The sequence below is a fragment of the Burkholderia sp. B21-005 genome, assembly GCF_020843965.1.
GTDB classification, from domain to species: domain Bacteria; phylum Pseudomonadota; class Gammaproteobacteria; order Burkholderiales; family Burkholderiaceae; genus Burkholderia; species Burkholderia ambifaria.
The window spans coordinates 633,802-746,828 of record NZ_CP086302.1 but is presented as its reverse complement, the minus strand read 5'-3'; the positions used below and the strand labels follow the sequence as shown (position 1 = coordinate 746,828).

Annotated in this window: 102 protein-coding genes, 1 tRNA gene and 1 pseudogene (2 of these 104 only partly in view); 43 read left to right on the top strand and 61 right to left on the bottom strand. The window is 67.0% G+C overall.

Annotation, left to right across the window (positions count from 1 at the left end; all coding sequences use genetic code 11):
• From LMA02_RS19740 to LMA02_RS19730, 3 genes are all read right to left on the bottom strand, one after another.
• Positions 1-1,000, bottom strand: the 5' portion of a protein-coding gene (locus LMA02_RS19740; RefSeq protein ID WP_228909476.1) for a DUF1479 domain-containing protein. 254 nt of this gene lie to the left of the window's left edge; only the first 1,000 of its 1,254 coding nucleotides appear in the window; it begins with the start codon at positions 998-1,000; its stop codon lies beyond the left edge, outside the window.
• 111 nt (positions 1,001-1,111) lie between these two features.
• Entirely contained in the window at positions 1,112-1,501 is a 390-nt protein-coding gene (locus LMA02_RS19735) for a VOC family protein (RefSeq protein WP_228909475.1), read from the bottom strand.
• An 88-nt stretch (positions 1,502-1,589) separates the two neighbouring features.
• Positions 1,590-2,642 (bottom strand): RNA-guided endonuclease InsQ/TnpB family protein, encoded by a 1,053-nt coding sequence (locus LMA02_RS19730; protein WP_228909474.1) that lies wholly within the window; start codon positions 2,640-2,642, stop codon positions 1,590-1,592.
• Between the two features lie 119 nt (positions 2,643-2,761).
• On the opposite strand from LMA02_RS19730, the gene LMA02_RS19725 reads away from it, so the two are divergent.
• On the top strand, positions 2,762-3,739 hold the full coding sequence (locus LMA02_RS19725; protein WP_228909473.1) for a helix-turn-helix domain-containing protein: 978 nt from the start codon (positions 2,762-2,764) through the stop codon (positions 3,737-3,739).
• 90 nt (positions 3,740-3,829) lie between these two features.
• Here LMA02_RS19725 and gltA read toward each other — a convergent pair whose 3' ends face one another.
• The 7 genes from gltA to LMA02_RS19690 all read right to left on the bottom strand — a co-directional run bounded on the left by gltA (position 3,830) and on the right by LMA02_RS19690 (position 9,749).
• Complete coding sequence (gene gltA, locus LMA02_RS19720) at positions 3,830-5,131, bottom strand: citrate synthase (RefSeq protein WP_011658354.1); 1,302 nt, start codon at positions 5,129-5,131, stop codon at positions 3,830-3,832.
• A gap of 53 nt (positions 5,132-5,184) precedes the next feature.
• A complete protein-coding gene (locus tag LMA02_RS19715; protein WP_011658353.1) occupies positions 5,185-5,457 on the bottom strand; it encodes a succinate dehydrogenase assembly factor 2 in 273 nt (90 codons plus the stop codon).
• A gap of 6 nt (positions 5,458-5,463) precedes the next feature.
• Positions 5,464-6,165, bottom strand: coding sequence for a succinate dehydrogenase iron-sulfur subunit (locus tag LMA02_RS19710; RefSeq protein WP_059237255.1), 702 nt, complete (start codon positions 6,163-6,165; stop codon positions 5,464-5,466).
• Between the two features lie 21 nt (positions 6,166-6,186).
• Entirely contained in the window at positions 6,187-7,962 is a 1,776-nt protein-coding gene (sdhA, locus tag LMA02_RS19705; RefSeq protein WP_175667923.1) for a succinate dehydrogenase flavoprotein subunit, read from the bottom strand.
• A gap of 3 nt (positions 7,963-7,965) precedes the next feature.
• Positions 7,966-8,334, bottom strand: coding sequence for a succinate dehydrogenase, hydrophobic membrane anchor protein (gene sdhD, locus LMA02_RS19700; protein WP_166724943.1), 369 nt, complete (start codon positions 8,332-8,334; stop codon positions 7,966-7,968).
• A gap of 4 nt (positions 8,335-8,338) precedes the next feature.
• A complete protein-coding gene (gene sdhC, locus LMA02_RS19695; protein WP_006754982.1) occupies positions 8,339-8,755 on the bottom strand; it encodes a succinate dehydrogenase, cytochrome b556 subunit in 417 nt (138 codons plus the stop codon).
• A gap of 169 nt (positions 8,756-8,924) precedes the next feature.
• Positions 8,925-9,749, bottom strand: coding sequence for a GntR family transcriptional regulator (locus LMA02_RS19690; RefSeq protein WP_011658350.1), 825 nt, complete (start codon positions 9,747-9,749; stop codon positions 8,925-8,927).
• 287 nt (positions 9,750-10,036) lie between these two features.
• Here LMA02_RS19690 and LMA02_RS19685 point away from each other — a divergent pair, with 287 nt between their 5' ends.
• The 5 genes from LMA02_RS19685 (at position 10,037) to acnA (ending at position 17,474) form a co-directional block, all read left to right on the top strand.
• The gene (locus LMA02_RS19685) at positions 10,037-11,023 is read left to right on the top strand and encodes a malate dehydrogenase (RefSeq protein WP_124659954.1); all 987 of its coding nucleotides are present in this window, start codon (positions 10,037-10,039) and stop codon (positions 11,021-11,023) included.
• Between the two features lie 187 nt (positions 11,024-11,210).
• Positions 11,211-12,215 carry an HpcH/HpaI aldolase/citrate lyase family protein gene (locus LMA02_RS19680; RefSeq protein WP_059689669.1) on the top strand — a complete coding sequence of 335 codons (1,005 nt, stop codon included), beginning with the start codon at positions 11,211-11,213 and terminating at the stop codon, positions 12,213-12,215.
• A gap of 223 nt (positions 12,216-12,438) precedes the next feature.
• Positions 12,439-12,948, top strand: a complete 510-nt coding sequence (locus LMA02_RS19675; protein WP_175670851.1) for a hypothetical protein — start codon at positions 12,439-12,441, stop codon at positions 12,946-12,948.
• A gap of 20 nt (positions 12,949-12,968) precedes the next feature.
• Complete coding sequence (locus LMA02_RS19670) at positions 12,969-14,420, top strand: bifunctional 2-methylcitrate dehydratase/aconitate hydratase (RefSeq protein ID WP_228909472.1); 1,452 nt, start codon at positions 12,969-12,971, stop codon at positions 14,418-14,420.
• 336 nt (positions 14,421-14,756) lie between these two features.
• Positions 14,757-17,474 (top strand): aconitate hydratase AcnA, encoded by a 2,718-nt coding sequence (gene acnA, locus LMA02_RS19665; protein ID WP_228909471.1) that lies wholly within the window; start codon positions 14,757-14,759, stop codon positions 17,472-17,474.
• 144 nt (positions 17,475-17,618) lie between these two features.
• Here the strand turns inward: acnA and LMA02_RS19660 are convergent, their stop codons facing one another.
• Genes LMA02_RS19660 through LMA02_RS19650 form a run of 3 tightly spaced genes read right to left on the bottom strand, consistent with a single transcriptional unit; the run spans position 17,619 to position 18,807 of the window.
• A complete protein-coding gene (locus LMA02_RS19660; protein ID WP_228909470.1) occupies positions 17,619-18,059 on the bottom strand; it encodes a DUF1801 domain-containing protein in 441 nt (146 codons plus the stop codon).
• Positions 18,056-18,487, bottom strand: coding sequence for an SRPBCC family protein (locus LMA02_RS19655; protein ID WP_228909469.1), 432 nt, complete (start codon positions 18,485-18,487; stop codon positions 18,056-18,058). Before LMA02_RS19655 ends, LMA02_RS19660 begins: the two co-directional genes overlap by 4 nt.
• Entirely contained in the window at positions 18,484-18,807 is a 324-nt protein-coding gene (locus tag LMA02_RS19650; RefSeq protein WP_228909468.1) for an ArsR/SmtB family transcription factor, read from the bottom strand. Before LMA02_RS19650 ends, LMA02_RS19655 begins: the two co-directional genes overlap by 4 nt.
• Positions 18,808-19,495: 688 nt before the next feature.
• Here LMA02_RS19650 and LMA02_RS19645 point away from each other — a divergent pair.
• Positions 19,496-21,235, top strand: a complete 1,740-nt coding sequence (locus LMA02_RS19645; RefSeq protein ID WP_228909467.1) for a S53 family peptidase — start codon at positions 19,496-19,498, stop codon at positions 21,233-21,235.
• Positions 21,236-21,307: 72 nt separating this feature from the next.
• Here the strand turns inward: LMA02_RS19645 and LMA02_RS19640 are convergent, their stop codons facing one another.
• The 5 genes from LMA02_RS19640 to LMA02_RS19620 form a co-directional block, all read right to left on the bottom strand.
• The gene (locus LMA02_RS19640) at positions 21,308-22,717 is read right to left on the bottom strand and encodes an MFS transporter (protein ID WP_228909466.1); all 1,410 of its coding nucleotides are present in this window, start codon (positions 22,715-22,717) and stop codon (positions 21,308-21,310) included.
• 212 nt (positions 22,718-22,929) lie between these two features.
• Complete coding sequence (locus tag LMA02_RS19635) at positions 22,930-23,766, bottom strand: ABC transporter permease (protein WP_040141016.1); 837 nt, start codon at positions 23,764-23,766, stop codon at positions 22,930-22,932.
• Positions 23,767-23,803: 37 nt separating this feature from the next.
• Positions 23,804-25,066, bottom strand: coding sequence for an ABC transporter permease (locus LMA02_RS19630; protein WP_228910059.1), 1,263 nt, complete (start codon positions 25,064-25,066; stop codon positions 23,804-23,806).
• A gap of 102 nt (positions 25,067-25,168) precedes the next feature.
• Positions 25,169-26,215, bottom strand: coding sequence for an ABC transporter substrate-binding protein (locus LMA02_RS19625; protein ID WP_228909465.1), 1,047 nt, complete (start codon positions 26,213-26,215; stop codon positions 25,169-25,171).
• Between the two features lie 77 nt (positions 26,216-26,292).
• Entirely contained in the window at positions 26,293-27,390 is a 1,098-nt protein-coding gene (locus LMA02_RS19620) for an ABC transporter ATP-binding protein (protein ID WP_228909464.1), read from the bottom strand.
• Between the two features lie 108 nt (positions 27,391-27,498).
• On the opposite strand from LMA02_RS19620, the gene LMA02_RS19615 reads away from it, so the two are divergent.
• Positions 27,499-29,022 carry a PLP-dependent aminotransferase family protein gene (locus LMA02_RS19615; RefSeq protein WP_228909463.1) on the top strand — a complete coding sequence of 508 codons (1,524 nt, stop codon included), beginning with the start codon at positions 27,499-27,501 and terminating at the stop codon, positions 29,020-29,022.
• 39 nt (positions 29,023-29,061) lie between these two features.
• Here the strand turns inward: LMA02_RS19615 and LMA02_RS19610 are convergent, their stop codons facing one another.
• From LMA02_RS19610 to LMA02_RS19590, 5 genes are all read right to left on the bottom strand, one after another.
• Complete coding sequence (locus tag LMA02_RS19610; protein ID WP_228909462.1) at positions 29,062-30,096, bottom strand: lipase secretion chaperone; 1,035 nt, start codon at positions 30,094-30,096, stop codon at positions 29,062-29,064.
• A 3-nt stretch (positions 30,097-30,099) separates the two neighbouring features.
• Positions 30,100-31,194, bottom strand: a complete 1,095-nt coding sequence (locus LMA02_RS19605; protein ID WP_228909461.1) for an esterase/lipase family protein — start codon at positions 31,192-31,194, stop codon at positions 30,100-30,102.
• A 229-nt stretch (positions 31,195-31,423) separates the two neighbouring features.
• On the bottom strand, positions 31,424-33,556 hold the full coding sequence (locus LMA02_RS19600; protein ID WP_228909460.1) for a TonB-dependent copper receptor: 2,133 nt from the start codon (positions 33,554-33,556) through the stop codon (positions 31,424-31,426).
• An 83-nt stretch (positions 33,557-33,639) separates the two neighbouring features.
• Positions 33,640-34,008: a DUF2946 domain-containing protein gene (locus tag LMA02_RS19595; RefSeq protein ID WP_228909459.1), complete on the bottom strand. Its 369-nt coding sequence runs from the start codon at positions 34,006-34,008 to the stop codon at positions 33,640-33,642.
• Positions 34,009-34,164: 156 nt separating this feature from the next.
• Positions 34,165-34,701, bottom strand: coding sequence for a cytochrome b (locus LMA02_RS19590; RefSeq protein WP_228909458.1), 537 nt, complete (start codon positions 34,699-34,701; stop codon positions 34,165-34,167).
• Between the two features lie 233 nt (positions 34,702-34,934).
• Between LMA02_RS19590 and LMA02_RS19585 the strand changes: the two genes are divergently transcribed.
• Positions 34,935-35,573, top strand: a complete 639-nt coding sequence (locus LMA02_RS19585) for a Pr6Pr family membrane protein (protein ID WP_228909457.1) — start codon at positions 34,935-34,937, stop codon at positions 35,571-35,573.
• Positions 35,574-35,621: 48 nt separating this feature from the next.
• On the opposite strand, the gene LMA02_RS19580 is transcribed toward LMA02_RS19585, so the two are convergent.
• On the bottom strand, positions 35,622-36,353 hold the full coding sequence (locus LMA02_RS19580; protein WP_228909456.1) for a peptidoglycan DD-metalloendopeptidase family protein: 732 nt from the start codon (positions 36,351-36,353) through the stop codon (positions 35,622-35,624).
• A 413-nt stretch (positions 36,354-36,766) separates the two neighbouring features.
• On the opposite strand from LMA02_RS19580, the gene LMA02_RS19575 reads away from it, so the two are divergent.
• Entirely contained in the window at positions 36,767-37,087 is a 321-nt protein-coding gene (locus LMA02_RS19575; RefSeq protein WP_166725899.1) for a hypothetical protein, read from the top strand.
• A gap of 110 nt (positions 37,088-37,197) precedes the next feature.
• Here LMA02_RS19575 and LMA02_RS19570 read toward each other — a convergent pair whose 3' ends face one another.
• The 4 genes from LMA02_RS19570 to LMA02_RS19555 form a co-directional block, all read right to left on the bottom strand.
• Positions 37,198-37,542: a DUF4148 domain-containing protein gene (locus tag LMA02_RS19570; RefSeq protein WP_166725900.1), complete on the bottom strand. Its 345-nt coding sequence runs from the start codon at positions 37,540-37,542 to the stop codon at positions 37,198-37,200.
• A 199-nt stretch (positions 37,543-37,741) separates the two neighbouring features.
• Complete coding sequence (gene gndA / locus LMA02_RS19565) at positions 37,742-39,154, bottom strand: NADP-dependent phosphogluconate dehydrogenase (RefSeq protein WP_228909455.1); 1,413 nt, start codon at positions 39,152-39,154, stop codon at positions 37,742-37,744.
• Positions 39,155-39,251: 97 nt separating this feature from the next.
• Positions 39,252-39,893, bottom strand: a complete 642-nt coding sequence (locus tag LMA02_RS19560; RefSeq protein WP_228909454.1) for a DUF938 domain-containing protein — start codon at positions 39,891-39,893, stop codon at positions 39,252-39,254.
• On the bottom strand, positions 39,890-40,786 hold the full coding sequence (locus tag LMA02_RS19555; protein ID WP_228909453.1) for an NAD-dependent protein deacetylase: 897 nt from the start codon (positions 40,784-40,786) through the stop codon (positions 39,890-39,892). The genes LMA02_RS19560 and LMA02_RS19555 overlap by 4 nt, the downstream gene beginning before the upstream one ends.
• A 1,108-nt stretch (positions 40,787-41,894) precedes the next feature.
• Here LMA02_RS19555 and LMA02_RS19550 point away from each other — a divergent pair.
• From LMA02_RS19550 to LMA02_RS19540, 3 genes are all read left to right on the top strand, one after another.
• Positions 41,895-42,854, top strand: coding sequence for an LLM class oxidoreductase (locus LMA02_RS19550; protein WP_228909452.1), 960 nt, complete (start codon positions 41,895-41,897; stop codon positions 42,852-42,854).
• Between the two features lie 145 nt (positions 42,855-42,999).
• Entirely contained in the window at positions 43,000-45,465 is a 2,466-nt protein-coding gene (locus LMA02_RS19545) for a mechanosensitive ion channel domain-containing protein (RefSeq protein ID WP_228910058.1), read from the top strand.
• Positions 45,466-46,383: 918 nt separating this feature from the next.
• Complete coding sequence (locus LMA02_RS19540; protein WP_228909451.1) at positions 46,384-48,219, top strand: S53 family peptidase; 1,836 nt, start codon at positions 46,384-46,386, stop codon at positions 48,217-48,219.
• Between the two features lie 148 nt (positions 48,220-48,367).
• Here the strand turns inward: LMA02_RS19540 and LMA02_RS19535 are convergent, their stop codons facing one another.
• The 7 genes from LMA02_RS19535 to LMA02_RS19505 form a co-directional block, all read right to left on the bottom strand.
• A complete protein-coding gene (locus LMA02_RS19535; protein ID WP_228910057.1) occupies positions 48,368-49,918 on the bottom strand; it encodes a phospholipase D family protein in 1,551 nt (516 codons plus the stop codon).
• Positions 49,919-50,230: 312 nt separating this feature from the next.
• Positions 50,231-50,309, bottom strand: a tRNA-Ile gene (locus LMA02_RS19530).
• Positions 50,310-50,447: 138 nt separating this feature from the next.
• Positions 50,448-52,865, bottom strand: a complete 2,418-nt coding sequence (gene rpoD / locus LMA02_RS19525) for an RNA polymerase sigma factor RpoD (protein ID WP_228909450.1) — start codon at positions 52,863-52,865, stop codon at positions 50,448-50,450.
• 88 nt (positions 52,866-52,953) lie between these two features.
• The gene (dnaG, locus tag LMA02_RS19520) at positions 52,954-54,819 is read right to left on the bottom strand and encodes a DNA primase (protein ID WP_228909449.1); all 1,866 of its coding nucleotides are present in this window, start codon (positions 54,817-54,819) and stop codon (positions 52,954-52,956) included.
• Positions 54,820-54,891: 72 nt separating this feature from the next.
• Complete coding sequence (locus LMA02_RS19515) at positions 54,892-55,338, bottom strand: GatB/YqeY domain-containing protein (protein WP_006751744.1); 447 nt, start codon at positions 55,336-55,338, stop codon at positions 54,892-54,894.
• A gap of 185 nt (positions 55,339-55,523) precedes the next feature.
• Complete coding sequence (gene rpsU / locus LMA02_RS19510; RefSeq protein ID WP_006751743.1) at positions 55,524-55,736, bottom strand: 30S ribosomal protein S21; 213 nt, start codon at positions 55,734-55,736, stop codon at positions 55,524-55,526.
• Between the two features lie 105 nt (positions 55,737-55,841).
• A complete protein-coding gene (locus LMA02_RS19505; RefSeq protein ID WP_267478997.1) occupies positions 55,842-57,068 on the bottom strand; it encodes an NAD(P)/FAD-dependent oxidoreductase in 1,227 nt (408 codons plus the stop codon).
• A 122-nt stretch (positions 57,069-57,190) separates the two neighbouring features.
• On the opposite strand from LMA02_RS19505, the gene tsaD reads away from it, so the two are divergent.
• Entirely contained in the window at positions 57,191-58,231 is a 1,041-nt protein-coding gene (gene tsaD, locus LMA02_RS19500) for a tRNA (adenosine(37)-N6)-threonylcarbamoyltransferase complex transferase subunit TsaD (protein ID WP_105786713.1), read from the top strand.
• A gap of 100 nt (positions 58,232-58,331) precedes the next feature.
• Here the strand turns inward: tsaD and folE2 are convergent, their stop codons facing one another.
• The 4 genes from folE2 to LMA02_RS19480 form a co-directional block, all read right to left on the bottom strand.
• Positions 58,332-59,141, bottom strand: coding sequence for a GTP cyclohydrolase FolE2 (gene folE2, locus LMA02_RS19495; protein WP_006751740.1), 810 nt, complete (start codon positions 59,139-59,141; stop codon positions 58,332-58,334).
• A 154-nt stretch (positions 59,142-59,295) separates the two neighbouring features.
• A complete protein-coding gene (gene dxs, locus LMA02_RS19490) occupies positions 59,296-61,200 on the bottom strand; it encodes a 1-deoxy-D-xylulose-5-phosphate synthase (protein ID WP_228909447.1) in 1,905 nt (634 codons plus the stop codon).
• 81 nt (positions 61,201-61,281) lie between these two features.
• Positions 61,282-62,166, bottom strand: coding sequence for a polyprenyl synthetase family protein (locus LMA02_RS19485; protein WP_166722989.1), 885 nt, complete (start codon positions 62,164-62,166; stop codon positions 61,282-61,284).
• A complete protein-coding gene (locus LMA02_RS19480; RefSeq protein WP_006760428.1) occupies positions 62,163-62,456 on the bottom strand; it encodes an exodeoxyribonuclease VII small subunit in 294 nt (97 codons plus the stop codon). The genes LMA02_RS19485 and LMA02_RS19480 overlap by 4 nt, the downstream gene beginning before the upstream one ends.
• A gap of 270 nt (positions 62,457-62,726) precedes the next feature.
• On the opposite strand from LMA02_RS19480, the gene LMA02_RS19475 reads away from it, so the two are divergent.
• Positions 62,727-63,833 (top strand): aromatic ring-hydroxylating oxygenase subunit alpha, encoded by a 1,107-nt coding sequence (locus LMA02_RS19475; RefSeq protein ID WP_228909446.1) that lies wholly within the window; start codon positions 62,727-62,729, stop codon positions 63,831-63,833.
• Between the two features lie 116 nt (positions 63,834-63,949).
• On the top strand, positions 63,950-64,819 hold the full coding sequence (locus LMA02_RS19470) for a sulfurtransferase (protein ID WP_166722992.1): 870 nt from the start codon (positions 63,950-63,952) through the stop codon (positions 64,817-64,819).
• A 51-nt stretch (positions 64,820-64,870) separates the two neighbouring features.
• On the opposite strand, the gene LMA02_RS19465 is transcribed toward LMA02_RS19470, so the two are convergent.
• The 3 genes from LMA02_RS19465 to polA all read right to left on the bottom strand — a co-directional run bounded on the left by LMA02_RS19465 (position 64,871) and on the right by polA (position 70,533).
• The gene (locus LMA02_RS19465; protein ID WP_228909445.1) at positions 64,871-65,746 is read right to left on the bottom strand and encodes a dienelactone hydrolase family protein; all 876 of its coding nucleotides are present in this window, start codon (positions 65,744-65,746) and stop codon (positions 64,871-64,873) included.
• A 419-nt stretch (positions 65,747-66,165) separates the two neighbouring features.
• On the bottom strand, positions 66,166-67,500 hold the full coding sequence (locus LMA02_RS19460; RefSeq protein WP_228909444.1) for an NAD(P)/FAD-dependent oxidoreductase: 1,335 nt from the start codon (positions 67,498-67,500) through the stop codon (positions 66,166-66,168).
• A gap of 279 nt (positions 67,501-67,779) precedes the next feature.
• Positions 67,780-70,533, bottom strand: coding sequence for a DNA polymerase I (gene polA / locus LMA02_RS19455; RefSeq protein WP_228909443.1), 2,754 nt, complete (start codon positions 70,531-70,533; stop codon positions 67,780-67,782).
• 1 nt (position 70,534) lies between these two features.
• On the opposite strand from polA, the gene LMA02_RS19450 reads away from it, so the two are divergent.
• Positions 70,535-71,293 (top strand): TIGR00730 family Rossman fold protein, encoded by a 759-nt coding sequence (locus tag LMA02_RS19450; RefSeq protein ID WP_228909442.1) that lies wholly within the window; start codon positions 70,535-70,537, stop codon positions 71,291-71,293.
• 392 nt (positions 71,294-71,685) lie between these two features.
• The gene (locus LMA02_RS19445) at positions 71,686-71,964 is read left to right on the top strand and encodes a hypothetical protein (protein WP_166722997.1); all 279 of its coding nucleotides are present in this window, start codon (positions 71,686-71,688) and stop codon (positions 71,962-71,964) included.
• A gap of 168 nt (positions 71,965-72,132) precedes the next feature.
• On the opposite strand, the gene LMA02_RS19440 is transcribed toward LMA02_RS19445, so the two are convergent.
• Positions 72,133-73,065: a LysR family transcriptional regulator gene (locus tag LMA02_RS19440; RefSeq protein WP_228909441.1), complete on the bottom strand. Its 933-nt coding sequence runs from the start codon at positions 73,063-73,065 to the stop codon at positions 72,133-72,135.
• Between the two features lie 42 nt (positions 73,066-73,107).
• Between LMA02_RS19440 and LMA02_RS19435 the strand changes: the two genes are divergently transcribed.
• Genes LMA02_RS19435 through LMA02_RS19425 form a run of 3 tightly spaced genes read left to right on the top strand, consistent with a single transcriptional unit; the run spans position 73,108 to position 75,542 of the window.
• Complete coding sequence (locus tag LMA02_RS19435) at positions 73,108-73,689, top strand: cupin domain-containing protein (protein WP_228909440.1); 582 nt, start codon at positions 73,108-73,110, stop codon at positions 73,687-73,689.
• A 51-nt stretch (positions 73,690-73,740) separates the two neighbouring features.
• Complete coding sequence (locus tag LMA02_RS19430) at positions 73,741-74,544, top strand: SDR family NAD(P)-dependent oxidoreductase (protein WP_228909439.1); 804 nt, start codon at positions 73,741-73,743, stop codon at positions 74,542-74,544.
• A 26-nt stretch (positions 74,545-74,570) separates the two neighbouring features.
• The gene (locus LMA02_RS19425) at positions 74,571-75,542 is read left to right on the top strand and encodes an aldo/keto reductase (RefSeq protein ID WP_228909438.1); all 972 of its coding nucleotides are present in this window, start codon (positions 74,571-74,573) and stop codon (positions 75,540-75,542) included.
• Between the two features lie 166 nt (positions 75,543-75,708).
• On the opposite strand, the gene LMA02_RS19420 is transcribed toward LMA02_RS19425, so the two are convergent.
• Positions 75,709-77,235, bottom strand: a complete 1,527-nt coding sequence (locus tag LMA02_RS19420; protein WP_228909437.1) for an AMP nucleosidase — start codon at positions 77,233-77,235, stop codon at positions 75,709-75,711.
• 140 nt (positions 77,236-77,375) lie between these two features.
• Between LMA02_RS19420 and LMA02_RS19415 the strand changes: the two genes are divergently transcribed.
• From LMA02_RS19415 to LMA02_RS19395, 5 genes are all read left to right on the top strand, one after another.
• On the top strand, positions 77,376-77,783 hold the full coding sequence (locus LMA02_RS19415; protein ID WP_006753400.1) for a hypothetical protein: 408 nt from the start codon (positions 77,376-77,378) through the stop codon (positions 77,781-77,783).
• A 107-nt stretch (positions 77,784-77,890) separates the two neighbouring features.
• Positions 77,891-78,889, top strand: coding sequence for a homoserine kinase (locus tag LMA02_RS19410; protein WP_228909436.1), 999 nt, complete (start codon positions 77,891-77,893; stop codon positions 78,887-78,889).
• On the top strand, positions 78,880-79,689 hold the full coding sequence (locus LMA02_RS19405) for a BPSS1780 family membrane protein (RefSeq protein ID WP_228909435.1): 810 nt from the start codon (positions 78,880-78,882) through the stop codon (positions 79,687-79,689). The genes LMA02_RS19410 and LMA02_RS19405 overlap by 10 nt, the downstream gene beginning before the upstream one ends.
• Before the next feature lie 183 nt (positions 79,690-79,872).
• On the top strand, positions 79,873-80,325 hold the full coding sequence (locus tag LMA02_RS19400; protein WP_228909434.1) for a MarR family winged helix-turn-helix transcriptional regulator: 453 nt from the start codon (positions 79,873-79,875) through the stop codon (positions 80,323-80,325).
• A gap of 152 nt (positions 80,326-80,477) precedes the next feature.
• Positions 80,478-80,897 carry an organic hydroperoxide resistance protein gene (locus LMA02_RS19395; protein ID WP_006753396.1) on the top strand — a complete coding sequence of 140 codons (420 nt, stop codon included), beginning with the start codon at positions 80,478-80,480 and terminating at the stop codon, positions 80,895-80,897.
• Positions 80,898-81,005: 108 nt separating this feature from the next.
• Here the strand turns inward: LMA02_RS19395 and LMA02_RS19390 are convergent, their stop codons facing one another.
• Together LMA02_RS19390 and LMA02_RS19385 are read right to left on the bottom strand one after the other, a co-directional pair.
• Positions 81,006-81,182: a DUF3563 family protein gene (locus tag LMA02_RS19390; RefSeq protein WP_006753395.1), complete on the bottom strand. Its 177-nt coding sequence runs from the start codon at positions 81,180-81,182 to the stop codon at positions 81,006-81,008.
• A gap of 81 nt (positions 81,183-81,263) precedes the next feature.
• Positions 81,264-82,373, bottom strand: coding sequence for a PHB depolymerase family esterase (locus LMA02_RS19385; protein ID WP_228909433.1), 1,110 nt, complete (start codon positions 82,371-82,373; stop codon positions 81,264-81,266).
• A 248-nt stretch (positions 82,374-82,621) separates the two neighbouring features.
• Here LMA02_RS19385 and LMA02_RS19380 point away from each other — a divergent pair, with 248 nt between their 5' ends.
• The 4 genes from LMA02_RS19380 to LMA02_RS19365 all read left to right on the top strand — a co-directional run bounded on the left by LMA02_RS19380 (position 82,622) and on the right by LMA02_RS19365 (position 85,750).
• Complete coding sequence (locus tag LMA02_RS19380; RefSeq protein WP_228909432.1) at positions 82,622-83,320, top strand: phosphatase PAP2 family protein; 699 nt, start codon at positions 82,622-82,624, stop codon at positions 83,318-83,320.
• 136 nt (positions 83,321-83,456) lie between these two features.
• Complete coding sequence (gene modA, locus LMA02_RS19375; RefSeq protein WP_175659593.1) at positions 83,457-84,254, top strand: molybdate ABC transporter substrate-binding protein; 798 nt, start codon at positions 83,457-83,459, stop codon at positions 84,252-84,254.
• 10 nt (positions 84,255-84,264) lie between these two features.
• Positions 84,265-84,942 carry a molybdate ABC transporter permease subunit gene (gene modB / locus LMA02_RS19370; RefSeq protein WP_043174436.1) on the top strand — a complete coding sequence of 226 codons (678 nt, stop codon included), beginning with the start codon at positions 84,265-84,267 and terminating at the stop codon, positions 84,940-84,942.
• A 106-nt stretch (positions 84,943-85,048) separates the two neighbouring features.
• Positions 85,049-85,750: a sulfate/molybdate ABC transporter ATP-binding protein gene (locus tag LMA02_RS19365; protein ID WP_228909431.1), complete on the top strand. Its 702-nt coding sequence runs from the start codon at positions 85,049-85,051 to the stop codon at positions 85,748-85,750.
• Between the two features lie 184 nt (positions 85,751-85,934).
• On the opposite strand, the gene LMA02_RS19360 is transcribed toward LMA02_RS19365, so the two are convergent.
• The 3 genes from LMA02_RS19360 to LMA02_RS19350 all read right to left on the bottom strand — a co-directional run bounded on the left by LMA02_RS19360 (position 85,935) and on the right by LMA02_RS19350 (position 88,964).
• On the bottom strand, positions 85,935-86,774 hold the full coding sequence (locus LMA02_RS19360) for a TOBE domain-containing protein (RefSeq protein ID WP_228909430.1): 840 nt from the start codon (positions 86,772-86,774) through the stop codon (positions 85,935-85,937).
• A 48-nt stretch (positions 86,775-86,822) separates the two neighbouring features.
• Entirely contained in the window at positions 86,823-88,454 is a 1,632-nt protein-coding gene (locus LMA02_RS19355; RefSeq protein WP_228909429.1) for a CHAD domain-containing protein, read from the bottom strand.
• A 126-nt stretch (positions 88,455-88,580) separates the two neighbouring features.
• Positions 88,581-88,964 carry a tautomerase family protein gene (locus tag LMA02_RS19350; protein WP_057924044.1) on the bottom strand — a complete coding sequence of 128 codons (384 nt, stop codon included), beginning with the start codon at positions 88,962-88,964 and terminating at the stop codon, positions 88,581-88,583.
• Positions 88,965-89,073: 109 nt separating this feature from the next.
• Between LMA02_RS19350 and LMA02_RS19345 the strand changes: the two genes are divergently transcribed.
• The 5 genes from LMA02_RS19345 to LMA02_RS19325 all read left to right on the top strand — a co-directional run bounded on the left by LMA02_RS19345 (position 89,074) and on the right by LMA02_RS19325 (position 93,785).
• On the top strand, positions 89,074-89,931 hold the full coding sequence (locus tag LMA02_RS19345; protein WP_228909428.1) for a LysR family transcriptional regulator: 858 nt from the start codon (positions 89,074-89,076) through the stop codon (positions 89,929-89,931).
• Positions 89,932-89,972: 41 nt separating this feature from the next.
• Positions 89,973-90,896, top strand: a complete 924-nt coding sequence (locus LMA02_RS19340; RefSeq protein WP_228909427.1) for a DMT family transporter — start codon at positions 89,973-89,975, stop codon at positions 90,894-90,896.
• A 67-nt stretch (positions 90,897-90,963) separates the two neighbouring features.
• On the top strand, positions 90,964-91,743 hold the full coding sequence (locus LMA02_RS19335) for a sensor histidine kinase (RefSeq protein ID WP_228909426.1): 780 nt from the start codon (positions 90,964-90,966) through the stop codon (positions 91,741-91,743).
• A gap of 76 nt (positions 91,744-91,819) precedes the next feature.
• On the top strand, positions 91,820-93,163 hold the full coding sequence (locus tag LMA02_RS19330) for a hemolysin family protein (protein WP_228909425.1): 1,344 nt from the start codon (positions 91,820-91,822) through the stop codon (positions 93,161-93,163).
• Between the two features lie 37 nt (positions 93,164-93,200).
• On the top strand, positions 93,201-93,785 hold the full coding sequence (locus tag LMA02_RS19325; RefSeq protein WP_228909424.1) for a thiamine phosphate synthase: 585 nt from the start codon (positions 93,201-93,203) through the stop codon (positions 93,783-93,785).
• Positions 93,786-93,822: 37 nt separating this feature from the next.
• On the opposite strand, the gene LMA02_RS19320 is transcribed toward LMA02_RS19325, so the two are convergent.
• Positions 93,823-95,469 (bottom strand): DUF3459 domain-containing protein, encoded by a 1,647-nt coding sequence (locus tag LMA02_RS19320; RefSeq protein ID WP_228910056.1) that lies wholly within the window; start codon positions 95,467-95,469, stop codon positions 93,823-93,825.
• A 304-nt stretch (positions 95,470-95,773) separates the two neighbouring features.
• Between LMA02_RS19320 and LMA02_RS19315 the strand changes: the two genes are divergently transcribed.
• Both LMA02_RS19315 and LMA02_RS19310 read left to right on the top strand, forming a co-directional pair.
• A complete protein-coding gene (locus LMA02_RS19315) occupies positions 95,774-96,484 on the top strand; it encodes a class I SAM-dependent methyltransferase (protein ID WP_228909423.1) in 711 nt (236 codons plus the stop codon).
• 133 nt (positions 96,485-96,617) lie between these two features.
• On the top strand, positions 96,618-97,286 hold the full coding sequence (locus LMA02_RS19310) for a glutathione S-transferase (RefSeq protein ID WP_228909422.1): 669 nt from the start codon (positions 96,618-96,620) through the stop codon (positions 97,284-97,286).
• A gap of 6 nt (positions 97,287-97,292) precedes the next feature.
• Here the strand turns inward: LMA02_RS19310 and LMA02_RS19305 are convergent, their stop codons facing one another.
• Positions 97,293-97,946: a DUF1345 domain-containing protein gene (locus LMA02_RS19305; RefSeq protein ID WP_228910055.1), complete on the bottom strand. Its 654-nt coding sequence runs from the start codon at positions 97,944-97,946 to the stop codon at positions 97,293-97,295.
• Positions 97,947-98,081: 135 nt separating this feature from the next.
• On the opposite strand from LMA02_RS19305, the gene LMA02_RS19300 reads away from it, so the two are divergent.
• Complete coding sequence (locus LMA02_RS19300; protein WP_228909421.1) at positions 98,082-98,807, top strand: metallophosphoesterase; 726 nt, start codon at positions 98,082-98,084, stop codon at positions 98,805-98,807.
• Positions 98,808-98,863: 56 nt separating this feature from the next.
• Here LMA02_RS19300 and LMA02_RS19295 read toward each other — a convergent pair whose 3' ends face one another.
• Together LMA02_RS19295 and LMA02_RS19290 are read right to left on the bottom strand one after the other, a co-directional pair.
• Complete coding sequence (locus tag LMA02_RS19295; protein WP_228909420.1) at positions 98,864-99,565, bottom strand: RES family NAD+ phosphorylase; 702 nt, start codon at positions 99,563-99,565, stop codon at positions 98,864-98,866.
• A complete protein-coding gene (locus tag LMA02_RS19290; protein ID WP_228909419.1) occupies positions 99,562-99,981 on the bottom strand; it encodes an MbcA/ParS/Xre antitoxin family protein in 420 nt (139 codons plus the stop codon). The genes LMA02_RS19295 and LMA02_RS19290 overlap by 4 nt, the downstream gene beginning before the upstream one ends.
• A gap of 232 nt (positions 99,982-100,213) precedes the next feature.
• On the opposite strand from LMA02_RS19290, the gene LMA02_RS19285 reads away from it, so the two are divergent.
• Positions 100,214-100,984 (top strand): ABC transporter substrate-binding protein, encoded by a 771-nt coding sequence (locus LMA02_RS19285; protein ID WP_228909418.1) that lies wholly within the window; start codon positions 100,214-100,216, stop codon positions 100,982-100,984.
• Between the two features lie 455 nt (positions 100,985-101,439).
• On the opposite strand, the gene LMA02_RS19280 is transcribed toward LMA02_RS19285, so the two are convergent.
• The 3 genes from LMA02_RS19280 to LMA02_RS19270 form a co-directional block, all read right to left on the bottom strand.
• A complete protein-coding gene (locus LMA02_RS19280; RefSeq protein WP_228909417.1) occupies positions 101,440-101,913 on the bottom strand; it encodes a hypothetical protein in 474 nt (157 codons plus the stop codon).
• A 60-nt stretch (positions 101,914-101,973) separates the two neighbouring features.
• A complete protein-coding gene (locus LMA02_RS19275; protein ID WP_228909416.1) occupies positions 101,974-103,443 on the bottom strand; it encodes a sigma-54 dependent transcriptional regulator in 1,470 nt (489 codons plus the stop codon).
• A gap of 436 nt (positions 103,444-103,879) precedes the next feature.
• A complete protein-coding gene (locus LMA02_RS19270) occupies positions 103,880-104,791 on the bottom strand; it encodes a metal-dependent hydrolase (RefSeq protein ID WP_228909415.1) in 912 nt (303 codons plus the stop codon).
• A gap of 580 nt (positions 104,792-105,371) precedes the next feature.
• On the opposite strand from LMA02_RS19270, the gene LMA02_RS19265 reads away from it, so the two are divergent.
• The 3 genes and pseudogenes from LMA02_RS19265 to LMA02_RS35420 all read left to right on the top strand — a co-directional run.
• Positions 105,372-105,713, top strand: coding sequence for an FKBP-type peptidyl-prolyl cis-trans isomerase (locus tag LMA02_RS19265; protein ID WP_006754049.1), 342 nt, complete (start codon positions 105,372-105,374; stop codon positions 105,711-105,713).
• Positions 105,714-105,738: 25 nt separating this feature from the next.
• Positions 105,739-106,506 (top strand): AraC family transcriptional regulator, encoded by a 768-nt coding sequence (locus LMA02_RS19260; protein ID WP_175759806.1) that lies wholly within the window; start codon positions 105,739-105,741, stop codon positions 106,504-106,506.
• 142 nt (positions 106,507-106,648) lie between these two features.
• Positions 106,649-106,756: pseudogene (locus LMA02_RS35420) on the top strand (glutathione S-transferase); the annotation flags it as partial.
• Positions 106,757-106,969: 213 nt separating this feature from the next.
• Here LMA02_RS35420 and LMA02_RS19250 read toward each other — a convergent pair.
• Complete coding sequence (locus LMA02_RS19250) at positions 106,970-107,440, bottom strand: winged helix-turn-helix transcriptional regulator (RefSeq protein WP_228909413.1); 471 nt, start codon at positions 107,438-107,440, stop codon at positions 106,970-106,972.
• A gap of 152 nt (positions 107,441-107,592) precedes the next feature.
• Between LMA02_RS19250 and LMA02_RS19245 the strand changes: the two genes are divergently transcribed.
• Positions 107,593-108,828 carry an MFS transporter gene (locus LMA02_RS19245; RefSeq protein WP_228909412.1) on the top strand — a complete coding sequence of 412 codons (1,236 nt, stop codon included), beginning with the start codon at positions 107,593-107,595 and terminating at the stop codon, positions 108,826-108,828.
• Positions 108,829-109,038: 210 nt separating this feature from the next.
• Here the strand turns inward: LMA02_RS19245 and LMA02_RS19240 are convergent, their stop codons facing one another.
• The 4 genes in view from LMA02_RS19240 to LMA02_RS19225 are tightly spaced (at most 10 nt apart) and all read right to left on the bottom strand, a layout consistent with a single transcriptional unit that may run on beyond the window.
• Positions 109,039-110,205: a glycosyltransferase family 4 protein gene (locus LMA02_RS19240; RefSeq protein ID WP_166724175.1), complete on the bottom strand. Its 1,167-nt coding sequence runs from the start codon at positions 110,203-110,205 to the stop codon at positions 109,039-109,041.
• Positions 110,205-111,389: a glycosyltransferase family 4 protein gene (locus LMA02_RS19235; RefSeq protein ID WP_166724174.1), complete on the bottom strand. Its 1,185-nt coding sequence runs from the start codon at positions 111,387-111,389 to the stop codon at positions 110,205-110,207. The genes LMA02_RS19240 and LMA02_RS19235 overlap by 1 nt, the downstream gene beginning before the upstream one ends.
• Positions 111,386-112,852: an O-antigen ligase family protein gene (locus tag LMA02_RS19230; protein WP_006752501.1), complete on the bottom strand. Its 1,467-nt coding sequence runs from the start codon at positions 112,850-112,852 to the stop codon at positions 111,386-111,388. Before LMA02_RS19230 ends, LMA02_RS19235 begins: the two co-directional genes overlap by 4 nt.
• Positions 112,853-112,862: 10 nt before the next feature.
• Positions 112,863-113,027: the 3' portion of a glycosyltransferase family 4 protein gene (locus tag LMA02_RS19225; protein WP_228909411.1), read on the bottom strand. It continues 972 nt past the right edge of the window; the window shows 165 of its 1,137 coding nt (coding positions 973-1,137); its start codon lies off the right edge, out of view; it ends in the stop codon at positions 112,863-112,865.

The window sequence follows — 113,027 nt, the reverse complement described above, 5'->3', positions numbered from 1 at the left end:
CGTGCCAGAACACGGCATCGCCCGGCTCCATGTGCGGAATCGGCATCAGCGCGTCGAGCAGCAGCGCATGCCATTCGGGCAGGATCGACAGCGCGCGGCCCGGACGCGCGCCGCACAGGTCGTCGTCGGCGACGTCGTCCTGCAGCGCGCGCAGCACGACGTACGCCATCGCGTTCGCAACCGGAATCAACTGCAGCGTGCCATCGCCGGGCCCCTGCGGCGTCAGCGCGGTCCAGCCCTGGAACGTGCGGAACATCGAGCATACGGCCGGCGACGGAATCTCCTCGACATCGGGACGAAACGCGGCGTCGAACGGGTCGTAATCGCGCCAGCGACCGCCCAGCACGTGGCGATAGACCTGCCGGAAATTCGCGCCGAGCCAGCGTTCGACCGAGCCGCCGTCGACATGCGGCGACAGCCCGAGCGACGTGGAGCCCGGGGGCCGGCGGCGGATCCGGTCCGCGTAGGCCGGCACCTGGTCGGGATCGAAATGCGTGCGCTGGCCGTCCGCATGCCGCCACAGGCGGTTCATGAACACGCGGGCCTGCGTGAGCGCCGGCGACTGGCGCGCGGCCACCTGCGGCTTCGACCAGTAGACGCCGTAGATCTGCGGCTTGCCCGACGCGAGATTGCCGAAGTAGCGGTCCTCGGCACGCGCATCCAGCCGCTCGGCGAAGCGGTTGGCATCCAGGTAGGCGCCGATCTCGTCGTTCCAGTCACGGGCCTGCGCCGCGTCGAACACGCCGCGGATCACCGCCGCACCGTGCGTGCGGATCGCGGCGATCGCCTGCGGATCGACGGTGCCGCTCGCGATATCCGCGAACCGCAGCACCGGAATCACGTCATGGCCGTGCGCGTGCGCACGGCGGATCGCGTCGACCTGCCGCGCGATATCGCCCTCCAGTTCGCGGAACGTGGCCGCGTAACCGGGCAGGTCGGCGCGCAGCGCCCTTTTCGCCGTGCGGATCGCGGCCGGCAAATCGTCGATCGTCAGGTGCATCGCTGTCTCCTCGTGGAATCGTGTCGTGACGAGTACTCAGCGTACAGCCGACGCACGGTTGCGATCGACACTATTCGGCCAACAATCGATACAATTCTGACAACCGACTCGCTACTCGGCGCGATGGCAGACCACGCACAGCTTGTTGCCGTCCGGGTCGCGGAAATACGCGCCGTAGTAGTCGCGGTGATAGTGCGGCCGCAGGCCCGGCGGCCCTTCGCAGGTGCCGCCGTGCTGCAGTGCAAGCGCATGGCAGCGATCGACCTGCGCGCGCGTTTGCGCGTCGAACGCGATCGTATGGCCATTGCCCGGTTCCGGCACGCGGCCGTCGAGCGGCCGGCCGAAGAAGAACAACGGCCGGTCGGCGTCGGCCGGCATCCAGCCCGACCAGCCGTCCGGCTCGCTGAATTTCAGACGCAGCCCGAGTTCCGCGAACAGCGGCGCGTAGAAATCGTACGCGCGCGCGGTATCGCGGACGCCCACGCAAACATGTGAAAACATGGCATCGCTCCGTCGTGACGATCGATCACGATCATGCCACGGCGCGGTGCCGCGCTCGACCGGAGGTCGCGTTGACGTCCTCCTCCCCCTAAAGGCGGAGGATTCCCACACCTGGCGATGCACGTCCGCATCGGAGAATGTTCAGCGCAGCGTTGATATCACGATCATGCTCGACACCACAGTCACTGCAGGCCCATTCTCTTATTCGCAGTCCCGCGATACCTTTCGGCCGCGTCGTGCTGTCTTTCGACCCGCACGACGAACAGGACTGGGTAGAACCGCTTTCGTCGACTTCCTCGAACGTGGCCCCGTGCGCCATCGCCTTGTAACGGAGCTTGTTTCGGAAGGACGACCAGGATGCGTCGTAGACGCTCTTCGCCATCCTGGTTCTGGCGAGCTTCGCGGCCGACACGTTGCCGACCGCGAGGTAATCGAAACGCCGCACCAGATCGAGCGCGAGCTTGTGCTGGAAATCGGCACGGGCATTCGCCACTTTGGCGTGCAGCTTCGCGATATGTCGCTTGTGCTTTCGCGCCCGTTGCGCTTTCGCAAGCTTCTCGGCCGCGCATCGACCGAACCGATCGTTAGGCAGCTTCTCGCCCGTCGAAAGTGTGGCGAAGTCTTTCAAGCCGAGATCGATGCCGACACCGGAACGGATTGGGCGGACTTGAACATCGGGCATCTCGATCACGATGTTGAGAAACCAGTTGCCACGTGCATCCTGCGCAAAGTTGGTCCCGTCCTTGATCTTGCCTTCGGGAAGCGGCCTGCTGTTGAACACTCGAAACGTGTTGCCGGCGAAACGGAACGCGTCGCCTTCGCGCTTCAGGTCACGCCCCTTCAGCGGCACCCAGCCCAGCGATTTCCTGCCGCGATAGCGCAGGTAGGGCCGACGGTGCTGACTGCGCGACTTCGCGTATTGCTCGCACGTCGCGTTGATCGTGCCGGAGTGGATGCCGAGCGCCTTGCTGCTCCCCGTCGTCAGCACGTTCAGATCGAATCCCGTCGGCCACTTCTTGCTCCACTTGAGCGCGTGCTTCTGCGTGTCGTTGCAGAAGTTCCAGACGTAGTTCACCGCACGGCTCTGCTTGTTGAGCAGTCCGTTGAGCGACTTCACCCGGTAGCGGTAGACAAGAATCATGCCGGGGATCCTAACCCGTGGAAGAAGCTGCCTGTCAACAGCACTCCTTTCCTTCCCGCCATCCGCCCCGAAGGAAGTCCTCTTGGGGGAAATGGCGGGGTTTCTCGGAGCAAATCCTGATGAAACCGCAGTACGAGCATGTGGCGTTCGCCCCCGGCTGTTCGATCCGCGTGTACCACCGCCAGCTCGCGCGTATTCCGTTCGAATGGCATCGCCACCCCGAGTACGAACTGACGCTGACACTGAACAGCCGCGGCCGACGCTTCGTCGGCGATCACGTCGCCCGCTACACGGACGACGACCTGGTGCTCGTGCCGCCCAACCTGCCGCATACGTGGTCGTCGAACGCGCGCATCGATCGCGACGCGCCGGAAGTCGCGCTCGTTGTCTGGTTCGACGGCGACTGGGCGCGGCGCATTGCCGATTGCTGCCCCGAGTACGCGCCGCTGCGCTCGCTGCTGCGGCGCGCGGCGCCCGGCCTCGCTTTCGACGCCGCGACGGCCCGCGCGATGCGCGAGCGACTGCCGCGGTTGCTCGACCCTTCGCCGCGCGTGCGCCTCGCGGCCGCGCTCGACACGCTCGCCGAACTTGCGGAAGCCGGCGGCGAGCCGCTCGCCACCGCGCAGGCCTACGAGCGGGCCGACACGGCAACGTCATCGGCCGACTCGGCCGCGCCCGAAGCCGAGCGCCTCGATCGCGTGCTCGATGCGATCGACCGGCACTTCCACGAGCCGCTGCGTATCGACGCGCTCGCCGCCGTCGCACACATGTCCGAGCGCACGCTGCAGCGGCTGTTCGTGCGGCACCTCGGCGAAAGCGTCGGCCGCTACGTGCAGCGGCTGCGGCTCGCGCATGCGTGCCGCCACCTGGTTGGCACCGACTGGCCGATTGCGACGGTGGCCGCACGCTGCGGCATTCCGAATGCCGCGAACTTCAACCGCCAGTTCCTCGCCGCGCGCGGGATGACGCCCGGCGCTTACCGGCAGTTCTTCGCGCAGCACGGCCACGCGCCCGACGCCGACGCGCCGCCGCTCGACACGCGGCCGCCGTCGCTGGATCACCGCAGCGGATCGGGCGAACCTGCGCCGCGCAAATGAAAACACCCCGGCGGGATGACCCACCGGGGTGTCGGGGCGTTGCGATTGCCGGACGCGAGCGGCCTGACGGCCGGTCGCGCCGCGCACGACTTAACGTGCGTTGATCGGCTTCGCTTCGCGCGGCGCGTCGCCGATGAACAGCTGACGCGGACGGCCGATCTTCTGCTCCGGATCCGCAATCATTTCGTTCCACTGTGCGATCCAGCCGACCGTACGTGCCATCGCGAAGATACACGTGAACATCGACGTCGGGATGCCCAGCGCGCGCTGAACGATGCCCGAGTAGAAGTCGACGTTCGGGTACAGCTTGCGCGACACGAAGTATTCGTCTTCCAGCGCGATCTTCTCGAGCTGCATCGCGAGCTTGAACAGCGGGTCGTCGTGCAGGCCCAGTTCGTTCAGCACTTCGTAGCACGTTTCGCGCATCAGCTTCGCACGCGGATCGTAGTTCTTGTACACGCGGTGGCCGAAGCCCATCAGCTTCACGCCCGAATTCTTGTCCTTCACCTGCTTGATGAACTCGGGGATGTTGTCCGGCGAACCGATCTGCTCGAGCATGTTCAGCGCGGCTTCGTTCGCACCACCGTGCGCCGGGCCCCACAGACACGCGATACCGGCAGCGATACACGCGAACGGGTTCGCGCCCGACGAACCGGCCAGGCGGACCGTCGACGTCGATGCGTTCTGCTCGTGATCAGCGTGCAGGATCAGGATACGGTCGAGTGCGCGGACGAGCACGTCGTTGACCTTGTACTCTTCGCACGGGTTCGAGAACATCATGTGCATGAAGTTCGCGCTGTACGACAGTTCATTCTTCGGATAAACGAACGGCTGGCCGATGCTGAACTTGTACGCCATCGCGACGAGCGTCGGCAGCTTCGCGATCATGCGGATCGCCGATACTTCACGGTGACGCGGATCGTTGATGTCGAGCGAGTCGTGATAGAACGCCGACAGCGCGCCGACGGCCGCCACCAGCACCGCCATCGGGTGCGCGTCGCGACGGAAGCCACGGAAGAAGAAGTGCATCTGCTCGTGCACCATCGTGTGCTTCGTGACGGTGTCGACGAATTCCTTCTTCTGCGCCGCGTTCGGCAGCTCGCCCTTCAGCAGCAGGTAGCAGGTCTCAAGGAAGTCGGCGTTCTGCGCGAGGTTGTCGATCGGGTAGCCGCGGTACAGCAGTTCGCCCTTGTCGCCGTCGATGTACGTGATCGCCGAATTACAAGCTGCCGTCGACATGAAACCCGGGTCGTAAGTGAACTTGCCGGTCTGGCCGTACAGCTTGCGGATGTCGATTACGTCCGGGCCCATCGTGCCCTTGTAGATCGGCATTTCGACGCTCGGCGAGTTGTCGCTGAACGATAGCGTGGCTTTAACATCAGACGGAGTCATGGCACATCCTCAATCGAAATAAAGAAACGGGATTCGATAACGGGCGTAACGCGTTACACGTTGCGCAGCATCTCCAACAGCCTGTGAATTTCCGGGCTGTCTAGGTCGCCCTCTGGTTCCTTGCGCGCGAGGAGCAAGTCCATCAGGTCGTTGTCGCTCAGATCGAGCAGGCGCGACAACGCGCCTACGTCTGCATCGGTGAGGTCATGCTCGTATCTGCTGAAGAAACGCTCGAAGATGATGTCGTTTTCCAGCAGACCCCGCCGCGCGCGCCAGCGGAGGCGCGCGCGACGGTGCGGGTCGGATTGATGCGAATCGTCGCTCATCAAACTTTAAACCGCGCGGCGAACCATCAGTTCCTTGATCTTGCCGATCGCCTTCGTCGGGTTCAGGCCCTTCGGGCAAACGTCGACGCAGTTCATGATCGTGTGGCAACGGAACAGACGGTACGGGTCTTCCAGGTTGTCGAGACGCTCGCCGGTGGCGGTGTCGCGACTATCCGCGATGAAGCGGTAAGCCTGCAGCAGGCCGGCCGGGCCGACGAACTTGTCCGGGTTCCACCAGAAGCTCGGGCACGACGTCGAGCAGCTCGCGCACAGAATGCACTCGTACACGCCGTCGAGCTCGTCGCGTTCTTCCGGCGACTGGAGGCGTTCCTTCTCCGGCGGCGGCGCGTCGTTGATCAGGTACGGCTTGATCGAGTGATACTGGTTGAAGAAGTGCGTCATGTCGACGATCAGGTCGCGCACGACGGGCAGGCCCGGCAGCGGGCGCAGCACGATCTTCTGCGGCAGGTCGTTCAGGTTCGTCAGGCACGCGAGACCGTTCTTGCCGTTGATGTTCATCGCGTCCGAACCGCACACGCCTTCACGGCACGAGCGGCGGAACGACAGCGTCTCGTCCAGTGCCTTCAGCTTGACCAGTGCGTCGAGCAGCATGCGCTCATGCTGGATATCGAGCTCGTACGTCTGCATGCGCGGCGCCGCGTCCTTGTCCGGATCGTAGCGGTAGACTTCAAAAATGCGTTTTGCCATTTCGGATTCCTTTGACTCGGCTTAGAACGTGCGCGGCTTCGGCGGCACGGATTCGACCGTCAGCGGCTTCATTTGAACCGGCTTGTAGTCGAGGCGATCGCCTTCGCTGTACCACAGCGTGTGGCGCAGCCAGTTGTCGTCGTCGCGGTGTTCGTAGTCGCTGTGGGCGTGTGCGCCACGGCTTTCCTTACGCGCTTCCGCCGACACCATCGTCGCGCGGGCCACTTCGATCAGGTTCTCCAGCTCGAGCGCTTCGACGCGCGCGGTGTTGAACACCTTCGACTTGTCCTTCAGGTGGATGCTTTCCACGCGTGCCGCGAGGCCGGCCATCTGCTCGACGCCTTCCTTCAGCAGCGCCGACGTGCGGAACACGCCTGCGTGCTTCTGCATCGTCGCGCGGATGTCGTTCGCGACGTCCTGCGTGTATTCGCCCGACGACGACTTCTCGAGCTTCGCCAGGCGCGCCAGCGAGAATTCGCCTGCATCGGCCGGCAGCGGCTTGTGTTCCTTCTGGTTCTTCACATGCTCGACGATGTGGTTGCCGGCCGCACGGCCGAACACCACGAGGTCCAGCAGCGAGTTCGTGCCGAGGCGGTTCGCGCCGTGCACGGACACGCACGAGCATTCGCCCACTGCGTAGAAGCCGTTGACCGGTTCCTTGTGATCGCGCGACGTGCCGACGACCTGACCGTGGATGTTGGTCGGGATGCCGCCCATCTGGTAGTGGATCGTCGGGACGACCGGGATCGGTTCCTTGATCGCGTCGACGTTCGCGAACTTCAGCGCGATTTCGCGGATCGACGGCAGACGCTTCATGATCGTCTCGGCGCCGATGTGCGACAGGTCGAGCAGCACGTGGTCCTTGTTCGGACCGACGCCGCGGCCTTCCTTGATTTCCTGGTCCATCGAACGCGACACGAAGTCACGCGGCGCCAGATCCTTCAGCGTCGGCGCGTAGCGTTCCATGAAACGCTCGCCGTTCGCGTTGCGCAGGATACCGCCTTCGCCGCGCACGCCTTCGGTGATCAGCACGCCCGCGCCGGCCACGCCGGTCGGGTGGAACTGCCAGAACTCCATGTCCTGCAGCGCGATGCCCGAACGCGCAGCCATGCCGAGGCCGTCGCCGGTGTTGATGAACGCATTGGTCGACGCCGCGAAGATCCGGCCTGCGCCGCCCGTCGCGAACAGCGTCGTCTTGCCTTCCATGATGTAGACGTCGCCCGTCTCCATCTCGAGGGCCGTCACGCCGAGCACGTCGCCGTCCGCATCGCGGATCAGGTCGAGCGCCATCCATTCGACGAAGAACTGCGTCTTCGCTTCGACGTTCTGCTGGTACAGCGTGTGCAGCAGCGCGTGACCGGTACGGTCGGCGGCCGCGCAAGCGCGCTGGACCGGCTTCTCGCCGTAGTTCGCGGTGTGGCCGCCGAACGGACGCTGGTAGATCGTGCCGTCCGCGTTACGGTCGAACGGCATGCCGAAGTGTTCCAGTTCGTACACGACGTTCGGTGCTTCGCGGCACATGAACTCGATCGCGTCCTGGTCGCCGAGCCAGTCGGAACCCTTGATCGTGTCGTAGAAGTGGAAGTGCCAGTTGTCTTCGCTCATGTTGCCGAGCGACGCGCCGATGCCGCCCTGTGCGGCCACCGTGTGCGAACGGGTCGGGAACACCTTCGACAGCACGCCGACCGACAGGCCCGCGCGCGACAGTTGCAGCGCTGCGCGCAAGCCCGAGCCGCCCGCGCCGACGATCACCACGTCGAACTTGCGGCGCGGCAGGGAAGTTTTGATTGCAGCCATTCTTTACACTCTCCAGAGAATCTGCGCGGCGTAGCCCGCACATGCGAGCAGCCAGACGATGGTCAGCGATTGCAGCAGCAGGCGCACACCGACGGGCTTCACGTAGTCCATCCAGATGTCGCGCACGCCGACCCATGCGTGGTAGAAGAGGGAAAGCAGCGTCACGAAGGTCGCGAGCTTCATCCATTGCGCGGAGAAGATCGACGCCCAGCCTTCGTACGAGAAGTCATGCGCACCGAAGAACAGGACGAGCAGAATGACCGTGTAGACCGCCATGATCGCGGCGGTGACGCGCTGCGCGAGCCAGTCGCGCAGGCCGTAGTGAGCGCCGACGACGAGGCGCTTCGAGCCGATTCGGTTATTGGCTGCCATTTTCTTAGAATGCTCCGAACAGTTTGAGTGCCATGGCGATCGTCAGCGCGATCGAGACGACAAAGACGACGACTGCCGTCCGCTTGCCGCCTTCCTTCGTGACGGCGTCGTGGTTGACGTCCATCAGCAGGTGGCGAATGCCGGCGCAGAAATGGTGGAAGAACGCCCAGGACAGCGCGAGGACGATCAGCTTGACGACGATGTTGGAGAGGAAAGCCTTGAAGACTTCGAAGCTGAGCTCGGAGGTGAGGCTCTGATCGAAGAGGAACAGCACGAACGGCAGGAACAGGAACAGCAGCGCGCCGCTGACTCGGTGGAGAATCGACAATATCGCAGCCAGAGGCATGCGGTATTTCAACGTGATGTCGCCGATTCCGATGTTCCGGTATTCCGGCCTCGGCTTTCTTACTGCGTCAGTCATGCTAGACCCCTACTATGTTGTCACACTAATCCGCGATTTTAGCGCCTTTTTATATCGCGCTGCAGCGAAAGTCTGCTCTGGATAGTTGCGCGAACACGAACAAAGGCGGCCCAAAACGTGCTTCGCGAGCGTGGGGAACGCGAATGCACCCGGCCTGAGCCGAACATCGTCAACTCAAGTCATTCTGATAGTAGTACCCGGTTGTGACATACCAGCCGCGCCGCACTTCCACCGGCCGGTCACCGTATGTGTAGGACACGCGCTCGACCGACAGCAACGGAAAACCCGCCGGCACATGCAGCAGATCGGCCACCGCCGGCTCCGCCGCGACCGCGCGGATCTTCTCCGTCGCGCGGATCATCCGCGTGCCGAACTCCGTCTCGAACATCGCGTAGAGCGGCCCCTTGTACTCGCTCAACCGCTCGAACGTGAGCCCGCGGAACATCGTGCCCGGCAACCAGATCTCGTCGAGCACCGTCACTTCGCTATCGAACTCCAGCAGGCGGCGCACCTGCACGACCGGGTCGGCCGGCTTCAGGTCGAGCTGCCGCGCGATCTCGGCCGGTGCGCGCAGGCGCCGGCACTCGAGCAGCCGGCTCACGTGCGGATGCTCGGCACCGTCGTCGGCCAGCAGCCGCAGGAAGCGGAACTGCGCGCGATCCTCGTTGTGCGTCGCAACAAACGTACCCTTGCCCTGCCGCCGGACCACGAGGTTTTCGGCGGCCAGTTCGTCGATCGCCTTGCGAACGGTGCCCTGGCTGACCTTGTAGCGGGCCGCGAGCTCCACTTCGCTCGGGATGATCTCGCCCGGCTTCCATTCACCGGATTCGAGACTCTGCGTGATCAATGACTTGATCTGCTGGTATAACGGACTGAAGGTCGGGGACGGCGAAGCGGCAGGCGCCGGCGCGGAATCACCCGCGCCCGGCTGCCCTGGGCCGCCTGCGCCGGTTGGATTCGCGTTGTTCGCCTGGTTCGATGTCATGGCGCGCATTTCATCACAAACCGCGCTTTTTCGTCCACTCAAATTCCGCAAAACATCTGTCTTATATAAGACATATGATACCGTTTGACTTTGGGCCAGCCGGCTCCTACACTCCGGGGCGAGCAAGGGTTCGCGGGTGCAAATGCGTCCCCGGCTACGTGCCACGGCCGTCTCCAGGTTCACCGCGTCTGCCATTCGCGAGTCCTCCGCCCTGCTTCAATGCAACGCTACGCGTAACGCGCATAGAATGGCGTTTTGCCTAGCGTCCAACGCTTCACCCGTCCTGGAGATTTTCAATGGCTAAGCCCGCAAAGCGCGTTGCCGTCACCGGCGCCGCAGGTCAAATCGCATACTCCCTGCTGTTCCGCATCGCGAACGGCGACCTGCTCGGCAAGGACCAGCCGGTCATCCTGCAACTGCTCGACCTCCCGCAAGCCCAAGCCGCCGTCAAAGGCGTCGTGATGGAGCTCGACGATTGCGCGTTCCCGCTGCTCGCGGGCGTCGTGATCACCGACGATCCGAAGGTTGCATTCAAGGATGCAGACGTTGCTCTGCTGGTCGGCGCACGTCCGCGCTCGAAGGGCATGGAGCGCAAGGACCTGCTGTCGGCGAACGCCGAGATCTTCACGGTCCAGGGCGCCGCGCTGAACGAAGTCGCGAGCCGCGACGTGAAGGTGCTGGTCGTCGGCAACCCGGCGAACACCAACGCGTACATCGCCATGAAGTCGGCACCGGACCTGCCGAAGAAGAACTTCACGGCAATGCTGCGCCTCGACCACAACCGCGCGCTGTCGCAGCTCGCCGCGAAGTCGGGCAAGCCGGTCGCATCGATCGAGAAGCTCGCCGTGTGGGGCAACCACTCGCCGACGATGTACCCCGACTTCCGCTTCGCGACCGTCGAAGGCGAGTCGCTGCTGAAGCTGATCAACGACGACGTGTGGAACCGCGACACGTTCATCCCGACCGTCGGCAAGCGCGGCGCGGCGATCATCGAAGCGCGCGGCCTGTCGTCGGCAGCGTCGGCAGCCAACGCGGCGATCGACCACGTGCGTGACTGGGTCCTCGGCACGAACGGCAAGTGGGTCACGATGGGCATCCCGTCGGACGGCTCGTACGGCATCCCCGAAGACATCATCTACGGCGTGCCGGTCGTGTGCGAAAACGGCGAGTACAAGCGCGTCGAAGGCCTGGAAATCGACGCGTTCTCGCGCGAGAAGATGGACGGCACGCTGGCCGAGCTGCTCGAAGAGCGCGACGGCGTCGCCCACCTGCTGAAGAACTAAGCAGGCTGCATGATGGCCGGGCCGCCTCCGGGCGGGCCGGTCACGGCACGGACGGCGGGCCTGCAGCCAGCCCCGCCGCCCGATCCGATCCGGGCACGTTTTGCCGCTCCAGGCGCCCCGCGCGCCGGCCCAGAACGCGCCCGAATCCGATGTTCTCCACGTTGCCCGCTTCCTGGACGTAGAAGAGATGTCCGCGCTCACTCCTGCACAAGTGCTGTACGACGGGGCATCCCCGCCCGCGATCCTGCCCTGCTGCGATCACTACGCGGGCAGCGAGAAGCTGATGCGCAAGTCGCTCGCGCTCCAGGCCGAACTCGGCCCCGTGTTCGACATCACGCTCGATTGCGAGGACGGCGCGGCCGTCGGCCAGGAAGCCGCGCACGCGCAGCTCGTCGCCGAGTTCCTCGGCAGCGCCGAAAACCGCTTCGGGCGGGTCGGCGTCCGCATCCACGACTTTTCCCATCCCCACTGGCGCGACGACGTGCGCATCGTGCTGCGGGCCGCGCGCGCACCGGCCTACGTCACGCTGCCGAAGATCGCGAGCGCCGCCGACGCGGCCGAGATGGTCGCGTTCATCGAAGGCACGCGCCGCGAGCTCGGCCTCGCGCAGCCGATTCCCGTCGACGTGCTGGTCGAGACGCACGGCGCGCTCGCGCAGGCGGCCGCCCTCGCCGCGCTGCCGCTGGTCGGCACGCTGAGCTTCGGGCTGATGGACTTCGTGTCCGCCCATCACGGCGCGATTCCCGATGCGGCGATGCGCTCGCCCGGCCAGTTCGACCACCCGCTCGTGCGCCGCGCGAAGCTGGAAATCGCCGCGGCCTGCCACGCGCACGGCAAGACACCGTCACACAATGTGACAACCGAGGTGCGCGACATGGCCGTCGTCGCCGGCGACGCGCGCCGCGCACGCGACGAGTTCGCGTTCACGCGGATGTGGAGCATCCACCCCGCGCAGATCCGCCCGATCGTCGACGCATTCGCGCCGCGCACCGATGAAGTCGCACTGGCCGCGGAGATCCTGCTGGCCGCGCAGGCCGCCGACTGGGGCCCGACACGCCACGGCGATACGCTGCATGACCGCGCGAGCTACCGCTATTACTGGTCGGTGCTGCGCCGCGCGCGGGCGACCGGCCAGCCGGTGCCGGCCGAGGCCGCGCCGCTGTTCGGCCCGGCCGCCGGAGACGCGCGGTGAGCGCGCGCCGACACACGAATTTCATCGAATCGCCGGGGTGTGAACCCGACACAGGTTTGCGAAACGACAAAAAACGTAACGGAGCCCGAAAACCTGAAATTTGCGCGGCCAAATAGGTGAAAATAGCGGCCGCTGCGCGCTTCCGGGGCGCGTGCAGTTTCAAACCGGCCGGCGGTTTCGATTGCCGGCCCTTGTCAACTGATAATCGAAAGGTTCTGACTCCATGAAGAAACTCCTGATCGCTACCGCCATCGGCGCGTTGTCCGCCACGATGCTGGTGTCGGCTCCGAGCGCGTTCGCCCAGGGTACGGCGACGACCGCGAAGAAGACGGCCAAGCGCCCGGCGCCGGCCAAGCGCATCATCCCGCGCAGCAAGAAGGCGCAGGCACGCGCGGCTGCCAAGGTCGACACGGTACCGGAAGGCGCGGTCAAGTGGTCCTGTAAGGAAGGTCTGTCGTTCGACCTCGCCGGCGACATGAAGCGCGACCAGCTCGTCACGGTTCACTGGGCGAAGAGGAACTACAAGCTGCCGCGCGAAGCCACGACGACGGGCGCCGACACCTTCTACGATCCGGCAGCCGGCCTCAAGCTGGTCGTGATCCCGAGCAAGGCGATGCTGTTCTCCGACGCAAACGGCGGCGAGCGCCTCGCGGACGAATGCGTGACGCCGGAAATGGCGCAAGGCACCGCGGCACCGACGCAGTCGAACGAGCTGAAGCCGGCAACGAACTAAGCGCGTTCCCCGGCCCCTCGATGTCCGCCCCGGTCTCCAACGTCCGCCCTGCTCCGGATACGGTACTCGTCGATATCGTCGACTACGTGCTGAACACCGGCATCGACAGCGCGCTCGCGCTGGAGACGGCGCGTCATTGCCTGATCGACACGCTCGGATGCGGACTCGAGGCGCTGTCCTATCCCGCCTGCACCAAGCTGCTCGGCCCCGTCGTGCCCGGCACGATCGTGCCGAACGGCGCGAAGGTGCCCGGCACGTCCTTCCAGCTCGATCCCGTCCAGGCCGCGTTCGACATCGGCGCGATGATCCGCTGGCTGGACTTCAACGACACCTGGCTCGCCGCCGAATGGGGTCATCCGTCCGACAATCTCGGCGGGATCCTGGCGACGGCCGACTGGCTGTCCCGCACGGCCGTCGCGGCGGGCAGGCAGCCGCTTGCCATGCGCGACGTGCTCGTCGCGATGATCCAGGCCCACGAGATCCAGGGCTGCCTCGCACTCGAAAATTCGTTCAATGCGGTCGGGCTCGACCACGTGCTGCTCGTGAAGGTCGCGTCGACGGCCGTCGTCGGCCGCCTGCTCGGGCTCACGCGCGACGAGCTGATCAACGCGGTATCCAACGCATTCGTCGACGGTCAAGCGCTGCGCACCTACCGCCACGCGCCGAACACCGGTTCGCGCAAGTCATGGGCGGCCGGCGACGCGACGTCGCGCGCGGTGCGCCTCGCGCTGATCGCGAAAACGGGTGAAATGGGCTACCCGTCGGCGCTCACCGCAAAGACCTGGGGCTTCTACGACGTGCTGTTCGACGGGCAGCCGTTCCGCTTCCAGCGCCCGTACGGCACGTACGTGATGGAGAACGTGCTGTTCAAGATCGCGTTCCCGGCCGAATTCCACGCGCAGACGGCCGCCGAGGCCGCGCTGCAGTTGCACGCGCAGCTCGCCGCGACGGGCCGCACGACCGACGACATCAGCCGGATCACGATCCGCACGCACGCGGCCGCGCTGCGCATCATCGACAAGCAGGGCCCGCTCGCCAATCCGGCCGATCGCGATCACTGCATCCAGTACATGGTCGCCGTGCCGCTGCTGTTCGGCCGGCTGACCGCGGCCGATTACGAAGACGCGGTCGCCGCCGATCCGCGCATCGACGCGCTGCGCGCGAAAACCGTGTGCGTCGAGGATCCGCAATTCACGAAGGATTACCATGACCCGGCCAAGCGATCGATCGCGAATGCGCTGACGATCGAATTCGCGGACGGGTCGAAGCTTGCCGAAGTGGCGATCGAATACCCGCTCGGCCATCGGCGGCGCCGCGCGGACGGCATCCCGCTGCTGGTCGAGAAGTTCAGGACCAACCTCGCCCGCCGCTTCCCGGCCAAGCAGCAACAAGCGATTCTCGACGTGTCGCTGGACCAGGCAAAGCTCGAAGCAATGCCGGTCGATGAATACGTCGATCTGTATGTGATATAGGGGGCTGTTTGCGGATGAAACGGACATGCGAATGCCCCAAATCGGTCGCAGGACAAGGAGTGAGGAGCGCCGTTTGGCCGTGCCAAACAAGAGACGAACGACGCCGTCATGTGGCCGATTTGGGGCATTCCCGTGGTATGAAATTCAAGTTTGGGGTTGCCCCGAGAAAGGCCGCTCGCTGCGTCACGCTCCTTGCGAATACGTCCAGTATTCGCTGCGTCGCAGTCCTTGCGAGCGGCCTTTCTCGGGGCAACGCATGTCCGTTTCATCCGCAAACAGCCCCCTTGTCATCTACAGGACACGTTGTTTCCTAGCCTTAAACCCAGGAAAATCACCATGGCCCACAATCTCCACAAGACCCTCAAGGAATTCGACAGCGGTTCCGGCAAAGGCAAGTTCTACTCGCTACCGCAGCTCGGCAAGGAACTGAAGACGAAGATCGAGCGCCTGCCGGTGTCGATCCGTATCGTGCTCGAGTCCGTGCTGCGCAACTACGACGGCAAGAAGATCACCGAAGAACACATCGAGCAGCTGGCGAACTGGAAGCCGACCGCGAAGCGCGTCGACGAGATTCCGTTCGTGGTGTCGCGCGTCGTGCTGCAGGACTTCACGGGCGTGCCGCTGCTCGCCGACATCGCGGCCATGCGCGGCGTCGCCGAGCGTTCGGGCAAGAACCCGAAGAAGATCGAGCCGCTGGTCCCGGTCGATCTCGTCGTCGATCACTCGGTCCAGATCGACTACTTCCGCCAGAAAGATGCGCTCGACCTGAACATGAAGCTGGAATTCCAGCGCAACAACGAACGCTACCAGTTCATGAAGTGGGGCATGCAGGCGTTCGACACGTTCAAGGTCGTGCCGCCGGGCGTCGGCATCGTCCACCAGGTGAACCTCGAGTATCTCGCGCGCGGCGTCCACAAGAAGGCGGACGGCGGCGACACCGTGTACTACCCGGACACCCTCGTCGGCACGGACAGCCACACGACGATGATCAACGGCATCGGCGTGGTCGGCTGGGGCGTGGGCGGCATCGAGGCCGAAGCCGGCATGCTCGGCCAGCCGGTGTACTTCCTGACGCCGGACGTCGTCGGCGTCGAGCTGAAGGGCAAGCTGCGCGAAGGCGTGACGGCCACCGACCTGGTGCTGACGATCACCGAAATGCTGCGCAAGGAAAAGGTTGTCGGCAAGTTCGCCGAGTTCTTCGGCGAAGGCACGAAGTCGCTGTCGCTGCCGGACCGCGCCACGATCGGCAACATGGCGCCGGAATACGGCGCGACCATGGGCTTCTTCCCGGTCGACGAAAAGACGATCGACTACTTCGAAGGCACGGGCCGCACGAAGGCGGAAATCGCCGCGTTCGAAAACTACTTCAAGGCGCAGAAGCTGTTCGGCATCCCGAAGGCAGGCGACATCGACTACACGAAGGTCGTGACGCTGGATCTCGCAACGGTCGCACCGTCGCTGGCCGGCCCGAAGCGCCCGCAGGACCGCATCGAGATCGGCAACGTCAAGTCGACGTTCACCGACCTGTTCTCGAAGCCGGTCGCCGAGAATGGCTTCGCGAAGAAGGCGGAAGACCTGGGCACGCAATACACGACGAGCAACGGCGTCGACGTGAAGAACGGCGACGTGCTGATCGCCGCCATTACGTCGTGCACGAACACGTCGAACCCGAGCGTGCTGCTGGCCGCCGGCCTGCTCGCGAAGAAGGCGGTCGAGGCCGGCCTCACGGTCGATCCGAAGATCAAGACCTCGCTCGCGCCGGGATCGCGCATCGTCACCGAGTACCTGACGAAGACGGGCCTGCTGCCCTACCTGTCGAAGCTCGGCTTCGAAGTCGCGGCCTATGGCTGCACGACCTGTATCGGCAACGCGGGCGACCTGACGCCGGAGCTGAACGAAGCGATCACGAAGAACGACATCGTCGCGGCAGCCGTGCTGTCGGGCAACCGTAACTTCGAAGCGCGTATTCACCCGAACATCCGCGCGAACTTCCTCGCGTCGCCGCCGCTCGTCGTCGCCTACGCGATCGCCGGCAACATCACGCGCGACCTGATGACCGAGCCGGTCGGCAAGGGCAAGGACGGTTACGACATCTACCTCGGCGACATCTGGCCGACGAGCGAGGAAGTCCACGCGCTGCTCAAGTTCGCGCTCGACCCGAAGAAGTTCGAGGACAACTACTCGAAGCTGACCAAGAAGGGCGACCTCTGGAGCAAGATCGAGGGCGAAACGGGCCAGGTCTACGACTGGCCGAAGTCGACCTACATCGCGGAGCCGCCGTTCTTCGGCAACGACTTCTCGATGGAGCCGGCCGCGTCGATCCCGACGGTCAAGGGCGCGCGCGCACTGGGCATCTTCGGTGACTCGGTCACGACCGACCACATCAGCCCGGCAGGCTCGATCAAGGAAGACTCGCCGGCAGGCAAGTGGCTGAAGGAGAACGGCGTGCAGAAGGCCGACTTCAACAGCTACGGCTCGCGCCGCGGCAACCACGACGTGATGATGCGCGGCACGTTCGCGAACGTCCGGATCAAGAACCTGATGATCCCGGTGAAGGCAGACGGCTCGCGCGTCGAAGGCGGCCTGACGATCCACCAGCCGAGCGGCGAACAGCTGTCGATCTACGACGCCGCGATGCGCTACGTCGGCGCCGACACGCCGACCGTCGTGTTCGCGGGCGAGGAGTACGGCACGGGCTCGTCGCGCGACTGGGCCGCGAAGGGCACGCAACTGCTCGGCGTGAAGGCCGTGATCGCACGCAGCTTCGAGCGGATCCACCGCTCGAACCTGGTCGGCATGGGCGTGCTGCCGCTGCAGTTCAAGGGCGCGGACAGCATCCAGTCGCTCGGCATCACCGGCGAAGAGACCTACGACATCGAAGGCCTCGGCGACGACTTCAAGCCGCAGCAGGACGTCACCCTCGTGATCCACCGCAAGAACGGCGAAACGCAGCGCGTGCCGGTGCTGCTGCGCATCGATACGCCGATCGAAGTCGACTACTACAAGCACGGCGGTATCCTGCCGTTCGTGCTGCGCTCGCTGCTGGCAGCGTAAGCGTCCTGCTTTTGCAGGTGCCGCAGCCGCCTCGCGGCGGTTGCGGCCGATTTGAATGCCCGACCTCGTGTCGGGCTTTTTTTTCGCCTGCCGGTCGGCGGCGGGAAGGCGGCGGCCGGGCTGTGCGCCCGGCGTGCCGGTGCGTCATGCGGCCTCGTCGGCTCGCGCCTTCGCGCCGGAGCCGGCGCGCGCGTTCTTCTTCAGGTGCGCGCGGTTGTAGTCGATCGCCGCGCGAACGAGGCGCTTCAGCCCCCGCTTGTCGAGCTTGTCGCCTTCGAGCCAATCGATCGAGCGACGCGCATTGCCGTCGAGGCCCGCATTGAACAGCCCGTCGGGATCGGGAAGATGCGCGCCGTGCATGAAGGTCAGCTTCACCTTGCCCTTGTGCGCGTTCGCGACCGCAATCATCCCGTCGCACGCCCACACGGGGCTGCCCATCCATTTCCATTCCTCGACGATGCCGTCGTCGACGGCGAGGATCGTCTCGCGCAACTCGGCGAACGTCTTGCCGCGCCAGTCGGCGATCCCCGCGATCAGCGCGTCGATACGGGCCGACGGCGGCAGGCCCGGGTCGGATGCGCTCATGCCCGGCCCTCCTGGTCTTCATCGGGACGCGCCAGCACCTGTTCGAGCGACTCGAAGAACCGCACCCACCCGTGCTGCGCACCGCGGTATGCCTGTTCCTGATCCGGGCGGAAGCCGGCCTGCTCCATGCGCAACAGCGTGCCGCTCGGCGTCGGCGTGAGCGTCCATGTGACGACGCTTTCCAGGCCATACGCGGCCCACGTGTAGGACAGCACGCGCTGCGGTTCGATCGTCAGCAACGTGCAGTCGACCGAACCCCAGTCCGCGTGAAAGCTGAACGCGCGACCCGCGACCGGCTCGAAATCGCTCTTCATCAGCCACGCCTCGATCAGGTGCGGTTGCGTGAGCGCGCGCCAGATCTTCTCCGGCGAATGCGACAGTTCCCGTTCGACGACGACGGTGCGTGTTTCGGTAGTGGCCTGGTTCATTGGTCCATCCTTTTGAGCAGATCTTCGAGAGCGTCGAACCGGTTCTGCCAGAAGCCTGCCATCTGGCTGGTCCAGTCGATCAACGGAGTCAGCGCCTGCGGCTGCGCGCTGTAGTGCGTCTGCCGGCCCGCGTGACGGTCGCGTACGAGCCCGGCCTGCTTCAGTACACCCAGATGCTTCGATACCGCCGGCTGCGACACGCCTGCATGGGCCGTCAGCGCGCCCACCGTCAGTTCGCCCTGCTCGCACAGCCGCTCGAAGAGCGCGCGGCGCGTCGGATCGGCAAGCGTCCTGAACAGCATGTCGTGAGTGTTTTGCATGTTTCAATCAATAACTCGATGGTTATGGATTGAAGGATAGCCGCGCAATGGTGCGCGTCAAGGAGGGATTTCGCGGGGGCGTCATGCGATCCTTCCGCATTTGCGTTCGCCGCGGCGAGCCGGACGGCGGCGTACCGGCGCGCGATGGACCTCGAGCGCGCGTCGCCGGATGAATTCGAGCCCTTCCTCTAATCGACTCACCCGGCCCGCGAACCGAAAGCACGCTGCAAGACTCGGCAACGCGCTGTTCCACAGTTCGGGAAAGGCGCGCGATCGACCGGCCCCGTTTTCGTGCATCCGCGCATCGGGACGTCGTCGCGCGGATGCCGCGGCCGCACTTGACCACATAGTGCGACGCACGACGCGCGCAGGCCCGCTCGCGGCCAATGTGCTCGCGCGGCGCTGCGCTCCGCAATCGCGCGCATTCCGGCACGGCAACGAACGACACGTGCGTTCAAACGTCGTCGACCGTCGCGCGAGCGTGCCGCGAACCGGTTCCCTTCGCCGGGGCCGCGGCCGCCGGCACGAGCGGCGTGGCGCAGGCGTGCGAGCCCGCCGATGTCAGATCTGACAGCTATGGAAACTGGCAGCTACCTGAACGGCACCGACGCCCTACGCTCGTCACCGCTCGCGGCCCCACAAGGGCCGGGGGTTCCAGCAACGTCGTCCCTCCTTAAAAGGACTCCCGATGAAAAGGAACACCTGGTTTGCGCTGCCCCTTCCGTCGCCCCGACACCTTGCGTGCGCGGTACCGCTCGTGTTCGCCGCCACTGCGGCCCATGCGGCGACGGATTGGGTCGATACCCACACGAAGGCCTTTCTGACCGGCCCGCAGTTGATGGCGCGCAGCGCGGCGCCGTCGCTCGAACTCGCGGCCGGCGAGACGACGGACATCGTCGTCAGCCTGAAGCTGCGCAACGCCGCGCAACTCAAGCAACTCGCGCACGACGTGAACCGGCCCGGCAACGCGCATTACCGCCAGTACCTCACGCACGACCAGTTCCTCGCCGGCTACGCGCCGACCGAAGCACAGGTCAAGTCGGTCGTCGACTATCTGCGCAAGAGCGGCTTCGTGAACATCGAAGTCGCGCCGAACCGGCTGCTGGTGTCGGCGCGCGGCACGGCCGGCACGGTGAAGACCGCGTTCAACACGTCGCTCGTGCATTTCGAGTACGCGGGCCGCTCCGGCTTCGCGAATGCGTCGACCGCGCAGGTGCCGCATGCGCTCGGCGACGTCGTCGGCTCGGTGCTCGGGCTGCAGAACGTCGCACGCGCACGGCCGATGCTGCGCATCGGCAACGTCGCGAAGCCGCAGGCGCTCGCGGCCGGCACGGCCACCGGCCACTATCCGAAGGAATTCCCGGGCCTCTACAACGCGACCGGCGTGCCGACCGCGGCCGGCGTGACCGTCGGCATCATCACGATCGGCGGCGTGTCGCAGACGCTGCAGGACCTGAGGCAGTTCACGTCGAGCAACGGTTACGGCACGGTCACGACCCAGACCGTCAAGACCAACGGCACCGGCACGACCGGCAGCTACAGCGACGACCAGGACGGCCAGGGCGAATGGGATCTCGACAGCCAGTCGATCGTCGGCTCGGCCGGCGGCCAGGTCGGCAAGCTCGTGTTCTACATGGCGGACCTGAACGCCGCCGGCAACACGGGGCTCACGCAGGCATTCAACCGCGCGGTGTCGGACAACACCGCGAAGGTGATCAACGTGTCGCTCGGCTGGTGCGAGACCGATGCGAACGCGGACGGCACGCTCGACGCCGAAGAGCAAATCTTCACGACGGCCGCCGCGCAAGGACAGACGTTCTCGGTGTCGTCGGGCGACGAAGGCGTGTACGAGTGCAACAACCGCGGCTATCCGGACGGCGCGAACTACACGGTGTCGTGGCCGGCCGCGTCGCCGCACGTGCTCGCGATCGGCGGCACGACGCTGTACACGACGTCCTCGGGTGCATTCTCGAATGAAACGGTGTGGAACGAGGGTCTCGACGGCAACGGCAAGCTATGGTCCACGGGCGGCGGCGTCAGCACGATCCTGCCGGCGCCGTCGTGGCAGTCGGGCAGCAACCGGCAGTTGCCCGATGTGTCGTTCGACGCCGCGCAAGGCACGGGCGCGTACATCTACAACTACGGCCAGTTGCAGCAGATCGGCGGCACGAGCCTCTCCGCGCCGATCTTCACCGGCTTCTGGGCGCGTCTGCTCGCGGCAAACGGCACGGGCCTGGGCTTCCCGGCCGGCAACTTCTATGCGGACATTCCGTCGAACCCGTCGCTCGTGCGCTACGACGTCGTATCGGGCAACAACGGCTATCAGGGGTATGGCTACCAGGCAGGCACCGGCCGGGATCTGACGACCGGCTTCGGCAGCCTGAACATCGCGAACCTCAACAAGCTGATCCAGACGGGCGGCTTCTGAGCGTGACGCGAAGGCCGGCGCGCGGCGGAGGTTCGGCGCGCGCCGGCCAAAGCATTTCCGGGCTTCGGTGTGCTACTCCGTCGCCTGCTCCTTCACCGGCACCGGCGCGCCGGCCCGATGCGACGGCGCGAAGAGCCGCAACCCGCTCGCGACGCTCGCGGCGCCGGCAAAGCCCGCACCGAGCATCAACGCGAGCGTCGGCCCTTGACGTCCGGCGATGCCGAACGACAGCGCGACGAGCGCCGCGCCGGTCGCCTGCCCGATCAGCCGCGCGGTCGCGATGATCCCGCTCGCGCCGCCGCTGCGCTCGGGCGGCGCGCTCGACATCAGCGCCTTCAGGTTCGGCGACTGGAAGAAGCCGAAGCCCGCGCCGCACAGCATCATCCGCCAGCCGATGTCGACGACGTTCGGCGCGGCCGGCAGCGCGGCGAGCGCCACCATCCCCGCGCTCAGCAGCGCGAGCCCGATCGCGCCGAGCAACCCGGGCGGATAACGGTCGGACAGCCGGCCTGCGATCGGCGCGGCCAGCGCGACGACCGCCGACCACGGCGTCATCAGGAAGCCGGTCTCCACCGCGCTGCGATGCAGGACGGTTTCGAAGTAGAACGGCAGCGATACGAACGCAAGCCCCTGCGCGGCAAACGCGCATACGGCCGTCAGCGCGGACAGCGTGAACACCGGCCGGCGGAACAGGTCGACCGGCAGCATCGGCGCCGGGTGCCCGGCCTGGCGGCGGATCAGCAGCCAGCCGAACGTGAGCGCGACCGCGGCCGCCGCGAACACGACGGACAGCGGCCCGCGCTGCGCGAATTCGCCGAGCGCGAAGATCAGCGACGCGAACGTGATCACGTTGAACAGCGCGGCGAGCGGATCGAACACATGCTTGCCGCGCGCCGACTGCGGCAGCGACGGAATCGCGACGGCAAGCGCGAGCACGCCGAGCGGCACGTTCACCGCGAACAGCCACGGCCACGCGGCCACCGACAGGATCAACGACGCGATCGTCGGCCCCACCGCGAACGACACGCCGACGACGAGCGCGTTGAAGCCGACGCCGCGCCCGAGCCGGTGCGCGGGAAACAGGTTGCGGATCAGCGCAACGTTCACGCTCATGATCGCGCTCGCACCGAAGCCCTGCACGATCCGCGCCGCCGTCAGTTGCGGCAGCGTCGACGCGAGCGAGCAGCCGAGCGACGCGAGCGTAAACACCGCGAGGCCCGCGATATACACGCGCTTGTGGCCGACGATGTCGCCGAGCGATGCGAACGGCAGCAGCGTCGCGACCATCGCGAGCTGGTAGGCGTTGATGATCCACACCGACGCGGCCGGCGACGCGTGCAGGTCGGTGGCGATCGCGGGCAGCGCAGTGTTCGCGATCGCGGTGTCGAGCGTCGCGAGCGCGACGGCCAGCAGCACGGCGGACATCGCGCGCCAGTTGACGGCCGGCTCCCGGGCGCCGGCGGGGGAAGCGAATTCGGACAAGATGAGGCTCGGCTGACGAGCGACGCGCGGCGTCGCGGATTGAGCGGCGCGGCGGCGTATGTTCTGCGGTGAAACCGGTTCACGGGCCGTCGCGACCCGTATTGTTGCAGAGCCCCATCGAACCTGCAGGCAAGCGCGCCGTCAGTCAGCGAAACGAAAGCTTCGGCATGCCGCGCCGGGTGCGCGGCATCGTCGAGGACGCAACGATCGCGTTACGATACCGCCCGTCGCGCGTTGCGTCCGCGCAGCCATTCGAGCGCGAGCAGCAGGCTCGTCGAGAAGATGATCAGGATCGTCGCGAGCGCGGCGATCGTCGGGCTGATGTTCTCGCGAATGCCGGTGAACATCTGGCGCGGCAGCGTCGTCTGGTCCGCGCCCGCGAGGAACAGCGTGACGACGACTTCGTCGAACGACGTCGCGAATGCGAACAGCGCGCCCGACATCACGCCCGGCGCGATCACCGGTAGCGTCACGCGAAAGAACGTCGTGACGGGATTCGCGCCGAGCGACAGGCTCGCGCGCACCAGGTTCTGATTGAAGCCCTGCAGTGTCGCGGCGACCGTCGTCACGACGAACGGCACGCCGAGCGCCGCGTGCGCGGCGATCAGCCCCGTGTAGGTATTCGCGAGCCCGAGCGGCGCGAAGAACAGGTACATGCCGACGCCGACCACGACGACGGGCACGATCATCGGCGACAGCAGCACGGCCATCAGGAGCCCCTTGCCGCGGAAGTCCGCCTTCGTGAGGCCGATCGCGGCGAGCGTGCCGAGCACGGTCGCGACGACGGTCGCCGACGGCGCGACGATGAAGCTGTTCTTCGCGGCCATCCGCCACTCGTCGGACGCGATCAGGTTCTCGTACCAGCGCGTCGAGAAGCCGGGGATCGGATAGACGAGGAACGTGCTCGACGAGAACGACAGCGGCACGATCGCGAGCACCGGCAGGATCAGGTACAGCAGCGTCAGCACGACGAGTACGCGCAGCGCGACATACCACGCGCGTTCGACGAACGACATGTGCGGCGCGAACAGCGGCCTGGCGAGTTTCATGGTCGACATCCCCTTCCCGTTTCCCTGTGCCCGGCGCTCAGCCGAGGCTCACGTTCGAGCGCGTGAAGCGCCCGTACACCGCATATAGCACCAGCGTCGCCGCGAGCAGCAGCCCGCCGAGCGCGCACGCCATGCCCCAGTTGATCGTCACGTTCGTGAAGTACGCGACGTAGTAGCTGACCATCTGGTCGTTCGGCCCGCCGAGCAGCGCGGGCGTGATGTAGTAGCCGATTGCGAGGATGAACACCAGCAGCGCACCCGCGCCGACGCCCGGATAGGTCTGCGGCACGTACACGCGCCAGAACGCCGCGAACGGATGGCTGCCGAGCGAGACGGCCGCGCGCTGGTAGGTCGGCGGGATCGACTTCATCACGCTGTAGAGCGGCAGGATCATGAACGGCAGCAGGATGTGCGTCATCGAGATGTACACGCCGACGCGATTGAACAGCAGCGCCAGCGGATGCGAGATCAGCCCGCTGCCGATCAGTGCCGTGTTGATCAGCCCCTCGCTTTGCAGCAGCACGATCCACGCGGCCACGCGCACCAGCACCGACGTCCAGAATGGAATCAGCACCAGGATCATCACGAGGTTCGCGCGCCGATCCGACAGCGTCGAGATCCAGTATGCGAGCGGATAGCCGAGCAGCAGCGCGAACAGCGTGACCGCGACGCCGATCACGAACGTGCGGCCGAAGATCGCGAGATAGATCGACTGATCGGGATCGGCCTGCACGATCCGGCCGAAGCCGTCCTCCTTGTGGTCGAGCGCGGCGAGCAGATAGAACGGCGACACCTGGCTGCCGTTCTTCGCGATCGCCTGCCAGTACGCAGCATCGCCCCAACGCGCATCGAGGTCGAGCAGTTTCGCGCGCGTTTGCGCGGGCGTCAGCGCCGTGACGGCATCGTTGTCGCCCTTCAGCGGCATCGCACGCGCCGTCTTCGCGACGAGCGAGCGGTAGCCGGGAATCTCGGTGTTCAGGCGCCGTGCAAGCGCGCCCATCGCCTCGCTGTCGGCGACCTTCGTCATGTCGGCCGCGAGCGCGACGTACGCAGCGTCGGCCGGCGGCGCCTTGCGGTCCCAGCCCGACAGCGCGGCGACCGTCTTCGGCAGCGCGGTCGCGATCTCGGGGTTCTGCACCGCGCGCGTGAGCAGCGTGCCGATCGGCACGACGAAAATGAGTAGCAGGAAGATCGCGAGCGGTGCGACCAGCAGCAGCGCCATCGTGCGCTTGCGGGCCTCGGCGGCCTTCAGTTCGCGCTTGAGCGCGGCTGTCGACGGCGAGGAAGGAGCGATCGTCATCGTGTTCAACGGTTCTCTCCGGCCGGGCTCGATCCGGCGGAATGCCGCGCGACGCGTTCGGCGCGTCGCGCGGCAGGTTGCATCAGGACAGCCTGAAGACGGTTACTTCGTGGCCCACGCGCTGAAGCGCTGCTCGAGCTCGTCGCTGTGGTCGGTCCAGAAGCCGATGTCCTCCAGCACCGCGTTCTTGCCGTTGGCCGGCGAGTTCGGCAGGTTCGCGAGCGTCTTCGCGTCGAGCGACTTGATCGCCACGACGTTCGTCGGGCCGTACGCGATGTGCTGCGCATACCCTTGTTGCGGCTTCGGCGTCAGCGTGTATGCGATGTACTGCTCGGCCAGCGCCTTGTTCGGCGAGCCCTTCGGAATCGCCCAGTAGTCGAGGTCGTAGATGCTGCCGTTCCACACGACCTTCAGGTTCTTGCCTTCCTTCTGCGCGGCATCGATGCGGCCGTTGTACGCGGTCGACATCACGACGTCGCCGGCAACCAGGAACTGCGGCGGCTGCGCGCCGGCTTCCCACCACTGGATATACGGCTTCAGCTCGTCGAGCTTCTTGAACGCGCGGTCCTGGCCGGCCTTGGTGCCGAGCACCTTGTACACGTCCTTCGTCGCGACGCCGTCAGCCATCAGCGCGAACTCGAGGTTGTAGCGCGCACCCTTGCGCATCCCGCGCTTGCCGGGGAATTTCTTCACGTTCCAGAAATCGGCCCAGCCGGTCGGCGCGGACTTCAGCTTGTCCGCGTTGTAGGACAGCGCGGTCGACCACACGAAGAAGCCGACACCGCACACCTGCGGCGCTTCCGGAATCAGGTCGGATTTCTTCGCGATCTTCGACCAGTCGAGCTTCTCGTACAGCCCTTCGTCGCAGCCGCGGTTCAGGTCGCCCGATTCGACTTCGACCACGTCCCAGTTGACGTGCTTCGCCTCGACCATCGCCTTCACTTTCGCCTGCTCGCCGTTGTACTCGACGGCCGTGACCTTGTTGCCGGTCGCCTTCTCGAACGGCTGGTTGAATGCGGCCTTCTGCGCGTCGCCGTTCGCGCCGCCGAAGTTGACGACCGTGAGTTCGGCCGCCGTGGCCGATGCGCCGACGACAGCCAGTGCCAGTGCGAGCGCGGTGCGACGTGCGGTAGAGCTTGCTCCGTTCATGATGGTTCCTCTCCTCTCGTGGTGGAAATGGGCTTTGTTGTTGACGACGTGCTACGGAAAAACGGTGAAACCCGGTGTCAGGCGAACACGCGCAGGTGCTCGGGCGCGAAGGCGAGCGCGACCGGTGCGCCGGGCGCGAACGCGTGGAGCGCATCCGTGCCGAGCGGCACCTTCACGAAGCATTCTTCCTGGCCCGGCAGCGCGCAGCGCATGCGCACGTGATCGCCGAAATAGATGAGACTGCGCGCCTCGCCGGTCACGCGGTTGGCGGCGGCGCCATGCGCGTGCCCGTTGGCGGCAAGGCTCATGCGTTCGGGGCGGATGCAGGCGACCGCCGGCGCGCCTTCGGCCGCATCGCCGATGCGGCGCCCGACGAGCTGCGTGCCGTCGTCGAGCCGGAATTCGCAGAACTCGCCGTCGACGCGCGCGATGGTGCCGCGCAGCCGGTTGCTGTCGCCGATGAAGTTCGCGACGAATTCGTTGCAAGGCGATTCGTACAGGCAATCGACGGTATCGAGCTGCTGCACGATGCCCTTGTCGAACACGGCGACGCGATCGGACATCGTCAGCGCCTCGCCCTGGTCGTGCGTCACGTAGACGAAGGTCACGCCGAGCTTCTCGTGCAGCGCCTTCAGTTCGTACTGCATGTGTTCGCGCAACTGCTTGTCGAGCGCGCCGAGCGGCTCGTCCATCAGCACGAGCTTCGGCTCGAACACAAGGGCACGCGCGAGTGCGATGCGCTGCTGCTGGCCGCCCGACAACTGCGCCGGATAGCGCTTCGCGAAGCGTTCCATCTGCACCATCTTCAGCGCATGCGCGACGCGCTCCACGCGCTCGGCGGCGGACAGCTTGCGCACCGTCAGCGGATACGCGACGTTCTGCTCGACCGTCAGGTGGGGAAACAGCGCGTAGTTCTGGAACACCATGCCGATGTTGCGCTTGTGCGGCGGCACGGTATTCAGCAGCTCGCCGTCGAGCCAGATTTCGCCGCCCGTCGGAAACTCGAAGCCCGCCAGCATCATCAGGCAGGTGGTCTTGCCCGAGCCGGACGGCCCGAGCAGCGTCAGGAATTCCCCTCGATGGATGTCGAGGTCGAGCGATTTGACGACCAGCGTCTCGCCGTCGTAGGTCTTCCGCACGCCGCGAAAGCTGACGATCACATCATCGGACTTCATCGTGGCTGTCCCCTTGCTGCGCGACAATTGATTATGAGATGAGATTCACTATAAGGCGCGCACGGTCCTACAATAGGGAACCATTTCAATATTCCGCGTGGGACCACTTTGGACACCGTCATCGTCGCTGACTGGCTCTCGGGCCGGATCGACCGCAGCTCGCCCGAACCGATGTACCGGCAGTTGCTGCAGCTGATGCAGCAGGCCATCCTGACCGGGGAATTGGGGCCGGGCACAAAACTGCCGAGTTCGCGCACGCTCGCGGCCGACCTGTCGATCGCGCGCAATACCGTGCTGCACGTGTACGACCAGCTGACGGCCGAAGGCTACGTGCTGACGACGACCGGCAGCGGCACCTACGTGGCCGACACGCGGCCGGACGCCGCCATCATCCAGGCGCCGGGCGCCGCGCCGCCCCCGTCGGCCGCCGACGAACCGCCGCTGCCGGACGCGCACGGCGGCCTGTCGATGCGCGGCCGGCAGCTGATCGAGCACGCCGGCGTGTCGCGACGTCAATGGGGCGCGTTCATGCCGGGTGTGCCGGACGTATCGGAATTCCCGAGCCGCACCTGGAGCCGCCTGCAGGCGCGACTGTGGAAGGAAGCGAATCCCGAGTTGCTGACCTATGCGCCGGGCGGCGGCTACCGGCCGCTGCGCCGCGCGCTCGCCGACTACCTGCGCGTCGCGCGCTCGGTCAAATGCTCGCCGGATCAGGTGATCATCACGACCGGCATCCACCAGTCGATCGACCTCGCGGTGCGGCTGCTGTCCGACATCGGCGATCGCGCGTGGGTCGAGGAGCCGTGCTACTGGGGCGTACGCAGCGTGCTGCAGGCGACCGGCCTCACGCTCACGCCAGTGCCGGTCGACCAGGAAGGCATCGATCCGAGCGCGAGCGACATGCAGCAGCCGCCGCGGCTCGTGCTCGTCACGCCGTCGCACCAGTATCCGCTCGGGATGGTGATGAGTCTCGCGCGGCGCCGGATGCTGCTCGAATACGCGCGCCGGCACCGCTGCTGGATCATCGAGGACGACTACGACAGCGAATTCCGCTACGGCAGCCGCCCGCTCGCGTCACTGCAGGGGCTCGACGACGGCGGCCGCGTGATCTACGTCGGCAGCCTCGGCAAGATGCTGTTCCCGGGCCTGCGGATGGGCTACATGGTCGTGCCCGAGCATCTGGTCGACACGTTCCGCACCGGGCTGTCGGAGCTGTATCGGGAGGGCCAGCTGATGCAGCAGGCCGTGCTCGCCGAGTTCATCATGGACGGGCACCTGACTTCACACGTCAGACGGATGCGCACGCTGTACGGCGAGCGCCGGCAATTGCTGATCGATGCGATCCATGCGCGCTTCGGCGACGCGCTGCCCGTGATGGGCGACGAAGCCGGCCTGCATCTGGTGCTCGGCCTGCCCGACACATGCGACGATCGCGCGGTCACGCAAAGCGCATTCGACGCGGGCGTGATCGTGCGCCCGCTGACCAGCTACTACAGCCGGCTGGACACCGCGCGGCGCGGCCTGCTGCTCGGCTATGCATGCGTCGCGCACGAGGGCATCGGCCCCGCGTTCGACACGCTCGCGGCAACCATCGAACAGCACCTGCCGCGGCACTTCACGCGCGCGGCGTGATGGCGTGCGTCACCGTGCGCCATCACGCGCCATCGTTCGTCATCGCGCGGCAGCCGCGCCGCGGTCGAGCGACGCCGCTCGCACCGCTTCGCCGGACTTCGTGAACATGCGCTGTCTTAGCGCGGCGATCTGCGCGTCGCGATCCTGCGGCGACAGCCCGGCCGCGTCGATCTGCGCGCGCTGCGCCGCATAGTCGGCGTAGCGGCTCTGCCACGACGCGTCGTCCTGCTGCATCTGCGCGACGCGCGCAGCGGCGTCAGGCCCGAGCGTCTGCGTCAGTTGCGCGCGCATCGCGTCGGGCGTCGCCCCGCTCTTCTGCAATTGCGCGATCTGGTCGATCGCGGCCTGCTGCCGGTCGGCCTTCTGCCGTGCCGCGCGTTCGTCGGCCGGCATCTGCTCCGCGAGCGCCGCGAGCCGCTCCGCCTTCTGCGCATCCGTCAGCGTGCGGTCCTGGGCAATCTTCAGCCGGGCGAGATCGTAGCGCTGCCGCCACTGCTCGGCGCCGAAGAACGGCTGGCTCCAGTCGCCGAGCGTCCGGTACGCGATCGACACGCGCTGGTCGAGCGCGAGCTGCAGCGCACCGAGATCCGACTTGTCGACCGCGCCGGCGTCCGGCAGCTTCGCGAGCGCGTCGAGATACGCGCGATATCGATGCCAGACGTCGAGCGCCTCGGGCTGCGCCATCGTGCCGTCGAGCTGCGCGGCGATCTCGCGCACGACGAGCGCATCGAGCGCGCTCGCGCTCAGGTCGCTCTGCGCGCTCAGGCAATAGTCGAAGAAATCGCGAACCGCGCGCGACTTCGCGAGATGGCCGCCGGCATCGAGCGGCAGCCGCGGCGCGCTGGAACCGGCGAGCGGCGACGGCAGGCCCGCGCTCGCCGGCAATGCGGCCTGCGGCGGTGCGGCGCTCGCGCCGTCGCGCGCCGCCGCATCGGTCGACAGGTGCGCCGTGTCGGCACCACGATGCGACGCCGCGCCGCTCCAGATCGCGACGCCGGCGATCGCCGCCAGCCCCACCGCACCGTAGACCACCACGCGCCGCACCAGCGGCGCGCGTCCTTCACGTGCCGTCATCGATTACACGCCCGCGAGCTTCAGCCGGTTCGCATGCGTGCGGATCACCGCGACCGGGTCTTCCGCATACGCACCGCGCACGCCGAGCAACTGGTTGATCTCGTCGAGATGGTTCCATTTGTAGTTCGTGCTCAGCACCTTCCCGTACAACGCGCTGCACTTCGACACGAGCCCGTCGTTCTGGCCCGAGCCGCGATTGATCATCACCGTGCCCGTGCCGAGCAACGCAAGCGTCGACAGGTCGAGCGCGTTCGCCGGGTCGATCAGCGGAATCGTGCTGGTGTCGGCCGCGCCCGTGACTCCCAATGCGGAAATGGTCGGCTGGATCGCCGTGCCGGCCCACGAATACAGCAGGTGCGTATTGCCGCCGACGCTCTCCGTCGGCGCACCCGTCTGGCAACTGCCCGGCGCGCCGAGGCCCGCGCTCGGATAGTTCTGGTTGTACGTGGCGGCCTGGGCGGTCGTCAGCGTCTTCAGCGCGGCGAGCGCGTCCTGGTTCGTGTTGTGGTTGCTGCTCGTCAGGATCCCGAACACATTGACGAACGCGGCGATCACCGACGACGACAGCCCGGTCGGATCGTAGGCGAGCACGCCCTGCACGAAGTCGGCGAACTCGGAGCCGCGATGCGGCGTGCCGATCGTCGTCACCGACGCGACGAGATCGGGCGCGACGGCCGCCACATAGCGCGACGTGAGGCCGCCCTGGCTGTGACCGACCAGGTTGACCTTGGTCGCCCCGGTCGCGGCGAGCACCGTCTTCACGTAAGCGAGCAGTTGTTCGCCGCGTCCGTTCGGACCGTCGTCGCTCTGGAATCCGGACAGGTTCGCGACGTAGACGGTCGCGCCGTGCTGCTGCAGGTCATCCTGGATGCCATACCAGTACTCGAGCACGCCCGCGTACTTGTCGGTGCCGGTGAGCCCGTGCACGAGGATGATCGGATAACGCGTCGCCGCGTAGTCGTCCGACGGCGCCGTTGCCGCCATCGCCGCGTGCGTCGTCGCGAGCGTCATCATCGCGGCCGTCCCCGCGAACGGCGCGACGCTCATCGCGCATGCCACTGCCCCTGCCACCACCCTGGAACGCATCGATCTGGCCATGCATGTTCTCCTGATTATTGTGCTGCCGGTGCGAATGAGATCGGATCGACGCGCACGGCACGTTGCCGACAGTCGCCGGCATCGTGTGCGTCGAATGCGGGAGTGAAGCACGAGTCGCGAACGTTTGCGCCCTGACTAGATACGGTTCTCTAATCGGTTGACGCGCCCCGCCCGTTCGGGCGGGGTCGCGTCGATGCGCGTGCATGCTGCATCGCACACGCGCCGGGCATCAGAGCTTCGCGCTCACGCGCACCCATGCCGTACGCCCCGGCTCCATCACCGGCGCGTTCGCCGGATAGCCGAAGCCCGCGTTGCCGGCGAGGTTCAGGTGCTCGGTATAGGCCTTGTCCAGCACGTTGTCGACGCCGACCGAAATCTGCACCTTCTTGCTGACGTTGTACTGCGCATGCAGCGACAGCACGCCGAACCCGGCGCTCGGACCGAAGTCCTTGCCGACCACGTTGCCCTCATTCAGGGCGTAGCGATGCTGCGGCGCAACGATCCGCCACAAGCCGCCGGCCGACCATGCGCCGCGCGTGTATTCGAGCCCGACGCGCGCCTCGAGCGGCGGCAGCTGCGGCAACGGATCGCCGCTCGTCGCGTTGCGCCCCCATGCATACGCAAGCGACGTCTCGACGCGCAGCGGTGCGACCGGCCGCCACGACACCCCGGCTTCGCCGCCCATGATCTGCGCGTTGACGTTGGTCGCCTGCGTGGTCGGGCCCATCATTCCGGCCGCGTAATTGAACAGGATGTAGTCCTGCACATAGCCTGCGTAGGCCGACACCCACGCATCGACCCGCTCGCTCTTGTACTGCGCGCCGATGTCGAGCTGCGTGGTCTTCTCCGGCTGCACCGCCGAGAACGCGTTGACCGAACCGGCCGCCCCGCGCTTCGCGGAGAACAGCTCCCAGTAGTCCGGATAGCGTTCCGCGTGGCCGATCCCCGCGTACCACGTGACCGGTAGCGACGCGAGATCGCGCTCGTAGCGCACGAAGCCGCTCGGCAGCACGCGCGCGCGATCGTCGTCGAAGGTGGGGTTCGGCTTGCTCGCCATCATCCCGCTCGTCGTCGCACGCTTGTCGCGGGCGCTCGCGTAGTCGACCCGCGCGCCGCCGATCACGCGCGACGCATCGCTCGCGTACCACGTCAGCTCGCCGAACGCGCCCGCATTCCACATCGTCGCCTGCGCATCCCACGGCTGGTCGCCGTAGTTCTGCCGCCCCATCGCCGAACGTGCATCGAGCCGGTTCGACTGCGCGTCGACGCCGGTCACGAGCTTGAAGTCGTCGCCGAAACGAAACGTCGCCGCCGCCCGCGCGCCGAGCGTGCGGCGCCGCACTTCGGATGCCATCCGCATCGGCATGCTGCTGGTCGGGTCGGGCTGCCGCAGCGTGTAGTTGTCCATCACATGGTCGGCTTCGTTGTAGTACACGCGTGCCTCGATGCGGTCGAGCACGTCGCCGAGATGCCGCTTGTCGAACGACAGGCCGAACGTCTCGCGACGGAAATGCGCGCCGTCCATCCCGCGCCCCGCATAGCGCGCATAACCGTCACCGGTGCCGGCCGTCAGTTCGACGCGCGTGTGATCGTCGGGCGTCCAGCCGAGCGCCGCATCCGCGTTCCACTTGTCCCATTGCGACGGCACGGTGTTGCCGTTGCCGTCCTGGTAGTCCTGCGCGTGCGCGTGGTTCGCGCTCACGCGGCCATAGACGTCCGGCGTGCCGGCCGTCACATCGACGTTCTGGTCGTTGCGGCCGAACGAGCCGCCGACCACGCTGCCGTCGAAGCGCATGCCGGGGCGCTCGAAACGCGGCGTCACGCGTTCGAACAGCACGGTGCCGGCCGATGCGCCGGGACCGTACAGCACCGTCTGCGGGCCCTTCACGACCGTGACCTTGTCATAGCTTTCCGGCGCGATATACGAGGTCGGCGCATCCATCCGGTTCGGACACGCACCGAGCGTCGGCATCCCGTTCGCCAGAATGTTCAGCCGCGAACCGAACATCCCGCGCAGCACGGGGTCGCCGTTCGTCCCGCCGCTGCGGATCGACGTGAAGCCGGGAATCGTCTTCAGGTAATCGGCGCCGTCGCTGGCCGGCAGCGGCTGGCGCGGCGTCTTCGGATCCGTGACGATGACGAGCGGTGTCGTCAGCGGCGACGCGACGACTTCGACGGGCGGCAGCAGCACGGCCGCGTCGTCCGTCGGCATACCGGCCGCACGCGCGGCTTCAGTCGCGGCGGCCGCCGCGGTCATCGCGCCGACGGCCAGCGCGGGAATGGTGAGTTTCAGCATGCGCGGCACGCGCCGCGCCCTGCAATGGCGCGACGCCCTCGGCGTGCGCAAGGAAAGAATGGTCATGATCGAAAGCCCGAGTGACGCCCTCCACGCGGCCTCGACGGACCGCACGGATGTCGGCGATGAATGGAACGGAAGGCAGCGCGTCAGGCGCGCTCGGGCGGTGCGCGTGGATACGCGCGCGGATAGGGGGCGGCGCGCGGCGCGACGGCATGCGGCGCGACGGCGGAAACGACATGGACGGGGACGAAAGCGAACGATATGGCGGCCGCGCCGCCGATCGCGGGACTGTGCGCGAAGAAGCCGCAATAGCCGCACGCGTCGAGATGCAGCGCGTGATCGTGCGCGTGGCCTGCATCGGGCGCGCGGTGCGCGCCATGCTCGCTACCGCAGACAATCGCGTCGGGGATCGCCACCCGCGCAAGGCGCCACTGCGACACCAGCGGCGCCGCGATCGCGAGCCAGATCGCGAACACGCCGAGCCAGGCGGTCAGGTGACGATGTCGATGCAGCATGCGCGGCGACGCGTAAGCGGAATGTAAAAACAGCCGAGATGTTACAGAAGGTTTGCCGCGAAGGCCAGTCGCGCATCGCGGTAAACGAACCGGGGGCGCATGGTTGTCAACACAACCATGCGCCCCCGGCTGCTGCGCGGCTTCAGCGCGCGGCGATCACGGCGCCATGCGTCGCAGCACGTCGTCGCGCCGGATGAAATGGTGGTAAAGCGCGGCCAGCGCATGCAGGCCGATCACGAAGTAGAACGCATTGCCGAGCAGTTCGTGCACCGCCTTGATCGTCGGCCGCAGCGCCTTGTCCGGGCCGAACAGCGTGAACGACACGCCGATCCAGTCGAGCGATACGGGCTTGCCGCCCATGTTGATCATCATGATGCCGAGCAGCGGCTGGGCGATGATGAACAGGTACAGCGCGACATGCGCGAGCTTCGACAGCCACTTGAGCAGCGGCGCCTGCACTATGGGCTCCGGCACGCGGCTGACCACCCGCCACAACACGCGCAGCACCGAGAGCACGAGCACGGACGTACCCGCGAGCAAGTGCACGTTCATCCAGAACGCGCGACTGTCGCTGCCTTTCGGTCCGCGAACCTCGATGGCGAGGTAGGCCAGCGCCACCAGCAGGAAGATGATCCAGTGGAAGAAGATCGCAGGCGAGCTGTAGCGCGTCTGTTTCGCGAGGATGTTTCTCATGCTTCGTCTCGTATTTCTCGTTTGGTCTGCGGGGAGGCCCATGCGGCGGCCGGGCGGCACCCGGCGGCTGCACCGATTGTAGCCTCACGTGCGGCCGGTGTTCCTCGGCCGGATCAAATATCCGAAGAATCCGCGCAGCGCCCGCGTCACCGCGCTGTCATATGGAAAATCCGCATCGCGCGCGCCGATGGCTGTGGCACGATGAAGCTTTGGTGCGACGTTGCGCGGGCATCATGAGCAAAGCGTTCTTCGTTGCGGCCTACCGGCTGATCGCCGCGTTGCTCGCGGTGTCCACCACGCTGCACAGCGTCGCCGACTACTGGGCCATGCCGACCTTTCATCTCGGCAACTACCTCAGCTACTTCACACAACTGAGCAGCCTGTATGCGGCGGCCATGCTGGTCGCGGGGCTGTCGCGCGTCACGCGCCCCGGCTCGGCCCGCTACGAATCGATGCGCGGCGCCGCCGTGCTCTACATGCTGATCACCGCGATCGTCTACGAGCTGCTGCTCGCTCGGCTCGATGCGCTGCTACACGTCACGCCGGCCCTGAACAACTGGGTCCTGCACCGGATCGTGCCGCTCGTGGTGCTGTGCGACTGGCTGTACGTGGAGCCGCGGTCGCCGATCCCGTGGCGCAGCGCGCTCGCATGGCTCGGCTTTCCGCTCGTCTATCTCGGCTATACGCTCGTGCGCGGCGCGGTGGAGAACTGGTATCCCTACCCGTTCGTCGATCCGCGGCCGAACGGCTATCTGCCGGTCGCGATCCAGTGTTCGCTGATCGCGCTCGGCGCGACGGGACTCGCGCTGGGCATTCGCTGGCTCGGCAATCATGCGAGGCAGTCTGACGCCACGGAGCTGAAGGAAGGATGAAGGCGGGAACGTGTGCGCCGCCAGGCGCACACGTCGTGATGCGGCGCGTCAGCCGCCGTTGCGCGGCAGGAAGTTCATCGGATCGACGACCTTGCCGTTCTGCCGGACTTCGAACTCGAACGTCGAGCGGCCGCTCGCGTCGGTGCCCATCTCGGCGATCGGCTGGCCCGAACGCACCGCGTCGCCTTCGTTGACGAGCAGCCTGCCGTTGTGCCCGTAGGCCGTGATGAGCCCGTTGTCATGCTTCAGGATCACGAGCGGGCCGTACGCCTTGACGCCGGCGCCGGCGTAGACCACCCGCCCGTTTGCCGCGGCCCGCACCGAATGGTCGGGCCCGGACGCGGCGATCACGATGCCGCGCGTCCTGCCGGCCGAGAACGGCGCGGCGACGCTTCCCGTGGCCGGCCATGCCAGCGAGCCCGGTTGCGCCGCGGCGGACGGCTGCCCGAGCGACGTCGCGGCAGGCGGCGGCGCGACGCGCAGCACCTGGCCGGGCGACACGGCGTCATTGGGCGACATGTGGTTCCAGCTGGCCAGGTCCTGCACGCGCTGCCCGTAGGCGGCGGCGATGCCGGCGAGCGTGTCGCCCGGATTCACGCGGTAATAGCCGGCGATCACGCCCGGCGTGGCGGCCGACGTGGGCGTCGACGGTCGCACCGGCTGCCAGTTGTCGGTCCACGGCGTCATCGTACAGCCCGTCAGCGCGGCGGCCGCGACGACGAACGCCGCCTGCGGCAACCAGCGCGCGAGCGCATCGTGGATCGGAATCGTTTTTCTCAAGGGTCCTCCCGGATTTGCGTCGATGCGCCGCCCACCGCCCTCCGGCACGCGACGCACGATGTCCGGCCGCATGGCCGGACCAACCAGTATCCGACCGCTCTCGCGGCCGTCAGTTTCCACAGCGGAACGCCGACGCGACGGGGCTCACCGGCCCCTTTTTCGCGCCTTTTGCACGTCGTCCCGATCGTGAAAGATACCATTTGTCGCGCTCGGGACCGCGACAGGCGCTCGATCCGGCAACAATCTTGCGGCACCGCGGACGGGTGTCGGCGGTCCGCAAGCCGCGCCGCGCGGGCGTCCGGGCGGCTTCCTGCGGGCCGGACCGCGGCGGCCGGCCGGCCACCGCCCCGCTGCCGGCCACCTCCTATACTCCGAAATGCACCGCACGATCCGCCAATGACGAGGAGATCAACATGAACAATGCGATGTTTCTGTCCGTGCAGTTCAACGCCGAGGATTTCGCCGGTTCCAGCGGCCTCGTCGAATTGCTCAATCGGCACCTGCTGTTCGCGACGGACGTCGCCGAAGCCGCGGACGCCCTCGTCCAGCTGGCGAGCGTCGCGCACCTGAGCGGCGCCACCCGGCACAGCGTCGAGCTGCCGGTGCTCGCTATCGAGCGGCTGCGCGACGCGCTCGATACGCTGAGCGGCTACGACGAAGCGTGGCTACAGGCGCTCGAGCCCGCCGATGCGCTGTTCCGGGACATCGGCCGCGGCCCGCGGCCGCTGCACTGACGCGGCAGGCACCAATGAAAACAGCCCGTCGTTCCGTGATGCGGAACGACGGGCTGCGTGTACTGCGGGGGTCGGATCAGGCCGCGCATGCGGCCTGCGATCGATGACGATTAACGACCCTTGTAGACCGGTGCGCCATCCGACACGCGCTTCACTTGCCAGCCGGTCTTGGCGGCTGCCGGAGCACCCGACTCTTGCTGGGCGGCCGGTTGCGCGCCGTAGCCGGTCGTATCGGCGGCAGCGACGTTCTGTTGCGGGCTCAGACGGGCTTCAGCTGCCTGGATGCCTGCCGGGTAGTCGGTACGGTCGCTGCCCAGCTTGTAGCCGGCCTGTTGCAGCTGGGCCAGTTCGGCCTTGACCTGCGCACGGGTAACGGGCGCGTTCTGTTGGGCAAACGACACGGCGGGAACGGCGAGGACAGCAGCTGCAGCGAACGTTGCGATCAGCGATTTCATGATTACCTCCGGGATTTTTTTGCTTCGCCGCACACACCATGTCTGCAGCGATTGAACAAAGTTTAGTCCGGAGATCACCTAGGGAAAACCATGAAAGAACGAAAACACTGTTTCCGCGGAGCCAACAATTCCGGGATCCGGAAACGAAAAACCCTACTCAAAGAATAGATTTTCGCAACAATACCGTCCTCGCAGCCCGTTACGACCAGTTCGCGTGGAAGCTGCCCGGCTTGTCGGTGCGCTCGAACGTGTGTGCGCCGAAGAAGTCTCGCTGCGCCTGCACAAGGTTCGCCGGCAGCCGCTCGGAACGATAGCTGTCGAAGTACGCGACCGCCGACGCGAACGCCGGCACCGGCACGCCGGCCTTCACCGCGGCCACCACGACGTCGCGCAGCGATGCCTGGTAGTTCGCGGCGATGTCCTTGAAGTACGGGTCGAGCAGCAGGTTCGCGAGCGCCGGATCCTTCGCGTACGCGTCCGTGATCTTCTGCAGGAAGCGCGCGCGGATGATACAGCCCGCGCGGAAGATCTTCGCGATCGTCCCGAGGTCGAGACTCCAGCCGTACTCTTCGGACGCCGTGCGCAGCTGCGCGAAGCCCTGTGCGTACGAGATCACCTTGCTCAGGTACAGCGCGCGGCGCACCGCTTCGATGAACGCGGCGCGATCGCCGTCGAGCGGCGCGGCGGCCGGGCCCGACAGGATCTTGCTGGCCGCGACGCGCTCGGTCTTCAGCGACGACAGCACGCGTGCGAACACCGACTCGGTGATGAGCGGCAGCGGCACGCCCAGATCCAGCGCGTTCTGGCTCGTCCACTTGCCGGTGCCCTTCTGCGCGGCGCGATCGAGGATCACGTCGACGAGGTGCTTGCCGGTTTCGTCGTCCTTCTTGCCGAAGATCTTCGACGTGATCTCGATCAGGTAGCTGTCGAGTTCGCCCTGGTTCCACTCGGTGTACACCGCGCCGAGTTCGTCGTTGGTCAGGCCCGCGACGTCCTTCAGCACCGCATAGCTCTCGGCGATCAACTGCATGTCGCCGTATTCGATCCCGTTGTGGACCATCTTCACGTAATGACCCGCACCGTCAGGGCCCATGTACGCGACGCACGGCTCGCCGTCCGACGGCGCCTTCGCGGCGATCTGCTTGAGGATCGGCTCGACCAGGTCGTACGCGTCGCGCTGGCCGCCGGGCATGATCGACGGGCCGCGCAGCGCGCCCTCTTCGCCCCCCGACACGCCGGTGCCGATGAAGTGCAGGCCCGATTGCGCGAGTTCCTGGTTGCGGCGGATCGTGTCGGTGAAATGCGTATTGCCGCCGTCGATCAGCACGTCGCCCTTCTCGAGCAGCGGCTTGAGCGATGCGATCGTCGCATCGGTCGCTTCGCCGGCCTTCACCATCATCAGGATCCGGCGCGGCGTTTCGAGCGACGCGACGAACTCCTCGAGCGTATAGGTCGGTACCAGATTGCGACCGGGGAATTCGGCGATCAGTTCGTCGGTTTTCGCGCTGCTGCGGTTGTACACCGACACCGCATGACCGCGGCTCTCGATATTGAGTGCGAGATTGCGGCCCATCACCGCGAGCCCGATCACACCGATTGCTTGTTTGCCCATTATTCAATTCTCCGGAAAAAGCGGGGCGCGACCCGAACCGGGCCGCGCGCACAGGCGAAAGGATAGTGGAAACCCGGCCGCGATGCGCGCCGGCGTGTCATTGCTCCGCGTGCGGCAGCCGGCGGAACACGACGCTCAGGTTGTTCGCCGGCATCTCGATGACCTCGATGCAGTCGAGCCCGCGATCGAGGCCGAGCGCAACGACCGCCTCGAGATCGCGCACGCCCCACGACGGGTCGCGGCTGCGCAACTGCTGGTCGAAGGCTGCGTTGGACGGCGCCGTGTGCCGGCCTTCGCGACGATACGGGCCGTACAGGAACAGCACGCCGCCCGGGCGCAGCGCGCGCGACGCGCCGTCGAACAGCGCGTCGGTGCAGGCCCACGGCGAGATATGAATCATGTTGATGCAGACGATCGCGTCGAGCGCCGCGGCCGGCCACGACGCGTCGCGCACGTCGAACGCCAGCGGCTCGGCCAGGTTCGCGAGGCCGGCATGCGCGACCCACGCGGCGATCGAGCGGCGCGCGTGCGCGTCGGGATCGCTCGGCTGCCAGCGCAACCCCGGCAGCGCCTGCGCGAAATGGACCGCATGCTGCCCGGTGCCGCTCGCGATCTCGAGCACACTGCCGCTCGCCGGCAGCACGCGGCGCAGCACGTCGAGGATCGGCCCGCGATTGCGCTCGGCGGCCGGCGCCGACAGCCGCGCGGACGGATCGGACGAAGACGTCGGCCCGGTCACGATGCGTGCTCCGGCGCACCGCCAGAAACGCCCAGCCGCGCGTTCAGCGCGTCGAGCGCGGGCGCGCAACGCGCCTCGACCTTCAGCGCCAGCATCGGATCGGCGCGCGTGCGGCCAAGATTCAGCGCGGCGACGGGCTTGTTCCGTGCCTGCGCCCACACGCAGAACCGATAGCCGGAATACACCATCAGCGACGAGCCGACGACGAGCAGCGCATCGGCCGCATCGAGCGCCTGCGACGCCAGCGCGACGCGTTCGCGCGGCACGTTCTCGCCGAAGAACACCACCGCCGGCTTCAGCAGCCCGCCGCAGGCCGGGCAGGCCGGAATGCGGAACGTGTCGAGCGCGGCCCATTCGAGGTGCGCGTCGCCGTCGGCGGCGGGCTCCGCCTGCGCGCCCAGCAGTTCCGGGTTGTCCGTTTCGAGCACGGTCTGGATCGTCGCGCGCGCGTGATGCGCGCCGCAATCGAGGCACGTGACGCGGTCGATGCCGCCATGCAGTTCGATCACGTCGCCGCTGCCCGCGCGCTGGTGCAAGCCATCGACGTTCTGCGTGACGAGGCGCTCGATCCGGCCGGCGCTGCCGAGCCGCGCGAGCGCGACGTGCGAACGGTTCGGCTGCGCGCGGCCGACCACGGGCCAGCCGATCATGCTGCGCGCCCAGTAGCGTCGGCGCGCCGCGTCGGAACCGAGGAATTCGTGCAGCTGGATCGGCGGCGAGCGCATCCATTGACCGTTGCGGTCGCGATAGCCGGGAATGCCGGAATCCGTGCTGATGCCCGCACCGGTCAGCACGAGCAGCCGCGGATGGCGCTCGACGAACGTGTGCAGCGCATCGAGCGCGGCCGGATCGATGCTGGCGGATGAGGGGTCGTGCAAGGCGGTGTCGTTCATGTTGGCGGCGCGTGTTCGGGCGCGGCGGCAGGTCGTGCACCGCACGGGCGGCCAGCGCGCCAGCACATGATACAGAACGCCGCGCGATCGGGCCGGCGGTCCGCGCGCGAGACCGGTGCACAAAAAAAGACGCCCATCGACCACATGGCGATGGGCGCTTCAACAATTGATCCATCGGGGTAGTGGATCAACTGACAGCACAATGTCATCGGATCCGCCGCGGCGCGGCCGGCGGACCTTTCCCCTGAACTACACCTTCGATTTACTGATGTTGCGCGGAGCGCCGCGCTGGACCGCATGCGGCACGCATGCGCATGCGTCGGGCGCGGTGCGCCTGCGTTTCGCGCGTCGGCATGACGATCCGGAGGTCATGGTCGCCCATCTGCATGCACCGGCAGTTCATCCTCGACGACCGACCGGCAATCGTCGGCCTCGCGCGTCACGCCTGCACGTCGTCGTTCGGAACGAATCCGGTTGGTTCGGATGGAACGGAAGGCCGCGCGCTCACGTCGCCGCAATCAACGGCGAGGCAGATTCACGGGCAGGTCGGCGATTCATGTTTGCAACACGGCGCGTTGCGATTCGGTCTGTTTTCATTCTCTTGTCCCCGTCTTCTGTACGTCCGACCCACTGAAGCGATCGCCCGGCCCCTGCTGCGCCCGCGATCGCGCTCACGGCCCATACAGATATGCAAGGAGCGCACCATGCTTCGCGGCGCAAGGCCGCGCGGGCCGGTGAAATGACCCCGATGCAAATCGCACGGCGACAGGAATGCGTGAATGTTTCGAAAGTGAAACGACGGGAAACGGCCGGCGCGATCGACGGCGGCCGGCGCAACGCGGGCGTTGCAGGAACGGGACGCGTGGCCGGCCGTACACGTGCACCTACACGATGCCGACGAGCCGCTTACAATCGCCCGACGCTGACCGCGTTCGCCGCGCGGCTCTCGCACGTCGGCGCCGAAGCGGGCGTCGCGACGCGTGGCGGAGCGCCTCGGCCTCGCGCCGCGCGACACGACGCTGCGGATCGCATCGCGGGCGTCGCGAACACGTTAGCATTCGGACACCGTATGGCGCGCGAGCGCTCGCCCCGTCTTCAAGGAATGCACATGCCCCTGCCCGCCTTCGACCGCGCCGACGTCGCGCATCGCGTCTTCTCGGCCGAGCGGCTGTCGATCGGCCTGACGTTGCCGCTGCTGCGCAGCGGTCGTGCCGTCGCGGATTTCAACGAGCAGCTCGAACTCGCGGCGCTGGCCGATTCGCTCGGTTTTCGCGCGCTGTGGATTCGCGACGTGCCGCTGAACAGCGCCGACTATCCCGACCCGGTCGGGCATCTCGATCCGTGGGTGCTGCTCGGCGCGCTCGCGGCGCGCACGCGCCGGATCGCGCTTGCGAGCGGCGCGATCGTGCTGCCGCTGCGTCATCCGCTGCATGTCGCGAAGGGCGCGCTGTCGGTCGCGACGCTGTCCGGCGGACGCCTCATCCTCGGCCTCGGCTCCGGCGACCGACCGCCCGAATATGCGGCGTTCGGCGTCGATGCGCAAACGCGGCGCGACCGGTATCGCCGGCATTGGGACATCGTCGCGGCCGCGCTCGCCGTGCCGTCCCGCGTGCTGCCCGACGAAACGCCGCCCGACGCACCCGACTTCACGCTGCTGCCGCGCGGCGATGACGCGGTGCCGATGCTCGCGGTCGGCTCCGGCGGACAAAGCGTCGACTGGATCGCACGGAATGCGATCGGCTGGATGACGTATCACCGCGATCCGGACACGCAGCGTGCGCGCTATTCGATGTGGCGCGCGGCGGTCGAGCGGCTCGCACAACCGGCGTTTCGTGCGTTCGGCGTGTCGATGCGGCTCGATCTCGATGCGAACCGCGATGCGCCGGCCACCGCGCTGTCGCTCGGTTACGCAACCGGGCGGAACGCGCTGATCGGCATTCTGCGGGACATGCGCGCGGCCGGCACGCACCATGTCACGCTGAATCCCGGCTCGGACCGGCCCGTGCGCGAGGTCATCGAGGAAATCGCCGAGCACGTGCTGCCGATCTTTCACGACGAGCCAAGCTGATTCGTCAGGAACGCATGCCGCACGCGGTATGCCCGAATCGAATATTCATCGACGGAACTATTCGGTTGCGATCGCGATCATGTTAACTTCCGTCCATCGTCCAGACCGGTGGGCCACGCTTCGATGCGCGCCCGCACGCCTACTCATGCGACATTTCCTGCTCGGCTGGCTGCTCGCCGCCGTCGTATCGGCCGCCCACGCGGCCGCCCCCGCCCAGACCACCGCATCGGCCGCCTCCGGCGCCGTGCCCGCGCTGACGCCGCAACAGGCGCAGCAGGCCCTCTCCGTGCTGCAAAACCCGCGCGAGCGCGAACAGGTCGAAACCACGTTGCGCGCGATCGCGGCCGTCGGCGTGCTGAGCACGCCCGCGCTGCCGGCGAGCGGCGCGGCGCCGGCCAGCGCGGCATCGGCTGCCGCCGCCCCCGCCGCGCTGACGACGAACGGGCTCGCGTCGATGGTCGTCCGGCAGGGATCGCGCTGGGCCGCCCAAATCGGCGGCGCGCTGCACGAATCGCTGCGCTCGCTGCTCGATGTCGGCTCGGTGGGCAACTGGTGGCACGAGCGGCTGGTCCGCGCCGACGCACGTGCGGACCTCACGCGCGCGATCGGGATCATCCTCGCCGTGCTCGTGCCCGCGTTCGTCGTCGAATGGTTCGCGAGGCGGTTGCTGCGGCGCGCGCTGGCCGCCCTGGGCGTGCGTCGCGCCGAATCGTCGCGCCTGGCCGACGACGAGACAGCCGAGCCAGTCGGATCCGAGCCGCCCGGGCCGGACGACGACACGGCGCCAGCCTCAACGGTCGACTCCGCCGCCAACGCGGACGCCACCGGCACGCCTGATACGTCGTCGCAAGGCCGCGGCCATGCGCGGCGCAACACCACGCTGCTGCGCCGGATGCCGCGCGCGCTGATCAGTCTCGCCTTGCGGGTCGTGCCGCTGCTGGTGTTCGTCGGCGTCGCGAGCCTGACGATGTCGTTGCTCGACGACGCCGGCACGCCGACCGAAATCGCGCTCGAATCGCTGATCGACATCTACGTGATCTGCCGCCTCGTGACAATCGTCAGCCGGCTGTTCTTCCAGCCCGATGCGCCGCAGCTGCGGCTGCTGCACATCAGCGATGCAGGGGCCGCGTTCGCGCAGCGCTCGATCGCGCGGATCGTGATCGTCCTCGGCGCCTGCACCGCCGCGGTCGAGATCGCCGGGAGCTTCGGCCTCAGCGACGCCGGTCACGTCGCGCTGCTGAAGGCCGTCGCGCTCGTCGGCCACCTGATGATCTCGGCGCTGATCCTGCAGTGCCGCCAGCCGGTCGCCGCGCGCATCCGCGCGGCCGGCGACGAGCGGCCGGCCTTCGCGATGATCGGCAATGCGCTCGCCGACGCGTGGGCGCCCGTGTCGGTGTTCGTCGTGATGGCGTTGTGGTTCGTGTGGGCGCTCGACGTCCACAACGGCTACCGCGTGCTGATCACGCTCGGCGGCCGCTCGATCGCCGTGATGGTCGGCATGCGGATCGTGTCGATCGTCGTGTTCGGCGCGCTCGCGCGGCTGTTCCAACGCCGCGACGACGATCGCACGCTCGTCCATCTGCACGCGTACCGCTACTACCCGCTGATGCGCCAGATCGTGTCGGCGGTGATCGCCGTCGTGACCGTCGTGCTGCTGCTGCAGACCTGGGGCGTGCCGATCTTCCATGCGTTCGGGACCGGCACGATCGGCCATCGGCTCGCGTCGGCGCTGATCACGATCGCGATCGCGGCCGTCGTCGCGCTGATCGTATGGGAAGCCGCGAACATCGCGATCGAGCGGCGCCTGCAGCTGTGGACGCGCGAAGGCAACCTCGTGCGCGCGGCGCGGTTGCGCACGCTGCTGCCGATGCTGCGCTCGCTGCTGTTCATCCTGATCGCGCTCGTCGTCGTGCTGACGGGCCTCAGCGAAATCGGCGTGAACATCGGCCCGCTGCTCGCCGGCGCCAGCATCTTCGGCGTCGCACTCGGCTTCGGCTCGCAGAAGCTCGTGCAGGATTTCATCACCGGGATCTTCCTGCTGATGGAGAACGCGATGCAGGTGGGCGACTGGGTCACGCTCGCCGGCGTGTCGGGCACGGTCGAATACCTGTCGATCCGCACCGTGCGGCTTCGCGCGGGCGACGGGTCGCTGTACACGATCCCGTTCAGCTCGGTGACGACCGTCAACAATACGAACCGCGGGCTCGGCAACGCGGCCGTCAAGGTCAGCATCGCTTACGGCCAGGACATCGATCTCGCGATCGCGACGCTGAAAGAGATCGGCGCCGCGTTGCGCGACGACCCGAACTACAAGGACGGCATCCTGTCGGATTTCAGCTACTGGGGCATCGACCAGGTCGACGGCGCGATGATCGCGCTGGCAGGACAGATCCAGTGCAAGGACTCGGCACGCTGGAGCGTGCAGCGCGAATTCAACCGGCGGATCGCGGTGATGTTCCGCGAACGCGGGATCCGGATCGCGAATCCGCAGCGCAGCCTCGTCGCATATGACGAAGGTTCGCGGCCCGTGGGCCCCGAAAACGATGGCGATGCCGCCGGCATGCCTGTCGCCGAGACGCGTCCCGCCCCGCCGGAGCGCAAGCCGAACTGATCGCGCGTGCCGTGGGCTTCTTCGTGCGCGGCACGCGCTTCGATGCGTCGGCCGGTGCAGCAGCCTTCGCCGCGCGTTTCACGCCCACGCCGCGCTGTAAGCCGGCCGATGTTTCGTCGGCAATTGCACCGCGCTGCGCATGCCAGTGTTCGAGGCGCTCGCCCGGCAAAGTTCGTCAATGGCGCCGGCATCGCACTCGAATCCGGCGTTCCGCACCGGACGTCATGACACACGGTGCATTGCGCGACGGATGACCGGCACCGCCGACTCGAATGTTTCTTCCACAACGGTTCGCCCATTACGATTCGAACCGCGAATGATCCGGCCGATGAAGTTGCGATTACAACCAAATCGGGTTTCGGAAATTACAAAATACCCCCGATCTTTTCAAAAGCATTTCAGCTTAATTCATTTAATTTTGTTTCATATAATCAGAAAAAGTTTGACAGCGAACTTTCGTTCTTGATACCGTCCGATGCAAGCAATCTGACACATTGCAAACCACGCAATCGATCCGCTCGACGCATTTCGCTTCCGCCGCACCGAAGTTCTCGCCGCCGACCACCTCTCTTCCGTCGGCGCATGCAACATCCCGATGCATTTCATTGGGCAGCTGCCGTCCGGCAGCGGGCCGAAGGACCGAACCGAATGAGCAGGACACCGAAACTGTTGCTCTAGCCATTCCCGCCCGCATCAAGCCCGCTGGCGCGGCCACCCGAAACGTGGCGCAGCGCCACCACTACGTAGCATTCCAGCATTTCGCTCCCGGAGGTCACCACCTTTCCGGATCGGGCGAAAGGCCCCGTCGCGTCCGCGCCATCCACGCGAGCGCGGCGGATATCGGCGGCACACGATCCGCGCCGCTGTCGACTGTTGTTGTTCATGCCGTTCGATGTTCAACCGGAGGGGTAATTCAAAATGAATCAGGTTGCAGACAAGAAACAAAAGCACATCCGCATCGTCAAGCTCGCCTTCGCCGCCGCGGCAGCCGCTTCGTTCGGCATGACGGCCGTCCATGCCGCACCGGCCGCCGGCTGGACGGAAACGCGCACCAAGGGATTCCTGCCGCTCGTCCAGCAGGGTGAAAGCAGCAGTACCGCCGGCGCACCGGCGGCCAGCACCGCAGCTGCTGCTGCCGCTGCCACCGAGATGGCGCCCGGCGAATCGGTGGACATCGTGCTCGGGCTGAACCTGCGCAACGAAGCGCAACTCGACCAGTACCTGCGCGACCTGCATACGCCCGGCTCGCCGCACTACAAGCAGTTCCTCACGCCGGCGCAGTTCGCCGCGCAATACGCGCCGACCGACCAACAGGTCGCCTCGGTCGTCTCGCACCTGCGCAAGGCAGGCTTCGTCAACATCGTGGTCGCGCCGAACCGCCTGCTCGTGTCCGCATCCGGCACCGCGGCAACGATCAAGTCGGCCTTCCGCACGACGCTCAAGCGCTTCACGCGTAACGGCCGCAGCGTCTACGCGAACACCGACGCCGCGCAGGTGCCGAACGCGATCGGCGGCATCGTCGGCGCCGTGCTCGGCCTGCAGAACGTCGAGCTCATGCATACCGGCGCGGGCGGCAAGCCGCAAGGCAACACCAGCAACCTGACGATCCCGGCGGGCGCATCCGCGGTGCCGCACAACCCGACCGAGTTCTCGTCGCTTTATGGCGGCGACGGTACGCCGACGGCCTCGCAGACCACGGTCGGCATCATCTCCGAAGGCGACCTGTCGCAGACGGTCAGCGACCTCAACACGTTCGCCGCGAACAACGGCCTCGGCACGATCAGCAGCAGCGTCGTTCCGACAGGGCCGTCAGGCAGTTCGTACACCGATACATCCGGCACCGTCGAATGGAACCTCGACAGCCAGTCGATCGTCGGCGCCGCCGGCGGCAGCGTGAAACAGGTCGTGTTCTACGTCGCGCCGTCGATGACGCTCACGGCGATCACCGCCGCGTACAACAAGGCGGTGAGCGACAACGTCGCGAAGGTCATCAACGTGTCGCTCGGCGTGTGCGAATCGTCCTCGTACAGCACCGGCTCCCAGGCGACCGACGACACCATCTTCAAGCAGGCCGTCGCGCAGGGGCAGACCTTTTCCGTGTCGGCCGGCGACCACGGCGCATACGAATGCGCGAGCGGCACGCCGTCGCGCTCGACCTACACGGTGAGCGAACCCGCGACGTCGCCTTACGTGATTGCGGTGGGCGGCACGACGCTGTTCACCAATACGTCGACCAACGCGTACAACAGCGAAATCGTATGGAACGATCCGAGCTGGCAGGCAGGCACCGTGTGGTCGACGGGCGGCGGCTACAGCAAGTACGAAGCCGCGCCGTCGTGGCAATCGTCGAGCCTCACCGGGTCGACCAAGCGCGCGCTGCCGGACGTCGGCTTCGACGCCGACCTGCGCACCGGCGCGATTCTCGTGGTGAATGGCCAGACGTCCGACACGCTGTGGGGTTCGGGCTACCTGAACAACGAAGGCGGCACGAGTCTCGCCGCGCCGATCTTCACCGGCATCTGGGCGCGGCTGCAATCGGCGAACAACAACGCGCTCGGCTTCCCGGCGTCGAGCATCTACAAGTACTTCCCGACCAACGCGGCCCTGCTGCACGACGTGACGTCCGGCAACAACGGCAGCGGGACGTATGGCTACAAGGCAAAGGCCGGCTGGGACGCGACGACGGGCTTCGGCAGCGTGAACATCTCGAAGCTGAACACGTTCATCCAGAGCACGTCGGATTTCGCGCGCTGATCGTGCGGTGAGCGGTGCGGTTCCGGGCGCGGACGATTTCGCACGCCCGCCCGGAACCGTGTGCGCGGCGATCCGGGTGTCGCGTCCGGATCGACGATGTGCGTCCGTATACGCCGCCCGCCGTTGTCGCGGGCAAGCGGGATCACGATCACAGCTGCGATTCGATCGGAAACAAGCCGAGAAACCACACTTCCATGCGTCGTGCCGCCGACACTTCCGGTTCGTGATCGAGCTCGGTCGCCTTTCCGTCCACGTCGGTCTGAATCCACTTGAGCCGCCCCTTGCCGGCCGAATCGGTCCTCGATTCGACCCGCCATGCGATTCGATCGAGCCGCGGCTCCAGGTCCGTCGCGACTTCGGACGCAATGGCCGGACTCTCGCAATAAACGCCGATCTCGGTGTTGAGGTTCAGCGAGCGCGGATCGAGGTTCATCGAGCCGATGAAAATGCTCTTGCGATCGAACACATACGTCTTCGCGTGCAGCGACGCACGCGACGAACCGATGATGACCTGCTTCGAAATGCTCTTGTCGCCGGACGGCCGCCGCTCGTAAAGCCGCACGCCGGCCTCCACGAGTTCCCGACGATAGCGCCGGTAACCGGCGTGCACGGCCGCGACGTCTGTCGACGCGAGCGAGTTGGTCAGGATCGTCACGCGTACGCCGCGCGCCGTGAGCGCACGCAGCCGCTCGACCATGTCCTTGCCTGGCACGAAATACGGCGACACGATCAGCAGTTCGTGCTCGGGTCGCAACGCGAGCGCGCGCAGTTGCGGCATCAGGTGCCCTTCGGTGTCCTTCGGGGCCCGCGCAATCTTCGCCGGATCGTCGTACAGGACCGTCGCGTGCCCCCACGACAACTCCGTGCCCTGGCCATGCACGATCTGGTCGAGCCGCTGGCGCGCCTCGAGCACGTACGGATTGTCCTCCATTGCGCGCAGGTAATCGCGCAGCCGTTCGCGCTCGCGATCGAGGCCGCCCGGCGCGGCGTCATGCCCGACCAGCGCATTGACCGAAAACGCATACGGCGAATTCCAGAACGTGTCGAACTCGGTCGAGATGTCATTCACGACGGGACCGTGCACGACCACGTCGAGGTCGCCGAATTCCAGCATCGACGACGCGCCGAAGTACTCGTCGCCGATGTTGCGGCCGCCGACGATCGCCGCCTGGTTGTCCGCGATCATCGCCTTGTTGTGCATGCGCCGGTTGACGCGCGAGAACTCGAACACTGTGCCGATCTTCTTGAAGTGGCGCGTCGCGACCGGATTGAAAAGCCGGATCTCGATGTTCGGATGCGAGCTGATCTCGAGCAGCTTGCGATCGTCCGCATTCGTTCCGAGATCGTCGAGCAGCACGCGCACGCGTACGCCGCGATCGGCCGCGCGGATGATCGCGTCAGCGAGTTCGTGTCCGGTCAGGTCGTCGTGCCAGATGTAGTACTGCAGGTCGAGCGAGCGGTCCGCGCGATCGGCGAGCAGCACGCGCGCATCGAGTGCGTCGACGGGATCGCGCAGCAAATGAAACGCGTCCTGCCCCGGATGGGAGGCGGCCTGCTGGCGGAACGCGATGCCGAGGCGCGTGTTTGCGGTGTCGGCGTATGCATGCGTCGGCTCGCGATCGATCTGCGGCGGCAGGCTGGCGCACGCGGCGAGCATCAGCAACGAGAGAATCGCACCCCACGAACGCAGCATGATCATGATGGTCGCCCCCACTGTCGGGCGAAGTCGGTGTGTGTTTGTTATGGCTGCCGGACAGAGCGCGGCGCTGGTCTGCGGTTCGCGTGCTCGACGAATCCCGATCGTGCGCGCAGGTCGCGCTACAGCATACTTCGATTGATATCGGGACCGCACGCCCTCCGTGTTTTCCCGGTGGCGGCGATACGACATGCGGCTTCGGCACGGACGTGTTCAGTACGTTCGATATATTCTGGCGGCGCACAAAGAAAAACCCGCGAAGCGTTGCTGCATCGCGGGTTTAGAGACTTTCCTGGATGACCCTGAAAGAGAATCTGGTGGGCCCCCCGGGAGTCGAACCCGGCACCAACGAATTATGAGTTCGCTGCTCTAACCAAGCATGAGCTAGGGGCCCAGATGAGAAGCATGGCGTGCTACATGTCGCCCCGGCAACGAAGCCGGGCCGGCATTGTAACAACAAAGACGACAAAGGAGACAAACGCCACCGGCATCACGCGGATACCGGCGGCGTTCGCAAGTGAGACGCTGGAAATCAGTTCCCTTCGAGGAACGACTTCAGCTTGTCGGAACGGCTCGGGTGACGCAGCTTGCGCAGCGCCTTGGCCTCGATCTGACGGATCCGCTCACGCGTGACGTCGAACTGCTTGCCGACTTCCTCGAGCGTGTGATCGGTGCTCATCTCGATACCGAAGCGCATCCGCAGCACCTTCGCCTCACGCGGCGTCAGCGAGTCGAGCACATCCTTCACGACGTCGCGCATGCTTGCATGCAGCGCGGCATCCGCCGGCGCGACCGTGTTGTTGTCCTCGATGAAGTCGCCGAGATGGGAATCGTCGTCGTCACCGATCGGCGTTTCCATCGAGATCGGCTCCTTCGCGATCTTCATGATCTTGCGGATCTTGTCTTCCGGCATCTCCATCTTCTCGGCGAGCGTTGCCGGATCCGGCTCGAGACCGGTTTCCTGCAGGATCTGCCGCGAGATGCGGTTCATCTTGTTGATCGTCTCGATCATGTGAACCGGAATACGGATCGTGCGCGCCTGGTCCGCGATCGAACGCGTGATGGCCTGGCGGATCCACCACGTCGCATAGGTCGAGAACTTGTAGCCGCGACGGTATTCGAACTTGTCCACCGCCTTCATCAGGCCGATGTTGCCTTCCTGGATCAGGTCGAGGAACTGCAGGCCGCGGTTCGTGTACTTCTTCGCGATCGAGATCACGAGACGCAGGTTCGCCTCGGTCATTTCACGCTTCGCCTGACGCGCCTTCAGTTCGCCGGCCGCCATCTGGCGGTTGGTTTCCTTCAGGTCCTTCAGCGGCAGCACGACGCGCGCCTGCAGGTCGAGCAGACGCTGCTGCTGTTCGCGGATCGCCGGGATGTTGCGCGCCAGGACCGCGCTGTACGAATGGCCTTCGGCCGTGATCTTCTCGGCCCAGTCGAGATCCGTCTCGCTGCCCGGGAAGCGCGCGATGAATTCCGAACGCGGCATGCCGCACTTGTCGACGACGATGTGCAGGATCTGGCGCTCGACCTGGCGCACTTCGTCCACCTGCGCACGCAGCGTGTCGCACAGGCGCTCGACGGTACGCGCGGTGAAGCGGATCGTCATCAGCTCGGTCTGGATCGTTTCCTGCGCCTTCAGGTAGGCCTTCGACTTGTAGCCTTCCTTCTCGAACGCGCGGCGCATCTTGTCGAACCACTCGCTGATCTGCGAGAACTTGTCGAGCGATGCACGCTTGAGGGCTTCGAGCTGGGCGGCGTTGGCCGACGCCTGTGCGGCACCGTCGTCCTCCTCCTCTTCCTCTTCTTCCTCTTCCTCTTCGGCTTCCTCGTCCTCGTTCTCGATCGCTTCGGCTTCCTTCGCGGAGAAACCGTCCGTATCGGCGGAGTCCGAAGCATTCGGATCGAGCAGGCCGTCGACGAGTTCGTCGACGCGGATCTCTTCGTTCGCGACGCGCTCGGCCATCGCGAGGATGTCGGCGATCGTCGTCGGGCACGCGGAGATTGCCATCACCATGTGGCGCAGGCCGTCCTCGATCCGCTTCGCGATCTCGATTTCGCCTTCGCGCGTGAGCAGCTCGACCGTGCCCATCTCGCGCATGTACATCCGGACCGGATCGGTCGTGCGGCCGAATTCCGAATCGACGGTCGACAGCGCGACTTCCGCTTCTTCCTCGACTTCATCGTCCGACGACGCGGCCGGCGCGTTGTCGTTCAGGAGCAGCGTTTCCGCGTCCGGTGCCTGCTCGTATACGGCCACGCCCATGTCGTTGAACGTACCGATGATGCCTTCGAGGGCTTCTGTCTCGGTGAAGTTGTCCGGCAGGTGGTCGTTGATTTCGGCATAGGTGAGGAAGCCGCGCTCCTTGCCGAGCTTGATCAGCGCGCGCAGCTTCACGCGGCGCTCTTCGAGCTCCTCGGCCGTGCCGGGCGTGCTCGTCGCGAACGCTTCCTTCAGCAGCGCCTTTTCCTTGGCGCGACGATCGCGCACCTTGGATTTGCCCGGAGCAGCCGCGGCTGCGGGCTGCTCGTCGCTCTGATTTGCGTCGTCATCGACGGATACTTCGTTCAGCTTTTTGGTCATGGAGTTCGCCGTACCGGCTATATCGACTCGCGGCTGCTGGACGACAGCCGGTTGAACCGTGGGTGCATGAGTAGTACGTACTGCCGTTTCGTCCGCGGCGGCAGTCGTGTCCCTTGCGCTTTTCGCACTTGCCCGCTTCGCCGCCGGCTTGGCCGGCCCGGAGTCGGGTCTGGCGGCAGCCCGTGTTCTGGCTGCCGACGCCGGCGCAGCCTGAGCAGTGCCGGCCGCGGTTTTCTTTCCTGCAGGGGCAGACGTGGCTGAAGACGTTGTCCTGGTGGAAGAAGCAGACTTGGCCGCTGTGACCTTCGTGGTCGGCTCCGTCGAGCCCTTGCCTGTTGCTTTCTTTCCGCCTGTCGTCTTTGCCATCGCGATTCTCGCCTCTGCTTGGAAAACAAACCGCTGGAAACCTTATATTATAGCACGCTGGGGAGCCCTCTCCTGGCGCCCCGGCCGCCTACAGCCCGAGCCGACGCTTCATGTCGGTTCGCTGCTGGTTCAATTCCGTCAATTCGGCCAATTCCTCGGGTGTGAAGGTGGATTGCCGCGCCAGCCGATCGAGCCGGTCGCAGCAAGCGTCATAGCGCATCTTGAGCACCGCGGCCTGCAGTTCCTCGCCCGCGATCCGTTCCTGTTCGCGCTGCCGCTCAGGCACCGTCTCGTCTTCCGGATTCTGTAGCAGCAAGTCGCGGACGTTTTCATCATAGTCCAGAATTTCGCGGAAGATTTCCTCGTAAGTCGCCCCGTTCGAGGATGTGCGCAGCACGTCCGACAGCAGCCGGAACTCCGCGCCGTCGCCCAGCGCACGCGCATGCTCGACGACTTCGGCGAACAACTCGCCGATGCGCGGCAGCGCGCGCAGGGTCGCAAGCTGTTCGTCGTCGAGCTGCGACGCGATCCGCGGATGCATCACGAGCGTACGCAACGCCCGCTTTTCGCTGTCCGTCACACGCCGCCGCTCGCTGCGCGGGGGCGCCTGGCGCGCCGGCACGGCAATGCGCGCATCGACATCCGACAGCCCCGCGACTTCCTCGAACGGGATATCGAGACGGTCGGCGAACATGTGCATGATCTGCGCGCGCAACGCGTTTGCCGGCAGCGCCTGCAGCAGCGGCTTCGCGTCGAACAGCGCCTTCGCGCGACCTTCCGGCTGATCGAGCGCCTTGCCGGCAATTGCTTCGTTCAACAGAAATTGCGACAGCGGCATCGCACGTTCGACCTGCTCGGAGAACGCGTCCGCGCCGAATTCGCGTACGTAGCTGTCCGGATCATGTTCGGACGGCAGGAAAAGGAATCGGATCGTCCGGTTGTCCGCCGCATGCGGCAGGCACGCCTCGAGCGCGCGGCGCGCCGCACGCCGGCCGGCCGAGTCGCCGTCGAAGCTGAAAATGACCGTATCGGTCTGGCGCAGCAACTTCTGCACGTGGATCGGCGTGCACGCCGTGCCGAGCGTCGCGACCGCGTTCGGGAAGCCGAGCTGCGCGAGCGCGACGACATCCATGTAGCCTTCGACGACCAGCACGTACTTGCGCTCGCGGATCGCGAGGCGCGCCTCGAACAGCCCGTACAGTTCGCTGCCCTTGTTGAACAGCGGCGTTTCGGGCGAATTCAGGTACTTCGGCTCGCCGCTGCCGAGCACGCGGCCGCCGAACCCGATCACCTGCCCCTTCACGTTGCGGATCGGGAACATGATCCGCTCGCGGAACCGGTCGTAGCGTCGCGCGACGCCTTGCGCGTCGGTTTTTTCGCTGACGATCACGAGCCCCGATTCGACGAGCGACTCGTCACGGTAGTCCGGGAACGCGGTTTCGAGGTTCTGCCAGCCGTCCGGCGCATAGCCGAGACCGAAGCGCGCGGCGATCTCGCCGGTCAGGCCCCGGTTCTTCAGGTACTGGATCGCGACGGTCGCGCCGCGCAATTGCTTGCGATAGTAGTCGCACGCAACGGACATCACGTCGGACAGCGCCGTCGCGACCGATTTCGACACGGGTGCCGGATAGTCGCCGCCGCCACCACCGCCGCGCATTGACGGCTCGTGCGGCACGGTCAGTCCGACCGATTGCGCGAGTTCCTGCACGGCTTCCGGGAACGTGAGCCCCGCGTGCTCCATCAGGAAGCCGATCGCCGTGCCGTGCGCGCCGCAGCCGAAGCAGTGATAGAACTGCTTGGTCGGGCTGACGGTAAACGACGGGCTCTTCTCGTTATGGAACGGGCACAGCCCCATGAAGTTGGCGCCGCCCTTCTTGAGCTGCACGTACCGGCCCACCACGTCGACGATATCGACGCGGTTCAGCAAATCCTGCAGGAACGAATGCGGAATCACCGTGGGATCGAGCGAAAAAAGGACAATACGATGCCCCGGCGCACGCGCATGCGACGCGCCGGGAAGCGGGTTTTACTTCGACAGCGCGGCCTTGACCTGCGCGGAGACAGCGGTCATGTCGGCACGGCCGGCGAGCTTGCCCTTCAGCACGCCCATCACCTTGCCCATGTCCTGCGGGCCGGCTGCGCCCGTTGCCGCGACCGCGGCCTGGACTTCGGCGGCCACTTCCGCGTCCGACAGTTGCGCAGGCATGTAGGCGCCCAGCACGGTCAGTTCGGCCTGTTCCTTCGCGACGAGATCGTCGCGGCCGGCGGCCTGGAACTGGCTGATCGAGTCCTTGCGCTGCTTGATCATCTTGTCGATCACGGCGGTGATGCCCGCGTCGTCGAGGGTCACCTGATCATCGATCTCGCGTTGCTTGATCGCGGCCAGCAGCAGGCGAACCGTCGCCAGACGCTCGCTTTCCTTCGCGCGCATCGCGGCCTTCATGTCTTCGCTGATCTGCTCTTTCAAACTCATCTTGCACCCGGGATGGAAACGTGACTTCGACGCCCGTGAATGGACGTCAACACAAAAACCCGCTTGGGACTATGTCTCAAGCGGGTTGCTCGAATCCGGCATCGGCGACTCGCGGCCCCTGATCAAGACCGATCGTGCGGAGGTCGCCGGTGCGCCGCTCAGTGACCCGCGCGGCGCTCACTCGTTCAGTACAGCTTCTTCGGCAGCGTCTGGCTGCGAATCCGCTTGTAGTGACGCTTCACTGCTGCAGCCTTCTTGCGCTTGCGCTCGGCGGTCGGTTTCTCGAAGAACTCCCGCGCACGAAGCTCGGTCAGCAGACCGTTCTTCTCGATCGTGCGCTTGAAGCGACGCATGGCGACTTCGAACGGCTCGTTTTCTTTAACGCGAATGATCGTCATGATCCGACACGAATAAAGGTTTGCACTGAAGATTTACGAGTATAGCAGAGCGTCGTACAAAGACCTAAGGGCCGGGTCCCGTCAACGGCGGGCCTGCGCGGACCATCAGACGCCGCGCGCAAACTCCGCCGCCGCCTGCCCGGCCGCCGTGCCGGACGCCCACGCCCACTGGAAGTTGTAGCCGCCGAGCCAGCCCGTGACGTCCACCGCCTCGCCGATGAAGAACAGCCCCGGCACCCGCGCACTCATCATCGTCGCCGACGACAGTTCGCGCGTATCGACGCCGCCCTTCGTCACCTCGGCCTTCTTGTAGCCCTCGGTGCCGTTCGGCGTCAGCGTCCAGCCGGACAGCGCGTCGCCGATCTGGCGCAACGTCTTGTCGGGCAGGTCCGCGAGCCGCGCGTCGGCCGCGACGCGATGCGTGTCGAGCCAGACGTGCGCGAGACGCGACGGCACCCAGTCCGCGAGCAGCGAGCCGATCTGGCGCTTCGACGTGCGCTTCGCGTCGAGCAGGTCGGCCACCACATCGCGCTGCGGCAGCAGGTCGATGCGGATCGGGTCGCCGGACTGCCAGTAACTGGAGATCTGCAGGATGCCGGGGCCCGACAGGCCGCGATGGGTCAGCAGCAGATCCTCGACGAATTCGCCGCCGCGTTTCTTGTCACCGGTCGACACGCGCACTTCGAGCGACACGCCGGACAGCGCCGCGAACGGCTCCCAGTCGTGCTGCGCGAACGTGAGCGGCACGAGCGCGGGCCGCGTATCGACGAGCTTGTGACCGAACTGCTTCGCGACCCGGTAGCCGAAGTCGGTCGCGCCGATCTTCGGGATCGACAGGCCGCCCGTCGCGACGATCAGCGCGCGTGCGCGGATCGGCCCTGCCTGCTGCGTGTCGAGCGTGAAGCCGTCGGCCGCGTGGCGCACCGCATCGACGACCACCGGGCGGCGCCAGGCGATGCCGCCCGCGTCGCATTCGTGCTTCAGCATGTCGATGATCGCATCGCTGCCGTGGTCGCAGAAGAGCTGCCCCTTGTGCTTTTCGTGCCAGGTGACGTGATGGCGCTTGAGCAGCCCGAGGAAGTCGCGCGGCGTGTAACGGGCGAGCGCCGAGCGCGCGAAATGCGGATTCGACGACAGGTAGTTGTCGGGGCCTGCGTAGAGATTCGTGAAGTTGCAGCGGCCGCCGCCCGAGATGCGGATTTTCTCGGCGAGCCGCGGCGCGTGGTCGATCAGCACCACGCGGCGGCCGAGTTGCCCGGCGACCGCGGCGCTCATCATCCCGGCGGCGCCCGCGCCGATCACGGCGATGTCATAAGTTTCCATGGCGCGGATTGTACCTGCCCGGCCTCCGGCCCGGGCCGTCCGCGGCGACGACCGGCCCCCGCCTGCTATAATTTCCGGTTACGTCGACCTTCCTGCGGCGCGCTCGATAAAGCGCGCCCCCGCCCTTACCCATGCTCGTTCTCGGCATCGAAAGCTCCTGCGATGAAACCGGCCTCGCGCTCTACGACACGCAGCGCGGCCTGCTCGCGCACGCGCTTCATTCGCAGATCGCGATGCATCGCGAATACGGTGGCGTCGTGCCGGAGCTCGCGTCGCGTGATCACATCCGCCGCGCGCTGCCGCTGCTCGAGGAAGTGATGGCGCAAAGCGGCACGCACCGCGACGACATCGACGCGATCGCGTTCACGCAAGGCCCCGGCCTCGCCGGCGCGCTGCTGGTCGGCGCGAGCATCGCGAATGCGCTCGCGCTGGCATGGAACAAGCCGACCGTGGGCATTCATCACCTCGAAGGCCATCTGCTGTCGCCGCTGCTGGTCGACGAGCCGCCGCCGTTCCCGTTCATCGCGCTGCTGGTGTCGGGCGGTCATACGCAACTGATGCGCGTGACGGACGTCGGCGTGTACGAGACGCTCGGCGAGACGCTCGACGACGCGGCCGGCGAAGCGTTCGACAAGACGGCAAAGCTGATCGGCCTCGGCTATCCGGGCGGCCCGGAAGTGTCGAAGCTCGCGGAAACGGGCACGCCGGGTGCGGTCGTGCTGCCGCGCCCGATGCTGCATTCGGGCGATCTCGACTTCAGCTTCAGCGGCCTGAAGACAGCCGTGCTCACGCAGATGAAGAAATTCGAGGCGGCGAAGCTGGAAGGCGAAGCGCTCGAGCGCGCGAAGGCCGACCTCGCGCGCGGCTTCGTCGACGCGGCCGTCGACGTGCTCGTCGCGAAGTCGCTCGCCGCGCTCAAGCAGACGAAACTCAAGCGCCTGGTGGTCGCGGGCGGCGTCGGCGCGAACCGCCAGTTGCGCGCGGCGCTGTCGGCCGCCGCGGCCAAGCGCGGCTTCGACGTGCACTATCCCGATCTCGCGCTCTGCACCGACAACGGCGCGATGATCGCGCTCGCCGGCGCATTGCGGCTCGGCCGCTGGCCCGAGCAGGCGAACGCCGACTACGCGTTCACGGTGAAGCCGCGCTGGGATCTCGCGTCGCTCGCACGCTGATTCGCGCAACCCGATACCCTACGCGCCGGCGCACGCCGGAAAACAAAATGGCCGCTCGATGAGCGGCCATTTTTCATTGCAGCGGCAAAACGACGCAGCGTTACGCGGCGTGTCGCTTGTCGCGCTCGATCAGCGCATACGCGCTGTGATTGTGGATCGACTCGAAGTTCTCGGCTTCGAGCACGTACGCAACCACGCGCTCGTCCGCATCGAGACGCTGCGCGACGTCGCGCACCAGATCCTCGACGAACTTCGGGTTTTCGTACGCACGCTCCGTGACGAACTTCTCGTCCGGACGCTTCAACAAGCCCCACAGCTCGCACGACGCCTCTTCTTCCGCAATGCGGATCAGCGCCTCGACCGGCAGGTCGGCCGCGAGCTCGGCATCGATCGTCACGTGCGAGCGCTGGTTGTGCGCACCGTACTGCGAGATCTTCTTCGAGCACGGGCACAGGCTCGTCACCGGCACGAGCACCTTCAGGAACAGGCGCGTTTCGCCGTTGCGGCTTTCGCCCGCGAGCGTCACTTCATAGTCGAGCAGGCTCTGCACGCCCGACACCGGCGCCGTCTTGTTCACGAAGTACGGGAACGTGACCTCGATGCGGCCGGCCTCGGCTTCCAGCCTCACGAGCATCGACGCGAGCATCGCGCGGAAGCGCTCGACCGTCAGCGGCTCGCGACTCTCTTCGAGCAGAGCGACGAAGCGCGACATGTGCGTGCCCTTCTGATCGGCGGGCAGGCGCACGTCGAGGTTCCAGACGCCGACGGTCGGCTGCACGTCGCCGCTCTCGGTGCGCACCGTCAATGGATGCCGGACCGCCTTCACGCCCACGCGCTGAATCGGAATCTGGCGGGTATCCACCGTGCTCTGCACGTCGGGCATCACGAAGGCGGGATTCATCTGGTTCATCTTGTTCAATCCTTGTAAGCCGCGCGTTCGACGACGCGCACGCCGCGTCACGCGGTAGCCGGAAAAGCAACATGGGCCCGCAGGCCCATGTTTTCCGCATCAATGTAGACCGGTTGCGCCAGTCGCACTGACGCCGCCCGCAGGCGGCGCCAGCTTACGCGACGCGCTTCGCCTGACCGGCGACGTCGGCCGCCGGGCTCAGGAAGCGTTCGCGAATCGATTTCGCGATGCCCGCGCCGTCGAGGCCGCATTGCGCCAGCAACTTCGCGGGGTCGCCGTGATCGATGAACTGGTCAGGGAGGCCCAATTGTATTACGGGTCGGATAACCCCACTCTCCATCAGGGCTTCGACGCAGGCCGAGCCCGCACCGCCCATCACGCAGCCTTCCTCGACCGTGACGAGGTAGTCGTGCGTCTCGGCGAGTTCACGCACGAGCGCCGCATCGACCGGCTTCACGAAGCGCATGTTCGCGACCGTGGCGTCGAGCTCCTCGCCCGCCGCGAGCGACGGCGCGACCATCGTGCCGAACGCGAGAATCGCGACGCGCTTGCCTTCCGGCTGCGACGTACGGCGACGCACTTCGCCCTTGCCGAGGGGGATCTCGGTGAATTCCTTCACCGTCGCCACACCCGTGCCCGCGCCGCGCGGATAACGCACCGCGGTCGGGTTCGGCTGCTGAAGCGCCGTGTGCAGCATCTGGCGGCACTCGTCCTCGTCGGACGCGGCCATGATCGTCATGTTCGGGATGCAGCGCATGAACGCGAGATCGTACGCGCCCGCGTGCGTCGCACCGTCGGCGCCGACGAGGCCCGCGCGGTCGATCGCGAACACGACCGGCAGGTTCTGCAGCGCGACGTCGTGGATCAGTTGGTCGTACGCACGCTGCAGGAACGTCGAGTAGATCGCGACGACGGGCTTCAGCCCTTCGGTCGCGAGGCCGCCCGCGAACGTCACCGCGTGCTGCTCGGCGATACCGACGTCGTAGTAGCGATCCTTGAAGCGCTTCTCGAACTCGACCATGCCCGAGCCTTCGCGCATCGCGGGCGTGATGCCGACGACACGCGAATCGCGCTCGGCTTCATCGCACAGCCATTCGCCGAACACCTGCGTGTACGTCTTCTTCGCAGGCGTGGGCGACGGCTTGATGCCTTCGGCCGGGTTGAACTTGCCGGGGCCGTGATAGAGCACGGGATCCGCTTCGGCGAGCTTGTAGCCCTGGCCTTTCTTCGTCACCACGTGCAGGAATTGCGGACCGCGCAGCTCGCGGATGTTCTGCAGCGTCGGGATCAGCGAATCGAGATCGTGACCGTCGATCGGGCCGATGTAGTTGAAGCCGAACTCTTCGAACAGCGTCGCCGGCACGACCATGCCCTTCGCGTGCTCCTCGAGCTTGCGCGCGAGTTCGAGCACCGGCGGCGCAACGCTCAGCACGCGCTCGACGCCCGCGCGCGCGGCCGCATAGAAGCGGCCGGACATCAGGCGGGCGAGATGGCGATTCAGCGCGCCGACCGGCGGCGAGATCGACATGTCGTTGTCGTTCAGGATCACGAGCACTTTCGCATCTTCCGACACGCCCGCGTTGTTCATCGCCTCGAACGCCATGCCGGCCGTCATCGCACCGTCGCCGATCACCGCGATCGAGAAGCGGTCGTCGCCGTTCAGCTGGCTGCCGATCGCCATGCCGAGCGCGGCCGAGATCGACGTGCTCGAGTGCGCGGTGCCGAACGTGTCGTATTCGGATTCGCTGCGGCGCGGGAAGCCCGAGATGCCGTCCTGCTGGCGCAGCGAATGCATCTGGTCGCGGCGGCCCGTCAGGATCTTGTGCGGGTAGGTCTGGTGCCCCACGTCCCAGACGATCCGGTCGTTCGGCGTGTTGAACACGTAGTGCAACGCGATCGTCAGCTCGACCGTCCCGAGGTTGGACGACAAATGGCCGCCCGTCTTCGACACGCTGTCGAGCACGAACGCGCGCAGTTCATCCGCGAGCGGTTGGAGTTGGCGACGATCGAGGCGGCGCAAATCCGCCGGGTCGTCGATGGTTTTCAGCAAGTCGTACATCGTCGTTCCATTGTAGGAAATCAAACGCGCCCGCATTCTATTGCACGCACCGTAAGCGTGTGCGCAGCGGCGGGCTTCGCGTCAGCTGACCCGGTTCACTACCAGGTCGGCAAGTTCGGCGAGACGCTGTGCGCGTGCGCCGAACGGTTTCAGCGCATCGTGTGCTTCGGCGCGCAGCTGGGCTGCGAGCTCACGCGATGCGTCGAGGCCGAGGATCGATACGTAGGTCGGCTTGTCATTTGCCGCATCCTTGCCGGCCGTCTTGCCGAGCGTCGCCGAATCGGTCGTGACGTCGAGAATGTCGTCGACGACCTGGAAGGCCAGGCCCACGGCCCCTGCGTAGACGTCGAGCGCGGCCAGCGTTTCCGCCGACGGCGTGTCGCCGGCCAGCGCGCCCATCCGTACGGCCGCGCGCAGCAGCGCCCCCGTCTTCATCCGGTGCATCGTCTCGAGCTGCTCGCGCGTCAGCTTGAGGCCGACGCTCGCCAGGTCGATCGCCTGCCCGCCGGCCATGCCGATCGAGCCGCTCGCCAGCGCCAGCTCGCGCACGAGCGCGGCCTGTTGCACCGGCGACAGCGCATCGACGTCGGTCAGCGCGACGAATGCCTGCGACTGCAGCGCGTCGCCAACCAGCAACGCCGTCGGCTCGTCGTACTGCACGTGCACGGTCGGCTTGCCGCGACGCAGCGCGTCGTCGTCCATGCACGGCATGTCGTCGTGCACGAGCGAATAGACGTGGATCATCTCCAGCGCCGCCGCCGCCGCGTTGCGCGCCGCTTCCGTCGCACCGGTCAGTTCGCCTGCTGCATGGCACAGCAGCGGGCGAACGCGCTTGCCGCCGCCGAGGACCGCGTAGCGCATCGCTTCGTGGAGTTGCGTGGGCACCACGTTTTCGGCCGGCAGATAGTGGCCGAGTGCGTCCTCGACACGGTCAAGCACGGACCGCATCCATTGTTCGAATGTCATAGATCGTCGTCTTCGCCGTCCGTGGCGGCCGTTCCGGACGAAAGCGGCTTCAGCGTCGCGCCGTCGAGCACGCGAACCTGCTGTTCCACTTTCTCAAGCTGCTGTTGGCAAAACGCAACGAGGTTCGCGCCGCGGCGATACGCAGCGAGCGAATCCTCGAGGCTCAACGCGCCGCCTTCCATCCGGGCAACCAGCGTCTCGAGTTCCGCGAGCGCCATTTCGTAATTGTCCGGCAACGGTTCGGTGCCATTGTCGGGCGGCGTGGCGCCTGGGGATGCGGTTTTCGCCATGGACGAGGGTGTCAAATTTCAAAACAAGTCGGACATTCTACGGCAAAAGAGAATTCTCCGATCTGCCGACTTGGCCAGCCCGGCACAATTCCGGCCCCATCTTCGACGCACAGTGTGCGCCTCCCGATTGTCTCCCGACAAAAAATTGACACAAATCAGGCACTTAATCCTAGCCTTGCGAGGCGAACCGGGTATAATTGTCCGTTTCCCTAAATCGATTTTTCGATGGTTGGGTTGTTCACTGCTTTCACGCTAACACCGGGAGTGGGAATGTCCAATCTGAGCGACGCGCTTCAGTTGAAGTCGGCTCACAGCCAGCTTCCAGTCACTGCATATTTCGATGAAGCGCTACTCGAGCGCGAGATCGAAACCCTCTTCAAGAAAGGACCTCGTTACGTCGGGCACGAGTTGATGGTGCCCGAGGCGGGGGATTATTTCGCGCTGCCGTCCGAGAAGGAAGGCCGCGTGCTGGTCCGCAACCAGACGAACCAGATCGAACTGCTGTCGAACGTGTGCCGCCACCGGCAGGCGATCATGCTCAACGGGCGTGGCCACGCGCAGAACATCGTGTGCCCGCTGCACCGCTGGACGTACGATCTGGAAGGCGAGCTGCTCGGCGCCCCGCACTTCCCCGACAAGCCCTGCCTGAATCTCGGCAAGAGCCCGCTGCAGAACTGGCAGGGGCTGCTGTTCGAGGCCGAAGGCCGCAACGTCGCGCGCGATCTCGCGAACCTCGGCACGAAGCATCACTTCGACTTCTCCGAATACCAGTTCGATCACGTCGAAGTGCACGAGTGCGATTACAACTGGAAGACGTTCATCGAGGTCTACCTCGAGGATTACCACGTCGCCCCGTTCCACCCGGGCCTCGGCAGTTTCGTGTCGTGCGACGATCTCAAGTGGGAGTTCGGCGACTGGTACAGCGTGCAGACGGTCGGCGTGCACAACGCCCTCGCGAAACCGGGCAGCGCGACCTACCAGAAGTGGCACGAGCAGGTGCTCAAGTTCCGCAACGGCGTGCCGCCGGAATTCGGCGCGATCTGGATGGTCTATTACCCGGGCCTGATGATCGAGTGGTATCCGCACGTGCTCGTCGTGTCGTGGCTGATTCCGCGCGGCCCGCAGAAGACGACCAACATCGTCGAGTTCTACTACCCCGAGGAAATCGCGCTGTTCGAGCGCGAGTTCGTCGAGGCCGAGCGCGCCGCCTATATGGAGACGGCCGTCGAGGACGATGAAATCGCGATGCGGATGGACGCCGGCCGCCGTGCACTGATGGCACGCGGCGAATCGCAGGTCGGCCCGTACCAGAGCCCGATGGAAGACGGTATGCAGCACTTCCACGAGTTCCTGCGCCGCCACCTCGGCGATCTCTGAGCGCGCGCGGCGCTTCCGGCGCCGCCTCGCATTCGGCATATGAAAAGACGGGTTTCGGCCCGTCTTTTTTTGTTTAGACTTGGAGTATCAGGCCGTTTGCACTCCAGGGAGCCGTCATGCCACACACCCACTACACCACGCTCATCTCCGCAGCCAATCTCGCCGAACGTCTGGCCGCGGCGCCGGGCAGCGTCGCCGTATTCGACTGCCGCTTCGATCTCGCCGATCCGGCCGCGGGCGAAGCCGCCTATGCGGCCGGGCACATCCCGGGCGCGCAGTACCTTCATCTCGACCGCGACCTGTCCGGCCGCAAGACCGGCACCAACGGCCGCCATCCGCTGCCGACCCGCGACGCATTCGCGACGCTAATGGCCAGTCGCGGCGTCAAGCAGGGCCAGCAGGTCGTCGCCTATGACGCACACGGCGGCGCCTATGCGGCGCGCTTGTGGTGGCTGCTGCGCTGGCTCGGGCACGACTCCATCGCGGTGCTCGACGGCGGCCTGCAGGCATGGGAAGCGGCCGGCCAGCCGTTGGCAACCGACGTGCCGCACCCGCCCGCCGGCGACTTCCGGGCGGCAGCCCCGCTCGAATCGACGGTCGACGCGGCAGCCGTGCTCGCGAACGTGACGTCGGCCAAGCGCGTCGTGATCGACGCGCGCGCGCCCGACCGCTATCGCGGCGAAAACGAAACGATCGATCGTGTCGGCGGCCACATCCCCGGCGCACGCAACCGGTTCTTCAAGGACAACCTGAACGCCGACGGCCGCTTCAAGACCGGCCATGAACTGCGCGAGACGTTCACCACGCTGCTGGCCGGCACCGAACCGAACAGCGTGATCCTGCAATGCGGCTCCGGCGTGACCGCATGCCACAACGCGCTCGCGCTCGAAATCGCCGGGTTGCATGGCGCATCGCTGTATCCGGGCTCGTGGAGCGAATGGAGCGCCGATCCGTCGCGGCCGATCGCGACCGGCCCGACGCCGTAAAACACCGGCACTGCGCAAGATGACGCGGCGGCATCTGCCGCCGCTTGTCGTTTACATCACGCCGTACTTGTGGAACCACTCGATCGCCCGCTTCCAGCCGTCCTCGGCATCGCCCTTCACGTAACTCGGCCGGTAATCGGCGAAGAATGCGTGACCGGCATCCGGATACACGACGATCTCGGATTGGCGCGCGAGCTTCGAGTCGCTCGTCTGGATTGCCTTGCGCATGTCAGCCAGCGACGCCTGCGTGATGTTCGTATCCTTCTCGCCGTACAGCCCGAGCACCGGCACCTTCAGCAACGACGCATGATCGACCGGGTTGAACGGCGTCATCTCGTCGGTCTTGCCCTCGACGAATCCGTACCACGCCACGGCCGCACGCACGTGCGGATTGTGCTCCGCATACAGCCACGCCTGACGACCGCCCCAGCAGAACCCCGTCACACCGAGACGCGACAGGTCGCCGCCGTTCTTGCCGGCCCACGCGACGGTCGCATCGAGATCCTCGGTGACCTGGCGGTCGGGCACCTTGCTGACGATGTGGTCGACGAGCGCCTGGATCGTCGGGTACTTCGACGCATTGCCCTGGCGCGCGAAAAGGTCCGGCGCGATCGCGAGATAGCCGAGTTTCGCGAAGCGACGGCAGACGTCCGCGATATGCTCGTGCACGGCAAAGATCTCGTGGATCACGATGACGACCGGCAGGTTCGTCTTGTCGACCGGCTGCGCGCGATACGCGGGGATGCTCGCGTCGCCCGAGCGGATCTCGATGGTGTCGACGTCCAGCCCGGCGCTGTCGGTCGTGATGGTCTGCGCCGACACGGGCAGCACGGCCGCCGCGAAGGTGCCGCCCAGCGCGGCCTGCATGAACTTGCGGCGCGAGAACGGAACGTGGGGAACCAGGCTGTCGACTTCGGGTTTCAACATGAATGCACTCCTCGATTGGGCGCCGCCGTCACGGCCACGGATCCGACCTGACGGGGCATCGCGCCGGCGGACGGCGCGGATGTCGCGGCGGTGGGCACCCCGCCGCAAGCGGAAACCCGGACAAGATGCCCAATAATCCGTTGTCGCGTCAACTGTCAGATGTGTAAGACTCGATTACGACGGTGCGATCCCGTCACATCGACCACGGTGTCGATGGCCACCGACCGCCCCTCCCGTCCATGTGCGGCATGCGCACAACGAGCGCCGTTGCGCGATCGAATGCTTTCGGATTGAAACGAAAAGACGTGCGGCGCATGGTTCTCGCACGCGCATGGGCAGTCATTCTGCGCCCGCAAAAGACAACGGGCAGGAAACGCGCTCGATGCGCATTCCCTGCCCGCCCGGTGCACGAACCGCGGTCAGTGCAGCTTGACGCGCGGCAGCGTCGTGCGGCGCAGCCAGTGCGCGACCGTATCGAGCATCATGCGCGGATAGCCGTGCAGCGCCGCGATATGCAGCCGGTACAGCGACATGTACATGAACCGCGCGAACAGCCCTTCGATCAGCATGTTGCCGCCGATCAGCCCGCCCATCAGGTTGCCGACCGCACTGAAGTGACCGAGCGACACGAGCGAACCGAAATCGCGATACGTGAACTCGGGCAGCGGACGCCCGTCGAGCCGGCATCCGATCGCCTTCAGCAGGAAGCTCGCCTGCTGATGCGCGGCCTGCGCGCGCGGCGGCACGTTGCGTTCGTTGCCGGGCCATGCGCATGCCGCGCAGTCGCCCAGCGCGAAGACGTTGTCGTCGGTGAAGGTCTGCAGCGTGCGGCGCACGTCGAGCTGACCGAGCTTGTTGACCTGCAGGCCGTCGAGATGCGACAGCACGGACGGCGCCTTGATGCCGGCTGCCCAGACCGTGAGATCCGCACGCACCGCCTTGCCGCTCGCGGTGTGCACGACGCCGGGCGCGACCTCCGTCACGCGCTCGGCCAGCATCAGTCGCACGCCGAGCTTTTCGAGCAGTTCGGCCGTTGCGGTCGACACGCGCTCCTGCAGCGCCGGCAGAATCCGCGGCCCCGATTCGATCAGCACGATGCCGACGTCGTGCCGCGGATCGAGCTTGTGCAGCCCGTACACGGACAGCACCTGCGCGGTATTGCGCAGCTCGGCGGACAACTCGACGCCCGTCGCACCACCGCCGACGATCACGACCTGGATGCGCGGCTCGGCCGCGGCGCCCGGCGCGGGCTGCGACGGCGCCTGATGCTCGGCGCGCATGCACGCGGCGATCAAGCGCTTGCGGAAGCGCTCGGCCTCACCGACCGTATCGAGTGCAATCGCGTTCTGGGCCGCGCCCTGCACCCCGAAGAAGTGCGTCGTGCTGCCGATCGCGATTACCAGCGTGTCGTATTCCAGGTCGCGCGCGGGCAGCAGCTCCGCGCCGTCGCTGTCGTTGACGGGCGACAGCGTGATGCGCTTCGCCGCGCGGTCGAGCGCGGTCAGTTCGCCCTGCTGAAACTCGAAGCCATGCCAACGCGCCTGCGCCGCGTATTCGAGTTCCTGCGTGAACGGGTCCATGCTGCCGGCCGCGACCTCGTGCAGCAACGGCTTCCAGATGTGGGTCGGATTGCGGTCGACGAGCGTGACGAGCGCACGCGCGGGACGATTGGCGCGCGCGCCGTAACGGTCGCCGAGCCGCGTCGCCAGTTCCAGGCCGCCCGCGCCTCCGCCTACGATGATGATCCGATGCATCTGATTCCCCCTTTGCGATTCGAAACTGCTGCCGCCGGACGATGCAGACGCATGCATTCGCGCCGCCCGTTGGATTAACCGGTTCGGACATCATCGATGTGCAGTTCGAAACACTTCGATGCGTCCGATTCCGGAACGCGGGGCGCGCCGCCCCCGCGACAATGACCTGACTCACTTGCATTGTCCGGGAGCTTGCGCGTTGACCACAAGCAAACCATCTCGATATTCAGCATCCCTGCAACAATATGCCGCGGGAAGCGGGAATCGCGCGGGGGTGCGTCAGTGTGCCTCTTCCCAGTTCGCGCCGGCGCCCACTTCGGCGACCAGCGGCACCTTCAGCTTCGCCACACCGCACATCATTTCCGGCAGTTTCTCGCGCACGAGCGACAGTTCGTCGTCGGGCACCTCGAGCACCAGTTCATCGTGCACCTGCATGATCATTCGCGACGCGAGCTGGTCGCGCGTGAGCCAGTCGTCCACCGCGATCATCGACAGCTTGATCAGGTCGGCCGCCGTGCCCTGCATCGGTGCATTGATGGCCGCGCGCTCGGCGGCCTGGCGACGCGGGCCGTTGCCGCCGTTGATCTCCGGCAGCCACAGGCGACGACCGAAAACGGTTTCAACGTAGCCCTTCTCCTTCGCGGCCGTGCGCGTGTCTTCCATGTACTGCGCAACGCCCGGGTAGCGCGCGAAGTAGCGGTCGATATAGAGCTTCGCCGCATCGCGCGTGATGCCGAGGTTCGACGCGAGACCGAACGCGCTCATCCCGTAGATGAGCCCGAAGTTGATCACCTTCGCGATCCGGCGCTGGTCGGAGTTGACCTCCAGCGGCGTCACGCCGAACACTTCGGCCGCGGTTGCGCGGTGGATGTCCTCGCCTTGCGCGAACGCGCGCAGCAGCGACGCGTCGCCGGAGATGTGCGCCATGATCCGCAGTTCGATCTGCGAATAGTCGGCCGACACGATCCGGTGGCCGGGTGATGCGATGAACGCTTCGCGGATCCGCCGGCCTTCGGCCGTGCGCACAGGAATGTTCTGAAGATTGGGATCGTTCGATGCGAGCCGGCCCGTGACCGCGACGGCCTGCGCATAGTTCGTGTGCACGCGGCCCGTTGTCGGATTCACCATGCGCGGCAGCTTGTCGGTGTAGGTCGACTTCAGCTTCGACAGCCCGCGATGCTCGAGCAGCAGCTTCGGCAGCGGGTAATCCTCGGCCAGCTTCTGCAACACTTCTTCGTCGGTCGACGGTGCGCCGCTCGGCGTTTTCTTCACGACCGGCAACTGCAGCTTCTCGAAGAAGATCTGCCCGATCTGCTTCGGCGAGCCGAGATTGAACTCGCCGCCGGCCAGTTCGTACGCCTGCCCTTCGAGCTCGATGAGCCGCGTCGCGATCTCGGTGCTTTGCGCCTGCAGACGTACGTCGTCGATCAGCACGCCGGTGCGCTCCATCTTGCGCAGCACGAGCGATACCGGCATCTCGATATCGCGATACACGCGCTCGAGGCCCGCTTCACGCGCGATCTGCGGATACAGCGCCTGATGAAGCTGCAGCGTGATGTCGGCATCCTCGGCCGCATACGCGGCGGCCTGCTCGAGCGCCACTTCGTCGAAACCGATCTGCTTCGCGCCCTTGCCGGCCACGTCCTCGTACTTGATCGTCTTGACACCCAGATGACGCAGCGCGAGGCTGTCCATGTCATGCGTGCGGTGCGATTCGAGCACGTACGATTCGAGCAGCGTGTCGTGCTCGATGCCGTTCAGCGCGATGCCGTAGTTTGCGAGCACCTGCGCGTCGTACTTCAGGTGCTGGCCGACCTTCTTGCGATCGGCCGATTCGAGCCATGGCTTCAGGCGCGCGAGCACGTCGTCGATCGGCAGCTGTTCGGGCATGTCGGGGCCGCGATGCGCGACCGGAAGATACGCGGCCTTGCCCGGCTCGATCGAGAACGACAGGCCGACGAGGCGGGCGGTCATCGGGTCGAGCGCGGTGGTTTCGGTGTCGAACGCGGTCAGTGCGGCCGCATCGATCTTCGCGAACCACGCGTCGAATTGCGCCCAGGTCTGGATCGTGTCGTATTCGCGGACGATGTCCGCCGCGACCACGGGCGCCGGCTCGCCTTCCGGCGCATCGGCGCCGCCGCCTTCGGCGGGCGCGCTCTCGACTTCGCGCAGCCACGTCTTGAAGCCGTAGCGCGCGAAGATGTCGCGCAGCAGGTCGCGTGCTTCGCCGTCCGTCTTCAGCGACGCCTCGATCGATTCGAGATGCGGCGCGAGATCGCAGGCCGTCTCGACGGTCACGAGCGTGCGACCGAGCGGCAGGAAGTCGAGCGCGCGGCGCAGGTTGTCGCCGACCACGCCCTTGATCTCGCCCGCGTGTTCGATCACGCCGTCGAGGCTGTCGTATTGCGACAGCCACTTCACGGCCGTCTTCGGCCCGCACTTCTCGACGCCCGGCACGTTGTCGACGGTGTCGCCGATCAGCGCGAGGTAGTCGATGATCCGTTCGGGCGGCACGCCGAACTTCGCGATCACGCCGTCGCGGTCGAGCGTCTCGTTGGTCATCGTGTTGACGAGCGTGACGCGGTCGGAGACGAGCTGCGCGAGATCCTTGTCGCCGGTCGACACGATCACGTTCATCCCGTGCCGCTCGGCTTCGCGCGCGAGCGTGCCGATCACGTCGTCGGCTTCGACACCCTCGACCATCAGCAGCGGCCAGCCGAGCGCGCGCACGGCGCCGTGGATCGGCTCGACCTGCAACGCGAGATCGGGCGGCATCGACGGACGGTTTGCCTTATAGTCGGCATAAAGGTCGTCGCGGAACGTCTTGCCCTTTGCATCGAACACGCAAGCGCTATACTCTGCACTGACTTCCTTGCGCATACGGCGCAGCATGTTGATGATTCCGTAGAGCGCTCCGGTCGGCTCCCCGCCAGGGCCACGCAGATCAGGCATCGCATGGTAAGCCCGATACAGATAGCTCGAACCGTCAACCAATAGCAGGGTCTTACCTTCCAGATTTCGTTCTTCAGGCATTATGAACAAGAGAAAAGTGATTCCGAGTCTGCGTTCGCTCGCAGATCAAGAACGCGCGACGGCCAAGAAGGCGCGCGCATCGTGGCAGATGTTCACGATTATGGCAGAGTTTATCGAGGCGACCGAGTACCTGTCGGAGATCCGCCCGGCTGTCAGCATCTACGGTTCTGCCCGTCTCAAACCCGACACGCCGCACTACAAGCTCGCGGTGCAGATCGCGCGCAAGCTGTCCGACGCCGGCTTCGCGGTGATCTCCGGCGGTGGCCCCGGCATCATGGAAGCGGCGAACAAAGGCGCGCACGCCGGCAAGGCGCCATCGGTCGGCCTGAACATCGAGCTGCCGCACGAGCAGGCGGGCAACCACTTCCAGGACATCTCGCTGCGCTTCCGCCATTTCTTCACGCGCAAGGTCACGTTCGTGAAGAACTCCGACGCGGTGATCGTGATGCCGGGCGGCTTCGGCACGCTCGACGAACTGTCCGAAGTGCTCACGCTGATCCAGACGAAGAAGTCGCGCCTCGTGCCGATCATTCTCGTCGGCAGCGAGTTCTGGAAGGGCCTGCTGCAATGGTTCCGCGACCAGCTGATTCCGATGGGCCTCATCAATCCGGAAGACATGGATCTGATGCAGGTGATCGACGATCCCGACCAGGTGCTCGACGCCGTGCTCGCGTTCTACGAGGACAGCGGCGAAGAAGAAGGCTCGGACGGCGACGGCCAGCCGCCGCGGCCTGAAGAAGACCGCATGTTCTATCTGTAATTCGATCGATGTCGATGGCCGGCCTCGCGGCCGGCATCCGCACCCCGCGCGGCAGGCATGGCGATTTCGCCACCTGCCGCGTGTCATTTTGTAACGCCGCATTAATCCCGCTGCGCGTCCGCGCACCGCCGAATGTCAAATCAGGGCAGCCTGTGCCGCGCAACGTGGGTGCCCCGTTCCGCGCCTGCGCCCCGTCATTGTCAAATCGTGCGGCCCGCCATCGATCCTGCCGGACCGCTGGCCGGGAATCCGCCGTAACAAACACGCCTCGCCTTTTCCGCGCGGTGCCCGCACACTGTATCTCGTCGGCGTGGCGTCCCCCCGGTGGCACGATCCCCCCTCGCGTCCATCGCGTCGCGCCGGCCTCTTACAACGACATCACGGAAAACAACATGCAACGCTCGCTGATTGCCCTCGCCTTCGCCGGCCTCGGTCTTTCACTGTCCGGCCTCGCCCACGCCGTCAACGTCGACGTCAACATCGGCACGCCCCCGCCGGTCGTCGTCGCGCCTGCGCCCGTGGTGATCGTCGGCTGGCACGGCGACCGCTATTGGGACGGCCGTCGCTACTGGGAACGCCGCGAGTGGGAAGATCACGAGCGCCATCATGGTCACGAAGGCCGCGGCGGCTATCACTGCCCGCCGGGACACGCGAAGAAAGGCGAGTGCTGAACGATCGGCACACTCGCTCGACAGGCAAGGCCGCCCACGCGCTTCGGCGTCGGGCGGCCTTGTCGCTTTGAGTGGCCTGCACCGCGAACACCGCCCCCTTCTACCGGATCGCCCCGACCGCACCGCAAGAACGTCGTCAGACACCTCCGCCCTCGACGCAGCCACGCGTCATACCAGCGGATCCGCGAACGATAGCGGCGCGAGATCTGGATGCGCACCGAGCCGGGCAGCGAGGAAATCCATCAGCAAACGGCTCCTGCGCGGCAGATGCACGCGCTGCGGCATGCACAGATAGAGACCGTATCGACACGTGACGTGCCGGGTCAGCAGCGGCACGAGGCGCCCCTCGCGCACGTGCGCGTGAACCGAATAGCCGAAGAACTGGCCGATCGCGGCACCGCTCAACACGGTATCGAGTTCCGCGTCGATATCATTGGTCGCGATGAACGGATCGACCTGTCGCGTATCGATCCGACCGTCGACGAGGAACTCCCACGGAAACGGCTTGCCGGTGCGCGGATACAGGAAGGCGGTACAACGATGCTCGCGCAACGCGTCGATCGTCAGCGGCTCGCCATGGCGGCGCAAATACGCCGGCGCCGCACAAATCACCAGCTGCAGATCGGCGACACGCCGTGCAACCAGCCCGCTATCGGGCAGATTTCCGGTCCGCAGCGCGATGTCGATCCGCTGTTCGACGATATCGGCCATATCGTCGCTGACGATCAGCTCGGCCGTGACACCGGGCTGCCGGTCGCAGAATTCGCCCAGCAGCGGCGCGAGAAAACGCCGGGCCAGCGAATATGGCGCTGCAACACGGATCGTGCCGACCACGTGCGCACGATCGTCATCGAGTGTGCGCAACGCGCTCTCCAGCTCCCCGACGGCGCCGCGGCACTGGTCAAGCAGGCGTTCACCCTCGCGTGTCAGCACGATCCCGCGTGTCGAGCGCTGGAACAGCCGCACGCTCAATAGCGCTTCCAGCGCGGCGACCTGCTTGCTGGCCGCCTGGGGCGTCATGCCCAGTTCGCGAGCGCCCGCGCTGATGCCGCCCGCGACCGCGATACGGACGAATACCGTCAGCGCCTTCAAACGATCCATTCGCTGCTCTCCATCAAGCCCGGAACGCCCGGAAATTCGACAATGGCGTCGCAAAATCGGTCCGCCCGGTTGAATCGGTTTCAACCGGACCGACGCTATTCGCGCGGCGCCCGGCTTCGCACAATGGCGCTGTCTTCGCTACCCGGCCGAAACCGCCCGCACGCCATGAACACGCCCTCATTTTCCGTCGTTTCCCGGACCGTCGTCACGGCCGCATTAATCGTCGCCGGTGCGCCACACGCGATTGCACAGAAGACGGAAGCGAGCAATCGCGCCGCCGAGACGGTCCTGCTGCAAGCGACGCGCGCGTGGGACGGCTCGCCATACCGTGCCTACCCGTCCGGGCAACCGGAAATCACGGTCGTACGCTACACGATCCCGCCGCACGCGGTATTGCCGTGGCATACGCATCCGTCGATCAACGTCGGCTACGTGCTGTCCGGCCATCTGAGTGCCGTGCGCCGCAGCGACGGCAAACGACTCGCGCTCGGCCCCGGCGACGTGGTGCCGGAAATGGTCGACGGCGCCCATCGCGGCGAGACCGGCGAAGAGCCCGCCGAGCTCATCGTGTTCTATGCCGGCACGCCTGGCGTGCCCTTGACGGTTCCAGCCCGCCAGGACTGAGCACCGGCCCGTCACCGGTTCGTTTCCCCCTCACACGGAACACCCCACACCATGTCCGACTCCCCCCTCTTTTCACACCCCCGCGCCCCGGCGCGGCCCCGGCTCGACGGACGCGTCGCGCTCGTCACCGGCGGCGGCACCGGTATCGGCCGGGCGGCCGCGCTCGCGTTCGCACGGGACGGCGCCCGTGTCGTCGTGGCCGGGCGGCGCGCCGCGCCGCTCGACGACACCGTCCGCGCGATTATCGAGCGCGGCGGCGAAGCGTTCGCGATCGCCGTCGACGTCGCCTCCGCCGAGGGCGTGCGTGCGCTCGTCGACGCGACGGTCGGCCGCTACGGTGCGCTGCACGCCGCCTTCAACAATGCCGGCACGGAAGGCACGTTCGCCCCGATCGTGGAGCAGACCGAGGCCGACTTCGACAGCGTGATCGCCACCAATCTCAAGGGGACGTGGCTGTCGATCAAATACGAGATGGAAGCGATGCTCGCGCAAGGCGGCGGTGCGATCGTGAATACCTCGTCGTGGCTCGCGAAAGGCGCGCTGGCCGGTTCGTCGATCTATTCGGCCAGCAAGGGCGCGCTCGATGCGCTGGTGCGCGCGGTCGCGCTCGAAGGCGGCCCGCACGGCATCCGGATCAACAACGTGAACCCCGGCATCATCGACACGCCGATGGCGCGCCGCTTCGGCGACGACGAGATGTTTCGCCCGTTCGCCGCATTCACGCCCGCACGGCGGATCGGCACGCCCGAAGATGTGGCCGACGCGGCCGTCTGGCTCTGCAGCGACGAGGCGCGCTTCGTGACCGGCGAATCGATCCTCGTCGATGGCGGCTACACGATCGGCGGGATGCGTTGACCGATACCGCGACGGAGAATGAACCGATGGAATACGTGAGACTGGGAACGTCCGGCCTGAAGGTGTCCAGGCTGTGCCTCGGCTGCATGACCTACGGCGATCTGTCGTGGCGACCGTGGGTGATGAACGAGGAGGCGGCCCGCCCGTTCATCCGCGCGGCGCTCGACGCGGGGGTGACGTTCTTCGATACGGCCGACATCTATTCGGGCGGCGAAAGCGAGCGCATCCTCGGGCGCGCGCTGCGCGAATGCTCGACGCGTGACGACGTGGTGATCGCGACCAAGGCGTTCTTTCCGACCGGCGCCGGACCGAATGCACGCGGGCTGTCGCGCAAGCACCTGCTCGCGAGCATCGACGCGTCGCTACAGCGCCTCGGAACCGATTACGTCGATCTCTACGTCATTCACAGGTTCGATCCGGATACGCCGATCGAGGAAACGCTCGATGCGCTCGATGCCATCGTGAGGAGCGGCAAGGCCCGCTATCTCGGCGCGTCGTCGATGCATGCGTGGCAGTTCATGAAGATGCTCGCGTTCCAGCAGCATCACGGCCTCGCGCGATTCGTGTCGATGCAGAGCCAGTACAGCCTGATCTGCCGCGACGACGAGCGTGACATGCTGCCGCTGTGCATCGAGGAAGGCATTGCGTACACGCCATGGTCGCCGCTCGGACGCGGGCTGCTGGCCGGCTCGCGCGATGCCGCGACGACACGGGCCGCGACCGACCAGCAGATGGTGTCCTGGTACGACGGTCGCGACGCGATCGCGGCAACCGTGGACGCGGTCAGGCAAGTGGCGCAGGCACGCGGGGTGGCGCCCGCCCGGATCGCCCTCGCGTGGGCGTTGCGGCAGCCCGGCGTCACCGCGCCGATCGTCGGGCTGTCGAAGCCGCATCACCTGAGCGATGCGCTCGCGGCACACGACCTGGCGCTCGACGCGCGCGAAACCGCGCTGCTCGAAGCAGCATTCGACCGGATGATCGCACCGGTGCAATGGTGATCGCGGCCCCGGCGATCGGGTCGAGCCGAGGTGTCGAAGCGGCGTCGATCGTGGCCGGCACGCAGCCGCGGGCTGCTGGCCCGGAAAATCACGCGCGTGCTTGCGCCGGCCACCGGCCGATTGGGCAACGCCAGCGGTACCCGCGAGGGCCCGCCGGTCATCGCACTTACTGGAACGCCACTTCCGCGAAGCTGCGCAGCTTGCGGCTATGCAGCTTGTCGAGCCCGTTCGTGCGCAGGATCTCCATCGCCTTCACACCGATCTGCAGATGCTGGTCGACCTGCCCGCGATAGAACGTGTCGGCCATGCCCGGCAGCTTCAGCTCGCCGTGCAGCGGCTTGTCCGATACGCACAGCAGCGTGCCGTACGGCACGCGGAAGCGGAAACCGTTCGCGGCGATCGTCGCGCTTTCCATGTCGAGCGCGATCGCGCGGCTCTGCGACAGCCGCTGCACGGGTTCGCGGTGATCGCGCAACTCCCAGTTGCGGTTGTCGACGCTCGCGACCGTCCCCGTGCGCATCACGCGCTTCAGTTCGGCGCCTTCGAGCCGGGTGACCTCGGCCACCCCGCGCTCGAGCGCGAGCTGCACTTCGGCGAGCGCCGGGATCGGCACCCACAGCGGCAGGTCGGCATCCAGCACGTGATCCTCGCGCACGTAACCGTGCGCGAGCACGTAGTCGCCGAGGCGCTGCGTGTTGCGCAGGCCCGCGCAATGGCCGAGCATCACCCACGCATGCGGACGCAGCACCGCGATGTGATCGGTGATCGTCTTCGCGTTCGACGGACCGACGCCGATGTTGACCATCGTGATCCCGCTGCCGTCCGCGCGCTTCAGGTGATACGCGGGCATCTGCGGCAGCCGCGGCGGCGCGGCGCCCTCGACGGGCTCGCTGCCGAGGTTCGCGTTGTACGTGACGACGTCGCCCGGCTCGACGAACGCGCTGTACTGGCTGCGGTACTCGCGCACTTCGGGATCGTCGCTCTCCGTCATCATCGTGCGGCCGAGCTTCACGAATTCGTCGATGTAGAACTGGTAGTTCGTGTAGAGCACGTAGTTCTGGAAGTGCGTGGGCGACGTGGCCGTGTAGTGGCGCAGCCGGTGCAGCGAGAAGTCGACGCGCGCGGCGGTGAACAGCGCGAGCGGATGCGGCTCGCCGTGCTCCGGCTCGAACGTGCCGTTGACGATGCGATCGTCGAGGTACGACAGGTCGGGCGTATCGAAGATGTCACGCATCGCGAGCAGGCGGTCGCGGTCGAGTTCGCCTTCGAGATGGATGCCTTCGGGGAACGCGAAGTGAACCGGAATCGGCTGCGACGACACGCCGATCTCGATCTTCACATGATGGTTCTTCGCCAACAGGCGCAGCTGCTCGCGATAGTAATTCGCGAACAGGTCCGGACGCGTCACCGTCGTCTCGAACACGCCGGGGCCCGCGACGAAGCCGTACGAGCGGCGCGAATCGACGTGGGTGTTGACGTCGGTACGAATCCGCACGAACGGGTAGCACGCGCGCACGTGCTCGGTGATCGGTTCGTGGCGGCGATAACGCGCGAACGCGTCGCGCAGGAAGCCCGTATTGGTGTCGTAGATGGCCGACAGCCGCGCGACGGCGGCAACGGAATCGTCGAATGCTTCGACAGGCGGGCTCTCGGGCATTAGCATCCGGTGCCGGCGGCTCAAATCGTTCTTCATTTTCGATACCTCATCTGATCGAACGACATTACCACGGAACCCGGTCACGCTCATGGCCGCCTGCTTGCAAGTCGCTTGCACATGAGGGCCGGGCCGCGCCCAGTATTTGCTAAAATCGGTGGGTTCACTGGAGACTCATCATGAAGCCGCTCATTCTCGTCGCCGCTGCTGCCGCGTTTGCTGGCATGTTTGCCGCTGTCGGCACCGCTTACGCCGCGGGCAGCACGCCGGACGCCGACGCGCAGGCCCGGGCCGAAGCCAACGAAGCCGCCGGCCTGCCCGATCTCCGCAAGATCAACCGGCCCGGCGCCGAAGTCACGTCGAAAGTCGACTTCGCCGACATTCGCCGCACGCCGAGCTTCCATGAAAAGAGCAGGAACGGCACCGAGGTCACCGAGTATCGCGATCGCGGCAAGCCGGTCGAGATCAACGTGAAGTCGAACTTCGGCACGCGCTACCAGATGAGCTCGACGCCCGACACGTCGCCGAAACCGCACGACGCGGGCGTCCCGATCACGCGCCTGCCGTCGGTGAACCTGCGCTACTGATTTCCCGCCGCGCCGCGTCGGTCGCCACGCGGCGCACCGGCTCTCCCTTCACCTCCTGTCGCGCCGCACGCCGCGCGCGTGCCGACAACTGACCTGACGCATCTCGCATGGCCGTTTTCACCGCTGTTTCCGACTCCGATCTCGCGCAATGGATGCGCCACTACGAACTGGGCGACGTGCTGGCGTTCCGCGGCATTCCGTCCGGTATCGAAAACAGCAACTTCTTCCTGACGACGACGCGCGGCGAGTACGTCCTGACGATCTTCGAAAAGCTGACGGCGGAACAGCTGCCGTTCTACCTCGACCTGATGCGCCATCTCGCGAGCCACGGCGTGCCGGTGCCGGATCCGATCCCGCGCGACGACGGCGCGCTGTTCGGCCTGCTGCACGGCAAGCCGGCCGCGATCGTCACGAAGCTCGACGGCGCCGCCGAACTCGCGCCGGGGATCGAGCACTGCATCGAAGTCGGGCAGATGCTCGCGCGCCTGCACCTCGCGGGGCGCGACTATGCGCGCTACCAGCCGAACCTGCGTAGCCTGCCGTGGTGGCAGGAAAACGTCCCGGCGATCGTTCCGTTCATCTCCGACGCGCAACGCACGCTGCTCGAGGGCGAACTCGCGCACCAGGCCGCTTTCTTCGCGTCCGACGACTATGCGACACTCCCGAGCGGCCCATGCCACTGCGACCTGTTCCGCGACAACGTGCTGTTCGCGCACGCGGCGCCCGGCACCGGTCATGACGTCCGGCTCGGCGGCTTCTTCGATTTCTATTTCGCGGGCTGCGACAAATGGCTGTTCGACGTCGCGGTGACCGTCAACGACTGGTGCGTCGACCTCGCGACGGGCGTGCTCGACGTCGCGCGCGCGGACGCGCTGCTGCGTGCGTACCAGACGGTCCGGCCGTTCACGGCCGCGGAGCGCCGCCACTGGAGCGACATGCTGCGCGCGGGCGCGTACCGCTTCTGGGTGTCGCGCCTGTACGACTTCTACCTGCCGCGCGCGGCCGAAATGCTCAAACCGCACGACCCCGGTCATTTCGAACGCATCCTGCGTGAGCGTATCGCCCACACGCCCGCGCTTCCCGAGACCCATACCGCATGCAACTGATCGAAGTACCCGCGAAAGCGGGCTATGTCTGGTTCCGTCAAGGCATCTGGCTGTTCCGCCGGAACCCCCTCGCGTTCATCACGCTGTTTTTCACGTACCTGCTGGCCATCACGCTGGTGTCGATGGTGCCGGTGATCGGCGCGGCCCTGCCGCTGCTGTTCATCCCCGGCATCGCCGTCGGCTTCATGGCCGCGTGCCGCGATACGGTCGCCGGCAAGCCGGTGATGCCGACGATCCTCATCGACGGCTTCCGCTCGTACGGCTCCGCGACGACGCAGCGGCTGCTCGTCCTCGGCCTGGTCTATGTCGCGCTGATGGTGGCGGTGTTCGCCGCGTCGTCCCTCGTGGACGGCGGCGGGCTGCTCCACATGATGCTGGGCGCGACGAACGACACGAATCCGACGCCGGAAACGCTTGCCGCGCAGGGCACGCTCGGCGCGCTGCTGCTCGCGACGCTGCTCTACGCGCCGGTCGCGATGCTGTTCTGGTTCGCGCCGGTGCTCACCGCGTGGCACGACATCCCGCCCGCCAAGGCGCTGTTCTTCAGCGTCGTCAGCTGCTGGCGCAATCGCGGCGCATTCGTCGTATACGGGCTGCTGTGGTTCGGTGTCGCGCTCGGCTCGTCGTTCGGCCTGTCGCTGCTGCTGCAGGCGCTCGGCGCCGGCGCCTATGTGCTGACGATCATGATGCCGGTGACGATCATCATCGTCACGATGATGTACTGCTCGTTCTACGCGACCTATCGCGGCTGCTTCGGCGTGCAGGAACCGGGCGCCCCGACGCCCACGTCCGGCCGCTGACGCCAACTCGGCCGGCGCACGCCGCCGGCCGTCCCTCCCCCTCCCGGCCGGCCCGGCGCAGCTTTCGCGGATCCCGGCTACCGCGCGATCCCTCCCGACACTCGGCCCCTGTTCAATCGAATCTTTTGCGCGCAAAATAATTTGCGTACAAATCGTTAGCGCGTTCGCCGCGCCGCCCGAATCATGGACCGCCTGCCCCCGCTGCCCCAGACGCTCGACGAGCAACTGTGCTTCGCGCTCTACTCGACTTCGCATGCGATGACGAAGGCGTACAAGCCATTGCTCGACAAGCTGTCGCTGACCTATCCCCAATATCTGGCCATGCTCGTGCTGTGGGAACGCGACGACATCGCGGTGAAGGACATCGCCGCCCGCCTCGACCTCGACCCGGCCACCGTCACGCCGCTGCTGAAGCGGCTCGAGGCGCTCGGCTACGTCGAGCGCGTGCGCAGCGCGACCGACGAGCGCGTCGTGAACGTGCGCGTGACTGCGGAAGGCCGCGCGCTGAAGGACAAGGCAAGCTCGGTGCCGGGCGATCTCTTTTGCGCGATGCAGCAAACGCCCGAGTTCCTGGTCAGGCTGCGCGCGGATCTCCAGCAGTTGCGCAAAGCGCTATCGGCCGCCAACGAAGGCTGACGAGCCGATCGATCGCGAACCGGCCCGGTGCGTCAGCCCTTTCTTGAAAATTTCATTTGCACACAAATCATTTGTGTTCTATATTTTCCTCGTGGCCGGCGACACCTAGTCCGACCGGACCGCTTCTCCCCTTTTCCGACAGGAGCTGCACGATGAACATTCTGTACAAGACCAGCGCCACGAGCACGGGCGGCCGCGATGGCCGCGCGGTTTCCGCCGACAACAAGCTGGAAGTGAAGCTGGCTGCGCCGCGCGAACTCGGTGGCACGGGCGCGGAAGGCACGAACCCGGAGCAGCTGTTTGCCGCAGGTTACTCGGCCTGTTTCCTGAGCGCGATGAAATTCGTCGCCGGCCAGAACAAGCAGACGCTGCCGGCCGACACGCAAGTCACCGCGGAAGTGGGCATCGGCCCGAACGACGCCGGCGGCTTCGGGCTCGACATCGAATTGCGCGTGTCGCTGCCTGGGCTCGACAAGGCCGACGCACAGGCGCTGGTCGACAAGGCGCACCACGTGTGCCCGTACTCGAACGCGACCCGCAACAACGTGCCGGTGCGCCTGACGGTCATCTGACGCGCCACGCGGCGCCGAATGCAAAAAGGGCGTGTGCGGCTACTTGCCGCACACGCCCTTTTGCGTGATTCGCCGGACCGGCTGACGAGCCGGCCCGCGCTGCGCTGCTTAACGCGAGCCGAACGAGAACGGACGGTTCATCGCCGCTTCGCGATCGATCTTGCGCATACGGAATTCGAGATCGTAGATGTCGGTTGCTTCGGACAGGTACGCGTCGGCGCGCTCTTTTGCGGCCTTTTCAGCGTTCTTGGTCAGCATCAGGAAGAGGTGGCTCAGCAGGTACATGATCGATCTCGCAATCCAAGGGTTCTTTGACTAGGGTTTTCCCGAATTATAGGGAAAACCCTAGACCTTGGCTAGCGTCGATCAAACGGTGCGTCGTTCGGTCGCCACAGTCCGACGATTCTGTTCGAAAAAGGACCAGATCATCGCGCTCGCATCGGGGCCGACCGCCGCATGAAACGGCACCGCTTCGTCGCCGCCGGCCCACGCATGATCGAGCCCTTTGACGTGGCAAAGCCGCACGACCGACTCGCCGTCGCGGCGCACGTCGGTGATCTGCGCGCCTGCCTCGCGCGTCTCCACGCGCTCGCCGCCGCGCAGGGCGCCGCGGCTGTCCGCGAGCCCGTTCAGGCGCATGAACTGCACCGTGAGTTGGTCCGCGTTCTTCGGCGCGACGACATGGTCGCCGTCACCCTGTACGATCAGCGCGGGCATGCCCGGATACGCCTTGGCGTCTACCAGCGCGTCGAGCACCGCCGCCGGGTTCTCCCGCAGCCCGCGCCGCATCACGTCCATCGCACTGATGCCGGAATTCGCCTCGCCGAGCGCGGGGCCCGAGTGCAGCGCGACCGCCGCGAAGTGGTCCGGATGGTGCAGTGCGAGCAGCGCCGCCAGCCCCGCGCCGGCCGACAACCCCGCCACGTAGACGCGCGATGCGTCGAAACCGTGCTCGTCGACGAGCGCATCGACGAGCGAGGCGACCGTATCCGCTTCACCACGACCCGCGCGATCGGTATCCTCATACCAGTGCCAGCAGCCGTGCGCGTGCGCACGCTGCGACTGCTCCGGATACAGCACCGCGAAGCCGTGCTTGTCGGCCAGCAGGTTCATCCGCGTGCCCTGCGCAAACTCGTCGACCGATTGCTGGCAACCGTGCAGCATCACGACGAGCGGCATCGCACCGCGCCGGCGGCCGGGCGGGACGTACAGCCCATATGCGAGCTGCTGGACGAGGCGGCCGAGCGCGGGCGCCATCGGATGCTCGCCGCGCGTCCACTCGCCCGCCGCCCATGCAGCCGCACGCGGCCGCACGCGCGACTCGCGGAGCGGGGACGGATCAGTGGCGGCGCTCGAGGCCGCGGCCTCGAGCGTATCGCGCGCGATCCGCTGTGCATCGCGCGCCCCACGTTTGGCGGCCGGGGACAGCATGCGTTTCACGCCGCCCAGCCATACCTTCGTCAGACTTTTGGTCATCAATCGGGCTCGCAGTCAGGAAAAATAGGGTCACGATACTCGGTACATCGTTCGACTTTGTGCAATGCACCATAGCATTGTTTCTGGGATTTTTCCTGCACGCGGATAGTTCCCCGCAGCGCAAAAAACGGGCCTCGACCACCCGCAGCGCTATACTGGGGTTTAACCGCTTGTATCCGTTGTAGTCGTTCTTCCTGGCTCGCGCGTTGATTTAAGCATTCGTCCCGCCTCTGTCCGTTCCCTTCCCGATGTTCGACCTGTCGTCTCACCTGTGGATCACGATCACCGCGTTCGGTGGCGCCGGCCTGACCTTGCCGCTCGCGATCACGATCGCCGTGTGGCTGGCGCTCGGCTACTCGTGGCAGCGCGCAGCCGCGTGGCTCGGCGTGCTCGCGGCCGCCATCGGGGTCGTCGCGCTCACCAAGATCGCGTTCCTCGGCTGGGGCATCGGGATCCGCGCGTGGGACTTCACCGGATTCAGCGGCCATGCGATGCTGTCGACGTCGGTCTATCCCGTCGCGATGTTCCTCGCGCTGATCCGCACGCGCACGCCGGTACGGATCGCCGGCATCGCGCTCGGGCTCGCGGCCGGCATCGCGGTCGGCGTGTCGCGCGTCGCGCTCGCCGCGCATTCGCCGTCCGAATCGATCACCGGCTGCATCATCGGCGCGATCGCCGCACTGGTGTTCATCGCCGGCTCGTGGCAGGCGGTGCCGCACCGCTGGTCGGTGCCGGCGGTCGTCGCGAGCCTCGCGCTCGTCACCATCGCGCTGCACGGCATCACGGTGCCGTCGCACCGGTGGGTCACCCAGGTCGCGCTGGAGCTGTCGGGGCACGAGCGGCCGTTCGTCCGCGCCCGCTGGAAAGCCAACCCGAACTACCGGCCGGCGTCGCAGCCGTCGTCGTTGCACCGCACCGGGTCGTCGCCGCCGTCGCTGCACGCGTGACGGGCCCCGCGCACGCCATTCCCGCCGCGTTTCAAGTGTGAAGGTTTCATGCGCCCCGGCGCATGAACGGTATGTCGAGCGTTATAACCTGCCCTATATTACGATTACGGTTTTCAACCATTCGAACGACCAGACCATGCGCTCAACCGTCCGCCCGCTTCGCCGCACTCTGCTCCGCCTGTTGCCGCTCGCCACGCTTGCCGCGGGCATCGCGTTCAGCGCGCCGGCTTCCGCTGCCGACGAGCTGGTCGTGTCGGCGGCCGCGAGCCTGACGAACGCGTTCAAGGCAGTCGGCGATGCGTACCATAAGCAGCACCCGGACACCAAGGTGCTGTTCAACTTCGGCGCGTCGGACGTGCTGATGCAGCAGATCGCCAAGGGCGCGCCGGCGGACGTGTTCGCTTCGGCCGACCAGAAGGCAATGGATCGCGCCGTCACCGAAAAGGTCATCGTGCCCGGCACGCGCCGCGATTTCGCGGCGAATTCGCTCGTGCTGATCGTGCCGGCGGACAGCCATGCGGCCGCGCCGACATCGCTGAACGACCTGACGGCGCCCGGCGTGAGGCGTATCGCGTACGGCGACCCGGCATCGGTGCCGGTCGGCCGCTATACCGAAGGCGCGCTGCGCGCGGCAGGGGTGTGGGACGCCGTCAGCGCCAAGGGCGTGCTGGCCGCCAACGTGCGCCAGAGCCTCGATTACGTCGCGCGCGGCGAAGTCGACGCGGGCTTCGTGTTCGGCACCGACGCGGCGATCATGCCGGGCCGCGTGAAGATCGCACTGACCGTGCCGACGCAGACGGCCATCACCTATCCGATCGCGGTGGTCAAGGACAGCCGCCATGCCGCGCAGGCGCAGTCGTTCATCGACTTCGTCGCGTCGCCGCAGGGCCAGGCCGTGCTGTCGACGTTCGGCTTCAAGCCCGCGGGCAAGTGAGCACGGCATGATGCAGGACGCTTGGGTACCGCTGCTGTTGTCGCTGAAGGTCGCCGGCTGGGCGACCGCGCTCGACATCGTGCTCGGCGTCGCCGCCGCCTTCGTGCTCGCGCGCTGGCGCTCGCCGATGCGCGACGTGGTCGATTCGCTGCTGACCCTGCCGCTCGTCCTGCCGCCGACGGTGCTCGGCTATTACTTGCTCGTGCTGCTCGGCAGGCGCGGCGTGTTCGGCGCGTGGCTCGACAAGCTCGGCATCGAACTCGTCTTCACGTGGCAGGGCGCGGTGATCGCGTCGATGGTCGTCGCGTTTCCGCTGATCCTGAAATCGGCGCGCACCGCGTTCGAAAGCGTCGATCCGCACCTCGAACGCGCGGCACGCACGCTCGGGCTCGGCGAAGCCGCGGTGTTCTTCCGCGTGACGCTGCCGCTCGCCACGCGCGGCATCCTGGCCGGCGCCCTGCTCGCATTCGCGCGCGCGCTCGGCGAATTCGGCGCGACGCTGATGATCGCCGGCAACCTGCCCGGCCGCACGCAGACGCTGTCGGTGGCGATCTATGCGGCGGTGCAGGCCGGCGACGACAGCACGGCCAACTTTCTCGTGCTGGTGACGTCGATCACCTGCGTGCTCGTGCTGCTCGCGACCGGCTGGCTCGTGCCGTCGCGCGCCGGGCGGAGCCAGCCGACATGACGCGCCGATCGCATCCGTACCACAGTGCCGAGCCGGTCGCGGCGACACGCCTGCCCGTTGCGCGCGCGGTTTGCTGCGCGCGCGGCGCAGCACGACGGAGGGCCGCATGAGCGTCGTCGTCGACATCCGCAAGACCTACGCGAGCGCCGAGCGCCGCTTTACGCTCGACGTGTCGTTTGCGGCCACCACGCAGCGCGTCGTGCTGTTCGGGCCGTCCGGCGCGGGCAAGAGCATGACGCTGCAGGCGATCGCCGGCTTGCTGTCGCCCGACGAAGGCACGATCACGCTGAACGGCGAATCCCTGTTCGATTCCGCGCGCGGCATCGACGTGCCGACCCGTGCGCGCCGCGTCGCGTACCTGTTCCAGGACTATGCGCTGTTCCCGCACCTGAACGTACGCCAGAACATTGCGTTCGGGCTCACGCCCGGCCTGCGCAACCCGCGTGCGAAGACGGCGCCGCCCGAAGTCGCGTACTGGCTGCAGGCGTTCGAGCTCGACGCGCTCGCCGGCCAGTTTCCGTCGCAGTTGTCGGGCGGACAGAAGCAGCGCGTCGCGCTTGCCCGAGCGCTGGTCGCGCAGCCGCACGTGCTGCTGCTCGACGAGCCGTTCGCGGCGATCGACGGCGCGATGCGCCAGCGCATGCGCCACGAGCTCGCCGAACTGCAGGCGCGGCTCGATATCCCGATGGTGCTCATCTCGCACGATCCCGACGACGTCGCCGCGTTCGGCGACCAGGTCGTGCAATTGAGCGAAGGACGCGTGCAGGCCGCAACGCCGCACGCCGAGTGGCCGACGCGCGTCGTCTGAGCGCGCACCGGCCGTGGCCTTGGCGGCCACGCTGAAGCCTGAGGGGAGCCGCACTGGCGGCATAAGCTGGAACAAGCTGGCAACGGGATCGAAGCCGCCGCCTCGCGCACTTCGGGCGGCGCCGGTTTCGCCTCGTCCACCCACGCTCGGCGGCGGAAACGGTGCGCGCCGCCGGCGCGCGCGATCAGCCCGTCACCGCGAGAATCACGCTCGATGCCTTGAACAGCGCGATCGCGCGCCGGCCAACGTCGAGTTGCAACGCGCCGACGCTGTCGTTCGTGACGACGGCCGTGAGCGTCCCGCCGCCGTCGAGCGCCAGCGTCACCTCACTGTTCACCGCGCCCGCCGCGACGGTTTCGACCGTCCCGTGCAACTGGTTGCGCGCGGACACCTTCAATGTCGGTTCGGCTTCATCGTCGACCGCCAGCACGACCCACGACGCCTTCACGAGCGCGCACGCATCCGCGCCCGGCTCCAGGCCGAGCGTGTCGGCGCTTTCGTGCGTCAGCACCGCGACGATCACCTGCCCGCCGGGCAGCACGAGCGTCACTTCGTCGTTCACCGTGCCGCGCACGATCGACTCGACCTTGCCGAACAGCTGGTTACGCGCGCTCGTCTTCATGCCGATCCGGCCGATCAGCGCCCAATCGACGTCGAAGCCGGACACCGCCGCGCTCGCGGCGTCGATGAAGCGGCGATGCTCGCGCTCGATCGTGCGGAACGCGGTGATCAGCGACGTCGCGCGCGGCGTCAGCGTCGTGCCGCCGCCGCCCTTGCCGCCCGTCGAACGCGTCACGAGGGGCTCGCCGGCCAGGTTGTTCATCGTATCGATCGCATCCCACGCGGCCTTGTAGCTCAGGCCGACGGCCTTCGCCGCGCGCGTGATCGATCCGGTATCGCCGATCGCCGCGAGCAGCGCGATGCGGGTCGCGCCGCCGAGCGTCTGCGGGCCGGCGCACAGCCATAGTTCGCCGCCCAGTCCGAGCGTTCCGGCGGAGGAGGAAGGGGGCGACGCGTCGCTCATGGGTCTGTCTGCAGAAAACGGGGGGCCATTATAGGGAGCGCACGCCGCTCAACGCGGCTTGCCGTCGAGCCGCGGCGGACGCAGGCTCGCGAGCAGCGCCTCGGCGTCGCGCGCCGCGCGTTGCTCGAGCGCGGCACCGTAGCCGCGCACGAAACCGAGCTGATACGCGGGTGCCGCCAGTTGCTCGAGATGATGCTGCGCGACCATCGTGTCGTTCGCTTCGCCGAGCACGCTCTGCACGCGCGCGAGCGTCTTGACCGTTTCGTTGCGCGTGCGGCGCGAGGCGAGCGACGCGAAGAATTCGAGTGCATAGCGCAGCCGCTTCGCGTCGATCCGCACCTGGTGCCGCGCGGCGGTATCGAGCGACGTGAGCGACGGCGATGCATACAGATGACCGAACAGCCGCCGCACGCGCTTGGTCGCGTGACGCCGCAGCGACGGCGCATCGTCGTCGCCGGCGGCCGGCGGCAGCGCGAGCGTGCTCAGCCATTCGAGCCAGCCGAGCGTCAGTCGCGCATAGCGCGCCGAATGCAGCGCCTGGCGCAGTTCGATGCGCGCCGCCATCGCCTGCGCACGCGCGGCATCGAGCGTGCCGTTCCAGTCGGCGCTGCCGCCATCCGCCGCGATCAGCGCGGGCAGGCTTTCGGTCGAAAACACGTCCCAGTCGCGCACCGTGCCGAGGAGCGACGCGAGCCAGCGCAGGTCGACACCGAAGGTTTCCTGCCACTGATCATCCGCGAAGCGCGGAAAGAAGCGCATCAGCGTGCGCAGCCGGCGCAGCGCGACGCGCATCTGGTGCACGAATTCGGGATCGTCGCGATCGAGCACGCCGCCCTCGTTGCCGAGCCATTGCGCGGCGATGTCGCCGGACAGCGCGAACAGCGCGGTTCGCTGCGTGCGGATGCCGGTCAGGTCGACGATTTTCGCCTTGACCGGCCCGGCGATGCCCGGCTCGCCCGCGCACGCGCGATCGATCACGCTGGTCAGCTGCACGAACGCGGGCCATGCGCCGCTGAGCTCGCGCGCGGCGGCGAACAGCGCGTGCAGCGCGGCCGTGCGGGCGGCGACGGTTTCCCAGTCAGGCGCCGCCAGGCGCAGCTCGACATGGCGGCGCGGCAGTCCGGCACCACCGTGCAGCGTGATGTCGTCGAGCGTCATCTCGACCACCACGCCGCTGTCGTCCGCCCATCGCCCGCGCCGCCGCTCGGCGACGAGCCGCAACGGCGCCGGCCCGGACGAGGCGGCGACGGCCGCTTCGTCAACCGGGCCGGGCGTCATAGCCTCGCCCGTGGCCTGCGCCGATTGCGCATCGGCGGGCGGCGCCGGCGCGGACTGCGGCGTGGCCACGGCAATGCCGACATGCTTGGCGTCGAACAGCTCGCGCTCCACGACGCCGGGCGCAAACGCCTTCGTGCGGGACGCGACGACACGCCGCCCCTGCGCGTTCGACTCGATCCACGTCCACCAGCACTCGCCGGGGCTCGGCTCGGCCTCCTCGACCTGGCACGGCTCGATCGTCACACGCTCGTGGCCGCGCCGCATCCGCACCTGCGGACAGATGCGCCACGCACGGACGAGTTCGGCGCCGAAATCGCGCAGCTCGCCACGGGCCCGGCTTCCCGTCTTGACCTGCCAGGCATCCAGCGACAGGCACAACACGATTTCCAGCACACGCGACATGGAGGCTCCCGCACATGAAGAAGCGCCGGCGCATCCTGCGTGCCGGCGTCGTCCGTGAATCAGTTTCCATAGTACACGGCGTCAAAACGCGCGGGCGACGATCTGGCCCTGCCGCCCTGTCGCGCATCAAACGACGTATTGCGCGATGCCGTTGCCGAACGACCAGTCCTCCTTCAGCACTTCCACAAGACTGATGAATACGTCCTGTTGCCGCACGCCGGGCTGCCGCGCGAGGTTCTCGGCGATGGTCCGGTACAGCGCCTGTTTCTGCTCGAGCGTGCGCGTGTTGTTCGCGGTGATCTGGATCATCACGAGATCGTCGCTGCGTTCGATGTCGAGGTAGTGGCGGCCGAACACGAAGTTCTCGGCCGAGTGCTCGGTCACGACCATGAAGATGTCGTCCTCGGGCACGTTGAACGTGTGCATCAGCGCACGATGCACGCCGTCGACGAGCGCCGCGCGGTAGGCGGCCGGTTTGCCTTCGCGCACTGCGATACGGGTGAATGGCATGGTCCTGCTCCTTTCGGTGACGTTGAAAAACGGGAACGCAACGTCAGATTAGGCGCGCAGAACTATAATGAACAGTCATCGATCAATATTTCATTCATTTACAACAGAAATGAAAGTCCTCGACCTCGATGCGGTACGCGCGTTCGTGCTGGTCGCCGATCTCGCGAGCTTCACGCGCGCCGCCGACGCGCTCGGCACCACGCAGTCGGCCGTCAGCCTGAAGCTGAAGCGGCTCGAAGCGCACCTCGGCAAGCCGCTGCTCGCGCGCACGCCGCGCGTCGTCAAGCTGGCGGCGGACGGCGAAAACTTCCTGCCGGCCGCCCGCGCGCTGCTCGACGCGCACGACCGCGCGCTCGGCGCGATTTCGGCCGGCACGCACCGGCTGTCGCTCGGCGTCAGCGAGCACGTCGCGGTGCCCGACCTACCGGCCGTGCTGACGAGCCTGCACCGGCAGGATCCCGGGCTGTCGCTGGAAATGCATCTGGGGATGTCGGCGAGCCTGCTCGTCCAATACGACGAACGCCGGCTCGACGCGGCGATCGTGCGGCACGAACCGGGCGAGGATCCGCCGCGCGACGACGGCACGCTGCTGTTTACCGAACCGCTCGCATGGCTTGCCGCGCCCGACTGGGCGCCGCGCGCGGGTGAGCCGCTGCCGCTCGCCGTGCTGGCCGGGCCGTGCGGCGTGCGAGCCGCCGCGCTGCGCGCGCTGGAGCACGCGGGGCGGCCGTGGCGCGAGCGCTTCACGGGCGGCGGCGTCGCGGCGGTCACCGCCGCCGCCGCGGCCGGGCTCGCGGTCAGCCCGCTGGCCCGGCGCGTCGCGCCGCGCACGCTGGTCGACGTCGGCGCGAAATTCGGCTTGCCGCCGCTGCCGCACTCGCAGGTCGTGCTGTATTCACGCGTGCGCGACACCCGCGCGGCCGCCGCACTGCGAAGGTTTGCCGACAGCCTTGCAATCTCGGCGTAAACTACGCGGTTTCGCCGCCCGCAATCCTCTGAAGAATTCCGATGAAGCCCGAAGCCCGCAAGCACCTCCGCGCCAACCTGCTGATGCTCGGCGCCGCCGCGATCTGGGGCTCGGCCTTCGTCGCGCAACGGCTGAGTCTCGACGTGATCGGGCCGTTCCTGTTTACGGGGCTGCGCTTCCTGCTCGGCGCGCTGGTGCTGATCCCGCTGCTGACGTTCAACACGGCGTCGCGTGCGCAGTTGGCGGCGATTCGCCGCGAACCGGCGCTGCTGGTGCCCGGGCTCGCGCTCGGCGCGCTGCTCGCCGTATCGATCTCGCTGCAGCAGTTCGGCCTGCAGTACACGCGCATCGCGAACGCGGGCTTCATCAGCTCGCTGTACGTCGTGATCGTGCCGCTGATCGGCGTGTTCGTCCGCCACCGGATCGGCGCCGGCACGTGGTTCGGCGCGCTGCTCGCGGCGATCGGCCTGTATTTCCTCAGCATCGACGAGCATTTCTCGGTGCTCTACGGCGACTGGTTCCAGCTCGCGGGCGCGGTCATCATCGCCGCGCACGTGATGGCCGTCGGCCATTTCGCGAAGCGCCACGATCCGCTCGTGCTCGCATTCCTGCAGTTCGTCACGTGCGGCACGCTGTGTCTCGCGGCCGGCCTCGTGATCGAGCCGGTCAGCATCGCGATGCTGCGCAGCGCGCTGCCGACGCTGCTGTACGGCGGGCTGCTGTCGGTCGGCGTCGGCTATACGCTGCAGGTCGTCGCGCAGCGCGATGCGGCGCCCGCGCACGCGGCCGTGATCTTCAGCATGGAAGGCGTGTTCGCGGCGATCGCCGGCTGGGCCGCGCTCGGCGAGACGCTGACGCTGCGCGCGCTGGTCGGCTGCGCGCTGATGCTGGCCGGCCTGCTCGCCTGCCAGCTGCTGCCGAACGGCGACGCCCGGAAAAAGGACGAGGACGCGCTGCCGGCGTGACACGCGCGATCCCTATAATGACGATTCGCGTGTTTTTCATGCCAACCGCATCCAACATACCAGCTCCGTGACGTCCATTCCCGTCGATCCCGCCGCCGACCTGCTGCGCGAACGCGCAGCGCACTATGCCGCCGAGGCCGCGCTGTTCCTGCGCGACCAGGCGCTTTCCACCGCATCGCACGACCTGCGCAGCCCGCTGAACGCAATGCACAGCTGGGCGTATGTGCTCGAGCGCCAGCTCGCGAGCGCCGACCCGAACCTGCAGCGCGCGCTCGCTGGCATCCGTACGGGGATCGATCAGCAGGTTGCACTGATCGACGACGTGCTCGACGCACCGCGCGCGGAAACACGTACGCTCGCGATCACCGCGCAGCCGTTCGCGCTGCGCCCGCTGCTCGACGACACGCTCGCGCTGGTGCGTTTCGCGCTCGCCGACGCCCGGCAGGTGAGCATCGATGCGACGCTGCCCGACGGCGAGCCGTCACTGAGCGCCGATCGCGAACGCCTCGCACAGGCGCTCTGGACGATGCTGACGACGGCCGTCGAAGCCAGTGCCGCCGGCAACCGCGTGACGTTCGCGTGCACGCGCGACGGCGCGCAGTGCGTCGCGCATGTGACCTGCCGCGTGAACGCCGATGCGCTCGCCGATCCGGCGCTGCCGCACGCCTTCGACGCGTTCGCACGTCGCGAGATGCTGCGCTCGCGCGACGCGAAGCGTGTCGCGTGGGTGCTCGCGCTGTGCCAGCGTGTCGCGCTCGCGCACGGCGGCACCTTCACGCACGCCCCGTTCGCCGACGACGCCGTCGTCACCCTGTCGCTCGCGGTTCCCTGCGAGGCGGCGGGGTAAGCCATCGGCCGTCGGACACATTACATTTTCCTTTCCGGCCCTATACTGTTGGGCCTTTCATGACTGGAGCGATTCTTTGTTACAGATCTTCGCGCTCATCGGCGCGTTGTTCCTGGTGGCCCTGAACGGGTTTTTCGTCGCAGCCGAATTCGGCCTCGTCAAACTGCGCGCGACGCGCGTCAAGACGCTTGCCCGCAAGCACGGCCTGCGCGGGCGCATCCTCGCCGTCGTGCATGGTCGACTCGACGCGTATCTGTCCGCGTGCCAGCTCGGCATCACGCTCGCGTCGCTCGGCCTCGGCTGGGTCGGCGAGCCGGCGTTCGCGGAACTGATCGGCCCGCTGCTCGACCTGATCGGCGTGCAGTCCGAACGCATCGTGCACCTGATCTCGCTCGTGTTCGCGTTCTCGCTGATCTCGTTCCTGCACATCGTGGTCGGCGAACTCGCGCCGAAATCGATGGCGATCCGCCAGTCGGAGAAGGTCGGCCTGTGGGTCGCGCTGCCGCTCTATGCGTTCTACTGGGCGATGTATCCGGCGATCTGGGTGCTCAACAGCAGCGCGAACGCGGTGCTGAGGCTCGCGGGGCTGTCGGCCGACCACGGCGGCGATGCGCACTACTCGACCGACGAACTGAAGCTGATCCTGCGCGGCCGCCGCAGCACCGCGGGCAACACGGCCCAGCCGGCGCGCGGCACGTACACCAACGACGAGTGGAACACGCTCGCGCATTCGCTCGATTTCTCGTCGATGACGGTGTCGGACCTGATGCGGCCGGCGCATGAAATGATCGGCCTGCGCCGCGACCTGCCGCTGCCCGACAACATGGAAATCGTCGCGCGGCACCGCTTCAGCCGCTATCCGTTGTTCGAGAATACGTCGCGCGAACAGGTGAGCGGGCTGATCCACCTGAAGGACCTGCTGCTCGCGCGTCATGCGGGCGCGGCGCTCGAGGACCTGTCCGACTACGTGCGCCCGGTGCAGTACGTGAAGCCCGACACGCCGGCGCTGGAACTGTTCCGCCGCTTCCGCAAGGGCGCGCCGCACTTCGCGCTGGTCGGCAACAAGGGCGAGAAGCCGATCGGTTTCCTGACGCTCGACAACCTGCTCGGCGCGCTGGTTGGCCAGATCCACGACGAGTTCCGCCAGGGCGACGCGGACTGGACCCGCCTCGACGACGGCACGCTGATGGGCAAGGGCAGCCTGCCCGTCGTGTCGCTCGAGCAGGCGCTCGGCATCGACATCGACGAAGGACGCGCGGAATCGGTCGGCGGCCTCGTGATCCAGGCGTTGAGCGATTTGCCGACCGAAGGGCAGCGCGTGTCGTTCGATCGCTTCGACGTCGTCGTGAAGAAGATGAACGGACCGCGCATCGTGCTGGTGCGCGTCTATCCGAAGACCGTGAAGGAAGCCGACGAATGACGGCCGCCGCTCGCCCTTCCCGCCCTCCCCGCACGCGATGAGCGCGACGCTGGCGCGCTGCTACGTGATCACGCCGGAGCCGGCGTCCGCGTCGGCCGCCGATTGCCAGGCCTTCCTCGACCGGCTGTCGGCCGTGCTCGCGCGCGGCGAGACGCTCGTGCAGTTGCGCGTGAAATCGTTCGACGCGGCCGCGTTCGCGCGGCTGGCCGCCGATGCGCTCGCGCGCTGCACCGCAGCCGGCGCACAGCTGATGCTCAACGGGCCGATCGACGCGGCCGGCGTGATGCAGCTCGACGGCGCGGGGTGGCACCTCGACAGCGCCGCGCTGCGCGCCGTCGCGCAGCGGCCGCTGCCGGCCACGCGCCGCGTGTCGGCCGCCTGCCATGCGGCCGAGGATCTCGTGCTGGCCGCGCGCGCAGGCGTGGATTTCGTCACGCTCTCGCCCGTGTTGCCGACGCTCAGCCATCCCGGCGCGCCGGCGCTCGGCTGGACGCGGTTCGCGGCATTGGCCGCGCAGGCCGTGATGCCGGTCTACGCGCTCGGCGGCATGACGCGCGCGCATCTCGCCGACGCGCGCCGCCACGGCGCGCATGGCGTCGCGGGCATTCGAAGCTTCTGGTGAGTGCGGCCGGGCGCGCCAGCGCCCGACCTTCCGAGCGTTACGCGTTCAGATCGGCGCGCATTCCGCGCCATGTGCTGTCGTCGATCCGGCGCACGTCGTGCGTGAGCGCGTAGTGGTTGACGTCCCCCGTCAGCCACGCAACGAGCGAATACGGCGGCAAATCCCCGTCGTCGATCCGGTCGCGTGCGCGTGCCGGCGTCTCGAACACGACCTGCCCTCTCGGCGCATCGAACGGCAGCGCGTCGGGCGACAGGTTCAGTGCGATGGTCAGCGTCTCGTCATCGGCGAGCCGCCATGACGCCACCAGCGCATCGGCATCGCCGTCACCGTCCGCCTTCAACGTATGCGCGTCCCGCGGCCGACAATCGGCCAGCCGCGGCGCAATCAGCTTCGCGCGTACCGCGAGCGCCGACTGCACGAAATGCGCACGGTCGGCATCGCGTGCGGTTTCGTCGAAGATCAACGGGATCTGCGGCGTCAGCAGCGACAGCGCGAGCGCGGCGAGACCCGGCGTCTCGAGGTCGCCATGCTCGCTCTCGCGCCATACGCCGTCGGACAGCACCAGCGACGTCAGCGCCAGCCCTTCGGCGCAGGGGCCGTCGACAGAGGCGGCCGGCTGGAACGCCGCGCCGGCCGCGGTCAATGCACGGGCCAGCGTATGGATCGACTGATGTGCCGAAATCCCTTCGTGAGCGGTCGCGCCGCGGTCCGTCAACCGATGCAGCGCGCGTTCGCCGCAACCGTTCCATTGGGCATCGAAATGGGTATCGGCCAGATGCACCGGATGACGCTCGCTGCCGAGCACGAGGTGGATCAGCCGGTCGGCCGGCACGGCCGCGCGCACGCGATCGGCGATCTCGCGCAGCCACGACGTGTCGATCCGGTCGGCCTCGCGCAGCCGCAGCCCGTCGCAACGGTATTCGTTGATCCAGTACACCGCGTTGTCGCAGAAGAAGTCGCAGACTTCCGGATGATCGAGCGCGAGCGGCGGCGCCTGCAGCGGATCGTCGCGCGTATGGAAGAACGGCGCCGCGTAATGGCGCAGCGCGTCGGTGCCGCTGCCGAAGCGCGCGTAATCGAGCTCCAGCAGCACCGCGAGACCGTAGCCGTGCGCGTCGTCGATCAGTGCCTTCAGCGCGTTGGGGCCGCCCTCGGCCGCGAGCGGCGCGAACGGCAGGCTGTCGTGCGGCGACGCGAGCAACTCCAGCGCGGTCACGCCGAGACGCGCGAGCTGCGGCAGCCGGCGGCGCACGCCGTCGAAGCCGCCCACCGCGTGCGGACGAATCGCGTACAGCGCGATGTCTTCCCACGGACGTCCGCGCCAGAACGTGTTGCGCCACGTGAACGCGCGCGGATCGATGACCTCGCTCGGGCCGTTGAGCCCGTCGGGTTGCGAACGCGATGCGGGATCGGGAATCGACACGACATCGTCGAGCCGATAACGATAACGCGCGCCCGCACCGCATTCGACGAACGCTTCGAACCAGTTCCGACCGGCGGCCGTCATCGGGACGAGCGTCGTGCCGTTACCGGTATCGAGTTCGAGCTGAACGTGCATGCTGGCCGGCGCCCACACGCGGAAATGCGTGCGCTGCGACGTGCCGAGCGCGCCGCACGGCTGCGCGCCGGACGGCAGGCAGTGAATGTAGTGCTGCGCATACGGATCGTGCGAACAATCTGACATCATGCGCTCCTCATGCGTGCCGAGCGGCATGGCCGCGCGAACACGGCGCGGCGCAGCGGGGCCCGGCATGCGACGGCCAGGCAGGGGGGAAGAAAAGTATGCGCCGGTTTCAGGTTCGAAACGCATGGAATCCTCACATTTTTAAATGCGAATCGACCCCGACAACGTTTGCGCGCGACGCGCGCCGAGTCGGGTAGTCCGCATACCGGAATGGCCGCTCGCCTTGTTGCGCCGCCGACCGCCACTTACGCTCGATGCGGTGCGCGTGGACACCCCGTCCGCGCCCGAACCCGAGGCATCCGCCATGTCACTCCCCGCCAGCGCCGCGAAGTTCGATCCGGCACGCGCGCACGAATACGCCGAACAATCCCGCATCGCGCTCGCCGGCTACGACGCATGCCACGAACTCGCCGCGTGCATGCTCGCGTCGTCGATCGGCGCGGCCGAGGCGCGGATCCTCGTCGTGGGTGCAGGCGGCACGGGGCAGGAAATCTGCGTGCCCGCCGCGCTCGAACCGGGCTGGCGGTTCACGGCCGTCGACCCGTCCGCGCCGATGCTCGCGCTCGCGCGCGCCAACGTCGAAGCGGCGGGTTTCGCCGCTCGCACGCACTTCATCGAGGCCGGCATCGATGCGCTGCCCGACGCGCCGGCCTTCGATGGCGCGACGCTGATCGGTGTGCTGCATCACGTGCCCGGCGACACCGCGAAGGCCGCGCTGCTGGACGCGATCGCGCGCCGCCTGAAGCCCGGCGCACCACTCGTGATCGCGGGCAACCATCGCCGCTACGCGGACCACCCTCGTCTGCTCGATGCGTGGCAGCAGCGCTGGCGCATGAAGGGCGCGACGCCCGACGCCGTGCGTGCGCAACTGGCGAAAATCCTGCAGGGCGCCGATCCGCCGGCTTCCGAGGAAGCCGTGTTCGAACTGCTGGACGATGCGGGTTTCGATGCGCCGCTGCGCTTTTTCTCGAGCCTGTTCTGGGGCGCGTGGATCGCGCTGCGGCGCGCCGCGTGACGTGGCGCAACGACGGGTGAGAAGCGTCGCGCAAGGCACCAGACCTTTGCGAAGCCATCGCGCGGCAGCCAGACGTGCCGGGCGTCACCCGCGCTCGGTATGATGTCGTTCCCGCCCCTCTTCCGGCCTCGACATGCTGACCGTCCATCACCTGAACAACTCGCGTTCACAGCGCGTGCTCTGGCTGCTCGAAGAACTGGATGTGCCGTACGAGATCGTGCGCTACGAGCGCGATCCGAAGACGATGCTCGCGCCGCCCGCGCTGCGCGCGATCCATCCACTCGGCAAGTCGCCCGTCGTCACCGATGACGGCCGCGCGATCGCCGAATCGGGCGTGATCGTCGAGTACCTGGTCGAACGCCACGGCAACGGCCGCCTCGCGCCGTCGAGCGGCACGCCCGAGCGGCACGACTACACGTACTGGCTGCACTACGCGGAAGGGTCGGCGATGCCGCCGCTGCTGCTGAAGCTCGTCGCGTTGCGCATCGCGCATGCGCCGATGCCGTTCTTCGCGCGGCCGATCGCGCGCAAGATCGCCGCGACGCTGCAATCGGGCTTCGTCGATCCGCAGATCGCGCTGCATCTCGGTCATATCGAGGACGCATTGAAGCGCACGGGCTGGTTCGTCGGCGACAGCTTCAGCGCGGCCGACATCCAGATGAGCTTCCCGCTCGAAGCCGCGATGGCGCGCGGCGACGGCGCCAGGCATCCGGCGATCGCACGCTTTCTCGAAACGATCCACGCGCGGCCCGCCTACCGCCGCGCGCTCGAGCGCGGCGGTCCGTACGAACTCCTCAAGTAACCCGCGTCAGCTCAGCAATCCCGCCGCGACGTTGATCGACAGCCCGAGCACGGCCATGTTGAAGTAGAACGACAGGATCGACTGCGCGAGCACCGCGCGGCGCGCGGCGCGGTTCGCGAGCGACACGTCGGCCGTCTGCGACGCGACCGCGATCGTGAACGAGAAATACAGGAAATCCCAGTAGTCGGGCTCGGGATTGCGGTCGGGAAACCGCAGTGCGCGATCGCCGGTCGGCGAGCCGTAATAGAGCCGCGCGTAGTGCAGCGTGAAGATCGTCGGGATCAGGAACCACGCGCCGAACAGCGTCGCGCCCGTGATCGCGTAATGACCGAGCCCCGCGCGAAAGCCGACGCTCTTCGCGGTCGCGAGCTCGACCGCGATCGCGGCGACGCTCGCGACCGTCGCGAGGCAGATGACGGTCAGCACGGTCGTCGCGTTCTCGTCCTCGCGGATCGCGACTTCGCGCACCATGTGATGATGCGCGGTGACCATGCGCACCCACATCAGCACGAGATACAGCCATACCGTGCAATCCCAGCCGATCAGCACGCGCGCGGTCGGCCGCAACTGAAGCGGCAGCAGCACCGCGCACAGCACGCCCGCGACGAAGGCGGCGACCATGCGCGGCCGGTTGCGTAATACCTGCGGATAAAGCGTCATCATGTGATTCCGAAAGCGGTTGGAAAGGTTCGGCCGGCGCGCGAACGGCCCGCTGCGGGGCGCCGGCGGCTACCGCCCCGATTATCGCCATTCCGGCATGTCGTTGCGATGGGCGTGAGCGCCTAAGATATCGGGATGACACCCGCCCTCTGCCACCATCCCGCGAACGCGGCCGGCCGCGACTTCGTCGTCGGCGATCTGCATGGCTGCGTGGATGTGCTGCGCGCGCTGCTGCACGATATCGGCTTCGATCCGGCTTGCGACCGGCTGTTCTCGGTCGGCGATCTCGTCGATCGCGGCCCCGCGTCCGAAACCGCGCTCGCGCTGCTCGACCGCCCGTGGTGCCATGTGGTGCGCGGCAATCACGAAGAAGTGCTGAGCCTCGTGTCCCGCGGCAAGCTGTCGCCCGATGCATGGCGCGGGATCGGCGGCGACTGGGGCGCCGATCTGCCGCCGGAACGGCTGCACGCGCATGCGGCGCGCGTCGACGCGCTGCCGCTCGTGCGCGTGATCGGCGACGGCGCCGCGCGCTTCAACGTGCTGCATGCGGAATTCTTCGGTCCGGACGCCGAACTCGACACCGGCAGCTATTCGCACGACGTGCGCGAGCGGCTGATGTGGGGGCGCGACCTGGTCCAGGGGCTCGCCGACCCGGCCCTGCAGGCCGGCCTGTCATTGACCTGCACCGGTCATACGCCCGTGCGCGCGCCGCAGCGCATCGGCGCGCAATGGTTCATCGATACCGGCGCTTTCGCGCCGTCCGGACGCCTGACGATCGTCGAACCGCGCACGGGCGGCATGTGGTCGCTCACCCAGGCCGACGCGCGCGCCCGTCATGCGGGCGAGCTGCCGCTGCCCTAGGCCGGCAATGCTTGGCGGGCCCACGCGCACGCGTGTGCGCGCGCGAGCCTCCCCCGCTAGCCCACCTGGTTCAACTCGAACACCGCATCGATCGCGGAACCGGTCCAGTTGTATTCGAGATACGCCGCGTGGTGACAGTCGCGCAGCAGCGTCGTGCGAAACGCCGCGAGACATTCCCCGCGCGGGTCGCGCACCGACGGATAGACGATTCCCGCGCCGCCCGCATTGCGCACCGCGCGCCCGAGCGTCTGGCCCGCGCTGTAATCGAGCGGATCGAGCAGCGCCGGGCTGCGCTGCGGCCACGTGCGCACGTCGGCGACCTCGCCCTGCGCGTACACCGTGTAGAGCCGCATCTGCTGGCGCATCGGCGGCTCCTTCGTCGCGGCCAGGAACAGCCCGCTGTGATAGCGCGTTTCGGCGATCGCCGTATCACGCGACCGTCCGCAGTAGAACACGCCGTAGCTGCCGTCGGAAAAGCGGCTGCCCTGCGGATTCAGGTGCGTGAACGCGGCCATGATCGGCCCCCAGCCCTGGCCGTAGCGACGCTCGGCCGGCGGCACGAGTTCGAGCGTGCCGACTTCGTGGCGAATGCGGTCGTTGGTCAGCGATTCGAGCGCATAGAGCGCGTCGAAATCCTCCGCGGACGCGACGCGGTCGAACAGGTTGATGGCGGGAAAACGGGTGGGAATCACGCGATAGGCAGGCGCCCAGTCGACGACGGTCGTGGGCCAGTGTTGCGCTTCGGTCGGGATCGTCACGCCCAGCCACCTCGCATCGCGTCGAGATATTGCCGGACGGCGACCAGATCGCCGACGTTGCCGGCGAGCATCCGGTCGAGCGCGCGCTTGCCGCCGAATGGCGCTGCGTCGTTGGGCCGCTTGACCCAGGTATCGGCCGCAGCCGGCTGCGGCAGCAGGATCTGCAGCGCCTTGTAGATGCCGAGCAGCAGCGATAGCCGCTCGAGCGTATCGCGCGGCAGGCGCGCCGATTCCGGCGCTGCCTTCCACTTGAAGAACGTCGAACGGCCGGGCGACCCGAGCAGCACGATCTGTTCGTCGATCGTCAGCTCCCAGTCGCGCGCGATGTTGAAGAACGCACGCAGGCCGGCCGCCGACATCTGCGCGACCGAAGTCTGCCGCGGGGCGGAATACGGATCGAAGGCGGGCTGTGTCATGATCGTTAGTCTCGAAATGAATTCACTAACAAGATTAGTCCATTTCCGTATTTTTGCAAGGGTCGTCCCCCGACATCGGCGTGCCGCCCGACAAGGCGATATTTTTTTGTCCATTCTGGACGAATATTTTATTTTTTGCGTTAATGGCCGTGCGGACAGCGCACCGCAACGCGCTGCGTGTCGGCACCAACCGTGTCGCCCAGAACCGGATAGACCACGCCAAGGAACCATCATGAAGAGACTGATTGCCGCCGTTTCGATCGCCCTGCTCGCGGTATCGGCGGGTCCCGCCGTCGCGAAGGACTGGACCACGCTGCGCTTCGGCACCGACGCCAGCTACGCACCGTTCGAATCGAAGGCGCCCGACGGCAAGCTCGTCGGCTTCGACATCGATCTCGGCAACGAAATCTGCGCGCGGCTGAAGGCGAAGTGCGTGTGGCTGGAGAACGATTTCGACGGCATGATCCCCGCGCTGAAGGCGAAGAAGTTCGACGCGGTGCTGTCGTCGATGTCCATCACGCCGCAGCGCGCGGAGCAGATCGGCTTCACGACGAAGATCTACAACCAGCCGACCCGGCTCGTCGTGAAGAAGGGCTCGCCGCTGCTGCCGACGGCCGAATCGCTGAAGGGCAAGTCGATCGGCGTCGAGCAGGGCACGACGCAGGAAGCGTATGCGAAGGCGTACTGGGCGAAGCAAGGTGCGAACGTCGTGTCGTACCAAAACCAGGACGGCGTCTATGCCGACCTCACGTCGGGCCGCCTCGACGCCGCGCTGCAGGACGAGGTGCAGGCCGCGATCGGGTTCCTGAAGTCGCCGCGCGGCGCGGGCTACCAGTTCGTCGGGCCCGAACTCATCGACGAGAAGGTGCTCGGCATCGGGCTGCGCAAGGAAGACACCGACCTGAAGTCGAAGATCGACCGCGCGATCCTCGACATGGTCAAGGACGGCACCTACAAGCGGCTCGCGTCAAAGTACTTCGACTTCGACATCTACGGCGGCTAAAGCGGCGTCGCGCGCGACGGGTGCGATGCCCATCGCGCGCGGCCCAACCGCCCTCCCCCAACCGCCGGACGGTAACGCCTCCCTGACGTTTGCCGTCGCGCCGGTTTCATCAACCGTGTCTTACCGCCCCATGCCGCACCGCCTGCTGCCGCACTTCATTCGGATTGCAAACCGATGACTTGCGCGGGCGATGGCTCGCGTGCGACGTCAATACGCGAAGAGCGGGCGCAGCGGTACCGGCGCCCGGGTACACATGCCCTTGCGGAGCGGATTGGGCAGCAAAAAAGTGCCGGCCCGGCGCGGATGACCGGGTATCAGCCGAATCCGCCTCGCACCGGGCGCGCTGAGGTGGCCTGTCGACGCATGCCGGCCGGCAGCAAGATGCGCGGACGACCCGCGATGGGTCGAGTCATTGCGTTCGCGGCTTGCCGGCCGCGGCGTTTGGCGATCGTTCATCATTTTTCTACCCCGTATTCGAGCCGTTGCTTGTGCCGGCAACCGGACATCGCCGGTGCTCCGACGATCCGACGACGACGGCCCGTGCCGGTCGGAACCAGGCAGTGCTGCCCGTCCCGCCGGTCATCCCCGTGGACCGCGTCCTTGCCGGCTCTTGCAGGGTTCGCTGCCGAACCGGCCGGACGCCACGTCGTCGTCTCTCGCACCTCGATCTGCGCAAGGAGCGGGCCAGCTTCGGATGAAGCCGGCTGCACAAGGCTTTCGTCGGACAAGCCCGCGGCCGGATCGGGCGGGACACGCAGGAAGTTGCGAAACTGAAACATGTCGCGCGCGGGCGGCCGCGGCTGCGCCGCGGCAGCGCCTTGCCGGACAAGGCGCGCGGACGATCCGGAAAGTTTTCCCGGCGCGCTCGGCATGCCGCCGCCCGCATTTGCCGGGTCTATGCGCGCGGCTGCCGACAGGAAACGTTTCACGCCCTTTACATGCCGCCGGACGCCCGCACTGGCCGGCCGGGAACGCTTCCCCGCCGCCGTTCAGCCGACGCGCTGGTGGTCGGCGTCGCCGGGCGACGAACCGTCCTTCCCGCCGTCGCCGTTGTTGTCGTGGTCGTTGAGCCCGTGCTCGATCATCATCCGGTAGAGCGTCACGCGCGAGATGCCGAGTTCGGCGGCGGCCTTGTTGATCCGGTGATCGTTGCGCAGCAGCGCGTTCTCGATCGCGGTACGCTCGGCGAGCGAACGCGCCTGTTCGAGCGTCACGGGCTCCGTTTCGCCCGGCGTCTCGAGCCCGAGATCGTTCGGCGTCAGCAGCCGGCTCTCGGCCATCACGATCGCGCGGCGCACCCGGTTGATCAGCTCGCGCACGTTGCCGGGCCACTCGTAGCGGCGCATCGCGTCGAGCGCGGCCGACGTGAAGCCGCTGATCTTGCGGCCGCTGTCGGCCTTGTATTTCTGCAGCACGTAATGCGCGAGGATGTCGATATCCTTGCCACGCGCGCGCAGCGGCGGCTCGTGAATGCGCAGCACGCAGAGCCGGTGATAGAGGTCCGCGCGAAAGCGTGCAGCTTCGACCGCGCCGTCGAGATCCACGTGCGTCGCCGAGATGATCCGCACATCGACCGAAATCGATTCCTGCCCGCCGAGCCGCTCGATCTTCCCTTCCTGCAGGAAGCGCAGCAGGCTCGCCTGGCTTTCGACCGGCATGTCGCCGATTTCGTCGAGAAACAGCGTGCCGCCGTTCGCGGATTCGATCCGGCCCGCGCGCCGCTGGTTCGCCCCGGTGAATGCGCCGCGCTCGTAGCCGAACAGTTCCGACTGCAGCAGGTGATGCGGAATCGCGCCGCAGTTGATCGCGACGAACGGGCCCTTGCCGCGCGCCGAGCGCTCGTGGATCGCGAGCGCCGTCAGCTCCTTGCCGGTGCCCGACTCGCCGGAGATGAACACGCTCGCGTCGGTTTTCGCGACCTTGCGAATCGTGCTGAACAACTGTTGCATCGCTTCGCAGTTGCCGATCATCCCGTGCTCGCCGATCGACGCCGCGTAGGCCGCGCCGTCGACGCGATCGAGCGCGGCCATTCCGCGTGCATGGCCGAGCACGTGCGAAATCCATTCGTGCGGCAACGGCAGTGTCACGTAATCGAAACAGTAGCTGCGGATCAGTTCGCGCACGGCAGGGCTGATCGTGACACCGGCCTGCGCGACGGAAATCCAGCCGATCGCCGCCTGGCTCAGGCACGCCTTCAGCGCGGGATAGTCGCGCGACGTGAAGCCCGAGAAATCGACGAGCCCGGCGGCGACGTTCACGCCGGATGTCATGTTCTGCGCGGCGCCGGCCGTCTTCGCGACCGAGATATCCCAGCCGAGCCCGCGCAGTTGCGCCAGCAACGGCTCATCCGGCGAACGCATGATCACGAATAGCTTGCGTCCGGCCTCGGGGGCGGTAACGGATACGAGCGGCATCTCGGGCGCCGCCGTCCCGTTTGCGTCGGGTGACCTTGCAACCATCGTTATTCCCCGCTTGGCGTTGGTATCGTGCGCCGGCTCACTGCGCGTACGAAGGACCTCGATCGAACCGACATATTGGCCGTATTTCCGTACGAATAAAATCCCCCCGGGCAATAATCGTGCGCCGAACGAATCCTTTCATGAACGGTATATCGATGCCGCCGACGCGCGGCTAGATGGGTGTTTTCCCGGTGGCGCGGTGGGCGCGAACGAAGGCCGCACGGATGGCGAACGCGCGAAACCGCGCCGGTGCTGGCGCGCCGGGTCGGCATGCGATGCCGGGCATGCGGAATCGGACCGGCCGCATGCGCCGACCTGGCTGGTCGGCCGTCCCGACGCACGCGCGCGCAATCGTTTCCGCTTGATGCCGGTCAATCGTCAATTAAACGGGGTTGATGCACGAACGCAACACGCGCCGCATCGCGCGGCGGGCGGTTCAGCGCCCCGATGCGAGCGGTGCGGGCGCGCGGCCGCGGCCGGCCGCTGCGTCAGCGTGTTCGCCGTACGCGGCGACGAGCCCGTCGACGCGTAGGAGGTGATGGCGGTTGTCCTGGTCCCACGGATGGAAGCCGGGCCGCAAAAAGCTCAGCCACTCCCCCGCGATGCGCGGAAACAGCCCGCGGCGCGGCCCGTACAGGAATGCGATGATGCGCAGCATGCCGCGCACGCGATGCCGGATGTCGCGATCGCGCGACAACAGCGTCACGTGGATCAGGAACACGGTCGGCCAGAACGTCAGCGTCGTCAGCAGGTACACGCCGACGCGGATCAGGTAGCGGCGCAGACCCGGTTTCATCACGGCGTTCCACACGTCGTAGGACACGGCCTTGTGCTCGGTTTCCTCCAGCGCATGCCATACCCACATCTGCCGGTAGCCTTCGACCGAGCCGGCAAGACGCGTCGGGTCGCGCAGGATCCAGTCCGCGAGCATCGCCGTGTAGTGCTCCGCCGCCACCGTATGCGCGAGCTGAACCGAATGCGGCAGCACGCGCTTCGCGAAGCCGAGCACCGTCCACACGCGCTTGTCGAGCTTGCGCGCGGGCAGCCGGTTCGCCTGCATCAGCTCGTTGTATTCGACGTGCTCACGCGTATGCATCGCCTCCTGGCCGATGAAACCGAGCACCTGGCGCTTCAGCACGGGATCGTCGATCCGGTCGCGATAGTTGCGCACCGAATCCATGAAAAAGCGTTCGCCAGCCGGAAACAGCAGCGACAGCGCATTGAAGAAGTGGGTCACGTGCGGGCCGAGCCCGTGCCAGTCCTTCACGCGTTCGACCGGCAGGTCGAAGCGCAGGTCGCGGCGCACCGGCATCACCTCGGCTGCGGTGGCGGAAGCGGCTGACTTCATGTTCGTGGTTCTCCTTGTTTTCAGGCGGCCCGGCAGCCGTTGCGGCCTTGCCGGCGCGGGCCCCGCGGCGCATCGCGCAACGCTGAAATCTTGACATCGATAACTGTAAAGATAGGCTCCAGGCGACGCCGCGCGCAAGCCGCGCGGTAGACGCGCGCTTCCAAACAGGGGGCGCTCGGCAGCGCGAAAAAAAACGACGTTCGAACGGCGTTTGCGCGTGCTGCGATTCGAACGCGCCCAGCGGCGCGCGACCGGCAGGCGGGCGCCCACCGCACGAACCGTAATCGGCTTGAAAGCCCCATGCGACGGGCGTCTCGCGGAGCGGCGCGACAGTATTCGACGCAACGCCGAGCGGCCGGGTCGCACCGATTCATACGCGCGCGCCGTTCGCACGGTTCAACCGTGGCGATCCGGTTCGCGGAAAATTCAAACGCGCGTTCCATTCGCGTTTCTCGCCAGATGCGCGGCCGACCCGCCGGCGAGCCGCGATCGACGCGCGGCCGGGCCTTCGCCATGCAGGGCGGCCCGCTGCGCGCTCGCCTACAATAGCGGTTTTACCCAACCCCTTTCAGGAGAAGTCATGTCTGTCACCACGACCGCATCGGGCCTCAAAATCGAAGAGCTGACCGAAGGCACCGGCGCGGAAGCGCAAGCCGGCCAGACCGTCAGCGTCCACTACACGGGCTGGCTGACCGACGGTCAGAAATTCGACTCGAGCAAGGACCGCAACGACCCGTTCGCGTTCGTGCTCGGCGGCGGCATGGTCATCAAGGGCTGGGACGAAGGCGTGCAGGGCATGAAGGTCGGCGGCGTGCGTCGCCTGACGATCCCGCCGCAACTCGCCTACGGCCCGCGCGGCGCAGGCGGCGTGATCCCGCCGAACGCGACGCTCGTGTTCGAAGTCGAACTGCTCGACGTCTGACGAAGACGCCGGCCGACTCCCTCCGATGGAACGCATCCCGTCACCCGCCATCGCGCTGCGCCGTTACGACACGTGCGAAGCGTCCGACGTGCACGACTTTCACCAGGTCGTGCTCGGCGTCGACGGCGCGATGGTGATGGCGGTGGACGGCGTCGGCCAGCGCATCGACCGGCACGCGGCCTGGCTGATTCCGGCCGGCGCGCGCCATGATTACGCGGGCCTCGGCGACAATCGCCAGCTCGTGCTCGACCTGCCCGCCGCGTCGCTCGCGGTGCCGCAGCGGCTGTTCGACAGCGCGCGTGCGGTATCGATCGACCCGGCGCTGACCTCGCTCGTCGCGCAGGTCGCGGCGGCCGCCGCGCAACTCGACGGGCCGGCCGGCGACGCGCGGCACGCCCATCGCTTCCAGTGGCAGGCCGCCGCGCGTCTGTGCGACGCGCTGCTCGGCGACACCGGCCTCGCCGCGCCTGCGGCGGGCCTCGATTTCGCGCGCATCGACCGCTGGCTGCGCGCCCGGCTCGCGGAGCCGTTGCGCATCGCCGATCTCGCCGCGCACTGCGGCTACGGCATGCGCCGGTTTCATCAATTGTTCGTCGAAGCGTTCGGCGAAACCCCGCATCGTTACCTGCAGCGGCTGCGGCTCGACGCCGCCGTCGTGCTGCTCGCCGACGGTCGCCATCCGCTCGTCGACATCGCAGGCATGGTCGGCTTCGCCGACCAGAGCACCTTCACGCACGCGTTCACGAAGCGCTTCGGCGTCGCGCCGGGGCGCTGGCGCGGCGAACGGCACTGAGCGATTCCGCCGGACGATCCCTGCCTGCCGTAACGCGGTCGCCTGGTGCGAAGCCGCCTTTTTTCATGCGTAAATCGATCGCATTGGATCGCAGCCGGCGACCGTATCGACGCATCATGCCTTCCTGAAACCTCGGGCGCACGACGCGTACTTCTCCGGGATCGCGCGCTGGGCCGACTATCACGCGGTATTCGAGCGCGATGCGTTCCCGCGCATCGCCGCGCTGCGTGCGCGGCTCGCCGACGATGCCGATGCTCGCGGCCGCACGAACCGTCGCCGCGTTCGGCTGCGGATCGCTGCATTTCATCGATGCATTGACGCCGCTGACGCTGCTGCTCGCGTCGGTCGGCGCTACTCGTCGCAGCGGGGTTGCTCGCGACGCTGGTCAGGCCGGATGCGCATCGCGGTGTATCGGCCGCGTGTCAGGCGGCGTCGTCCGTCGATTGAACGGTACGGCCGGCCTTCACCCCCGCGCCCCACCCTCGTCATCACCCACCTTTCGCACGACCGTCTCCGCCGCCTTCAGCGGCCGGCCGTCGTCGTGCCGCAGCGCGAGCTTGCGGATCGCGCGGCCCGTCTTGCGCTCGACCAGCACCGAATGCGGCTCGCCGCGCGCGAACAGGTTCGCCTCGCCCCACTGCCGCAGCATCACGATCACCGGAAACAGCCCCTCGCCCTTCTTCGTCAACGCGTATTCCTGATACGCGCTGCCGTCCGACGCGGGCACGACTTCGAACACGCCGGCCTCCACCAGCATCCTGAGCCGGTCCGACAGGATGTTGCTCGCGACGCCGAGGCTCGCGCGGAAATCGCCGAACCGGCGCACGCCGTCGAACGCGTCGCGCACGATCAGCAACGCCCAGCGATCGCCGACGATATCGGTCGCCCGCGCCACCGGGCACGGCGAATCCGCAAGACTTTTCTGCCTGGCCATATTGCTCTCCGCTGTCGCGCCGGCCGCCCGCCCGGGCCGCCGGCCATCCGTGCGCGGGCCCGTCGCCCGCCGCCTCATGAGGTTGCATTTTAAAACTACTTTTCCTACACTCATACCAGTTTCAAATTGCAACTACTTGCGTGAGGCAACCGATGGAATCGTCTTGTCGTTCAGGAACCGTCGCGTCGAATGCGGCATCGCGTGCCGCTCGCCCGGCCGATGACACACGCGTATCCACGGCGCGCGTCGCGCTGCTGGCTGTCTGCTGCGCCGCGAGCGTCGCGAACGTGTACTACGCGCAACCGCTGCTCGATTCGATCGCCCGCGACTTCGGCGTATCGCAGGCGGCGGTCGGCGGCGTGATCACCGCGACGCAGCTCGGCTGCGCGCTCGCGCTGCTGTTCGTCGTGCCGCTCGGCGACCTGCTGAACCGCAAGCGCCTGATCACCGTTCAGCTCCTGCTGCTGACGGCGGCATGCATCGGCGTGGCCGCATCGTCGACGCGCATCGCGTTGCTCGCGGGCATGGTCGCGGTCGGGCTGCTCGGCACCGCGATGACGCAAGGGCTGATCGCCTGCTCGGCCGCGCTTGCGGGTGCCGGCGAGCGCGGCCGCGTGGTCGGCGCGGCACAGGGCGGCGTCGTGATCGGCCTGCTGGCAGCGCGCTCGCTCGCGGGTGTCGTCACGGACATCGCCGGCTGGCGTGCGGTTTATCTGGTGTCGGGCGCGCTCGCGATCGCGATGCTCGTCGCGCTGGCGCGGCTGTTGCCCGATGCCGATGCGCCGCGGGAACGCCTCGGCTATGCGGCGCTGCTCGGGTCGATGGCCACGCTGCTGCGCACCGAGCGCGTGCTGCGCGTGCGCGGGGCGATCGCGCTGCTGATGTTCGCGGCGTTCAGCATCTTCTGGAGCGCGCTCGTCCTGCCGTTGAGCGCGCCGCCGCATGCGATGTCGCATACGCAGATCGGCGCATTCGGGCTCGTCGGCGCACTGGGCGCGGCCGCCGCCGCGCGCGCGGGCCGGCTCGCGGATCGCGGGCTCGGCGAAGCGACGACCGGCGCCGCGCTGGCGCTGCTCGCGCTCTCGTGGCTGCCGCTCGCGTTCGGCGGCACGTCAATCGCGCTGCTGGTCGTCGGCATCGTGCTGCTCGACGTCGGCGGGCAGGCCGTCCACGTCGTGAACCAGAGCATGATCCTCGGCGCGCGGCCCGACGCGCATGCCCGCCTCGTCGGCTGCTACATGCTGTTCTATTCGGTCGGGAGTGGGCTCGGCGCGATTGCGTCGACGATGATGTATGCGCACGCCGGATGGATCGGCGTCTGCGGGCTCGGTGCGGCGGTCAGCGTCGTCGCGCTCGCCGTTTGGGCCGTGACGCTCCGGCGTGCATGAAGCCTGTCGAAAACGGCGTGCGAATCACGGCGAGTCCGGCAGCAAACGACAAAAAGCCGGCTCGTCCGAATTGGGCGAGCCGGCTTGGGTGTCCGGCTTGGGTGTCCGGCTTGGGTGTCCGGCGCAGGCGTCCAGCGCAGGCGTCCGGCTCGCGAACCGGACGCCTGCGCGTGCGCCGCTCCAAATCCGGCGGCAGCGCACTGCATTCGCTTACCCCGCCGCCTGGATCGCCTCCTCGTACACGCCGGCGACGCGCCGCGCGATCACCGCGTTGTCGAAGTGTTCGCGTGCATAGCGCTTGCACGCGGCTTCGTCCGGCAGCGTGATCGCGCCCGACAGCGCCGCGCCGAGCCCTTCCGCGATCGCATCCGCACCGGTCGACGGCAGCACGAGATCGTCGGACAGCCCAGCGACCGCCTCGGGCAACCCGCCGACCGGTGTGACCAGCACCGGCGTGCCGGACGCGAGCGATTCGACGGTGATCAGCCCGAAGCCTTCGAGCGCGACCGTCGGCACGACACTGACCGTTGCCGCGCGGTACAGCGCCGCGAGATGGTTGTCCGGCACGAAGCCGAGCAACTTCACGTTGTCCTGCAGCCCCGCCGCATCGATGCGCTGCTGCAATTCCTCGCCGATCTTGCCCTTGCCGGCGATCAGCAGCAGCACGTCCGGGTGCCGTTGCTTGACGAGGCCGATCGCGTCGATCAGATCCTCCAGCCCCATGCGCCGCACGAGCCGGCGCACGGCCAGCACGATCGGCCGGTCCTGCGGCAGTTGCAGCTTGTGCCGCGCCTCGCTGGGCGTGAGCGGCGTGTCGAACTGCGCGGTATCGACACAGCCGGGAATCACGCGCACGCGCGACGGTTCGATCCCGTAGCGGTTCGTCAGGATCTGGCCGAATGCCTGCGACAGCACGATCAGCCGCGACGAGCGCGTATAGACGGCCTGTTCGAGATAGCGCTTCGCGCGCTGCCCGAGCGACGCGGCACCCTCGACCTGGCTTTCGTCGGCCCACGGCCCCTGGAAGTGCGACACCTGCGGAATCCCGCGCGTCACGTCGAGGCCCGGGAACGTGTACAGCGCGAAGTGCGACGAAATCACGTCCGGCCGCTCGCTGCGAATCTCGTCGCGCAACGCGCGGCGCGCGGCGAGCATGCGGCGCGCGAGCGGCTGCGACGCGGGCCCGAAGCCCTGGATCGCGCCGCCCGTGTCGTCGGCGACCTTCGGCGAGCCGGCGACGAGCCCGCGCACCTCGACGCCCGCACCGGGCAGCGCGCCGACGAGCGAGTAGTACATCCGGTCGAGGCCGCCCGCACGTTCGGGGAACCAGTGCATGCCGATCTGCAACGATTTGATCGGCCGGGAAGATTGGGACATCACGATTGCTCCTGCGTGACCGCATGCTCGACCCGCTCGAAGGCGGACGGCTGCGTGGGTTGGCCGATGCGCCGGTAGAGCGCGACGTACTGGGCGCCCATATGGGCCCAGCCGAAACGGGTCATCAATTCGCGGGCCGCGTCGCCCATCGCGCGGCAGGTGTCGCGCGACGCCGCGAGCGAACCGATCGCCTGCGCGAGCGCCGCCGGATCGTCCGGATCCTCGAGCACGATCCCGCACTCGCGCGTGATGATTTCCGCGCCACCCGCCGTTCGTGCGGTGACGACCGGCAGCCCGGCCGCCATCGCCTCCAGCAGCGACAGGCTCATCGCCTCGTAGCGCGACGGAAACACGTACGCGTCGACCGAGCTCATCAGCGTCGGCATGTTCTTCACGAGACCGAGGAAATGCACGCGCGAATCGATGCCGAGCGCGCGCGCCTCGTCCGGATACGGGCTGCCGGGCAGATAGCCGGCCACCGCGAGATGAACGTTGGCCGGCAGCTTCGTCAGCGCCTTCAGCACGGTGCCGAGGTTCTTGCGCGGCGTGCGCAGGTCGCCGACGAACAGCAGCAGGAACGCGTCGTCCGGCAGCTTGAACGCCGCGCGATCGGCCTGCGCGCCCGCGAAGGCACTGCCGTCGACGCCGTTGTAGATCACGCTGATCTTGCGGCTGTCGATGCCGAGCCCGGCGATCTCGTCGGCCACCTTCTGCGACACGGCCGTGATCGCGCGCGAACGCCGGTACGCCCAGCGTTCCAGCGCGGTGTTCACGCGCGTATAGACATACTGGTAGGCCGACCACATGCCCTTCGTCAGCCCGAACGGGTAGTACGGGCTCTTGAACCAGCCGCCATGCACGAAGTGCGCGGTATTCACGTCGGCGCGGATCCACGAGATGAAGCCGTTCACGTGCAGCACGTCGTACTCGCCGCGATGCGCGCGCAGCCACCACGCGCTCTTCAGCGCGAACACCTGCTGCTTGACGAGATTCGACGGCCAGAAGCGACCGACCTTCACCGGCACCCAGCGCACGCGCGGGTCGGCCAGCAGCTCGGGCGCGACATGCGACGCGACCAGCGTGACCTCGTAGTTCTCGGCCAGCGCCGCGCGCGCGATTTCGTAATTGACGCGGCCCTGGCCGTCGTTATGTCGCACGACGTGCGTGACGATCGCGATTCTCAATGGTCGCCTCCCCGTGATTGCGCGGCGGCCAGCAGGCGCTGCGCCTTCTGCCAGTGCGCCGCGGATAGTATTGAAAAAATGGCCGTGAACAGCAGCAGGCCGCCCGTGCCGATCAGCGAGTTCGTGAACACGAGCATCGCGAACACCGACAGGCACAGGCTCAGGCATGCGCCGACGAACTTGTCCTTGCGCAGCTTGAACGCCGCGCGCAGCGTGCGGCCGAGCAGCATCACGACACCCGCCAGGTACAACAGCGTGCCGGGCCAGCCGAGCACGAACGGCACGTTCATCACGCCGCTGTCGAAGCTGCCGTACTTGCCGAGCTCGCCGCTGTCGCTCGACAGCTTGGTGGATGCGCCGGTCGCGCCCATCCCTTCGCCGGCGACGTCGGTGAACGCCGTTTGCGCGAAGGTCGCGTAGAACTTGTTGCGGTCGTCGTAGCTGCGGTCGTCCTTCAGGTTCGTAATCGACTGCAGACGCGCGCCGAGCCGGTCGGCCACCGGGCCGACGGTCAGGAGCGGCACGCACAGCCCGACCAGCACGACGCCGCTGATCAGGATCCGCATCCGCACGCGGTTGCTCGACTGCAGGAGCTGGATCGCGAGCGCGATCACCCAGCCGCCCCAGGTCGAGCGCACGAGACACAGCGCGAACGACACGAAGCCGGCGGCACCCGCGAACCAGCGGACCTTCTGCGGCGCCGCGAACACGAACACCAGCGCGCCCATGATCGCGAACGCGAACGGTCCCGACGAGTTCATCGTGCTGAATACGCGGACGCCGTACGGCACCGGCTCGCCCTGCGAACCCATGTTCGACCCGATCATCCACAGCACGTCCCACTGCGGCATCACGAAGTACTGCACGACCCCGTACACGCCCATCACGGCCGCGCCCCACATGAACGTGGACAGCAGCACGTCGCGGTACTCGGGATAGTCGCGGGAGTTCACCATGATGTGAAAGCCGATCAGCACCGGGTACACCCAGTTCGCGAGGTCGTAGGTCGCGGCCATCACGCCGCTCGACACGATGCCGACCAGATACGCGTACGCCAGCCCGAACAGCATCAGCAGCACGGGAATCCCGCGCCGCTGCGCGAGCACGCGGTAATGCCTGATCAATCCGAACGCGGCGATCATCGTCACCGCGAGCGGCGCGACCTGGATCAGGCTGGTCGGCGTGAACGCGCCCTTCGACCAGTCGGCCAGGCGCCGCACCTCGGGGCTCAGGAACCACACCCACCACATGAAGCCGACGTAGCGCGCGGGGCTCTTGAAATACAACCAGATGCCGACCGCGATGGCCAGCACCGGAAACGCGAGCGTCAGCACCTTGCCCTGGTGAATGGCGATCAGCGCGGCGGTAAACGTCCACAGCCCGGCCTGCCCGACCCAGTGCTTCCGCTCGGGTAGCCAGCTGCGGTTGCGCGACGGTTCGCGTTCGGCGGCAATCGTGCTCATCGATCCGCTCTCACCGCGACGAAGGACGCGAATCCGCGAGCGGCATCGCGAGGCCGGCGGCCGCCGGCGTGCGACGCCGGCGCAGCATGTCGCGCGTGATCCGCACGTGCTGTTCGGCAAACGCCTGCGTGGTCAGGTCGCGCTCGCGCAGGCACGCGGCCGCGGCGCGCGCGCA

Excerpts from the sequence above, each read along its gene's own strand:
- LMA02_RS19735 (WP_228909475.1), bottom strand. The coding sequence starts at position 1,501 with ATGTTTTCACATGTTTGCGTGGGCGTCCGCGATACCGCGCGCGCGTAC.
- LMA02_RS19730 (WP_228909474.1), bottom strand. The coding sequence starts at position 2,642 with ATGATTCTTGTCTACCGCTACCGGGTGAAGTCGCTCAACGGACTGCTC.
- LMA02_RS19725 (WP_228909473.1), top strand. The coding sequence starts at position 2,762 with ATGAAACCGCAGTACGAGCATGTGGCGTTCGCCCCCGGCTGTTCGATC.
- gltA (WP_011658354.1), bottom strand. The coding sequence starts at position 5,131 with ATGACTCCGTCTGATGTTAAAGCCACGCTATCGTTCAGCGACAACTCG.
- LMA02_RS19715 (WP_011658353.1), bottom strand. The coding sequence starts at position 5,457 with ATGAGCGACGATTCGCATCAATCCGACCCGCACCGTCGCGCGCGCCTC.
- LMA02_RS19710 (WP_059237255.1), bottom strand. The coding sequence starts at position 6,165 with ATGGCAAAACGCATTTTTGAAGTCTACCGCTACGATCCGGACAAGGAC.
- sdhA (WP_175667923.1), bottom strand. The coding sequence starts at position 7,962 with ATGGCTGCAATCAAAACTTCCCTGCCGCGCCGCAAGTTCGACGTGGTG.
- sdhD (WP_166724943.1), bottom strand. The coding sequence starts at position 8,334 with ATGGCAGCCAATAACCGAATCGGCTCGAAGCGCCTCGTCGTCGGCGCT.
- sdhC (WP_006754982.1), bottom strand. The coding sequence starts at position 8,755 with ATGACTGACGCAGTAAGAAAGCCGAGGCCGGAATACCGGAACATCGGA.
- LMA02_RS19690 (WP_011658350.1), bottom strand. The coding sequence starts at position 9,749 with ATGCGCGCCATGACATCGAACCAGGCGAACAACGCGAATCCAACCGGC.
- LMA02_RS19685 (WP_124659954.1), top strand. The coding sequence starts at position 10,037 with ATGGCTAAGCCCGCAAAGCGCGTTGCCGTCACCGGCGCCGCAGGTCAA.
- LMA02_RS19680 (WP_059689669.1), top strand. The coding sequence starts at position 11,211 with ATGTCCGCGCTCACTCCTGCACAAGTGCTGTACGACGGGGCATCCCCG.
- LMA02_RS19675 (WP_175670851.1), top strand. The coding sequence starts at position 12,439 with ATGAAGAAACTCCTGATCGCTACCGCCATCGGCGCGTTGTCCGCCACG.
- LMA02_RS19670 (WP_228909472.1), top strand. The coding sequence starts at position 12,969 with ATGTCCGCCCCGGTCTCCAACGTCCGCCCTGCTCCGGATACGGTACTC.
- acnA (WP_228909471.1), top strand. The coding sequence starts at position 14,757 with ATGGCCCACAATCTCCACAAGACCCTCAAGGAATTCGACAGCGGTTCC.
- LMA02_RS19660 (WP_228909470.1), bottom strand. The coding sequence starts at position 18,059 with ATGAGCGCATCCGACCCGGGCCTGCCGCCGTCGGCCCGTATCGACGCG.
- LMA02_RS19655 (WP_228909469.1), bottom strand. The coding sequence starts at position 18,487 with ATGAACCAGGCCACTACCGAAACACGCACCGTCGTCGTCGAACGGGAA.
- LMA02_RS19650 (WP_228909468.1), bottom strand. The coding sequence starts at position 18,807 with ATGCAAAACACTCACGACATGCTGTTCAGGACGCTTGCCGATCCGACG.
- LMA02_RS19645 (WP_228909467.1), top strand. The coding sequence starts at position 19,496 with ATGAAAAGGAACACCTGGTTTGCGCTGCCCCTTCCGTCGCCCCGACAC.
- LMA02_RS19635 (WP_040141016.1), bottom strand. The coding sequence starts at position 23,766 with ATGAAACTCGCCAGGCCGCTGTTCGCGCCGCACATGTCGTTCGTCGAA.
- LMA02_RS19630 (WP_228910059.1), bottom strand. The coding sequence starts at position 25,066 with ATGACGATCGCTCCTTCCTCGCCGTCGACAGCCGCGCTCAAGCGCGAA.
- LMA02_RS19625 (WP_228909465.1), bottom strand. The coding sequence starts at position 26,215 with ATGAACGGAGCAAGCTCTACCGCACGTCGCACCGCGCTCGCACTGGCA.
- LMA02_RS19620 (WP_228909464.1), bottom strand. The coding sequence starts at position 27,390 with ATGAAGTCCGATGATGTGATCGTCAGCTTTCGCGGCGTGCGGAAGACC.
- LMA02_RS19610 (WP_228909462.1), bottom strand. The coding sequence starts at position 30,096 with ATGACGGCACGTGAAGGACGCGCGCCGCTGGTGCGGCGCGTGGTGGTC.
- LMA02_RS19605 (WP_228909461.1), bottom strand. The coding sequence starts at position 31,194 with ATGGCCAGATCGATGCGTTCCAGGGTGGTGGCAGGGGCAGTGGCATGC.
- LMA02_RS19600 (WP_228909460.1), bottom strand. The coding sequence starts at position 33,556 with ATGACCATTCTTTCCTTGCGCACGCCGAGGGCGTCGCGCCATTGCAGG.
- LMA02_RS19595 (WP_228909459.1), bottom strand. The coding sequence starts at position 34,008 with ATGCTGCATCGACATCGTCACCTGACCGCCTGGCTCGGCGTGTTCGCG.
- LMA02_RS19590 (WP_228909458.1), bottom strand. The coding sequence starts at position 34,701 with ATGAGAAACATCCTCGCGAAACAGACGCGCTACAGCTCGCCTGCGATC.
- LMA02_RS19585 (WP_228909457.1), top strand. The coding sequence starts at position 34,935 with ATGAGCAAAGCGTTCTTCGTTGCGGCCTACCGGCTGATCGCCGCGTTG.
- LMA02_RS19575 (WP_166725899.1), top strand. The coding sequence starts at position 36,767 with ATGAACAATGCGATGTTTCTGTCCGTGCAGTTCAACGCCGAGGATTTC.
- LMA02_RS19570 (WP_166725900.1), bottom strand. The coding sequence starts at position 37,542 with ATGAAATCGCTGATCGCAACGTTCGCTGCAGCTGCTGTCCTCGCCGTT.
- gndA (WP_228909455.1), bottom strand. The coding sequence starts at position 39,154 with ATGGGCAAACAAGCAATCGGTGTGATCGGGCTCGCGGTGATGGGCCGC.
- LMA02_RS19555 (WP_228909453.1), bottom strand. The coding sequence starts at position 40,786 with ATGAACGACACCGCCTTGCACGACCCCTCATCCGCCAGCATCGATCCG.
- LMA02_RS19550 (WP_228909452.1), top strand. The coding sequence starts at position 41,895 with ATGCCCCTGCCCGCCTTCGACCGCGCCGACGTCGCGCATCGCGTCTTC.
- LMA02_RS19545 (WP_228910058.1), top strand. The coding sequence starts at position 43,000 with ATGCGACATTTCCTGCTCGGCTGGCTGCTCGCCGCCGTCGTATCGGCC.
- LMA02_RS19540 (WP_228909451.1), top strand. The coding sequence starts at position 46,384 with ATGAATCAGGTTGCAGACAAGAAACAAAAGCACATCCGCATCGTCAAG.
- LMA02_RS19535 (WP_228910057.1), bottom strand. The coding sequence starts at position 49,918 with ATGATCATGCTGCGTTCGTGGGGTGCGATTCTCTCGTTGCTGATGCTC.
- rpoD (WP_228909450.1), bottom strand. The coding sequence starts at position 52,865 with ATGGCAAAGACGACAGGCGGAAAGAAAGCAACAGGCAAGGGCTCGACG.
- LMA02_RS19515 (WP_006751744.1), bottom strand. The coding sequence starts at position 55,338 with ATGAGTTTGAAAGAGCAGATCAGCGAAGACATGAAGGCCGCGATGCGC.
- rpsU (WP_006751743.1), bottom strand. The coding sequence starts at position 55,736 with ATGACGATCATTCGCGTTAAAGAAAACGAGCCGTTCGAAGTCGCCATG.
- tsaD (WP_105786713.1), top strand. The coding sequence starts at position 57,191 with ATGCTCGTTCTCGGCATCGAAAGCTCCTGCGATGAAACCGGCCTCGCG.
- folE2 (WP_006751740.1), bottom strand. The coding sequence starts at position 59,141 with ATGAACCAGATGAATCCCGCCTTCGTGATGCCCGACGTGCAGAGCACG.
- dxs (WP_228909447.1), bottom strand. The coding sequence starts at position 61,200 with ATGTACGACTTGCTGAAAACCATCGACGACCCGGCGGATTTGCGCCGC.
- LMA02_RS19485 (WP_166722989.1), bottom strand. The coding sequence starts at position 62,166 with ATGACATTCGAACAATGGATGCGGTCCGTGCTTGACCGTGTCGAGGAC.
- LMA02_RS19480 (WP_006760428.1), bottom strand. The coding sequence starts at position 62,456 with ATGGCGAAAACCGCATCCCCAGGCGCCACGCCGCCCGACAATGGCACC.
- LMA02_RS19475 (WP_228909446.1), top strand. The coding sequence starts at position 62,727 with ATGTCCAATCTGAGCGACGCGCTTCAGTTGAAGTCGGCTCACAGCCAG.
- LMA02_RS19470 (WP_166722992.1), top strand. The coding sequence starts at position 63,950 with ATGCCACACACCCACTACACCACGCTCATCTCCGCAGCCAATCTCGCC.
- LMA02_RS19465 (WP_228909445.1), bottom strand. The coding sequence starts at position 65,746 with ATGTTGAAACCCGAAGTCGACAGCCTGGTTCCCCACGTTCCGTTCTCG.
- LMA02_RS19460 (WP_228909444.1), bottom strand. The coding sequence starts at position 67,500 with ATGCATCGGATCATCATCGTAGGCGGAGGCGCGGGCGGCCTGGAACTG.
- polA (WP_228909443.1), bottom strand. The coding sequence starts at position 70,533 with ATGCCTGAAGAACGAAATCTGGAAGGTAAGACCCTGCTATTGGTTGAC.
- LMA02_RS19450 (WP_228909442.1), top strand. The coding sequence starts at position 70,535 with ATGAACAAGAGAAAAGTGATTCCGAGTCTGCGTTCGCTCGCAGATCAA.
- LMA02_RS19445 (WP_166722997.1), top strand. The coding sequence starts at position 71,686 with ATGCAACGCTCGCTGATTGCCCTCGCCTTCGCCGGCCTCGGTCTTTCA.
- LMA02_RS19440 (WP_228909441.1), bottom strand. The coding sequence starts at position 73,065 with ATGGATCGTTTGAAGGCGCTGACGGTATTCGTCCGTATCGCGGTCGCG.
- LMA02_RS19435 (WP_228909440.1), top strand. The coding sequence starts at position 73,108 with ATGGCGTCGCAAAATCGGTCCGCCCGGTTGAATCGGTTTCAACCGGAC.
- LMA02_RS19430 (WP_228909439.1), top strand. The coding sequence starts at position 73,741 with ATGTCCGACTCCCCCCTCTTTTCACACCCCCGCGCCCCGGCGCGGCCC.
- LMA02_RS19425 (WP_228909438.1), top strand. The coding sequence starts at position 74,571 with ATGGAATACGTGAGACTGGGAACGTCCGGCCTGAAGGTGTCCAGGCTG.
- LMA02_RS19420 (WP_228909437.1), bottom strand. The coding sequence starts at position 77,235 with ATGAAGAACGATTTGAGCCGCCGGCACCGGATGCTAATGCCCGAGAGC.
- LMA02_RS19415 (WP_006753400.1), top strand. The coding sequence starts at position 77,376 with ATGAAGCCGCTCATTCTCGTCGCCGCTGCTGCCGCGTTTGCTGGCATG.
- LMA02_RS19410 (WP_228909436.1), top strand. The coding sequence starts at position 77,891 with ATGGCCGTTTTCACCGCTGTTTCCGACTCCGATCTCGCGCAATGGATG.
- LMA02_RS19405 (WP_228909435.1), top strand. The coding sequence starts at position 78,880 with ATGCAACTGATCGAAGTACCCGCGAAAGCGGGCTATGTCTGGTTCCGT.
- LMA02_RS19400 (WP_228909434.1), top strand. The coding sequence starts at position 79,873 with ATGGACCGCCTGCCCCCGCTGCCCCAGACGCTCGACGAGCAACTGTGC.
- LMA02_RS19395 (WP_006753396.1), top strand. The coding sequence starts at position 80,478 with ATGAACATTCTGTACAAGACCAGCGCCACGAGCACGGGCGGCCGCGAT.
- LMA02_RS19390 (WP_006753395.1), bottom strand. The coding sequence starts at position 81,182 with ATGTACCTGCTGAGCCACCTCTTCCTGATGCTGACCAAGAACGCTGAA.
- LMA02_RS19385 (WP_228909433.1), bottom strand. The coding sequence starts at position 82,373 with ATGACCAAAAGTCTGACGAAGGTATGGCTGGGCGGCGTGAAACGCATG.
- LMA02_RS19380 (WP_228909432.1), top strand. The coding sequence starts at position 82,622 with ATGTTCGACCTGTCGTCTCACCTGTGGATCACGATCACCGCGTTCGGT.
- modA (WP_175659593.1), top strand. The coding sequence starts at position 83,457 with ATGCGCTCAACCGTCCGCCCGCTTCGCCGCACTCTGCTCCGCCTGTTG.
- modB (WP_043174436.1), top strand. The coding sequence starts at position 84,265 with ATGCAGGACGCTTGGGTACCGCTGCTGTTGTCGCTGAAGGTCGCCGGC.
- LMA02_RS19365 (WP_228909431.1), top strand. The coding sequence starts at position 85,049 with ATGAGCGTCGTCGTCGACATCCGCAAGACCTACGCGAGCGCCGAGCGC.
- LMA02_RS19360 (WP_228909430.1), bottom strand. The coding sequence starts at position 86,774 with ATGAGCGACGCGTCGCCCCCTTCCTCCTCCGCCGGAACGCTCGGACTG.
- LMA02_RS19355 (WP_228909429.1), bottom strand. The coding sequence starts at position 88,454 with ATGTCGCGTGTGCTGGAAATCGTGTTGTGCCTGTCGCTGGATGCCTGG.
- LMA02_RS19350 (WP_057924044.1), bottom strand. The coding sequence starts at position 88,964 with ATGCCATTCACCCGTATCGCAGTGCGCGAAGGCAAACCGGCCGCCTAC.
- LMA02_RS19345 (WP_228909428.1), top strand. The coding sequence starts at position 89,074 with ATGAAAGTCCTCGACCTCGATGCGGTACGCGCGTTCGTGCTGGTCGCC.
- LMA02_RS19340 (WP_228909427.1), top strand. The coding sequence starts at position 89,973 with ATGAAGCCCGAAGCCCGCAAGCACCTCCGCGCCAACCTGCTGATGCTC.
- LMA02_RS19325 (WP_228909424.1), top strand. The coding sequence starts at position 93,201 with ATGAGCGCGACGCTGGCGCGCTGCTACGTGATCACGCCGGAGCCGGCG.
- LMA02_RS19320 (WP_228910056.1), bottom strand. The coding sequence starts at position 95,469 with ATGTCAGATTGTTCGCACGATCCGTATGCGCAGCACTACATTCACTGC.
- LMA02_RS19315 (WP_228909423.1), top strand. The coding sequence starts at position 95,774 with ATGTCACTCCCCGCCAGCGCCGCGAAGTTCGATCCGGCACGCGCGCAC.
- LMA02_RS19310 (WP_228909422.1), top strand. The coding sequence starts at position 96,618 with ATGCTGACCGTCCATCACCTGAACAACTCGCGTTCACAGCGCGTGCTC.
- LMA02_RS19305 (WP_228910055.1), bottom strand. The coding sequence starts at position 97,946 with ATGACGCTTTATCCGCAGGTATTACGCAACCGGCCGCGCATGGTCGCC.
- LMA02_RS19300 (WP_228909421.1), top strand. The coding sequence starts at position 98,082 with ATGACACCCGCCCTCTGCCACCATCCCGCGAACGCGGCCGGCCGCGAC.
- LMA02_RS19290 (WP_228909419.1), bottom strand. The coding sequence starts at position 99,981 with ATGACACAGCCCGCCTTCGATCCGTATTCCGCCCCGCGGCAGACTTCG.
- LMA02_RS19285 (WP_228909418.1), top strand. The coding sequence starts at position 100,214 with ATGAAGAGACTGATTGCCGCCGTTTCGATCGCCCTGCTCGCGGTATCG.
- LMA02_RS19275 (WP_228909416.1), bottom strand. The coding sequence starts at position 103,443 with ATGGTTGCAAGGTCACCCGACGCAAACGGGACGGCGGCGCCCGAGATG.
- LMA02_RS19270 (WP_228909415.1), bottom strand. The coding sequence starts at position 104,791 with ATGAAGTCAGCCGCTTCCGCCACCGCAGCCGAGGTGATGCCGGTGCGC.
- LMA02_RS19265 (WP_006754049.1), top strand. The coding sequence starts at position 105,372 with ATGTCTGTCACCACGACCGCATCGGGCCTCAAAATCGAAGAGCTGACC.
- LMA02_RS19260 (WP_175759806.1), top strand. The coding sequence starts at position 105,739 with ATGGAACGCATCCCGTCACCCGCCATCGCGCTGCGCCGTTACGACACG.
- LMA02_RS19250 (WP_228909413.1), bottom strand. The coding sequence starts at position 107,440 with ATGGCCAGGCAGAAAAGTCTTGCGGATTCGCCGTGCCCGGTGGCGCGG.
- LMA02_RS19245 (WP_228909412.1), top strand. The coding sequence starts at position 107,593 with ATGGAATCGTCTTGTCGTTCAGGAACCGTCGCGTCGAATGCGGCATCG.
- LMA02_RS19240 (WP_166724175.1), bottom strand. The coding sequence starts at position 110,205 with ATGTCCCAATCTTCCCGGCCGATCAAATCGTTGCAGATCGGCATGCAC.
- LMA02_RS19230 (WP_006752501.1), bottom strand. The coding sequence starts at position 112,852 with ATGAGCACGATTGCCGCCGAACGCGAACCGTCGCGCAACCGCAGCTGG.